A 112370-nucleotide genomic window follows, 5' to 3' on the forward strand; every position below is an offset into this window, starting at 1 on the left:
ACTCCAGCCCCAACCGAGAATCGCCACGCTGACCGCGGAAGCCGCGAGCGCCAGCACCGAACCGACCGACAGGTCGATGCCGCCGATGATCAGCACGAAGGTCATGCCGACCGCCAGCACCATCAAGTCCGGGATCTGGTTGGCCAGGGTACTGAAGGTGTCGTACGACAGGAAATGGCTGCTCAGCACCGAGAACAGCGCGACCATCGCCAGCAAGGCACCGGCCAGGCCCAGATAGGTGCCGAGGCCGTAAAAATTGCCACTACGTTTACCGGCAGACGTTGCAGTTTTCATGGAAGATCCCTAGGCGCTGCTTCGTTGAGCAACGCATCACGTTTTTGGTAGCCGGCAAAAGCGGCGGCAAGCAAATCATCCTGGGTCCAGCTGTCGCGCTCGAACGTGTCGATCAGACGCCCCGCCGACAACACGCCGATCCGGTCGCAAATCAGCATCAGTTCCCGCAGGTCACTGGACACCACCACCAGCGCTTTACCCTGGCGCGTCAATTCGCCGAGCAAGGCATAGATGTCGAACTTGGCGCCGACGTCGATGCCACGGGTCGGCTCGTCGAACAACATCACCGAACAATCGCGCTCCAGCCAACGGCCGATCACGACTTTCTGCTGGTTGCCGCCGGACAGCTCGGACACCAGTTGCGTCGGGCTGGAACTGCGGATGCGCATGGCGTTGATCTGACGCTGGGCCAGAGCCATCTCGTCACCGTTGTTGACGACGCCCGCATTGGAAATCACTGGCATGTTACCCAAGGCAATATTGGCGCTGATCGACTGGGTCAGCAGCAGGCCTTCGCCCTTGCGATCCTCGGTGATCAGGGCAATGCCATGGGCGACCGCGTCAGCCGGGGAGCGAATGTTGACGACTTGAGCCGGCGAACCCAGGGCCACGGTGCCGCTGTCGGCCGTATCCGCGCCGAAGATCAGCCGCAGAAGCTCGGTGCGCCCTGCCCCGATCAACCCGGAAATACCGTAGATCTCACCGGCGCGCACTTCGAAAGACACGTCGCGAACTTTGTCGGAACGGGTCAGCCCTTTGACCGTCAAGGCCGGCGCGCCAATGTTGCGCGGCCCCATGTCCATGTGTTCGCCCAGCTCGCGACCCACCATCAGGGTGACCAGTTGCTCGCTGTTGTAATTGGCCATCGGCTCGACGCAGACCAGGTTGCCGTCGCGCAATACCGCAATGCGCTGGGCCACCCGCGCCAGTTCTTCGAGGCGGTGGGAAATGTAGATGATCGACACGCCGCGAGCTTGCAGGCGCGTGATCTGCTCGAACAGCATCTCGACTTCCCGCGCCGTCAACATCGCGGTCGGCTCATCGAGGATCAGCACATGGCAATCGCCGATCAGGTTGCGGGCGATCTCGACCATTTGCTGATGACCGATGCCCAGTTCGCCGACCAGGGTGTCCGGGTCAATCGCATCGAGGCCGACCTGGGCCATCGCCTCGATCGCCGCCTTACGCAGTTGCTTGCGGCTGATCCAGCCACCGCTGCTCGGAAGGTTGTCGAGAAACAGGTTTTCCGCGACCGACAGGGTCGGCAACAGATTGAGTTCTTGCATGACCATGCGGATGCCCAGGTCTTCGGCCTGGGTGCGGCTGCCGGGGCGATATTCCTGACCCTGGAATTGCATCTGGCCGGTGGTCGGCGTGACCAGCCCGCCGATGATTTTCGACAGGGTGCTTTTGCCGGCGCCGTTCTCACCGGTCAGCGCCAGCACTTCACCGCGCATCAGCGTCAGGTCGATGCCGGTCAGGACTGGTTGGGCATAGGTCTTACCGATACCGCTGACCGAGAGGACAGCGTTCGGGGCGGAAACTGACATAAAAAACTCTCCATGCGCTCGCCCGGACGGGCGAGCACCGTTGTGTCGCCAGAAGGACTACTTGGTAACCAGCTCTACCGGAGTTTCGATCACGCCGTTGGGACCGCTGTCGACTTTCTCGCCCTTGATGATTTTCAGCGCAGTCTCGATACCGAACACGGCTTGCTTGGCGGCAAACTGGTCAGCGGTGGCCAGGACACGGCCATCCTTGAGCATTGGCTTGATGGCGTTGATGTTGTCGTAGCCGACCACTTGCACTTTGCCAGCCTTGCCCGCGGCGCGGACGGCGGATACAGCGCCGAGGGCCATGTTGTCGTTACCGGCCAGCAGGGCTTTGATTTCCGGATATTCGCTGAGCATTGCGGCGGCGACTTTGTTACCACCGTCCATTTCCCACTGACCGGATTGCAATGAAACAACCTTGATATTGGCCGCTTCCATCGCATCCTTGAAGCCTGCGGTGCGGGCCTGAGCGTTGGTGGTGGTGGACACACCCTCGATGATGCCGACTTCGTCACCGGCCTTCAGTTGCTTGGCCAAATACTCGCCCACCAGACGCGCGCCTTTGCGGTTGTCCGGGCCTACGAACGGTATGGTGATGTTTTTGCTTTTGACGATATCAGGGTCAAGTTGGTTATCGATGTTGATCACTGTGATTTTGGCATCGACAGCTTTCTTGAGTACCGGAACCATGGCTTTGGAGTCAGCCGGGGCAATGACCAATGCATCGACTTTTTGTACGATCATCTGTTCGACGATACGAATCTGATTAGCCGTGTCCGTTTCGTCCTTGATGCCGTTGGAGATCAGGTCGAAATCGGCGGTGTGGTCTTTCTGATAAGCCTTGGCGCCGTCTTCCATGGTCAGGAAGAATTCGTTGGCCAGGGATTTCATGACCAGGGCGACTTTAGGTTTTTCAGTGTCGGCGAAAGCCGAAGAGAGGGGCAAAGCAGCGGATGCGGCAGCCAGCATAGCGACAGCGAGAAGACGTCCAGCGAATGGCAGCTTCATGGGTTCACTCCGATCTTATGATTATTGTGAGCAACGCTTGCGCTGGCGTAGGCTACAGGGCGTCCGTCGATGGAACGAGCCTTCGAGGACGCCGCGCAAACGTTTGCGTAGACCGAACTATGCGAACCCTGCCGAGATTTGTCAACGAGCAGAATCGACCATTTTGTACACGGGCTGGCAAAAGCCTCAGGCCGTGGTATTGACTACCGAGCCGGTGCTTGCTCCCTTGGACAATTCCTTGACCAGCGCGGCGGACACTTCCAGCAAGGCGCCGTTAGTCTGGGCGATCTGTCCTTGAATCGCCATCAGCGCGGCAGCCTTGATTTCCGGTGTCGGATAAGAAGCCGCTTGAGCTGCGGCCAATTGCTGTTGTTGCTCGCGCAGTTGCTGTTGCAGCTCCTGCATACGCTTGAGCAGCGTTTTCACCGCCACGCTCTGGTTGCTGGGTGCGGCTGGCGCTTCGGTGCTTTTATCCAACCCCACCGGACCGGTCTTGACCACCTTGCCATCGTCTTCTTTAGTGCCCAGCGCCTTGTCTGCCTCGGCCTGCGCGGCATCGCTCAGCGCGCGAATCGTCGCAGCGGATTTACCGCCAATGGTGACGCCCGCCGCATTAGGAAGACCGACTGATAACGACATGTGAACTCCTGAAAAAAAGATTCCTTTGAAGAGCCATCGACCAGTGCAGGATTTTCTTTAGCACTGATTCAGATTTCGGCAAGGTCACTAATTCAACAAGGATCGTAGGTCTTTTCGGAGAACCGAACGCAAATACCCAACGTATTCGGAAACCCGGACAACAGGTTGTGTAACTTCATTGCAGCCGACATAAATACTGATATAAATCATCAGCTTAAAGTTTTCTCTCGTTCAAAGTATGGCTGGTACAGATCCTGCTCTTTCTTGTGCACCCCAGGCGTTCAGATCGGCCGGGGGCGTATCTAGATGAACCTGCATCAGCACCGTCACTACTAGAGAAAAAATAATGAAATCTGCATTCAACAACTTTATTCCGGGCGCTTTGGCCCTTCTGCTGCTCCTGCCCACCGCCCTTCAGGCGAAAGAAGTCGAAACCCAACAGAAACTGGCCAATGTGGTGATCCTGGCCACCGGCGGCACCATCGCCGGCGCTGGCGCCAGTGCGGCGAACAGCGCCACTTATCAGGCCGCCAAAGTCGGCATCGAGCAACTGATCGCCGGCGTACCGGAACTCAGCCAATTGGCTAACGTGCGTGGCGAACAAGTCATGCAGATTGCCTCCGAAAGCATCACCAACGACAACCTGTTGCAACTGGGCCGCCGTGTAGCGGAATTGGCCGACAGCAAAGACGTCGATGGCATCGTCATCACCCACGGTACCGACACCCTGGAAGAAACTGCCTACTTCCTGAACCTGGTGGAAAAAACCGACAAGCCGATCATCGTGGTCGGCTCCATGCGTCCGGGCACCGCGATGTCCGCTGACGGCATGCTGAACCTGTACAACGCCGTGGCCGTGGCCAGCAGCAAAGAAGCGCGCGGCAAAGGCGTGCTGGTGACCATGAACGATGAAATCCAGTCCGGTCGCGATGTCAGCAAAATGATCAACATCAAGACCGAGGCCTTCAAAAGTGCCTGGGGTCCGCTGGGCATGGTGGTCGAAGGCAAATCCTACTGGTTCCGCCTGCCGGCCAAGCGCCACACCATGGACTCGGAATTCGACATCAAAACCATCAAGAGCCTGCCTGACGTAGAAATCGCCTATTCCTACGGCAACGTCAGCGACACTGCCTACAAAGCCCTGGCGCAATCGGGTGCCAAAGCGATCATCCACGCCGGCACAGGCAACGGCTCGGTGTCTTCCCGTGTCGTGCCAACCCTGCAGGCTCTGCGCAAGGACGGCGTGCAAATCATCCGCTCGTCCCACGTCAACGCTGGCGGTTTCGTTCTGCGTAACGCTGAACAGCCTGATGACAAATACGATTGGGTCGTGGCGCATGATTTGAACCCACAGAAGGCGCGCATCCTGGCCATGGTCGCGCTGACCAAAACCAACGACAGCAAAGAACTGCAACGGATGTTCTGGGAATACTGATCCGCCCTCGCCCGACCGGCTCCGGTCGGGCACCGCTTGCGCCACTTGTCCGTTATGGGCGGGTGGCGTTTCCTACAAAAAGACTCCAGCCGTCTTACACCAAACGGAAAAAAGAGCTGTCAGAGGATTTTCTTGAATTTTAAGCAGTTGCGAAAATGCTTACAGTTAAATACTGTATGCCCGTACAGCTTAATAAGGATAATTCCGTGGCCACTACCGCTGCCTCTCCTGGCTCCTTTGAACGCATGGGTTTGCGCGTTCAAAAAATCATCAATTCCCCTACCGCACAAAAATCCAAAGCAGCACTGATTTTCCGCCTGCCGGACGAACCGGTGGACGAATGGGAACAGCTGCTCGAAGAAATCGACGAGAACGATAACGTCACCCTCGCCTACCGCGACGATGGCGGCGTGCAGATTTTCTGGGTTGTGCCGAAGGAAGATTGAGTCAATGAGTGTCCGTTGGTTTGCTTTACTGTTTCTCTTCATTGCCATGGGCGCCCAGGCTGGCGCCCCACGTACCTTCAACGAAGCCAAGAAAGTCGCCTGGAAGCTCTACGCCCCGCAATCCACCGAGTTTTATTGCGGCTGCAAATACACCGGCAACAAGGTCGACCTCGCTGCCTGCGGTTATGTGCCACGCAAAAGCGCCAAGCGTGCCGCCCGCATTGAGTGGGAACACATCGTCCCGGCCTGGCAGATCGGCCATCAACGGCAGTGCTGGCAAACAGGCGGACGCAAGAACTGCACGCGCTACGACCCGACTTATCAAAAAGCCGAGGCTGATCTGCACAACCTGGTGCCGAGCATTGGTGAGGTGAACGGTGATCGCAGCAACTTCAGTTTTGGCTGGCTGCCGGTGCAATCGGGTCAATACGGTTCGTGCCTGACCCAGGTCGACTTCAAGGCCAAGAAGGTCATGCCCCGCCCGTCGATTCGCGGGATGATCGCCCGGACCTATTTCTACATGAGCAAGCAGTACGGATTGAAGCTGTCCAGACAGGATCGCCAACTGTATGAAGCCTGGAACAAGACTTATCCGGTGCAAACCTGGGAGCGCCAGCGCAACCAGAGCGTGGCGTGTGTGATGGGGCGCGGCAACGAGTTTGTCGGCCCGGTGGACATGAAAGCCTGCGGCTGAACAACCGCTGAAAACACAAAGGCCTTGGGCATTAAAACCCGAGGCCTTTGTTTGTTTTTAACCGCCGACTTTGTTGTAGCGCCAGTAGCCCATCAGGTTGAGCGACTCCCGTGGAATGCCGCGCTCCTTGATCAGGTACTTGCGCAGGCTCATCACTGCGACCGTCTCACCAGCGATCCAGCCGTAGAAACCATCGCTGGCTGACTCGGAGGTTTCCCAGAGGATCTCTTCGTCGACGTTTACTTCCGCCAGTTCCACCAATTCGGATGCCTTCGAAGCGTATAACGGCAGGTTCGCCCGCTGGACCGCTTCGACCATCAGCGATCCTGCGCTGGCGTGGTCGCGAATCAGCCATTCAACTGAAAGCCCCGGCCAATCGGGTACCGGCAAGGCATCTTCCCGGCTGTCGACTTCAAAAAAAGCCTGGGTCACCGGCGGCTCATCCATGGCCGCCAGCTCATCGAGAATGCCGAGCGCTGCGGGCAACGCCGTTCCATCAGCGACCAGCAACAATTGCTTGAGCGCTTGCGGCGGCTTCCATTCAAAACCGCCTGCATCCTGCGCCGTGAAGTGCCGATCCGGCGCCCGGATCTGGATCGATTCGCCCGGCACCGCACGAATGGCCCAACGGGAGGCCGGCCCTGTTTCACCGTGCAACACAAAGTCGATGTCGACTTCGCCCTGCTCGGCGCGCAAATGGCGGATGGTGTAAGTGCGCATCGCAGGGCGCTGGACGACCGGCATTGAACGATAGCGGGCGAGCCAGTCATCCTCATGGGCAAGCCTGGCGGGTGATCCATCCTCGGCGGGAAAGAACAGTTTCACCCGTTGATCCGGCGCCCAGGTGGCCATCTCGGTGACCATCGGCCCGGCCAGGGTGACGCGCATCATATGCGGGCTCAAGGTCTGCTTGCGCCGCAACACGGCATCGAACATTTTGTAAGGATTGGCGGAGGCCATGGGGGGAACTCCTTCTGGGAATCGACAGTGACTACGTATAAATACGAGTCAGCGCAGACACCCTTTAGGATTCCCCGCTGAACGGCGCCTGAACCGTTGCGTGATTACTGAGCCGCCGGACGCTCGATGATCAGCGATTCGATGTTCATCTTTTTCGCCCGGTTCAGCGCTGCGTTCAAGTCAGCCTGCCTGGCTTCGGCCTCGGCTTTGGAAGCGAACGGCCCGAGCAGGATCCGGTCCTTGCCGTTTTCCCGGACCACGTTGGAAACGAAGCTATGCTCGATCAACCAGCCGCTCAAATCGCTGACTGCCTGGGTTGTTTCGCCGCGCACTTCGAGATCCCATTGCGGACCCGTTGCAACAGCGGGCGCTGTTGCCGGTGCGGAAACAGTCGCAGCAGGCGTCTTTTGAGCGCTCGCATCCTTCCCTTCACCACATCCTGCCAACGCCAATACTGCGATTACCAAGGCCATTTTGCGCACAACGCTTCCCTCTGAATGCTGAAAGCGCGAATTTTACCATTCATGAATACTTCCCGAGTGCCGCAAAATGGGCTTAAAACAACGAGAATGATGGATGCGGCCTCTGTATAGTTACGCCTTGGGAATTAATGCAGCATCTGCGCGTCAGAAAGAGGCACCCAAACCGTGAGACTTCGCACTAATCTATAACTACACCGACCTCTGCACTGTCTGAATCAGGTGCCCTACACGCAATCAAGGAGAAGACCATGCTGATACTCACCCGCAAAGTCGGTGAAAGCATAAACATCGGTGATGACATCACTATTACCATTCTGGGCGTTAGCGGCCAGCAAGTCAGGATCGGCATCAACGCCCCGAAGGACGTCGCCGTGCATCGCGAAGAAATCTATCAGCGCATTCAGGCTGGGCTGACCGCTCCAGACAAGCCACAACCCTGAATCCTGCTGCAGTCAGTAGCCAGCCCGTTCGCTTCAGCGCAATGGCTGGCTAAAGATTCATGCTCGGTATTTCGCTGAGCACCCGCCTTTCCCTTCCCCCGTTACATGAAGCCGATACTACCGGCTTCGGCCAAGCCCTGGCTGTCAGACCATTCGCTTTAACCCCGACGAATACATCACCGCTATCCGAAGGCCACTCCGCGCGCCATGCCCGTCGCCGCAATCACCATCAGCATCATCAACAGCGCTTCAATATGGCTGATTCGTGCAAACAACTTCGCCCGGCCCAGATCAACCGAAGCGCCGCGCCCCAAGGCAATCCGCCACTTGATCAAGGTGATCATCGGCGCCAGCTCCAGCAGCAGAATGATCACGAACAACGTCATCTTCAGATGAAACAGCGGCTGATGAAGGTAATAGTCGGTGCCTTTTTCGTACCCGCCGAAAGCGCGCATCAGACCGGTGATCAGCAAAATCCCCGCAGAAATCCCCCACACGTTATCGGCGACCAGCACGCTTCGGACCTGCGCCGTGCCTGCGGCCAAGCGGCTTAATGCTGTGCCCCGAGTCAGCACGCCCCAAAGACCCATGGCAAACGCCAAGAGATGGATCGCCGCAAGAAACCAGTGAAACAGCATAGGAACGCTCCTGACAGGGAAATGGAAAAGGGCTTGTCAGTAGTAGTCCAAAACCTGGAAATCTGCCCGCCATTAAACCTCTGCCGCACCGTAACGCATTACAGCTTTGTCATTGAGTTGTCAGCGTAGGTCGCACCCTCAATTCATACAGTGTCGTCGTCAGCCACCCAACCGGGCGGCTCGCCTTCCACTGATGAAGAAAAGGGTCGACACCATGAAACCAATGAACAAACTTTGCCTGATCGCCGCCAGCCTGTTGATGCTCGGCACCGGCTCCGCGATGGCCGCCAATATTGCGCCGGTGAAGGCCGACAACGTTGTGCTGGTGCACGGTTCCTGGGCTGATGGTTCGAGTTGGTCCGAGGTGATCACACGGTTGCAAGCCGCCGGTTTGCACGTCACCGCCGTGCAGAACCCATTGACCTCCGTGGCCAACGACGTCGCCGCCACCCAGCGAGTCCTCGATCAACAAGACGGTCCTACAGTGCTGGTCGGCCATTCCTACGCCGGCACCGTGGTCAGTGAAGCCGGGGTGGATCCGAAAGTCAGCGCCCTGGTCTACGTCGCCGCCCGCGCCCCGGATGCCGGCGAAGATTTCGTCGCCCTCTCTGGCAAATACCCGACCATGCCCGTGCGCGCCGGCACCGAGGAGCACGACGGCTACGTCAGTTTGAAACAGGACGCCTTCCTGAAGTACTTCGCCAGCGATGTTCCCCACGACAAGGCCATGGCCCTGTTCGCCGTGCAACAACCGATCGCCAAAACCCTGTTTGGCGAACGCACCACCGCCGCTGCCTGGCACACCAAACCATCCTGGTACGCAGTGTCCAGCCTTGACCAGACGATCAACCCGGACCTGGAACGCTTCCTCGCCAAGCGCATGGGCGCGACCACCATCGAGCTGCCGTCGAGCCATTTGTCGCTGGTGTCCCACTCGAAAGAAATCGCCGACCTGATCCTCGAAGCCTCCGGCCGCCAGCCGTAATCCCGGGGCGAATTGCATTACAGCTTTGTCATTCAACTGTTGGTCGGCTGTTCGGATCACCTCGTTAACCTGAGCTCACTGCCCAGTCACTTAACCGGCAGCCATCCTCCCCCAGCTATTAAAGAGAGACACATCATGAAAATGTTAATCCTCGGTTTCGCCGCCCTCCTCGCCACCGGTTCGGCCTTCGCCGACACCCCGCCACAGGCGCCGGTGATTCATGACAAGACCGGTTTCTTCGTCCATATGGATGTCGCCAAAGTGCTGTCCACTACCGACATCTCACAACAGTGCGGCATTATTCCTGCGCGCCTGGACTACCTGGACCACGCCGGTCAGGAACACGTTCTGGATTACCAGGTAGAAGGCTCCGGCTGCATCAATGACAATTGAGTGTGCGTTGCCAACGATGTGTGGCCCGCGTCATGCGCAGATGATCGGGCTACACTGGCTCACGCCCACCACGGTGCAATGACTTCTTACGGAAACCGACCATGAACATCCTTGTCGTTGAAGACGAGCCCAAGGCAGGCAATTACCTGCTCAATGGTTTGCAGGAACTCGGTTACTCGGTCAGCCTCGCGCGCAATGGCGTGGACGGCTTGCACCTGGCCCTGGAAACCTCGTTCGACGTCATCGTGCTCGATGTGATGATGCCGAAAATGGACGGCTGGGAAGTGCTGCGGCGCTTGCGCAAGGAAGCCGATACGCCGGTGCTGTTTCTCAGCGCCCGCGACGACATCGCCGACCGAATCAAAGGCCTGGAACTGGGCGCCGACGATTACCTGATCAAACCGTTCTCCTTCGCCGAACTGGTGGCGCGCCTGCGCACCTTGACCCGACGCGGCCCGTCCCGGGAAGAAGAACAACTGCAAGTCGCCGACCTGCAAATCGACGTGCTCAAGCGTCGTATCACCCGCGACGGCGTGCGGATCACCCTGACCAACAAAGAATTCGCCCTGCTGCATTTGTTCGCCACCCATCAAGGCCAAGTGTTGTCCCGCTCGCTGATTGCCTCGCGGGTGTGGGACATGAATTTCGACAGCGACACCAATGTGGTGGACGTCGCGGTTCGGCGTTTACGCCTGAAAGTCGACGACCCGTTCCAGCTCAAGTTGATCCACAGCGTACGTGGCATCGGCTACCGCTTTGATACGCAGCCATGAACGGTCGACCGCATTCCCTGACCCTGCGCCTGGCGCTGCTGTTTGCGTTGCTGGCGTTTGCCTCGGTCATCACCCTGGGCGTGTGTTTGTATCGCGAGTTGGAACGCGAGCTGATCCGCCGGGACGATGCCGCGCTGGTCACCCGCATCGATCAACTGCGCACCTTCCTGAATGACAGCAACACCCTGGACCTGATCAAGAGCAAACCGGCCTTGTTCCAGAACATGCTCGGCAACCGCGAATCGGTGCTGGTGATCGGCGCGGCCGGAAAAAAACCGTTGCTGGTGGTCAATCCCGGCAACCTTGACCTGCCGAACCTGGCGCCCGTAACAATGGACCATCCACTGGTCCTGGGCGACGTGCAGCACTTCTCCGGCGTGGATGGCGTGCCCTTCGCGGCGCTGGCGGCGACCATCGACTCCGGCGACCTGGGCAGCCTGCAAGTCGTGGCCGGACGGTTGATGACCGAACGCACCAGCGTGTTGGCCAACTACCGGTTGCGCGTTTACTTCCTGGCCAGCGTCGCGGCCCTATTGCTCGCCCTCTGCGGCTATTTGCTGCTCTATCGCGGCCTGCTGCCGTTACGGCGCCTGGCCAAACACGCCCACGGCATCGGCGTCGGCAACCTCACCGAACGCCTCGACAACCACGGCGCGCCGCTGGAAGTGCTGCCGATGATCGACGCCTTCAACGGCGTGCTCGACCGCCTCGCCAAAGGCTTCGTCCAGCTCGGCCAGGTCTCCACCGACATGGCCCACGAACTGCGCACCCCGATCAACAACCTGCTCGGCGAAACCCAAGTCGCCCTCCAGCAAAACCGCAGCGTCGAAGCCTACCAACAACTGCTCGCCTCCAACGTCGAAGAACTCGAACGCCTGGCGCGCATGCTCGACAATATGCTGTTCCTCGCCCGAACCGACCCGGCCAGCGCCTTGCGCCAACGCCAGGAACTGGATGCGGCGGACGAAATGGAGCGCATGGCGGATTACTTTGAAGGGTTGGCGGCGGACGTCGGGATCAGCATCAATGCCCACGGCAGTGGCGTGATCTGGGCCGAGCCGATGTTGTTGCGGCGGGCGCTGGCCAACCTGTGTTCGAACGCCATCAAATATGGCGCGCCGGATTCGGAATTGGTGGTGAGTGCGACACCTTCTTCTGATGGGATCAGCCTGCGGGTAAGCAACCACGGCGCGACCATTGATGCGGCGCATCTGCCGAAACTGTTTGACCGGTTTTATCGGGTGGATGAGTCGCGGGAACGGTCGGCACAATCCAATGGATTGGGGTTGTCGATTGTGGCGACGATTATGCAGCTGCACAGCGGCGGGTATGGCGTCACCAGTGAGAATGGGGTGACGTGTTTTGAGTTGTTCTTTCCGGGGCGGGTGTTGGAAGGATGATTAGGCTTATGGGTCTATTTGAGTAACAGGCCGTGACATAACTGGCGAACAGCCATCTATCTCCCTATCATGCCGCCCACTGGCCCTTGCGTAAGCGGTCAGAGGACAATCATTTAAAAGGGAATAGACGTGAAAGAGTTCGTAATTGGCGTAAACAACGTAGTTCTGTATGTCGCGCTGGCCGTCATCTGGATCGCCGCCATAGTCATGTTCTCCATTCAGGGTTTCTGGTCCGGTGTAGGCGTTTTCATCACCGGCACCCTGACCTGGTGCATCGTCTCCGGCTTCTGGTTCGTACAATCGGCGACTTATGAAGAACTGAAAAAGTTGAACGCCAAACAAGGCTGACACTCGTTGGCCGGACCTGCCACACAGGTCCGATGTTGCTTCATGCAACAAGTGTAACGAGGGGGCAATCCCCTCGTTACAGCGCCTGGCGACTACCCAGGCTTGTGGTTATCCAGTACCCGATTCACCGCCAACTCACCCAACCTGATCACCTGCTGCAGCATCAGCATCTTCCTGCGCTGCGGGCCGTCCATCGTGCTGGCGATCTCACTCGCCATTTCAGTGGCCGACGCCAACGATTCGCAAGACTGGACGAGCAACGTTTCGTCATTCACCGCTGGGTTGATGATGAAGGTGTCGCTGCTGGGGTCGCGGGGCGGTATCGGCTCTTTCAGCGCCCCGGGGTTGAGGTAGAAGTTGAGTGCGCGGTCGGATGCCTCTTTCATTTTCTTGGGGTCAAGATCAAGAGAAGCGTCGTAGGGTACTGGATCGGTGTGCGGGGGATTGGGCGTTACTTTGAACATGAATTAGGTCCTCAAATGAGGCCGCAACTCTTTAGCTACTAAACAGAAGGGTGGCGGCTGTTTGCAGGTTAGTAGACCGGGGACCTAGCAATCCGGCGCGCCCGAGAGCGCCCTGCGCACAGCCACCATCAAGTGCAGGCAAATAAACGCCTGATTGATAGGTGCGTATGCACCTGCTAGGAAACCGAGCTACTAAACCCGACCACTGATGAGCAGTGGCAGGTAAACGATAGAGCCCAGGCCCAAGGCGCACAAGCCGGCGGATTCTGGCGCACGCGTAGGCAACGGCGCAAGGATTTGTAGCCTTTAGGACGTTACACCGAGTGTCGTTAAACACACGACTCGCAACGATTAAACACATCTCTAAAAAGCAGCGAAACGACTGCTGCTTTTAAGTGGCAGCCGCCGAAAGCGCTACGCCAAGTCAATAGGTGACAGCTCAATCTAGCAATGAAAATAAATCTGTCCCGTTTTTTTCGGTTTTTTTCCAGATACATAGAGTTGTTTACTCGCCTTTAAAACCCGGTAAGCCCTGGTCAGCACGCCACGCCTTCACAATCTGCGTCACGCCCTCGGGGGAGTTATCTGCTCCGGGTTCCGGATAGTAGATCAAGTCTGACCCCGCTGGATGCTGGCTGATCTTTTTGAAATGCAGAAGAAGTAGGTCTGCACGATCATCGTTCTCGGCTTCCTCGTCTTCCTTCGCGAGTTCTTCTAGCAGCCCGATGAACTCCGCTTCGGTGTACTCAGAGAAGCTGTTTTTTAGCAATGTGTCTGTCATATGTTGGCCTATTCGTTCCGATGAAGATCAATGTGGTTTCTTGGCGTGTTAACCCGCAGGTTATCAACGTCGTAGACGCCACCACCCTCTGATACTTTTTCGAAACAAAAAGGTGACGGATCTATTTAAGAAAAAGAAAGGTGACGGATCTATTAAAGAGATTCACTTTTAAATAGATCTGTCACCTTTTCTACACTGAAAATCTCTAATCCTTGCACGGATATGCAGCCCGATAGGCTTTAAGCGCCAGCAGAGATGCGTTCTCATTAAGCGTCTCAGGGTGGTCATCAAAGTATTTCAACAGCACTCTGGCTGCCTGCCCCATTGTGAAACCTTCGCCGGGGATGCAGATTCCGATAGTTTCCGGGCTAGCCATGCGGGCTATCGACAAAGTATCCGTAACTCCGTTTACAAATCCCGCACAAATACCTGCATCAAAATACTGACTATTAGGAATCTTCTCTTTCAAGAATGCCCGGCAATTTCCAGCCATTTCGTTCCCAGTGTCAGCCCTCACCGATGATATAGCTGCAAAGCTGATCCCAACAACAGCGACTGCCTTCATGAGTTCTTTCATGGTCATCGTCCTTGCGTGATCTGCTAAGAGTATCTGGCAACATTGCAGAACGCCATCAGGCACGCCGACCGTATTCAGAATGCCCCTTCCCGAAAAGCGCCCCAAAATTTTGGGGCAAATTGCGGAGTTCACACAGAAATGGTCCCCTGCTCCCACGGCGGGAGCTTGAAAGCCACTAGACGAATAAATAGCGTAGCAAAAAGGTGACAGACCTATTTAATAGATTCTCCTTTAAATAGATCCGCCACCTTTTCTGCGGTAGATACTCATGCAGCCTCTTCTCGGGGATATTCCGATCCTACTTCGAAAGCTGTGCCCTTGTCGTCACACCTTCTCCCAAGAGCTGGAAATCAATCCTCCTTGAATCCCAACATGCCTTGAGCAGCACGCCATTCCTTCACAGTTTGGGTAATGCCTGATGCTGAATCATCGGCTCCGTCTTCCGGGTAGAAAATCAGATCAGACCCAGCAGGGTGCTCGCTCATCTCTTCAAAGTGGAACACCAGCTTGTCCACTTCCGGCTCCGTGCCATCGTGGCTAATGATGCGCTGTAGCAGGTCTACAAATTCACTTTCTGTGTAGTCGCTGATTGTGTTTTTCATAGTTTCTGCCTGTCTTCCTTGTGGATTTCAACGTGACGTTTTGGCGAGGCTACAGAGAGGTTATCGATATCGTACACAGCGCCGCCATGTTGAATGTGTTCGATGTGGTGAATCTCGTAACGACCATTTCCGCCATTGCGTTCTGCTTTTGGTGCAAATGGTGAATTGCCTTTTGCTAGCCAGCCTTGGTTGTTGGGCTTGAACTGACTGTTTAGCTCGGCATCATTGCCTACGGCGGTCCACAATGCCGCCCTGAAATCATCGAAGCTCTTAAACTTCTGACCACGTAACTGATCAGCAATTCTCGTTGGTATCGGTGAACCAAGTCCCGTGCCAGCGCCAGCAAGCCAGATGCCGGACACGTCCTGTCCTTGACCTGTGACAGTGCCCGGTGAGTGGCGAGCGCTGATAACGATGTACAGCGGCTGAATGCCAGACCCAGCCGGGAACACAAGGATGAAGTCCTTGTATTCGTCCGGGTAGATCGGGCTGACAATGATGTTATCCGCTTGTTCGGTGGGCGGATAAATCCAAATCTGTGGAGCTTGTGGCGCACCTTCTAGCGGTGGAATCCCAGACGTGCTGGATGGGTCAACGGCTGGCGTCCAAATCAATGTCACGCCATCGCCAAAGTCCGCCACTTGCTTGGCGTCCTGAACTACGAACCCCACTACGGGAATCATTTCCCATTCGCCGCGCTTCTGGGTGTTGTACCCGTATCCCTTTAGGGTGCCATCGGCCTGTTGTTCAATGTGCAGACGGACACGCGTTCGAGCTTGCTTGAGTGAGCGAAGTTGATCCTCTGTATATAAGGAGCTATCGCCCAAGCTCGATGACCACAACATCGCAACCATTCCTCCCAAGAACCCGGCAACTACGCCAGCAGTCACAATACCAGTGCCTGCCCCAGCCCCGACTCCTGTTGCAGCAGCAGTCTCCGTTGCAACACCAGCAGCGCCAGCAGTACATAAAGCGCCACAGGACGAAGTGGTCGCAACGGCTGCCCCACCTAATATAAGTGTCCCAATTGCAGTGGGTAGGGCGCTACCGCTGATTTTCTTGAGGGGAATGTTCCCGTCTGCATCCGTTTCACGACCACCGAGAATGGCAAACTCGCCGTAGTTGCCTACCTTCTCGACAGGGATAAACCCAGCTGGTTTCTTGTGGTCGATCACACCGTCAGGAAGGTCGCAGCTCTTGGCGAACACGCAACCCAGGCTATTTGGTTTGTTGTCTTCTTTCGGAGGGAGGTCATTGTATTCCGCCCAACGCTGGGCATGGATATCAACAGGTTCTACACCGCTGTTGCGGTAGCCCTTCGGCGGGTTTGGTACGTATCCGCTCACATGAGCTTCCTTGTTCGTCCTTGGGGAATTCCAGCCTGTAGCTGGGCAGCATCGACCTTCTCGGGAAGCTCAAGCGCTGGCTCTAGGACAACTCCCAAAAGCCATACTGAAAATCCACTGATCAATTTTATTTGCCGGGGTGCGGAGGATATCGGGTTAGAGCTGGGTGTTGAATGATGGCAAATGGCCGCGCACTTAATCAAAAACAATCAAAAAGGTGGCGGATCTATTTAAGAGATTCACCTTTTAAATAGATCTGTCACCTTTTCTACTGGAAACTGCGGAGTGACTGGGCGTGGGAGGTGAGTCACACGGAAAGAGCAGGAACCGGGCGCTCCTCCCATCGCAACATCTCTTCACCATCCCGCACCTCGACCCGAACATTGCTGACCAGTCGACCGAACAGAAATGGATTATCCCCGCAGGAAATGCTCCCCATCCATGGAACACCATTGATCGTAAAATATGAGGCGGGATAAGGAATCGCTTTCCTGTCTTTTGCATAGACAAGCTTTTCGGAAAAAGATGAGGTTTTTTCGATATACAGATTTTCCATCAAGTCCTTGATGTATGGACCTGAACGGCGATAGCTGACGATTGCAACCACCTCATCTTCTACAGCAGCATGATCGCCGAACCATTTCCACGTGATAAGCCATGCAGTTTTCATCCACCAACCTCTACGCTGGAAAGCACACAGCGTAGAAGCCTAGCTCCTGCTCACTCACTTCATGAAAAGATTGCTTGCATAGCTAATCATTTATCTATGTGATTTTGAGTGAGCCTGCGATAGGGACAATGACTGGTATTTCGGCCTCCACTGGAGATAGTTCGGCGAGCGATGCAGCCCAAATGCTTAATTTTTCAAGACAAGAGTTAGCATAAGTCAACGAATCTAGGGCTGAAACCGCATCGTCTTTTTCGATGATGTTATGGAAGCGTGCCAGCCGGAGTGAAGGATCGTCAAAATGCTTACCTGAATTACGGTCATCTTTTAATTTTCCCGGGTCAGACGGCAACGGCAACTTGACGAAAGGTAAAGACTCCGAGTTAGACAGTTTGACGATTCCTGTAATGGCAAAGAGCGTTGCTCCCGCCGTTGCTAATGGCGCTGCGTGAATTATCAAATTCCGGTAACTACCAAGGATATCTAGCCAGTTTCCCGGAGAGGATATCTTTTGAATTTCCACTCCGTGCGGGTCAGTCGGCGGGGACTTTCTCCAATGACTACATAGTGATCCAATGCTTGTAATGTTTGCTGAGCTTGTAGGCTTAACATGCCAGTAAAATTCGATCAGGTAATCTCGGAGAGTGCAAGCGTCAATAAGAAAGGTTTGGGCGGCCAAGTAACAGAGCTCTGTAAATCCGTCAAGGAAGCGCTGGCCATCCTTGAAGTCTCCCGATTGCAATTTGGCGTTCAACTGATCCATATAGGTTTCCGATAGCTGTCGGACTCGCCACTCACAACTCCTGAGCTGATGAGATATACGAGTGGCTATATCATAAAGTTTGCTATCGCCCTTTTTAAACGCACCATTTGCAATAAAGGACCAATCTCTACCTTGATCCCATGTGAGCCAGCCTGAGCCTGATGACGGTTTGATGCGCCATTCAGGTCGTGCTTGTGAGTGTGCTCCCGTAAAGAAATCGCATCCTACGACCTCCAATCCGAGCCTTCTAATGTCTGAGAATAGCGAGGTGTAGTTTTGTACTTCAATAGCTGTCCTCTCGCCGGTCATATCGCCCGGATAGAGAAAATTACACGACCTGTCATAACTCAGAACTCTGATGCCTCCACTGATATGAACCTCGCGTACCGATAACCATTCCATGAATCCCCTCCTTGATACTGTTGGCTTTTATCGCCACTCAGTGCAATCCGTGGAACCCCGTGGACAAATCCAGTGTTGGCTTTCGGTAACCGCTACGCCAGCACCGTGCCATCACGTCGCACGCTCACCCGGGGCTCAGGATTTCTCACTACGACTAGCCATTTACCACCCATCTCGATGATAGCAAAATGACAACAACTCAAACCACGCAGGACGCAAAGACAATGAAAGACATCGTGATCACCGTAGTGAATTTCTTCGCCTGGATAGGGATCATCGTGGCAACAGCTGTGGGATATTTTGTAATGAAGGGCAATTACGAGTACATCGGTGCCCTGATTGGCTTCGCCGTCGGGTGCCTAGGCTCTGGTGTGTGGTTTGTACTCTCGGCAATCCACCAGAATATCCAGACCATCCGGGACATCGCAGTCAGGCAGTCGCAAGGCTGATCACAACCTTCAACATCCGATTCAACCCCCACCGGCCCGAGCAGAATCCCATCCGTGAATGAACTGATATCGGCATTCACATTGCCCAGTGTGAACGAACTCGATATTTTGTAAACGTTTTGATGAAATCCAAGGCAACAAAAAAGGGCTCACCTTTCGGTGAGCCCTTCTAGACCGCCCAGCAGAGCGGATTTTGTTTGGTAGGCGCGATTGGACTCGAACCAACGACCCCCACCATGTCAAGGTGGTGCTCTAACCAACTGAGCTACGTGCCTGCTGTGAGGCGGCATTCTACGGAATTCCGGAGGGGTGTCAACACCTTTTTTCGAGCTAACCCTATGAATATGCAAAATATTTAATTTCGCTGCTGTGACGAAGATTTTCCGGTGGCTGGCGGCGGTTTTTTAACTCGGGTAGGATCGGCGGACTCGTAAAATATATTAAACAGAGGCTGCAGGATGGCGAACACCCCCTACCCAGAGTCCTATTACGCTGCATCGGCGAATGCGGTTGCGCCGCGTCCGGTTTTGCAGGGTGACGTTGAGACTGATGTCTGTGTGATCGGCGCCGGCTATACCGGGTTGTCCTCTGCCCTGTTTTTGCTGGAGAACGGTTTTAAGGTCACGGTGCTGGAGGCGGCCAAGGTGGGGTTTGGGGCGTCGGGTCGTAATGGCGGGCAGATCGTTAACAGTTATAGCCGTGACATTGATGTGATCGAGCGCAGTGTCGGGCCCAAGCAGGCGCAGTTGTTGGGGCAGATGGCGTTTGAGGGTGGGCGGATTATTCGTGAGCGGGTCGCCAAATATAATATCCAGTGCGATTTGAAGGACGGCGGTGTGTTCGCCGCTATCACGGCCAAGCAGATGGGGCATCTGGAATCGCAGAAGCGGTTGTGGGAGCGCTTTGGTCATACGCAGCTTGAGTTGCTGGATCAGAAGCGCATCCGTGATGTGGTGGCGTGCGATCAGTATGTCGGCGGCATGCTCGACATGAGTGGCGGGCATATTCATCCGTTGAACCTGGCGCTGGGTGAAGCGGCAGCCGTGGAGTCGTTGGGCGGCACTATTTATGAGCAGTCGCCGGCGGTGCGTATTGAACGCGGGGCGAATCCGGTGGTGCATACGCCGCAGGGTAAGGTTCGGGCCAAGTTCATCATCGTGGCGGGCAATGCTTATCTCGGTAATTTGGTGCCGGAGCTGGCGGCGAAGTCGATGCCGTGCGGGACTCAGGTGATTACCACTGAGCCGTTGGGTGATGCGTTGGCCAAGAGTCTGTTGCCGCAGGATTACTGTGTTGAGGACTGCAATTACTTGCTCGATTACTACCGACTGACCGGGGATAAGCGTTTGGTGTTCGGCGGTGGCGTGGTGTATGGCGCGCGGGATCCGGCGAACATTGAGGCGATTATTCGGCCGAAGATGCTCAAGGCGTTTCCGCAGTTGAAGGATGTGAAGATTGATTACGCCTGGACCGGAAATTTCCTGCTGACGTTGTCACGTCTTCCGCAGGTTGGGCGGCTGGGGGATAACATTTATTACTCCCAGGGCTGCAGCGGGCATGGTGTGACGTACACGCATTTGGCGGGCAAGGTGCTGGCCGAGGCATTGCGCGGACAGGCTGAGCGGTTTGATGCGTTTGCGGATTTGCCGCACTACCCGTTTCCGGGCGGGCAACTGTTGCGCACGCCGTTTGCGGCGTTGGGGGCTTGGTATTACGGGTTGCGGGATAAGTTTGGGTACTAAGCGATATCGCAATCCCTTGTAGGAGCGAAGCTTGCTCGCGAAGGCGGAGTGTCAGGCGACATTGATGTTGCCTGATGCGCCGCCTTCGCGAGCAAGCTTCGCTCCTACAGAGGGGAGTGTGTCAGTCGGCATCAGTTTGGCTGACACACCGCTTTCGCGAGCAAGCTTTGCTCCTACAGGGGGTTGGGTGTCAGTCGACATTTATGTTGTCTGATATGCCGTCTTCGCGAGCAGGCTCGCTCCCACAGGTAGAACACCGGTGTCAGCTCGGGAAGTCTGCGCCTTCGCTGACTTCTGCCCAGCCTTCGAAGTCTTTGCGCAGGGCTTCGATTTTGCCGCGGCCACCGGCCAGGGCGGCTTTGCCCAGCAGCAGTCGCAATGGCGGGTTCTCGGCTTCGACCGCATCGACGATGGCCACCGCCGCACGCACCGGATCACCGGGCTGCTTGCCGTTGTAGCCACGGATCATTTCCATGCGTTTGCCCGCCGTTTCGTCGTAATCGCTGATGGTCCGGCTCGCCTCGTTGGCCGAGCGCCCCGCCCAATCGGTGCGGAATCCGCTGGGTTCGACGATCAGTACTTTGATGCCCAGGGGCCCGACTTCCTGGGACAGGGATTCGGAAATACCTTCTACGGCAAACTTGGTGGCGTGGTAGAAACTCACTGCCGGGAACGCGACGATCCCGCCGACGGACGAGATGTTCACCACCGAGCCGCTACGCTGCTGGCGCATGCCTGGCAACACGGCCCGGGTCATCTGCACGAGGCCCCAGACGTTGATTTCCATCATGTTGCGCACTTGCTCCAGATCGCTTTCTTCGAACGAGCCGAAGTAGCCAATCCCCGCGTTGTTCACCAACACGTCGATACGGCCGAAGCGCGCTTGAGCGGCTTCAACGGCAGCATCGATCTGCGCCGGGTCGGTCACGTCCAGTTTCAACACCAGTGCGATGTCTTCGTGACCTTTGACGATGTCTTCGACCTGCGCCGGGTTACGCGCCGTGACCACGGTCGGGTAGCCGAGGCTGAGGGTGTGCAAGGCCAGTTGACGGCCGAAACCTGTTGAGCAGCCGGTGATGAACCAGACTGGTTTTGTAGTCGATGCAGTCATGCGGATCTTCCTCCAGTTAGCTGCCCGCCAGTGCGAGCCATGGACCTGAGTATGGACACGCTCGGCTTTGCGAAAAAGAGCCATAATCTGCAAGACCTTTTCGGAAAAACCACACAATGAAAGAGCCGGATTTTCAGCAACTGCGGCTGTTTATGCAGGTTGCCCATGCCAAGAGTTTCACCAGCGCCGCCGATGCCACGGGTTTGTCGGTGTCCACGGTCAGCCATGCCGTACGCGAGCTGGAGAAACAGTTGGGACTGAGGCTGCTGAACCGGACCACCCGCAGCGTCAACGTGACCGAAGCAGGCGAACAGTTGATCAGCAAGATCGCGCCGTTGATGGAGGATCTGGGATTGGCGTTGCGCAGTGCGTCGGCGGCCGGTGATGAGGTGGCGGGAACCCTGCGTTTGAGTGTGCCTTCCAGCGCCAGTCGGCTGATCCTGCAACCGCTGCTGCGCCGGTTTTTGTTGGCCCATCCGGGGATCAATCTCGAAGTCGCGGTGGACAACAGCCTGATTGATATCGTCACCCAAGGCTTTGACGCCGGCATCCGTTATGACGATGTGCTGGCCCAAGACATGGTGGTGGTGCCGATTCTGTTGGACATGCGCTTTGTGGTGGTGGCCTCGCCGGAGTATTTGGAATGCCGGAAGATTCCACAGCATCCGCAGGATTTGTTGCAGCATGAATGCCTGAATTATCGCAGCGCCGCGTCAGGCGCCCTGCCCCGTTGGGAGTTCGAGAAGGACGGCAAGCACACGCGGATTGCGGTCAAGGGACGCCTGGCGACCAATGACAGTGAATTGCTACTACGGGCGGCGCTGGATGGGTTTGGGTTTGCGTATTTATCCCATGCGCCGATTGCAAAACACGTGGATAGCGGGGAGTTGGTGTCAGTGCTGGAGGATTGGGTGCCGACCAGTACGCTTTATCTGTATTACTTTGAACGCAATAACACGCCGAAGAAGTTGCGGGCGTTTATTGATTTTTTGAAGGGTGAGGCTGCGAACAATTAACCACCAACAACACATCTCCCCTGTGGGAGCGGGCTTGCTCGCGAAAGCGGTGTGTCAGGCAACATTGATGTCGACTGACACGACAACAAAACCCCTGTAGGAGCGAAGCTTGCTCGCGAAAGCGGACTGTCGGCCAACATGGATGTTGGATGTGACGGCCTCTTCGCGGGCAAGCCTCGCTCCTACAAGGATCAGAGGCGATCTCGGGGGATGCCGCTACGGATTCGCAAGATGTCAGCGAGGACCGCCAAGGCGATTTCCGCCGGAGTCTTGCTGCCGAGGTTCAACCCGATCGGCGCATGAATCCTTGCGAGTTCCAGATCCCCCAACCCACCAATCCTGCGTAACCGCTCAAAGCGCTTCTGCGACGTCTGCATCGACCCCATCACACCGATATAAAACGCCTCGGTGCGCACCGCTTCCATCATCGCCAGATCATCAATCCGTGGATCGTGGGTCAACGCCACCACCGCCGTATCCCTGTGACAGCCGCCATCAGCGATAAACACCGACGGCAATTGCCGACGAATCTCGACGCCTTCCAGCACCACACCTTCCAGCACTTCGTCCCGTGGATCGCACAGAATCACCTCGAACCCCAGGCCCACCGCAAATTCCGCACAGGCCTGGGCAACGCTGGAATACCCCGCCAGCAACAGCCGCTGAGCCGCGCCGATCCGCACGCGCACCCGGTCGATTTCACGATCAATGCGCGCACCTTGCTCGCTGTCGGCGAATACACTGCGCGCGCCGCTGGCCAGATTGACCTCGCGGATCAACCGACGCTGCCCGAGCAACGCCGATTCCAGTTCCCGCAGATGCGCCTGAACCTCGCAATCCGGTTCAAGCGTCTCCACCAGCACATCGAGCACACCGCCACAGGGCAGGCTCACCCGAGAGCGCGGGTCATCGCCTTCGCCATACCGCACGACGCTGACGGCTTGATCAAACAAACCCTCGGCGACCCGCTCAAGGAAATCTTCCTCAACGCAGCCACCGGACAGCGAGCCAATCCACTGCCCTTCCGCGTTCACCGCCAGCAAAGAACCCGGCGCACGAGGCGCCGAGCCGTAGGTCGTCAACACCGTGCACAGCCAGACCCGCTGACCGGCGACAGACCACTCCAGTGCACGGCGCACAACCTGCAGATCGAGATGCTGCATGTCAGTGCGCCTTGTGCTCGGCCGGTGGTGCGTCCGCTTGCAGCTTCTGCACGTCGCTCACCGCGAGTTCACTCGACTGACCACCCCAACCCTGACGCAGGTAATTCAGCAGATCGGTCAGTTGCTCGTGATTGAGTTTGTCGGCGAAGCCCGGCATCGGTTGCATGCGTTCGAACCCGGCGAATTTCTGCTCACCGATGCCGTCCTCGATCACCCGCAGCAGGTTGCGCGGATCTTCCAGGCGCAACGTGGTGTTGCCGCGCATGGCCACGGCGATGTGCGGTTTGCCCTCGCCGTTCGGTGCGTGGCAACCGGCGCAAACGTTCAGATAATCCTGGCGACCGCGTTGAGCGCTGGGGCTCATCTTGTCCAGGGGCACTTCGGTCAGCACTTTCGCCGCTGGGGCTGGATCGCCCAGCAGATACGTCGCCATCGCCGCCAGGTCCGGGTCGTTGAGGCCTTGGGTGCTGTTGTGGAACACCGGGAACATCTCGTTGAACATCGTGCCTTGGGCGCTCATCCCGTGTTTAAGGAACGTGCTCAAGTCCTGGTGATTCCAGCCGCGAGCGGCCAGGTCAGTGGCCAGCAGACTTGGCGCCAGGTAGCCGTTGAGCAGGCCGCCAGTCAGGCGTTTGTCTTGTTGCATCGCGCCGGGTAAACCCCGTGGCGTGTGGCATTCGCCGCAGTGGCCGAGCACTTCGACCATGTACTCGCCGCGCTTGAATTCCTCGCTTTTGCCCTCGGTCGGCGCCAGTTTCACGTCCTTGCCGTAGAGCATGTTCCAGCCCATCAAACCCAGTCGTACGTTGAACGGAAAGCTCAGGCTGGTGACCGGTGCTGCACGTTCGATCGGCTCGACGGTTTTCAAGTAGGCGTGAATCGCGTCCGAGTCTTCTCGCGGCATCAAGTGATATGAGGTGTAGGGCATCGCCGGGTACAGGTTGGCGCCATCGCGACGCTTGCCTTCGGTGAGCGCCGCGAAGAATTCGTCATCGTTGTACAAACCGATGCCGTGCTCTTTGCTCGGGGTGATGTTGGTGCCGTAGATCGTGCCAAACGGCGAGATGATCGGCAGACCGCCTGCATACGGCGCGCCGCCCGGTGCGGTGTGGCACGCCATGCAATCGGCGGCGCGGGCGAGGTATTCGCCGCGCTTCACCTGGTCCTCCGCGTGAGCCAGCAACACAGGCGCAGCCAGGCCAACCGCCAATGCCAGGCGGGAAAGTAAACGGTTCATGGCTTAACCCTCCTTGACCAGGCCGAGATCGGTCAGCACGTTGCGGGTCGCGCTGTAATAGCGCACGTACCCCGTACAGCGGCAGATGTGGTGACCGAGGCTATCCTCGATGACTTTTTCCAGCTGACTTTTGACGATGGGCTGACGCTGCAGCTTCTCGACCAACACGGTCGCGGCATTCACGAAACCCGGCGCGCAATAGCTGCACTGGAAGGCGAATTCATCGACGAAGCGCTGCTGGATCGGGTTCAGTTCGGTGACCTTGCCCTGCTCGTCGCGGGTCGCGTGGCCTTCGATGGTCCGCACTTTCTTGCCTTCGAAGTAATGCGCGCCGGTGATGCAGGTGCGCACTTCTTCGCTGGTACCGTCCGGGTTGTCGACGATCACCACGCAGGCATGACAGATGCCTTGGCCGCAGCCAAGACGCGAGCCGGTGAGGTTTTTGTATTCGTGCAGGTAGTCGATCATCGGCAGGTCATCAGGGATGTCCACCGGGCCGACGGATTGACCGTTGAGGGTCAGTTGAAACGGACGGTTAGCCATTGAGGGCCTCCTTGATGCGTGCAGAAGTGATGGGCAGGTCGCGGACCCGTTTGCCGATGGCGTGGGCCACGGCGTTACCGATGGCGCCGACCACCGGGATCATCACCACTTCGGCAATGCCCTTGGAGGGATCGCTTGGCGACAGCGGCGGCAGGATCTCGGCGGTCTGATTCCACACTGCAACGTGGCGCGCCATCGGCAAGCGGTAACGGTTGAAGTTCCAGTCACCCTCCCCCGGCCCGCCTTCGTACAGCGGCATCTCTTCGAGCAGCGCATGGCCGATGCCCATGGCGATCCCGCCTTCGAGCTGGCCCCTGACCAGTTCTTCCACCAGCACCCGACCGCACTCGACCCACGAGTGATGGTTGAGCACTTGCACGTCGGCCGACCCCTTGTTCACTTTCAATTCCACCAGCGTCGCGACCGGGCTGTAGTAAGTCACCGCCGCGTTGTTCAACTGGGTATCCGGGTAGTGCACGTTCTGGCGATCCAGCAAGTGGAAACCGGCGCTGGTCATCTGCGCCAGTTTCGCCTTCGGTGCGCCGTCGCCGTACTTCACGGCCAAGCCGTCGAGAGGCAGACGCTCGCGCACGCCGTCGATGCTGAACTCGGCCTCGGCCCAGCTCCAGCGGTTGAAACCGTGCACCGTCGCGCCGGTCACCAGGCCTTTTTCGTGGGCGTGTTTCGCCAGTTGTTCAAAGCTCAGCGGCTGCATGCCGTTGGCGGTGAGTTTGCCGTCGACCCAATGCGCGTCTTCGCGGCGCACCACATACGGGTTGGCCTGGCCGCCGTAAGGGCCTTGGCCCCAGATCTGCAACGCCGCCGGCCACAAGCCGTGGTTGAACAACACCCGGGACGCTTCGCGAGTGGCGTGGCTGAAGTAGTACGCGGAGTTGGTCGCCGACGAGGCCGACGCGAGCTTGCCGACCCAGCGCGGGTTGCGCAGGAATCCGTCCTGTTCGGCCTGGCTCATGATGTACGGGTTGCCGCCAGTGATCAGCTGCAGCTCTTTCCATTCGGTTTCGCCGGTCTTCACTTCCGTGGCCGGGATGCCGATAAAATCCGCCACCACCAAGGCTTGAGAAGTGGACATGCCGGTGCCGATTTCGATGCCGATGTGGCGCAGGGTCACGTGGCCCTCGGCGGTGAATTCGATGCTGGCCATCGGCGCTTCGGAACCGGTGCCGAAGTCTTTCTGGCAAATGGCGAAACCGACGCCGTACCAGTGATCCGGGTCAGCGGCTTCACGCTGCTTTTTGATCGCGTCGCGGTTTTTCCAGACTTCGTGGACGGCGGCCTTGTCGAGAATTTCATGCAGGCGCAAGGCACCGGCCGGGACCGCGCCCTGGGTGTTTTTCATGCCCGAGAGCATGGCGTTTTTCTTGCGCAGGTCGATGGCGTCGATGCCGAGGCGACCGGCGATTTCATCGACCATCATCTCGGTGGACGCCATGCTTTGCAGGGTGCCGTAGCCGCGCATCGAGCCGGCTTCAACGGCGCGGGAATGGTAGGCCGTGACCTGCAAATCGTTCTGCGGCATGTAGTAGATCGACTGCGCCGCCGTGGCACCAACCGCCGCCACCGAAGGGCTGTAGTTGATCCGCCCGCCGCCGTCGACGCTCATCTCGGCGCGGAAAATCTGGAAGCTGTGATCGGTCTTGTCCACGGCCAACTGGTAGCGGATATCGAACGGGTGACGCTTGATCCCGCTCTGGAACTGCTCGTAGCGGTCGTTGGCCAGACGCACCGGCACACCGGCGCCGTACAACGCGGCCAGGGCTGCGTAGTAGACGAAGATGTTGTGGTCTTTGGAGCCGTAACCGACGGTGTAGCCCGGGTGCATGTTCAGGTTGGCCAGGCCGAAACGTGACGGTGCGATCATCTTCGCGGTTTCGGTGGCGGCTTCCAGTGGGCACTGGGTCGCGACCACAAAATGCAGGGTCTTGGTCGCCGGGTCGTACCAGCCGTTGCCGTTGTCCGGCTCCATCGCGGCGGGTTCGATCGACGGGGTTTTGTAGCGTTCGTCGAACACCAGCCAGTTGTCCGGCGGGCTGTCGATTTGCTGCTTCATGCGGTCGGCGTAAAACAGCCCGCGCTCGGTCAGGTTGCCGTGCAGGTCCGGCTGGGAATTCCACACCGGGCGACGGTTTTTCAGCATCGGGAACAGGATCGAATCCTTGAGGCTGGCGAATTCGTCTTCGTCCGCCGAGGTCGCGCCGCCGACCCGCACGTAGCGGAAGCTGCCGTAGGGATCGCCTTCGTAGAACGGCACTTGGGCACCGTATCGAATCGCTTTGTCATTGAATTTGAGCTTGGCTTTGGCCTGGCGGAAGCGCTCGAAGTCGTTCCAGATCAGGATCGCCACCGGGTGACCGATGAACATCGGCACCTTGCCTTCCGGCAGCAGCGGATCGGGGGCGTGCTCTTCCGGGAAGACGATGCCGTCCTTGTCCAGGTCGGCGGCGGTGACGATGCGGTCGGGCTGCAAGTCGGCACCGAGCCACGCCAGGTCGTAGCCGGCATAGATGCGGTCAGCCTTGGTGATTTTCAGCAACATGGCGTGACCCTGCTGCTGGGGCCAGCCCGGCATGTCCTTGGCGCGGATGTCGCGGGCAAAGACCTTGCTGCCGCAGACCTTGGACAAGGCGTCGTTACGTTGGCGCGCCTTGCCGTTGTTGCCGAGCCATTGCTCGGACGGCACGGTCACGCTGTTTTCCATCAAGGCCGCCAGCGCCTGGGAGCTGAGCGGTGTAAGCGTCACGCTCACACCCGCCACCAGCCCGCCCTGAAGGAACGAGCGCCGGGAAATATCACGGTTGGACATGGATCATCCTCTGGGCGGTTATGGGTCCGCCCTTCTGGTTATGTTCTGGGGATCTCGAGTCTTGCAGGAGCGCTTTTGAACGAAGCAAAAGGCTGAATAGACAGTGCAAAGCTGACCGAAAGGTTAACTTTAAAGGTTTCTGCGCTTGCGGCAAACAACCTGTTACAAAAAAACTGACCGAAGAATCAAAGTATTGCTGCGTTGCGCGGCAATAGGTCGGTGGAAAATGCTGATCTCTTCGATGACAAATGTTGCTCTCTATCGATAAAAAACGCTGTTCCCTATCGTGAAAAAACGGTGATCCCTGTAGGAGCGAGGCTTGCCCGCGAAGCTTTTAGCGTCAGAGAGGACGCCTTCGCGGGCAAGCCTTGCTCCTACAGGTTCTAGGTGAGCCTTAGGGTTGCGAGTCTCTGCAGGAATTCTGCGCGACGGCGTTGGTCGGTTTCTTCCTTGACCATCAATTCGGGCAACAGCTCGGTCGCGCGCGCCGCATCGAGGATATACACGCCGTCATCGTCACCAATGGCCAAATCCCCCGGTTGCACCCGAATCTCGCCAATCTGGACCGGCTGATTCACCTCCCCTCGGGCGCCAATGCCTCGGGTGGTGTAGGCGCTGACGTCGCGGCAAAACACCGGCAACCCATGCAGGCGCAAAGCACTGACATCGGTGACCGCGCCCGACACCACCACCCCAGCCAACCCCTTGATCAACCCGGCCAGGGTCCGCAATTCGCCCCAACAACCGCACTCTTGATCGCCCACACATTCGATCACCAGCACATCCCCCGGCTGACTCAGCAACAGGGCTTCACGCAAAACGCTGCCATCCGGCGGGAAGACTTTGACGGTAACGACGTTGCCGACCATGCGGATGTCATTGAACAGCGGCTTGATCCCGCGCAGGAAGCCTTGGTCGGAGAAGTGGCCGATGGTGGACGACGGGATCGACCGGTATTTTTCGAGCAGCTCCGGGCTGAGGTTTTGCTGGCGAGGGCTGATCAGGTAACTCATCGGCACTTTTTCCCCGGACGCAGCAATGGGCAGGTCGAGCAGTACTCAGCAGGCTCGGTGGCCAGATAGTAGAAGCAACAGGTGCGGCGAAAACGAATGCTGCGTTGCCCGTCGTCCACCAGCGTCGGCGGTCGGCGGAAATGGCTCAGCGGGTTGTAATCGAGGCCGAACAGCGCGGGTTCGGCTTGAGTCATCAGCCATTGGAAATCCGCTTCACAGCGCTCGCGCACCGACGGATCTTCGATTTTCGCCATGCGTTTTTCATACAGCGAATACACGCGCACGGCGGTGTTTTCCCAGAGGATGCGCCGGGAAACACCGGTGATCCGGTTGAAGGTTTGCCACAGCGGTTTAAGCAGATCGGCGAACAGCGCTTGAACGATCGTTTCGCGCCAGGCTTCGCGTTCGCCCGCTTCATACGTCAGCGCAACGGAATGGCTGATCGGCATCGACGACGTCCACAACCCGTCATCATGGCCGTATTCGACCACCGTGTTGTCCAGCGACATCAGCAAGCCTTTGTCATACACCGACATCGCATACAAACACGCGCCCGTGGCCAAAAACGATAAACGCTTGCCCAGCAGTGAGGCGGTGATCGCCCGGGTGGGCGAGCCGATCACCGGGCCCAGTCTGTCCAGCAATTGCTCGCACACCTCTTCCTGCAACAAGTCCCGGGCCACCAGCGAACGCAATGGGTCGCGCTCGGCGCTGTCCTTGAGCCGCAACCCGCCGGACAACACGGCCCACTCTGGCGCCGTGAAATAACCCGCCAGATTCATTGCGGCAATTCCCGGCCAAACGGAATGCACAGCGGCGTCCCGAAGAACGGATCGGGGATGATCCGGCAATTGAGGTCGAACACGGTTTTGACCAACGCCTCGGTCAACACCTCATCGGGCCGGCCCTGGGCGAACGCGGTCTGGTTGTGCACGGCCACCATGTGGTCGGCGTAACGGCAGGCCAGGTTGAGGTCGTGCAGCACCATGATGATGGTTTTGTTTTCCAGCCGATTGAGGTCGCGCAACAGGTCCAGCACTTCGATCTGGTGTGCCAGGTCAAGGAACGTGGTCGGCTCGTCGAGCAGCACGATGCCGGTGTCCTGGGCCAGGGTCATGGCGATCCACGCACGCTGGCGTTGCCCGCCGGACAACGCGTCCACCGGGCGATCCGCCAGGGCCAACAGACTGGTTTGCGCCAGGGCGCGGTTGACCATAGCTTCATCTTCCGCCGACCACTGCTGCATCCAGCTCTGATACGGATAACGCCCCAAAGCGACCAGTTGCCGAACGGTAATCCCCTCCGGCGCGCTCGGGGTCTGGGGCAGGATCGCCAGTTCACGCGCCACCGCCGCCGTAGACTTTTGCTGGATATCTACGCCGTTGAGGATCACTGAACCCTGCTGCGGTTTCAGCAATCGGGCGAAGGATTTGAGCAGCGTGCTTTTGCCGCAGCCGTTACTGCCGATCAATACCGAAATCTTGCCTTGGGGCAGTTGCATGTCCAGCGCGTCAATAATCACCTGGCGCTGATAACTCAGGGTCAGGCCGCGACTTGCAATCGACGTCATACGTTGAATTCCTTAATGACGTTGTTTAATCAACAGATAGAGAAAAAAGGGTGTGCCCAGCACGGCGACAAAAATCCCGGCGGGCAAATCCAGCGGCAAAAACAGCGTGCGCCCGGCGAGGTCGGCCAGCACCACGAGGTTGGCGCCGACCAGCGCGGCCATCACCGCTTGACCACCAAACCCCGGCGCCACCAGGCGCTTGGCAATGTGCGGTGCGATCAGCCCGACAAACGCAATCGCCCCGCCCCAGGCAATCGCCGCACCGGCCAAGGCCACGCTGACCAGCAACAAACCCGCCCGCAGCCACTGCACGCGCACGCCGATGCCCTGGGCGAGGCTGTCATCCAGTTGCTGCACCATCACCTGCCGAGCGAGGAAAACCAGCAGCGGGCAAATGCCCAACAACCATTTACCCAGCGCCAACGGTTCCGGCCAACTGGCACCGTACACGCTGCCGGTCAGCCAGACATAGGCCGACAAGGTAGTGGTCAGCGGACTGAACACTAGAATGAACGTGGTCGCAGCAGTCAACATCGCGGAGATGCCGACACCGATCAACACCAGCCGCAACGGTGAAGTCCCCTGCTTCCACGCCAGCAAATAGATCGCCAATGCCGCCAGGCCCGCGCCGAGCATCGCCGCCAGTGGCAGATATTGCTGACCCAGCGCTACGGAGAAAAACGACAGATACAACACCGCCGCCGCACTCGCACCGCTGGTGATACCCAGCAAGTCCGGCGAAGCCAATGGGTTGCGGATGATGCTTTGCAGGATCAGCCCGGACACCGACAACGCCGCCCCCACCAACGCCGCCAGCAGCAGGCGCGGAAAGCGCAGTTGCTCGACGATAAACGTCAGGCTAGCGTCTTGGTTCGACAGTAATATGCGCAGCACTTCCAGCGGCGAGAGCATGACTTTGCCCAAGGACAGCGAGCCGAGCATGATCAGCGCGGTCACCCCCACGGCGGCGAGCAAGCGCCACAATGTCGCGACATTAATCCGCCGGGAAAACCCGCTGCGACGCCAGGTCAGGACCTTATCCATAACGACCTCCACGCCGCGCCAACAGAATGAAAAACGGTGCGCCGAACAGTGCGGTCATCACGCCCACCGGCACTTCTTGCGGCAGGATCAGCACCCGCGACAACGTATCTGCCAGCAGCAAAACAATCGCGCCGAGCAGCGCACACCCCGGCAGCAACCAGCGATGGTCGATGGACAAGCCCTTGCGCACCATGTGCGGCACCAGCAAACCGATAAACCCGATACTGCCGGCCAACGCCACGGCGCTGCCCGCCAGACATACCACCAGCACGGCCATCATCAAGCGGATCAAACCCGTGCGCTGTCCCAGGCCGGTGGCAATCTCTTCACCCGCGTTCAGCACGTTGACCTGCCCCGCCAGCAACATCGCGCCGAACAACCCGAGCACGCCACACAGCAGCAACGGCGCCGCCACCGACAGGCTACGTTCGGTTAACGAACCCGCGAGCCAGAACAACACCGTGTCCAACCCGTCCTGATTCACCACCAGCAACGCCTGGCTGAACGCCGAAAACAGGGCCGCCATGGCCGCGCCCGCGAGCACGATGCGCAACGGACTGAGGCTGCCCTGCCCCATATTGCCGATCAACCACACCAGACTGCCCGCCACCGCCGCGCCGATAAACGCGCACCACAGCCACGCATCCGGGGACGCCAGGGAGAACAGCGAGGAGCCGAGGATGATAAAAAACGTCGCCCCGGCGTTGATCCCGAACAGACCGGGGGACGCCAGTGGATTGCGCGTCAGGGCCTGCATCAACGCGCCGGCCACTGCGAGGCTCGCGCCGACGGCCATCGCCATCAAAGTCCGCGACAGTCGCGTGGTGGTCACCAATACATGACTGACGCTCAACGGATCGGGATGCACAAACGCGGCGAAAATCTGCGACAACGGAATCCACGTTGCGCCGACCGCCAGGCTTAATACGCAACTCAACAGCAACATAACGCCCGCGCTCCACAGCTTCAACCCGTTGCTCATGAAGCAGTCACCAGACGCGCAACGTCATCGAGCATCAGATTCGCCCCAAGCATGCCGCCCGACAGGCTCCACGCCACACCGTCAACCCGCCACACCTGCCCTTGTTGCGGCGCGCGCATTTGCTGCCACAGCGGGTGCTGCACCAGGCTTTCATAGTTTCGCTGCACTGCCGCTTTCTCCGCGCGCAAGAAGATGAAGAAAATATCGGCATTCACCACCGCCAGGCTTTCCTTGCTGGTGAGTTTGATCGACACCCCGCTCGTCGCCCTGCTCGCTTCACTCCAGTCAAAACCCAACTCACTGATGACCGAGCCCGGAAAACTCTCCGGCAGGTAACTGCGGATATGGTCTTCACGCACATCGAGAATCGACACCGTGGGCGGCCAGCGCCCGGCGAACTTCTGCTGCAATTGCAGGCGCAGTTGCGCTACACGCTGTTGCCAGTGGCCCAGCAACTCATCGGCTTGCTGCTTGCGGTACAGGGCGATGCCCATCAGCGCCAAGGTCTTCTTGAACTCGAACACTTCCTCCAGCATCACCACCGGGGCGATCTGCTTGAGCAACGGGGCGATGCGTTCATGGCGAAAGCGCGAGGCGATGATCACGTCCGGCTTCAGCAGCGCGATGTCCTCAAGACTGGGCTGGGTTTCGAGCCCGACATGGGGCACCTGATCCAGCGCCCAACGCAAATAGTGATAGGTCGGTTTTTCGCTCCAGGAATCAACGATGCCGCACGGCGTAACGCCCAACGCCACGGCGCTGTCGGTGGCCCCTTGAAACAGGGTGATCACCCGCAGCGGCGCGGCGTCGGTTTGCGCCCACGCCGGTATCGAATACCTGAGTGCAAGCATCCCCAAAGACAGGCGCAACAGCGTGCGCCTGGAGGGGTGAGGTTGAAGATCAGTCTTCACGATGCAACCGGTGGAAAGGGTTCACCACCTGGCCTTTGCCAAACGGCATGCTGCCGGGACCGCCCGCGCGCTCGATCATGGGTGTGAGCAGCAACTTCTGCGGCCAGTGGGGTGCTTCGAACAATTGCTGTTTAATCATCGCGCGAGCTTCGGTGTCGAAGTCGATGGTGTCAATCAACTCGTTCAATACTTCGCCCATCGCCGTCCACAAACCGCGTTCCGGCAGCGCGTAAACCAGCGCCAGGGTTTCGATGATTGAGCGGAAGTTGACCTGAATCCCCAGGGTCTGCAGCCAGAACAACAGGTCTTCCGCACGCTCGTGATACAGCGTGTTGGCGTGGCCCTTCTTCAGTCGGTACGCCGGATCGGCCAAACCGTTGCGTTCCAGCCACGGCACGAAGATGCGCAGGGAATCGTGATCGCGCAGCAGCAAGCCCTCGGCATGACCAGCCTTCCACACCAGTACGGCGTTTTGCCCGTGGATCTCGCCGAGCATGCCGATGCGGAACATCCGCAGATTGATGTCGAAGAAGCTGTGAGCCAGCTCGCGGAACAGGGTCGTCACCGACACGGCGTTGGCCGGCAGTTGACGGTAGGCCATCCAGTCATCGAAGAAGTGCTGGTTGCTGCCAGGCAGCGGCGTACCGAGGGCGGCCATGGGGATCAGTCGGGTGTCTTTATCTTCCAGTAACGCAGGCGGATAACCTCGGACCATGGCCGCCAGATGACGCGGCGCTTCGTCGAACAACGTGGCGTCCGGCGGCATGAACGCCCACCACTTGGTTTCATCGCACAGGTGCAGTTTCTGTTGCAGGGTTTCGTCTTTGTCCAAGCCCTGACGCAGCAGCTTTTCACTCAAGCCGCCGTTGATCATTTTCACTGCGGGCAGGTAACGCGAAGCGCCGAGGGAATAGATCGCCATCGGCAACTTCAGGTAATCGGCGCTGTTGAAGCACGGGGTCATGGAGCGCAACGACGAGGTGGCGTAGAAATCACCGTCGGTGAAGTCCAGGCGCTGGCAATCGCCCTTGGCGAAAGCGTCGCCGAGTTGCGCTTGCAGCACGTGGTCGAACTGCCACGGGTGCACCGGCAACGCGATGTGGCTTTCGTAAATGCCCCGCTGCTGCATCTCGTGTTGCAGGCCGGCGTGCAGCGCGAATGGCAACAGGTAATCGGCGGGACGCTGCTGCGTCAGGTCGGTCACGCCGTCACCGCATTGCAGCAACGTGCGGTCGATGGCGACCCAGTTCAACGCCACAGGGCGGGCGAACTCCGCTTGATAGTGCTGATATTCCGCGTCGTTCAAACCCTGCTTGGCCTTGGCCAATGGATGGTAAGGACGATCACGCAGCGATGCCCATTGCTCCATGGTCAGGAAAAAATCGGCGTTGCTCTTTTCCAGCAAGCGCTCGCTGTTGACCCGATGGGCCAGGGACAATTCGGTCTGGCGCACGCTGGTGCGCAGCACATCGAGGAACAGCGCAAAACCCTTTTCATTGTCCTGATAGCGGTCGGTCATCCCGGCCAGCACTTGGGTCATGAAGACTTCTGGGGACAGCGCCGTCAGTTGCTGATCCTGGCGAACCAACACTGGCGTGCCCGGTACTTTCTCCCATTGCTGGGTGATGCCGGGGCGCAGGGCCACGAGGATCGAACCCTGCGGCTCGTTGTGCCATTCCCAGATGCGCTGCTCGGCACTCAACCCGGTAAACGGCTGGTCGGCGGCGGACGCCAGCAGGTTCAGCGGCTCGGTCCCGAAAAAGTGCTCGGCCAGCAAACAATCGACCAGATCCTGCATCACCCTGTCGGCGGCCATTGTGGTGAAGTTCATCGGGTTATTTTCCTTCTGCTGAAGTGGCGGCCAACTTGGCCTGGAGGGCACGAAAAGCGATGCCACGCTCGTCACCCAAAACAAAACTTTTCACGCCGCGAGCCAACCACCGTTCGTGGTCGCCCGGCTGGCGTGGAATCGCGCAGTACGGCACGCCCGCCGCGTTGGCGGCTTGCCAACTGCTGAGCAGCCCGGCTTGCACTTCGGGACGGCCGATCTGCCACGGCAAGCCCATCGATTGCGATAAATCCGCCGCGCCTTCGAGAATCATGTCGAGGCCGGGCACGGCGGCAATCTCTGCCGCGCGGCGCACGCCTTCGGCGCTTTCAATCATCGCCACGACCATGATTTGTTCGTTGGCCAGGCCGATGTATTCCGCCAGGCTGTGTTTGCCGAACGCACCAGGGCGCCCGGCATTCAGGCTGCGACCGCCCTGTGGGTGGTATTTGCAGGCGCGGATGCTCTCGGCCAAAGGCTCGGGGCCTTCGATCATCGGCAGCACAATGCCCTGGGCGCCGCCATCGAGCAGGCGCAGCATGGTTTTCGGGTTGAGGTCGGCCACCCGCACCAGAGGGGTGATGGGGTAGCTCTCGGCGGTGCGGATCATGTTCTCGACGGTTTCCGGATTGATCAGCACGTGTTCCATGTCGATGATCACGAAGTCGAATCCGGCTTCGGCAATCAGTTCGATGGACGCTGGCGACGGAATCGAACTGATCAGCCCATAGGCCGGCGCGCCCGAGGTGAGTTTCTGCTTCAGCAGATTGGTCCTCAGCATGATTGCGGCCGGAAGGCGTGCAGCGGGTTCGGCACCTTTTTGAACCGACGTTCGCCATCGCCCAGCAAACGGCGTTTGGTCAGTTCTTCGACTTCATAGAACGGCGCGAACACATCAAACGACTCATAACGCGGACGGTGTTGCGGGTGCTCGGCCTGATAACCGGTGATGACCTCGGCGGTCATCTGCCAGAACTCGCTTTCTGCCAGTTGATAGTGCTGATGCAGGAAGATCGCCATCTCGGCCAGGGCGATGAAGAAGAACGAATCACAGGAGAAGTCGCGCACTGCATCGACGTCGTCGGTGAGGATGAACGAGTTGCGGTTGAGCTTGGCGTGACTGGCGGGCAGCGGCACCAGGGTCGGGGCCAAGTCGGGGCGGCCGAGGTGTTGCGGTGAATAGCGCACACCGTCGTGGAAGTCTTTCAGGGCAATGCGTTGCGGCCAGCCCTGCTTGACGATGAGGACGATGTTCTGACCGTGGGACTCCATGCCAATGCCTTCGGCGTAGAGCATGTGAATGATCGGCGACACCGCGACCTGCAGCAGTTGACGGGTCCAGGCGTGCAGGCCGTATTGTTTGATCCAGGCGTCGATAAACGGGGTCTGCTCACCGTTGCCGTAACGATTGTCCACCGAGCTCAAACCATTGAACGGCACCGCTTGTTCATCGGCTTCCAGGTATTGGTGAATGCTTTCGCGCCACAGCGTGCCCATGGTGCCGTAGGCCTGGGACATGCGCGTGACGGGCAAATGGTCGTAGTCGAAACTGACGCCAACCACTTCGCCGAGAATCACAAAACCGAGGTCACGGGCGGTGCTGTCGCTGCGGATCAACTGGTGCAGCCAGTCGGTGATGATCGGGCCGTTCATCACCGTGTGCCGCGCCAAAATTCGCGTGCTGGAGGTGTTGGTCATGCTCAGTGCGAGCTTGACGTAAGGCCGTTGTTTGTCCGTGACGTTGGCCAGGGTGCGGATCGATTGCTGTGCTTTGTAGCGATCATCCGTGGTGCCCAAATGGATGATTTCGCCGCTGACCAGTTCTGGATAGAACACCGGAACCACGACGTTTTCCCATTGCCACGGGTGCACCGGCATCAGCCAGTAATCGCCCATCGACTTGCCTTGATCGGTAAGGCTTTCAACCAGTGCCTGCCAGCGCTGAAGACCGAATTCCTGCTGGATAAAATCGTCGTAATTCAAGTGTTGGGAGATGTTCATTGCCCCACAGGATTTGGCCACTGCGAGCCAGACGATGGCGACCGGCGTGGCGAACTCTGGCCCGTAATTGGCGTTGTCTTTCAGCGAAAATCCGATGCGCGATTTGTAGCAAGGGTGATAGCTGTGGGCATCCATGAAGTGCTGCTCCAGCGCATCGACGTCCAGTTGATGGCTTGGCATGGCCGCTTGATAACCCTGGCTGCGTGATTGCAGGTCCTTGAGCAGGGTTTGTTCCAGTTCATGGGTGAAACGTGGCAGGTGCGGGCTGTCTTGAAGATCGCTCAACAGTTCAGCCAAGGCTTGATGCAGGTGCGGTTGGCTTTTTTTGCCGTTGGCGTCCACGCGTTCAAGACTGGAGTAATCGAGGCGGATCAGTTCGAAACTGGCGCTGAGCAAACCGGTGCAGTGGTACTCCACTGGCTGTTGCTGCGCATCGAGGCCGCTGACGACAAAACGGTATTGGCTGCCACTCAGCGGTGAGTGACGGTAAGGCAGCACGTTTTCATACAGCAGGGTTTGCAGCAGTTGCCCGACCACCCGCTGTTCCACTTGTTGATAGCGTTGGGTGTCGGCGGTCGCCAGCCAGACGCCTGGAGCCTGTGGTGTTGCCTGAGATGAGGTCGCCATTGTCATACCTTGTCGATTAAAGAATTAACGATGTTCGAGGGCCGAGGGCATTGCCTCGGCCGGCTCGTCGAGTTCGTGTACGGGAAAACGCCAGGCGCAGGGCAACGCCAGCAAGACCAGAATCCCGGTGGCCATGAACACTTCGCTGATCGCTCCGGGGGTTGCGGCGGAATGAACCTCGGCCCCCAGACGAAACTCCAGCCACAGCGAAGCGATGACGATGGCCAGTGACGACACGAGGCGCCGGGAAATGTTGTTCATCGCCGCGCCTTGGGTGACCATCGGTTCGGGTAATGCATTGAGCCCGGCGGTCGTGATCGGGATGTAGGACAGGCCCAACCCGGCGCCCCGAACCATCATCAGGAAAAACACCACGGCAATAGAAGAGCCGGCCCCGAGCATGCCCAGGCCCAGCGTCGCCGCGCCGGTCATCAGCAACCCCCAGAGCACCACGCCCCGTGGACCGTGCCGATCCAGCCAGCGGCCGCCAAGGTGCCCGAACAGGCTGGCAAACGCCGCCGTGCACAACAGCGACAGACCGGTCCAGATCGCGCTGTAACCCATCACGACTTGCACCAGCAGCGGCAACAACACCAGGCACTCGAACATGCCGACCGACTGCACCACGGCGATAATCACGCTCAAGCGATAACCCCGCAGGGCAAAGATCCGCAGGTTGAGCAGCGGCGAAGTGCGGTTCAGTTCCAGCTTCACGAAAGCGACCAGACAGACGATGGCCGCCAGCAACATGCCGAGGTTGAGCGGATCCGTCAGAGCATCCGCGTGGCGCAGACGCCCCACCGCCACAATCAACAGGCCAATGCCTGCCGCGATCAGCAGGTAGCCCGCCAGGTCAAACGGTTTGCGCTCGGACGCTTCTGACGCCGGCAGCACGGCCACGCCGAGGATCAGCGCGACGATGCCGATCGGCACGTTCATCAAAAACAGCGAACGCCAGCTGAACCACTCCAGCATCAGGCTGCCGCACAACGGCCCCAACGCTGGCGCCAGCATCACCGCCGCCCCCCACATTCCCGTGACCCGACCCCGCTCGCCCTTGGCATACACCGAAAAGATGATCGCCAACGACAACGGGATCATCAGCCCACTGGCGATGCCTTGCACCACGCGAGCGGTAATCACCAGCGCAATGGAGTTGGCGAAAGCGCCCATCAGCGAACCGCAGACAAACAACGCCACGCCCCACAGGTACAGGCGCTTGCGCCCTACCCGTTGGCTGAGAAAACTGGTGAGCGGCATGGTCATGCCCATGCTCACCATGAATGCCGCGACGATCCAGGTCGCCAGCAGCGGCCCGATGTCGAAGGCACTCATGAACGCCGGCAACGCCGGGTTGAGCGAGCTGTTGTTGAGGCTGACGGTCAGCGTGCCCAACAGCACATTGACCACCACCAACCAGCGCGGAGCGGCCACCGTCAAACCCAAGATGCGCCTCCTGCAAAAAGCTGCGGCGGTCGCGGATGGCAAAGGAAATCGGCGTGGGAGATGTTGTAGCCATAGGCCCCGGCCAGCGGCAGCACCAGCATGTCGCCGACCTCGACGCCAGCCAGTGGGCAGTCGCGACTCAGCACATCCTTGGGCGTGCAGAGTTGCCCGACCACGGTCCACTTGCGCTCCACTGCGCCTGGCGTTGCAGGACCTCGGGGCAGATGAATCACCGGGTGATCGTGTCCCTGGGCCACCGGCAAACGGAAGTGGTGAGTGCCGCCACGACAGACCAGGAAGTGCTTGCCGTGACTGGTTTTGCTGTCCAGCACTTCGATGGCGTAGTAACCGCAATAAGCGCTGATGAAGCGACCGGGTTCAAAACGCACAATCGGCGCATCGGCGCACGCCGCCAGGGATTCCCCCAAATGCGCGCACAAGCGTTGCCAATCGAACTGCTCCGCGCCGAGGTAATTCACGCCGATGCCGCCGCCGACATTGAGGTGGGTGATCGTCGCCGGGTTGGCCGACAGCGCCTTCCATTGCGGCCAGCGCTCCAGGTACAGGTCGAGCAGCTGTTCGTGACGCTCCACCAGCGACTGATGGGACATCGCGTGCACGTGAAAGCCCTTGAGCCGCAGGTGGCTGGCGTTATCCACCCAACTCACCGCTTGTGCCAGTTCTGACTCGTCAATCCCGAACGGCGTGGCGGTACCGGCCATTGCCAGTTTGCTCGACAGCGGCGACGGCAGTTCCGGGTTGATGCGCAGCAGCACGTCCTGCACCCGCCCTGCTTCCAGCGCCAGCCGTTGCAGGCGAACGATTTCATTCAGGCTTTCGATGTGAATCGCTTCGACGCCGTGTTGCAGCGCCGAGCGCAGATCGGAATCCAGTTTGCCGGGGCCAGAGAAGATGAAGGGCTTGGGTGTCGGGCAGGCCTGGACGCGATCGATTTCGCCGCCGGAGGAAATCTCAAGCCCGTGCACCAACGGCGCGACGGTGGCGAGGATCTGCGGTTCGCTGTTGGCCTTGATCGCGTAGTAGAGCTCGACGCCTTTGGGCAGCGCGGCCATCACCTGAGTCACGTGTTGTTTCAACGCGTCCAGGTCATAGATGAACAGCGCCAACGGATCTTCCTGCTGCGTTCGGGCTTCGTCGATGGCGGCCAATACCGTGGCAGGCAACTTATCCATGCTGAGCCTCCTTGCCCCACGGGGACACCAATGTGACGTAGCCGGCCTGGCGATCAGCCTTGGCTGCCAGACGCACTTTGAGGTTGGTTTTGCAGGCAATCGGCTGGCCGGCGATCAGTGCATCCAGCTCCGGCGCCGCGCGGGACAGTTCGGCGCGGATGCTGATCAGTTGCTGCTCGACCCGTTGCCACATCAGCGGCGCCAGGTGCGGACGCTCCCAACTCAGGGCCAGCACGGCCTCGGACAAGTTGTTGACGAACAGGCAGTAGACGATGCGATTCCAGCCCTGCTGGCGGGTATACAGCAGCGACTCGCGAACTCGTGGATGCACGTCAGTGTCGATCTTCGACACACCCAGTTCATCGGTCAGTTTCACCCCTTCGAAATCCCGCAGCAGCAGGCGTTGCGGACGCCCGTTGTCGTGCACCAACACACTGTTTTGCAGATGCGGTTCCATGACGATGCCATGGTTGAAGAACAGCGCCAGCACCGGCCGCAGCAACAGCGCTTGATAGTCATCGAACCAGCTCAACAGTTGTTGATCGTCGATGTCGTTGCCGTTGAAACGGGTGAGGAATTCATGCACCAGCGGCCGCAGATGCAGGCCCCGGGCGAACAGCGTGCCGGCCATGATGCTGCAGTCGGTGCCGCTGTCAAGGCAGAAGTTCTCCCGCAGGATCGCTCCGGTCTGCTCGCGGAACCAGTGGCTGTCGGCTTCGCTGGAGCTTTGCGGCGCCCAGCTCAACAGGCCCGGCTCGGCCACTACCGACAACCCGCCGAGGGTCTCGGGTTGGGTCAGTTGCAGGTTGCGGAAAATGCGGTCGATCATCAGCGCGCTTTCCAATTCGTACCAGGCGTTTTTCCTGACGCAATTGGTAATGCGCACGTTCAGCGAACCCTTGATGAAGAACGCGTGGCCTTCGACATACCAGGTTCGGATCGAGGCCGTGGGATTGGCGATAAATCCCGTGGCGCCCAAGTCGACGATGTCTTTGGATTTCAGCAAACGCTGCACCCGGCCGTCCTGCATGAACAACTGCGCCTGCACCGGGTGCATGCAAATCACCGCGTGCCCTGGCCGTGCCTGGGACTGATCGGCAAACCCGGCCAGGACCTGGGCTTTGCTCAGGCCGTTGGCACCTACGTTCAACCCTTCCAACGGCACCTCGAACAAGTGCATCGCCGTACGCGCCTGGAATTCCGGGGCGTAGGTTTCCTGGGCCAGATGCGCCGGCCACAGCCGCGCCTTGGGGGCCGGGTGGTTCGGATGACCAAACCACAAGCCCTGCTCGCTGGCCAGGTAACCGCTGAGCGGGTCGGCGTCCATCGGCGTGTTGTGGCCGACGATGGCGGCGGTCAGCAACTGGCTTTGCAACACTTGATCGAGCAATTCGTCATTGCTGGCGCGGGTCATGTGTTCGCAAGAGGCGAGCAATTGCTCGACGAACTCGGCAAACCCCAGGCACGACCAGTCGCCCTCACCGCGTCGGGCATAAACGTCCGACAGGTAACGGTGACTGCCCAGACCATCGCGACGATCCACCATCACGAAGAACTGCTGCTGGTTGGGCAGCTTGATGGTCAGTGGTATGCCTTTCCATTCCAGGCCTTCGAGGTAACTGCCCGGGGCGATACCTTGCATCTGTGTCGGCCAACTGTAACTGAGGCAGTTTTCCGGCAAGGCAAACTCTTTGATCAAACAATTAAGCAACGCGCACGTCGTCGCCAACTCACTGACCATATTCGGTAAAACATTACGATTTGGATGATTCATGGGTGCTCCACCGTAGCCCGCGAGGCCACTGGACACGTTATATGGCGAAAAAATTAGTTGCTGATCGACCGTTTCAACGGACGACGAAACTCCACGTAACGACTTCACTTCACTGAACCTTTTAAACAATCAGACGTTGATCAAAGTGATTGGCGCCAGCGTCATCAAACTGCAACTTGGCGAGTTGTTAAACACTTCGATTAAACACTCAACGACGCAACTGCGATAAAGCGGCCGCCACGGCGTTATCAAAACGCTGGATCACTTGCTGGCATTGTTCTTCATCAATAATCAATGGCGGCAACAAGCGGATGACATTGCCTTTGCGTCCGCCACGTTCCAGCAACAGTCCCTGTTTAAAACACTGCTGCTGGATGGCCACGGCCAGCGCCGGGTCCATCGGAAAATGCCCGTGGCGATCCGCCGGTTGGCGTTCGTCGACGATCTCGATGCCCAGCATCAAGCCGCGACCGCGCACTTGGCCGAGGGCGGGGTAATGTGCCTGCAACTCGACCAGTCGGTCCTTGAGCCATTGGCCACGGCGTTCGGCCTGAGCGGCGAGGTGTTGTTGTTGCAGCACCTGCAACGTCGCCAGTCCGGCGGCCATCGCCATCTGGTTACCGCGGAAGGTGCCGGCGTGATTGCCGGGCTCCCAGGCGTCGAATTCTCGGCGAATGCCCAGCACCGCCATGGGCAAACCACCACCGAGCGCTTTGGACATGACGATCAGGTCCGGCTCGATTTCGGCATGCTCGAAGGCAAACATCTTGCCGGTGCGACCGAAACCGGTCTGCACTTCGTCGAGGATCAGCAGGATGCCGTGTTTGCGCGTCACTTCGCGGATCGCCCGCAGCCAGCTCGCCGGAGCGCAGTTGACACCGCCCTCGCCTTGCACCGCTTCGAGGATCACCGCCGCTGGCAGCGAAACGCCGCTTTCGACGTCTTCGATGAACTGGGTGAAATAGTGGGTCAGGGCCTCGACGCCGTCCTCACCGCCAATCCCCAGCGGACAACGGTATTCATGGGGGAGCGGCATGAACTGCACGCCCGGCATCAGGCTGGCAATGGCGTTTTTCGGCGCGGTGTTGCCGGTCAGGGCCAGGGCGCCGTGGGTCATGCCATGGTAGGCCCCGGAGAAACTGATGATGTTGTTGCGCCCGGTGTAAGTCTTGGCCAGTTTCAGCGCAGCCTCCACCGCATCCGCCCCGGACGGTCCGCAAAATTGCAGGCAGTAATCGCGGCCCTGGTCCGGCAACAGGCTGAGCAGGGTTTCGCAGAAGGCGTCCTTGACCGGTGTCGTCAGGTCCAGGGTGTGCATCGGCAGGCCTGAGGTGAGGAAGCTGTCGAGGCTGGCCATGACGGCCGGGTGATTGTGCCCCAAGGCCAATGTGCCAGCGCCAGCCAGGCAATCGAGGTACGTATTACCCTCGACGTCCGTAACCCAAACCCCGTGCGCCTTGGCAATTGCCAGTGGCAACTTGCGTGGATAACTGCGTACATTAGATTCGAACTTGCTTTGTCGAGTCAGATAGTCGGCATTGGTTTTTTGCAAAGGATTAGAGTGCAATACGCCATCATTCAACATCGGTGTACCCTCGATAAGTTTCGATATGCAAACTATTCCCATTAAGAATTGGACGCAACTACTGGCTCACACTTTTTTGGAATATTTACATAACTCGATATTCGGCTATTAAAACTGTTCGCGCACGCAACATCACAAGTTATGAAAACTTGAAATACGATCATCAGTGCCATTATCCGGCCATGTTCTTGTTATAAATCTGACAACTTTGTTATCACCTTGGAACAGGTACTAACTTATAGAAAGGTATCGCGATAGATCATCAAGTCAGGGTGGACATGGATGTTTCCTCTGCAGGAATAAACGGATTAAACAACCGACGGCGCCCTTCCCTGTGGCGCAGCGCACGGTTGCATCGATTTAGAAGTCGACAGTTGCCGACAAGAGGTAGGTTCGTGGGGTCGAGAGGGTCAAGCCAGGCTCACTGTCATCCGAAGCCCCGGCGGAACTCCAGTAGCGTTTGTTCGCCACGTTCTCGATGTTGCCACGCAGGGTGACGTTCTTTTCGTCAACCTTGAAGGCGTAGCGAGCGCCGACGTCCATGCGTGTCCAGGCGTCGATTTCCTTGACGTTGGACTGGTCCAGGTATTGCGAGCTGGAATAGATGGCGCGGCTGGTCAGGGTCAGGCCCTGTACGCTGCGCACATCATATTCGGCGCCCAGGTTGACGTTGTACTTTGGCGTGGCCGGCGCGCGGTTGCCGTCGAAGAGGCCGTCGGTGGTCTTTTTCAATTCGCTGTCGATGTACATGACGCCACCGAGCAGGCGGAAACCATCGAGCGGTTCACCGAACATGCTCACTTCCACACCGGTGTTTTCGCGCTTGCCGTTCGGGCCGAAAACTCGGGTCGTGGCGTTGGTTTCATAGGCTGGTTGCTTGATCCGGAACACCGCGGCGGTCACGGCGAACGGACCCGCATCGTACTTGGCGCCGACCTCGACCGAGCGGCTGATGAACGGCGGGAAGATTTCGTCTTCGTTGACTGAGGTCGACGGTGCGATCTTGCCCTGGCTCAAGCCTTCCATGTAGTTGGCATACAGCGACAGCTTGTCAGTGGCTTTGAACAGGATGCCACCCGACGGCGAAACCTTTTCCTCGTCGTAGGCCGTGTTGCCTTTGACGTTATCGGTCCAGTCGTCAACCTTCACCCGCTGCCAGCGGGCGCCGAGGGTCAGCAGCACGCGGTCATCGAAGAAACCCAAGGTGTCGGACAACGCCACGCCAGTGGAGCGATTCTCGGTGTAGACCTTCGAATCCTGTCGCGTGGGATTGTTGGGCGTCGGTGTTTCCACAGGGTTGTAGAGATTGCTGGGGGCGGAGGCATAACGGGCGCCGCCGTTTTCGAAGTCCATGTAGAAGTAGCTGGCCGCCAGGTTGATTTCATGGCTCACCGGACCGGTATGAAACCAGTTGCGTACGCCAAAATTGCCCGTGCGGACATTCTCGTCACGGGTGAAGTCACGGGGCTGAACGCTGAAATCGCCGGCGTCATTGGTGATGGAAACGGCGTGACGGAGAAAGTCATGATTGCTTTTGCGCGCCCCGACACCGCCGTACAGCATGACCGAATCGCTGACATCGAATTCGCCGCTCACCGTGCCGAAAGTGTCCTTGGTCCGCGCCTTGCTCCAAGGCTGCGCGTAGTTGCTGCGCACCTCGCTGGCATGGGGCACCTGCGCGTTGGCGCCGACGATCACGCGCTCCTGCGGCGCATCGGTATCACGCTCTGTGTGCCCGACATCCGTAGAGAGCCGCAGACGTTCACCGCGGAAATCCAGGCCCAGCACGGCCATGTCGCGGTCGACACTCTGGTGATCCCATTCGGTATCGCCGGATTGCTTCACGCCGTTGAAACGAATCCCGAACTTGTCGTCTTCACCAAAGCGCCGGCCGATATCCACGGCACCGCCGATCTGGTTATTGGACGCGTAGTTAGTGGTGAACGAGGTGATCGGCTTGTCGGTGGCGCGCTTGGGCACCACATTGATCCCACCACCGACGCTGCCCCGCGGCGAGATGCCGTTGATGAGCTGGCTCGGGCCTTTGATGATGTCGACGCGGTCAGCCATCTCCATGTCGATCGTATAGGTCGGCAGGACGCCGTAGAGGCCGTTGTAGGAAACATCACTGTTGAACAGGCTGAGCCCGCGAATGGTGAACTGTTCATATCGCCCACCCGCCGGGTTGGTGGCGCGAACAGAAGGATCGCTGGCGACCAGATCACCCAAGGTGCGCGCCTGCTGGTTCTTGACCGCCTCGCTGGTGTAGGTGGTCATGCTGAACGGTGTTTCCATGAAGTCCTTGGAGCCGAGCAAGCCTTGCGAGCCTTTGCGTGCGACCTGGCCACCGGCATACACCTCGCCGTCCGACCCGCCCGTGGCGCCGAGAATCGACGTCGGCGCCAGTTGCAGGCTGCCGCCTTCTGGCGCGGGGGTCAGGATGTAGGCCTGCTCGCCCACCGGTTGCAGTTGCAGACCGGAACCCTGCAACAGCCGGGCAAAGCCCTCCTCGACCGCGAAGTCACCGGAGAGCCCGGGGCTGTTACGACCACTCACCAGCGCCGGGTCCACCGACAGGTTCACCCCGGCCAGCCCGGCGAAACGGGTCAGTGCAGCGCTGAGGCTGCCGGCGGGCACTTGATAGCTGCGCTTATCTGCGTCCGCGGCCCAACCGGCAGTGATAAACAACGGACAGGCACTCAGGCTCAACAACAAACTCAAGTGCAACAACGGGCGCAGCCTGGATGGAGTCAGACGCGTACTGCAAGGCATCACTGCGGGCATTGAGAATCTCTCTGATTTCGTTTTACTTGCCTTGGAAGACAAGCGACGCGAAAAAAAGGGACACGCCTTAAACAATATTTTTGCGCGGCAGCAGCGTTACCCAATAACGCGTACGCGAATGCACCTCCAGCGGCAGGCTGGCCGCTAGCAACGCAAGGATGCGATCAGTGTCTTCCAGACGAAAACTGCCGGTGACGCGCAGGGATTCCAGTTCGGGCTCCCAGCGCAGCACGCCTGGGCGATAGGTGCTGAGTTCGCGCAGGAAATCCCCCAGGGGCTGGTTCTGCGCCATCAGCACACCGTCACGCCAGCCGGGAGCCAGCACGTCGAATGGCTCCACAGCACCGGCACCCATTGCCTGAAGGCTGACTTGCTGGCCGCCGCGCAACGAAAAGACAGGGCCGCGCAAAGGTTGCAGCTGCACCGTGCCTTTTAGCACTGACACCTTGCAACCCGTCTGCCCCTGACGAACGCAGACTTCGCTTTGACTGACGACCACTTGCCCGAAGTGCGTTTGGATCGTCAGTGGCGAAGTCCCGGGCACGTTCAACGCTATTTCGCCCTCCACGAGTTTCAGAAGACGCTTCTTCATATCGATATCGACGGCGCTCGCGGTGTTCAACTGCAGCGTGCTGCCATCGGCCAACTGGACTTTCTTGCCCTCCCCGGTCGCGGTTCGCAGGTCGGCGCGCCAGACATCCAACGGCAACTGCCGACTGATCAGCCAGGCCGTTGGCACCAGCGCCACCGCGCCGACAGCGCGTTTCAGCACCGTGCGCCGACTCGCTTGCGGCCGATCCAGGCTGGCCATCGCGAGGGCTGACGGCAGGTCGGCAAAACGCTGGCGCAACAGCTGGGCTTTCTGCCAGGCCTGCTCGTGACTGCTGTGGCTATCGCGCCAGCTCTGCAGGTTGGCGCGATCGCGCTCATTGGCGCTGCCGGATTCCATGAGCGCCAGCCACTGCGCGGCGGCCCGCACAACCTGGCGGGCTTCGGCTGACGGTGGCGAACCGATCACAGCTCCACCAGAAGGCAATGTTCGTAGGCTTGAGCCATGTAGCGCTTGATCGTGCGTTCCGAGACTTGCAGGCGCTCGGCGATCTCTTGATAGCCCAAGCCTTCCAGCTGACTCCAGAGAAACGCCCGTCGCACCGGGCTCGGCAAGCCATCGAGCAATTCGTCCAGGGCTTGCAGGGTTTCCAACAGGATCCAGCGCTGCTCGGGGGACGGCACGCAGTCCTCAGGCAGCAGCGTTAATGCAGTGAGGTAGGCTTGCTCCAGGCTGCGGCGTTTGTAGAAGTTGGTCAGCAGGCGCTTGCCCACGGTTGCCAGATAGGCCCGGGGTTCTTGCAGGTCAGCGATGCGCTGGGAGCTGGCGAGTAAACGTACGAACGTGTCCTGACTCAGGTCCGCCGCATCACTGCCATTGCTCATGCGTCGTCTCAACCAACATTCGAGCCAGCCCCGGTGGTCGCGGTACAGGTCGTGGAAGGTTTGCCCCGTCGGCATCGCTGCATCACTCATCTAATGGAACCCTGCGCGAAGAAATATTTTAAATGCGACTCATTCTAATTAGTGATGGGACTTCAAATAAAGCGCTTTGTGCGGTTTGCACCCAGTAAATACTTGAATAAATGACTGACAGAGGGGGATTTCGGCGCGTAAGCACCGGTTAATCAGGGCTGCGGGGAATTGAGGGGAATTATCACGAAACGTCAGAATTCATTGCGGATCCGCGCTGGGTCGGCGGAGGCGAATTCCTGGAGGCCAGGAAAAAGCAAAGAAAAGCCAAATCGCAGACACAAAAAACCCCGGTCTTTCGACCAGGGTCTTTGCTATCGACTCGAAGTCAGCCAGCGGCTTTCTTCGTAGCTCCAAGGCGTTCAGTGGGCCTTGAGGCAGATATGGCGCAGCGGACGGGACTCGAACCCGCGACCCCCGGCGTGACAGGCCGGTATTCTAACCGACTGAACTACCGCTGCGTATCGCTTTGAGCTTTCGCTCAAGTAACTCGTTTGACTGAAAGCTTCGAGGCTTTCAATCTCGAACCAGGTTAAAAACCTGCTTCGCAAATATGGCGCAGCGGACGGGACTCGAACCCGCGACCCCCGGCGTGACAGGCCGGTATTCTAACCGACTGAACTACCGCTGCGCGTCGGTGGAGGCTTTTAAAAGCTTCCATCTTGCTTTCGCAAGACTCTCGGAAGTGGTGGGTGATGACGGGATCGAACCGCCGACATTCTGCTTGTAAGGCAGACGCTCTCCCAGCTGAGCTAATCACCCGTTTGCATCTCCGAGGCCGCGAAATTTACGCAGGTAGCGAACCTAAGTCAATAGCAGGATTGAAGTTTTTTCAAAACAGCTTCAAGTCGCAAGCTACAAGCGGCAAGTAAAAGCAGGAATGCGAATTCAGGCCACGCACTGATTCGCTCTTACTTGCCGCTTGCAGCTTGAAACTTGCCAGCTGTCTACGCGTAGACCATCTTCTTGGTCATCCCGCCATCCACCACGAACTCCTGGCCCGTGACGAAGCCGGCGTTCCGGGAAAGCAACCACGCCACCATCGCCGCCACGTCCTCGACCGTCCCTACCCTGCCCGCCGGATGCTGGGCATGATCGGCATCGGTCAACGGTTCGGCACGCCGTGCAGCCGGGTCACGTGCATCGATCCAGCCGGGGCTGACCGCATTCACCCGGATCTCCGGCCCCAGACTGATCGCCAACGCGTGAGTCAGAGCCAACAGGCCGCCCTTGCTCGCCGCATAAGCCTCTGTGTCGGGTTCCGACTGCCCGGCGCGGGTCGAGGCCAGGTTGACGATCGCACCGTTGTGAGCGCGCAGGTACGGCGCACAGTGTTTGGCCAACAACATCGGCCCACTGAGGTTGACCGCCAGGACGCGGTTCCAGTAGGCCAGATCAAGACTTTCCAGGGTGATGTTGTGCGGATCGGCCACCGCCGCGTTGCACACCAGTGCATCCAGACGCCCGAATTGCCCAAGCACCTCGGCGACGCCCAGCGCCACCTGCCCTTCGTTGGAGACGTCCATGGCGATGAACCAGGCGTTGTCGCCCAGCACCTTCGCCACTTTCGAACCGCGCACGCGATCCAGGTCCGTCAGCACCACCTGCCAGCCTTCGCTGATCAGCCAGGCCGCAATGCCCAGACCGATGCCACGCGCGGCACCGGTGACCAGCGCCACACGGCCATGGGTGCCCGTACTCGGCGTCGACAACTCGATCACAAGGCCGCCAACCCGCGCGCCAGATCGGCTTGCAGGTCGGCCACGTCTTCCAGGCCGACCGCAATGCGGATCAGGCTGTCACGGATCCCCGCCGCTTCACGCTCTTGCGGCGCCAGACGGCCGTGAGAGGTGGTGCTCGGGTGGGTGATGGTGGTCTTGGTGTCGCCAAGGTTGGCGGTGATGGAAATCAGACGGGTCGCATCGATAAAGCGCCAGGCGCCCTCTTTGCCGCCCTTGACCTCAAAACTCACGACCGCGCCGAAGCCCTTCTGCTGACGCAAGGCCAGTTCGTGCTGCGGATGGCTCTTGAGGCCGGCGTAATGCACCTTCTCGATACCGTCCTGCTGCTCCAGCCACTCGGCCAGTTGCTGGGCGTTGGCACAGTGAGCTTTCATGCGCAGGTTCAGGGTTTCGAGGCCCTTGAGGAAAATCCAGGCGTTGAACGGACTCAGGGTCGGCCCGGCGGTGCGCAGGAAACCGACGATTTCTTTCATCTGTTCGCTGCGACCGGCTACAACGCCGCCCATGCAACGGCCCTGACCGTCGATGAACTTGGTCGCCGAGTGCACGACAATGTCCGCGCCCAGCTTCAGCGGCTGTTGCAACGCCGGGGTGCAGAAGCAGTTGTCGACCACCAGCATCGCGCCTTTGGCGTGAGCGATTTTCGACAGTTCGGCGATGTCCACCAACTCGGCCAGCGGGTTGGATGGCGATTCGACGAACAGCAATTTGGTGTTGGCCTTGATCGCCGCATCCCAGCCGGACAAGTCCGCCAGCGGAACGTAATCGACTTCGATGCCAAAGCGCTTGAAGTACTTTTCGAACAGGCTGATGGTCGAACCGAACACGCTGCGCGAGACCAGCACGTGGTCGCCAGCGCTGCACAGGCTCATCACCACCGCCATGATCGCGGCCATGCCAGTGGCGGTGGCCACCGCTTGCTCGGCGCTTTCCAGCGCGGCGATACGCTCTTCGAACGCACGCACGGTCGGGTTGGTGTAGCGCGAGTAGACGTTGCCCGGCATTTCACCGGAAAAACGCGCCGCCGCGTCGGCGGCGGTACGGAATACGTAGCTGGAAGTGAAGAACATCGGATCACCGTGTTCGCCTTCTGGCGTACGGTGCTGACCGGCGCGTACGGCCAGGGTATCGAACGCTACGCCATCGAGGTCGCTGTCCAGCCGACCGGCATCCCAATCCTGACTCATGCTGTCACTCCTTGCCTTGCTCGGTAGTAGATACAAAACCGGCCTGGAAGGGGACACCCGTTATTGTAGGAGCGAGGCTTGCCCGCAAAGGGGTCGTCACATTCAACATCACTGTTGCCTGTGACACCGCCTTCGCGGGCAAGCCTCGCTCCTACAGATGCAGGCCGGTAGTTGTTACTCAGTTGTTATACAGATCAATGATCGCGCTGACTGCCTGGGTCTTGACCTTGGAGGCATCGTTGCGGGCCTGCTCGATCTTGTTCAGGTAAGCCTCGTCGACGTCGCCGGTCACGTACTGGCCGTCGAACACCGCGCAATCGAACTTCTCGATCTTGATCTTGCCGCCGCCGACCGCTTCGATCAAGTCAGGCAAGTCCTGATAGATCAGCCAGTCAGCGCCGATCAGGTCAGCCACGTCCTGGGTCGAACGGTTGTGGGCGATCAGTTCGTGGGCGCTCGGCATGTCGATGCCGTAGACGTTCGGGTAGCGCACCGCTGGGGCTGCGGAGCAGAAGTAGACATTTTTCGCGCCGGCTTCACGGGCCATCTGGATGATCTGCTTGCACGTGGTGCCGCGAACGATCGAGTCGTCCACCAGCATCACGTTCTTGCCGCGGAATTCCAGTTCGATGGCGTTGAGCTTCTGGCGTACGGATTTTTTCCGTGCAGCCTGGCCCGGCATGATGAAGGTCCGGCCGATGTAGCGGTTCTTCACGAAGCCTTCGCGGAACTTGACGCCCAGGTGGTTCGCCAGCTCCAGGGCCGCGGTGCGGCTGGTATCCGGGATCGGGATAACCACGTCGATGTCGTGCTCTGGACGCTCGCGCAGGATCTTGTCGGCGAGCTTCTCGCCCATGCGCAGACGGGCCTTGTAGACCGACACGCCGTCGATGATCGAATCCGGACGCGCCAGGTAGACGTGTTCGAAGATGCACGGAGTCAGGGACGGGTTGGTCGCGCACTGACGGGTGTGCAGCTTGCCGTCTTCAGTGATGTAGACCGCTTCGCCCGGCGCCAGGTCGCGAATCAGGGTGAAGCCGAGCACGTCTAGGGACACGCTTTCGGAGGCGATCATGTACTCGACGCCTTCGTCGGTGTGACGCTGGCCGAAGACGATCGGGCGGATGCCGTGCGGATCGCGGAAACCGACGATGCCGTAACCGGTGACCATCGCCACGACGGCGTAACCACCGACGCAACGGTTGTGCACGTCAGTCACGGCGGCGAACACGTCTTCTTCGGTTGGTTGCAACTTGCCGCGCTGGGCGAGTTCGTGGGCGAACACGTTGAGCAGCACTTCCGAATCGGAATTGGTGTTGACGTGGCGCAGGTCAGATTCGTAAATCTCCTTGGCCAATTGTTCAACGTTGGTCAGGTTGCCGTTATGCGCCAAGGTGATGCCGTAAGGCGAGTTGACGTAAAACGGTTGGGCTTCGGCCGAAGTCGAGCTGCCCGCGGTCGGGTAACGCACATGGCCAATGCCCATGTGGCCGACCAGGCGTTGCATGTGACGCTGGTGGAACACGTCACGCACAAGACCATTGTCCTTGCGCAGGAATAACCGGCCATCATGGCTGGTAACAATACCGGCAGCGTCCTGGCCGCGGTGCTGGAGCACGGTTAGCGCGTCATACAGCGCCTGATTGACGTTCGACTTACCGACGATACCGACGATGCCACACATGCGACGCAACCCCTACTTAATGGATCTGAACTGAACACAACTCACTGAGGCGTTTTGGCCGTCGGCAAGAGGTGTTCCTTGAACGGTAACTCAGCGGGTACGCTGATACCGCTGGCAAGCCACTGACTGCTCCACCCGAGAATCAGGTTTTTGGACCAATCTGCGACCAATAAAAATTTTGGCACGAGCTGTGATTCTTTCCACCAGCTGTCCTGCTGTACCGGCCCCAGGCTCAACAGCCCGACCGCCACGACCACCAGCAACACGCCACGCGCGGCGCCGAAGGCCATGCCGAGGAATCGATCAGTCCCGGACAGCCCGGTGACGCGAACCAATTCGCCGATAAGATAATTGATCATTGCGCCGACGATTAACGTGGCGATAAACATGATGGCGCAGCCCGTGATCACACGAGCCGAAGGCGTTTCGATGTATCCGGCGAGGTACTCGGACAGTGAACCACCGAACATCCAGGCGACGACTCCTGCGATGATCCAGGTCACCAGCGATAGTGCTTCTTTGACGAAGCCGCGGCTCAGACTGATCAATGCGGAGATGGCGACGATTGCAACGATCGCCCAGTCAACCCAGGTAAATGGCACAGTGCAGCCTACAGACGGATAAGGCGGCGCATTTTAGCAGAGCCCATGCTTATCGGTAAGCTGCGATTGTCAGTGCATTTCAAATCGGGGCGATAGTTTTAGCCGCGCTCAGGCTGGAAACGTACGACAAAACCTTTCAGGTTCTGCTGGCGACCCAGCAAATCACGCAGGCGATCGGCTTCTGCACGCTCGATCAGCGGCCCGACGAACACCCGGTTCTTGCCGTCCGCAGTACGGATGTAGGCGTTATAGCCCTGGCTGCGCAGGGATTTCTGCAGGCTTTCGGCACTGGCGCGACTCGACAGACTGGCCAGTTGCACTGACCAACTGACCGACAGGCCATTGGCATCGACGCGGCTCTGGGTGGTGTCTGGCTTGGCCGGTGCAGCAGTAATCGGCTGGGCTGGTGCTGGTTTGGCGACAGGCGCAGGCGGCGGAGTCACCGGTTTAGCGGCAGGCGTCGGGGCCGGAGCCGCAGGTGCAGCCGGTGTAATCGGCGTCGTCGGTGCTTGCTGATCGGCAATCTCCTCGTCGCTTGGCACCGGTTCTTGAGGCAGGGCTTGCGGTTCAGGCACCACCACCGGCTCGACCTGCAACTGCGGTGTCGAAGGTGCTTGTGGTGCAGACGGCGCCTGCACGGTGACCTGACGTTGTTCGTCCTGACGGGAAAACAGCATCGGCAAGAAAATCACCGCCAGTGCGATCAGCACCAGGGCACCGACCATGCGCTGTTTGTACGCCTTATCCAGCAAAGCCATTTGCCGCTTCCTCCGTGGAGCGCCGGGCCAGCCATTCAAGGGCCTCGGCAACACAATAAAATGATCCGAACAACAGAATCTCGTCGTCGCTCGTCGCGAGTGCGCACTGCCCTTCCAGGGCGGCTGCCACACTGCCATAGGACGTTACCGACGCGCCAAGGTTCTGTAAGGCCGCTTGTAAATCCGCGACCGGACGCGCTCGCGGTGAATCCAGCGGCGCGACAGCCCATGACTGGACACTAGCATTCAATTCGCCAACGACACCATCCAGATCCTTGTCCGCCAGCAAACCGAACACCGCCAGGCGTTTGCCCACCGGTGGACGACTGGCCAGGCGCCGGGCCAGATACTCCGCGGCATGGGGGTTATGCCCCACATCCAGTAACAAATTCAGGCGCTTGCCCTGCCACTCGAACTGCCGGCGATCGAGACGACCAACGATGCGCGTGGCTTTCAGTGCTTCAATAATCTGCGCATCGACCCATGGCAAACCGGTCAGCAAATAAGCCTGCAACGCCAACGCCGCGTTTTCCATCGGCAGATCGAGCAACGGCAGGTCATGCAACTCGACCACACGCCCTTGAGCGTCAACACCGCGCCATTGCCAGTTGTGATCGGTCATGCCGAGGTCGAAATCGCGCCCACGCAGGAAAAACGGGCAAGCCAGCTCGCGCACCTTGTCCAGCAGAGGTTGGGGAGGATTCAGATCGCCACAGAGCGCAGGTGCGCCCTGGCGGAAGATGCCGGCCTTCTCGAAGGCCACGGATTCGCGAGTATTGCCCAAGTAATCGGCGTGATCGACGCCAATGCTGGTGACCAGCGCGATATCCGCATCGACCACGTTGACCGTGTCCAGACGCCCGCCGAGACCGACTTCCAGCACCACGGCATCGAGACTGGCCTGTTGAAACAGCCAGAATGCCGCCAGGGTGCCCATTTCGAAGTAGGTCAGGGACGTTTCGCCACGGCCGGCCTCGACCGCAGCAAAGGCTTCGCACAGCTCGGCGTCAGTGGCTTCGACGCCATTGACCTGCACCCGCTCGTTGTAGCGCAGCAGGTGCGGAGAATTGTAGACACCGACGTTCAGGCCCTGGGTCCGCAGTAACGAAGCCACGAACGCACAGGTCGAACCCTTGCCGTTGGTGCCGGTGACCGTGATCACCCGAGGCGCTGGCTTGCCCAGTCCCATGCGGGACGCTACCTGTTGCGAGCGCTCCAGGCCCATGTCGATGGCCGAAGGGTGCAACTGCTCAAGGTAGGCGAGCCACTCGCCAAGGGTACGTTGGGTCATAGGTTGGCAGGTACCGGTGGAACTACGATCGGTTCGATAGGTGCAGCGACGAATTTCGGCGTCGGCAGGCCCATCATTTGTGCCAGCAGGTTGCCCAGGCGTGGACGCAGTTCCTGACGGTGAATGATCATGTCGATCGCCCCGTGCTCCAGCAGGAACTCGCTGCGCTGGAAGCCTTCCGGCAGCTTTTCACGCACGGTTTGTTCGATGACGCGCGGACCGGCGAAGCCGATCAGGGCTTTCGGCTCGCCGACGATCACGTCGCCCAGCATCGCCAGACTGGCGGAAACGCCGCCGTAGACCGGGTCGGTCAGTACCGAGATGAACGGAATGCCTTCTTCACGCAGACGCGCCAGTACCGCGGAGGTCTTGGCCATTTGCATCAGGGAGATCAGGGCTTCCTGCATCCGCGCACCACCAGAGGCGGCGAAGCAGATCATCGGGCACTTGTTTTCCAGGGCGTAGTTGGCGGCGCGAACAAAGCGCTCACCGACGATGGCGCCCATCGAGCCGCCCATGAAGGAGAACTCAAACGCGGAAACCACCACCGGCATGCCCAGCAGGGTGCCGCTCATGGAGATCAGGGCGTCTTTTTCGCCGGTCGCTTTTTGCGCGGCGGTCAGGCGATCCTTGTACTTCTTGCCGTCGCGGAATTTCAGACGGTCAACCGGCTCCAGGTCCGCGCCCAGTTCGGCACGGCCTTCGGCGTCGAGGAAAATGTCGATACGGGCGCGGGCGCCGATACGCATGTGGTGATTGCACTTGGGGCAAACGTCCAGGGTCTTTTCCAGCTCCGGACGGTACAGCACAGCCTCGCAAGACGGGCATTTGTGCCAAAGACCTTCAGGCACCGAGCTCTTCTTGACCTCGGAACGCATGATCGAAGGGATCAGTTTGTCTACTAACCAGTTGCTCATGCTTTCTTTCTCCAGTACCGGCGGCCCGAACGCTTTGGTTCGCAGCCCCGCGTATGCCCTTGAGCTAAATTCATGTGTGTGGCGATGATCAGCGGATGGCCGGGTCAGAAAAACTGACCTGCGTACAACCCGAAAAACCCTCAGCCTCTTTTCTACAGAGCTGTGGACGGCGGCAGTTAGCCAGCCGTCACATCACGTACCGCTTTGATGAATGCCTGAATCTTTGCGTGATCCTTGATGCCCTTGCTCGCCTCTACCCCGCCACTGACGTCCACGGCATACGGCCGGGTCCGGGTAATCGCTTCGGCGACGTTGTCCGGGGTCAAACCACCGGCAAGGATGATCGGCTTGCTCAAGCCTTGCGGTATCAAAGACCAGTCGAACGCTTCGCCAGTTCCGCCCGGCACCCCTTCGACATAGGCATCAAGCAGGATACCGCTGGCACTTGGAAAGGCATTGCACGCCGCCGCAATGTCGTCCCCGGACTTGACCCGCAGGGCCTTGATGTACGGACGATTCCAGCTTTCGCATTCATCGGCGGTTTCATCACCGTGAAACTGCAGCAGGTCCAGCGGCACCGCGTCGAGGATTTCCCCCAACTCGCAGCGACTGGCGTTGACGAACAAACCCACGGTGGTCACGAACGGCGGCAAGGCCTTGATAATCGCCCTCGCCTGCGCAAACGTCACCGCCCGTGGGCTCTTGGCGTAAAACACAAACCCGATGGCGTCGGCCCCGGCCTCGACTGCCGCCAGCGCATCCTCTATGCGGGTAATCCCACAAATCTTGCTGCGAACGGCTGACATGTCGATAGAACCCCAAGGCAAATCCGAGAAAGTCCCGGATGGTAACAAATGCGTTCGAGGGCGTCAGCCGTCAAGTTCGGCGAAACCGGTCAAGAAGTGCGGCCCGATGTAACGCTCAGGCAACTGGAACTCGTCGCGGTATTCCACCTGCACCAGATACAGGCCATACGGGTGCGCCGTCACCCCGCCGGAACGGCGAATGCGGCTCTCCAGCACTTCCTTCATCCACTCCACCGGGCGCTCGCCGGCACCGATGGTCATCAGCACCCCGGCGATGTTGCGCACCATGTGGTGCAGAAAGGCGCTGGCGCGGATGTCGAGCACGATCATCTTGCCGTGGCGAGTGACCCGCAGGTGGTGCAATTCCTTGATCGGCGACTTGGCCTGGCACTGACCGGCGCGAAACGCGCTGAAATCGTGGGTACCCACCAGGTACTGCGCGGCTTCGGCCATGCGCTCGACGTCCAGCGGACGGTGGTTCCAGGTGATTTCTTCGTTCAGGTGCGCCGGGCGGATCTGGTCGTTGTAGATCACGTAGCGATAGCGCCGTGCGATGGCTTTGAACCGCGCGTGAAAATGCGCCGGCATGACCTGGGCCCAGCTGACGCTGACGTCGTGGGGCAAATTGATATTGGCGCCCATGACCCAGGCTTTCAGCGAGCGCTCGACCTGGGTATCAAAATGCACCACTTGGCCGCAGGCATGCACGCCCGCATCAGTGCGCCCGGCGCAATGCAGCGACACCGGCGAATCGGCGACTTTGGACAGCGCGTTTTCCAGGGTTTCCTGCACGGTCAGCACGCCAGAGGCCTGACGCTGCCAGCCGCGATAACGCGAGCCTTTGTATTCAACGCCCAACGCGATCCGGAAAAAGCCGTCGGCCGCCATTTCGGCGGCCGGATTATCTATATTTGCCAAGGGGTGACAGCCTGCTGATCTACGCAAAGGCGGGCATTATAAGGCCGCAGGTCCATGACGCCAGAGCCGCGTGGCATTGCATCGCTGATACAGAGTTCGCTATATAGACAACTACACAACGAAAACACAAAAACCGAGACCTGATGATGACCGCCACTTTGAACAAGGAAGCCGTCGGCCTGGCCTATAGCCTCGAAGGCATGCTCCACGCCAAACGCAAGACCTGGGAAGCCATCGACGAAATGGCCCGCCGCGTCACACCCGGCATGCTGGAATCCGAGGCTCAGGTGATGAGTCTTGAAGTGCTGAACGAACTGGGCATGGACCGTATCTGGCATCCCTCGAAGATTCGTTTCGGCGAAAACACCTTGAAAACCTTCAAGCAGCGCTCCGACGGCGATCCGGTACTGGCGCCAAACGATATTTTCTTTATCGACCTCGGCGTGGTCTGGGATCGCCATGAAGGTGATTCAGGCGCGACCTTCACCGTTGGCGACGATCCGGAGATGAAGGCCTGTGCCGTGGCGGCGAAAACCCTGTTTGATCAGGTTCATGATTACTGGCGCACGCACAAGGTTGCCGGCCCCGAGCTGTATCGTTATGCCGATGAGCAGGCGACGGCCATGGGCTGGAAGTTGAACCTGGAGATCAAGGGGCACCGGGTCAGTGATTTCCCCCATGCAATTTATCGTGCAGGGGATTTGGGGAATTTCGAGGACTGCCCGAATGTCGGGTTGTGGATTCTGGAGATCCAGATTGCCCACCCTACCCGACCGTTTGGTGCGTTTTATGAGGATTTGCTCGCCTGAACTTCAGTGGTGAAGGTCAGGCCCTCATCGCGAGCAAGCTCGCTCCCACACTGGGTCTGTGTCGCACCGAAGATCCCTGTGGGAGCGAGCTTGCTCGCGATAGCAATAGAACAGACAACACACATCTCATTGCAGAAACAAAAACGGCAGCCTCAATGGGCTGCCGTTGTTTTTACAACTGACTGAGCATCAAGCCAGGCGCGAAAGCATTTCCTTCGCTTCGCTCTTCTGCCCCGCGTCACCCTCGGTCACCACTTCGTTGAGGATGTCCCGGGCGCCGTCGTTGTCACCCATGTCGATGTAGGCCTGGGCCAGATCGAGTTTGGTGGCGACTTCGTCGGTGCCAGAGAGGAAATCGAACTCCGGCTCATCAGCCACCGAGGCCGCCGCGTCTTCGGCAGTGAACGTAGGCTCGTTGATGCTCTGGGACAGTCGATCCAGCTCGGCGTTGACGTCCTCCAGCTCTGTGGTGAAGGCATTCGGCGCTTCAGGGACGTCCATTTCGTCAGCCAGGGACAGATCAAAATCCGCTGGCAGTTCCAGGTCATCCAGTGCCGCTTCGTTCGTGGCAGGTGCATCGACCGGTGGCAGGTCCTTGACGCCCTCGTCCAGATCGAGCAGGAAATCGTCTTCGGCCAGGGTCGCAGGCGAAGCGTCGCCACCGAGGTCCAGGTCCAGATCGAAGTCCGACAGGTCGTCGAGGTTTTCCTTGATGTCGGTCTGCTGTTGCAGCACCGACTCAAAGCTCAGATCGTCGTCGAGCGGGAATTCGTCCAGCTCGGCCAAGGGTTCCGGTGCTGGTGCCGGAGCAACCACCGCCGGAGAAGCGTTTTCCAGGTCATCCAGGCTCAAGTCGAAGGCGCTGTCGAGATCATCTTCAGCGACCGGGGCCGGCGCTTCAGGTTCATCCAGCAGCAGGTCCTTGACGTACTGCGCATCCAGCTCGGCAGCAACAGCAGCGGCGGCGATGCCACCCGCTGCGGCCAAGGCCATGGCCGGGAAACGGCTTTTCAGCTGTTCGACGTGGGCGAAGTTATCGCCATTGGCCACCAGTTGACGTTCCTGGGCGACGAACGCATCACGATCGCCTTGCTGACCGTAGACTTCCATCAGCTTGAGGCGCAGGTCGCTACGTTGTGGTTCTTGCTTGATACCGTCTTCGAGCAAGGCTGCCGCCTGATTCAGGCGACCGCCGTTGATGTGCGACTGAGCCTGGCTCAGAACGTCGTCATTGCGCTCGGCAGCCGGGGAAACCAGCGGCGCGGCAATCACTGGGGCGACCACGACGGGTGCAATGACCGGAGCCGGGGCTGGCGGCGGCGTTGGAGCTGCCGCGAGTTTTACCGCTGGCGGCGGCACTTCAAGGCCTTCAAAGCTGCTTTCCGGCAGGTCCTGCTCAGGGGAAAACTCTTGTTCTTCCGCCAGGGCGCGGGCCATGCGCAGGTGCTTTTCGGCTTCTTGCTGGGCTTTGCGGCGACGGGCCAGCAGCAATAGCAACAGCAGCAGGACGATGGCGCCGCCACCCACCAGACCCAGCAGGATCGGGTTGGTCAGCAGGTCATTGAATTTCTGGTCGTCGGCAACCGCAGGCGTTGGCTCGACTGGGGTTTCTGCCGGGGCCGGAGCCGGAGTGGCCTCGGGCGCGGTCACAACAGGTGCAGGCGTGGCCGGAGCCGCTTCAGTCGGCGTTGCCGCTGGTGCAGGTGCCGGTGTCAGTTCAGCCGAAATCACTGGCGCAGCAGCAGTCGCCGCCGGAGTACCCGCGGCGCCCTCAGCCTGCAACTTGGCCAGTTGATTGTTTTTCAGTTCGATCAGGCGTTGCAGCTTGTCCAGCTGACTTTGCAGATCGGTCATGCGGCTTTTCAGTTCAGCGTTGTCACGACGGGTCGTGTCGAGGCTTTCCTGGGTCACCGCCAGTTTATTGCTCAGATTCTTCGCATCACCGGCGGCGCCCTTACGGCCCTTGCCGGATTCGGCCGACACCAGGCTCAGCTTGTCTTTCGCGGCCTGGGCCGAAGCAGGATCGGCACTGCCGCGCTTGGTGGCATCGAGTTGCTGCTGGCCGGTGCCGGGCTTGGCCACGTAGCGACGACCCTGACGCCATGCGGTGTTCTGCGCGGCGACTTCAGCGATGGCCTTGGGTTGCGCCAGGCTGGTGCTTTGCACCTGGTCCGGCATGCGCAGGACCTGGCCGGTTTTCAGCAGGTTGATGTTGCCGTTGATGAAGGCTTCCGGGTTCAGCGCCTGAATGGCCAGCATGGTTTGCTGCACCGAACCGCCATTACGTGCCTTGGCCGCGATTTCCCACAGGGTATCGCGCGGCGTAGTGGTGTAGGTCGATGGCTTGGTCGCGCCGGTGGTTGGCGCGGAAACCGCTTGAGACGGCGCAGGTTGCGCGGCGGCATCGGCAGTTTGCGGGGAGAATTTGGACGGATCGAGCAGCACGCTGTAATCGCGCAGCAAGCGACCGTTCGGCCACATCACCTGAACCAGGAATTTCACCATCGGCTCGGAGAGTGGTTTGCTGGACGTCACGCGCAGGATGCTTTTGCCGCTGGCGTTGAGCACTGGCGTGAAGGTCAGGTCGTTGAGAAACGCCTGGCGATCAACGCCTGCCTTGGCGAAATCGTCTGGCGAGGCCAGGCTCGGCACCACTTCGGCAGCGGTGAGATCCTTGACGTCGAGCAGCTCGATTTCTGCCACCAGGGGCTGGTTCAGCGTCGACTTCAGGGTCAGTTCCCCGAGCCCGAGGGCATGCGCCATACCGGAGGACAGCGCCGAGGCGGCCGCTATTGCTAACACCAGTTTGCGAACTTGAACCATAGCCTCATCCTTTGTTTGAACATTCCTCGGCCAGCGAGAAGGTGTTGAAAGTCGCTGCCGTAAGGCATTGCGCGCGGCGGCGAAGGGTCGTCGCGCGCGATCATTTCTTTGCTGCCCGGGAAGCCCCACAGGGTGACTCGCCGTCAAGCACTCCGGCCAAGCATAGCGCTCGGTTAGAATCATTCGACAAATTGTTGCCAAGTATCTTTTACAGCAGGTCTTTTATCAACAATTCAGCCACCTGCACAGCATTGAGCGCGGCGCCTTTGCGTACGTTATCTGACGTCAGCCACAAATTAAGTTCCGACAGGTCGTCGACACCGCTGCGAACCCGACCAACGTAGACCACATCTTGCCCTACCGCATCCCCTACCGGGGTCGGATAATCGCCCGCTTCCACCAGTTCGATGCCCGAAGCGTCTTCAAGGGCTGCATTGACTTTTGCCAGGTCAACCGCACTCGATGACTGCAAGGTCACGCTAAAGCTATCGCCAAAAAACACCGGGGCTTGAATGCAAGTTGCGGAAATCTTTAATAAAGGTAGCGCCATGACCTGACGCAGCTCACGCACCAGGCGTTTTTCCAGCAGCGTATGACCTTGCTCATCGGGCTTGCCGACCTGGGCCAGCAGATTGAAGGCCATCTGCCGATCAAAAAACGTCGGTTCCAGTGGACGCACGTTGAGCAGCTCGGCGGTTTGCCGGGCCAGTTCGGTCACCGCTTCGCGACCTTGGGCGGAGACAGCCAGGCTGGCGGTCACGTTGATCCATTGCAGGTCGATCACGTCGAGCAACGGCGCCAGCACCACGGCTAAGGTGGTGGCCGACGGGCTCGGGCTGCTGACCTGAAAGGGCTTTTTCAGGCCGGCCAACACGTGGGCGTTGGCTTCCGGCACGATTTGCGGCGCTTCATCCGCCGACAGTGCACCGGACAGGTCGATCAGCGAGCAACCGGCAGCACGGGCGCGGGAGGCGAAACTCAGGGTCACCGCCGGGCCGGCGGCGAAGAACACCAGTTGAACCTTGCTGAAATCGAACTCATCGACTTCCCGCACCCGCACGTTCTTGCCGCGAAACGGCACCGAATGCCCGGCGGATTCGCTGCTGGCCAGCAGGTGCAGGTTGCCGACCGGGAAATCCCGCTCTTCGAGAATCTGCACGAGCGTTTCGCCGACAGTACCGGTGGCGCCGATCACGGCAATATCGAAGGACTGGCTCATGGTTCTACCTCTGGCGAAACGGGGGGAGCGGCACTTTACCGGGTGGGTGGCTCACAGGCAATTTCTGCCACCCCGATCGTTCCCACGCTCCACGTGGGAATGCATCCCGTGACGCTCCGCGTCGCATTCAGAAGCGGAACGCGGAGCGTCCCTGGCGGCATTCCCACGCAGAGCGTGGGAACGATCGGTGGGCATAAAAAAACCCGCACCTCTTTCAAGGCACGGGCTCTTTCACTGCATCAAGCGATCAACGCTCAAGCAGAATCCGCAGCATGCGACGCAGCGGTTCGGCCGCGCCCCACAGCAGTTGGTCGCCGACGGTGAAGGCGCCGACGTACTGGGTGCCCATGTTCAGCTTGCGCAGACGGCCAACCGGTACGTTCAGGGTGCCGGTGACTTTCGTCGGGCTCAGTTCCTGAATGCTCGCGTCACGATGGTTTGGCACCAGTTTGACCCAAGGGTTGTGCTGGCTGATCAGCCCTTCGATGTCGGCGATCGGCACATCTTTGTTCAGCTTGATGGTCAGTGCCTGGCTGTGGCAGCGCATGGCGCCGATACGTACGCAGATGCCATCCACCGGGATCGGGCTCTTGAAGCGACCGAGGATTTTGTTGGTTTCGGCCTGGGCCTTCCACTCTTCGCGGCTCTGGCCGTTCGGCAGTTCTTTGTCGATCCACGGGATCAGACTGCCGGCCAGCGGTACGCCGAAGTTTTCGGTCGGGTACGCATCGCTGCGCATGGCTTCGGCCACTCGGCGGTCGATGTCGAGGATGGCGCTGGCCGGGTCGGCCAGTTGATCGGCGACAGCGGCGTGGGTCGCGCCCATTTGCTTGATCAGTTCACGCATGTTCTGCGCGCCGGCACCGGAGGCCGCCTGATACGTCATGGCGCTCATCCACTCGACCAGACCGGCTTCGAACAGACCGCCCAGGCCCATCAGCATCAGGCTGACGGTGCAGTTGCCGCCGATATAGTTCTTGGTGCCCGCGTCGAGTTGCTGGTCGATGACCTTGCGGTTCACCGGGTCCAGCACGATCACCGCGTCATCCTGCATGCGCAGGCTGGAAGCGGCGTCGATCCAGTAACCCTGCCAGCCGGCTTCGCGCAGTTTCGGGAACACTTCGCTGGTGTAGTCGCCACCCTGGCAGGTCAGAATCACGTCGAGGGTTTTCAGCTCTTCAATGCTGTAAGCGTCCTTGAGCGGAGCAATGTCCTTGCCCACGGACGGGCCTTGGCCACCGACATTGGAAGTGGTGAAAAACACCGGCTCGATAAGATCGAAATCCTGCTCTTCCAGCATCCGCTGCATGAGCACGGAGCCGACCATACCGCGCCAACCGATCAGACCTACACGTTTCATCGCAACTACACCTTCTTGAAAAAGTGGGCCGCTGCTTTCATGGGTGAAAGTGGCAGCGGGCCCGAGAGATTACAGATTCCGCAGCGCGGCGACTACTGCGTCGCCCATTTCCTGCGTACCGACTTTGGTGCAACCGTTCGACCAGATGTCGCCGGTGCGCAAGCCTTGATCCAATACCAGGCTCACGGCCTTCTCGATGGCATTGGCCGCATCCTGCTGATTGAAGCTGTAACGCAGCATCATCGACACGGACAGGATAGTCGCCAACGGGTTGGCAATGCCTTTGCCGGCGATGTCCGGTGCAGAACCGTGGCACGGCTCGTACATGCCTTTGTTGTTGGTGTCCAAAGACGCCGACGGCAGCATACCGATGGAACCGGTGAGCATCGACGCCTGGTCGGACAGAATGTCGCCGAACAGGTTGTCGGTGACGATCACGTCGAACTGCTTCGGTGCGCGCACCAGTTGCATGGCGGCGTTGTCGACGTACATGTGGCTCAGTTCGACTTCAGGGTAATCCTTGGCCACTTGCTCGACGATTTCACGCCACAGTTGGCTGGACGCCAGCACGTTGGCCTTGTCCACGGAGCAGAGTTTTTTGTTGCGAACCATGGCCATGTCAAAACCGACCCGGGCAATACGGCGGATTTCGCTTTCGCTGTACGGCAGGGTGTCGTAGGCCTGGCGCTCGCCGTTTTCCAGGGTGCGGGTGCCACGCGGCGAGCCGAAGTAGATGCCGCCGGTCAGTTCACGGACGATCAGGATGTCCAGGCCTGCGACGATTTCCGGCTTCAGGCTGGAAGCCTCGGCCAGTTGCGGGTACAGGATCGCCGGGCGCAGGTTACCGAACAGGCCCAGTTGTGCACGGATCTTCAGCAGACCGCGCTCAGGGCGGATGTCACGCTCGATGGTGTCCCATTTCGGACCGCCCACGGCGCCCAGCAGTACTGCGTCGGCCGCGCGGGCGCGATCCAGGGTTTCGTCGGCCAGGGGCACGCCGTGCTTGTCGATGGCGGCGCCGCCGATTACATCGTGGCTCAGTTCGAAGCCCAGGCTGTACTTGGTGTTGGCCAGTTCCAGCACCTTGACCGCTTCGGCCATGATTTCCGGGCCAATACCGTCACCTGGGAGAATCAGAATCTGCTTGCTCATGCTTTCCTCATGTCATCAGTCGGTGCGCCTTGGGCGCGCCCGGAAAAATTCTATCGTCTTGAGACTATCGTTCTGCAATCAGCACCAGCACATCAGTACTGAACGAACCATCGGCCTCAATCTCAAAATATTCGCGTACTTCATTGCCCATCGATTGCTGCAATTCGCGGATCGCCGCGCGCATCACCTGTGGCGTGCGCATACGCTCGACCCAGCTGTTGTACTCCAGCCGCAGCCGCTGACGGGTGGTGCTGCGAGTATGCAACCCCGCCTCGCTGACCTGGCGCAACCACTCACCGGCAGAATAATCGCGCACATGGCTGGTGTCGCGCAGCACTTCGACGCTTTGCAGGTAGGTGTCAAACAACGGACTGCCCGGCGACAGCACGTCGACAAACGCCGCTATCCCGCCCGGTTTCAGCACCCGACGCACTTCCCGCAGGGCCAAACCGAGATCGCTCCAATGGTGCGCCGAATAACGGCTGAACACGAAGTCGAACTCGCCATCGGCGAACGGCAGGCGCTCAGCGGCGCCGTTGACCGTGGTGATGTTGCTGAAACCACGATCAATCGCTGCAGCGGCCACCACGTCGAGCATTTGTTGGGACAGGTCGTAGGCCACCACTTCCTTGACCAGCGAAGCCACGTGAAAACTGACGTGACCGGCGCCGCAACCCAGGTCCAGCACGCGAGCACTGCCCTGCCCGGCCAATTCAGCCTGTAGCAGGGCGAATTCGGTGCCTTGAGCGTGAACGGCGCTGCTCAGGTAGGCCGAGGCCTGTTCACCGAATTGCTTTTGTACGACTTGGCTGTGCTGGGTCATGGGGACTTCCTTTTGGGGGTGAGTCTTTTGGTGTCTGGGCCGGCCTCTTCGCGGGCAAGCCTCGCTCCTACAAGAGCAGTGCAAATCCCTGTAGGAGCGAGGCTTGCCCGCGAAGGCGTTATCCCGCCTTACGCAAAATCAAACATCGCGAAACAACCAAGGCTGACTCGCCCGGTGTTTGCTTTCAAACGACGCAATCGCCTCGTGGTCCATCAATGTCAGGCCAATATCGTCCAGACCATTCACCAGGCAATGCTTGCGGAACTCGTCCAGTTCAAAGCTATAGGTCTTGCCATCCGGCCGGGTCACGGTCTGGGCTTGCAGGTCGACCGTCAACTGGTAACCCGGATTCGCCTCGACCTGTTGGAACAACTCATCCACTTCAGCGTCGCTCAAGATGATCGGCAGCAAGCCGTTCTTGAAGCTGTTGTTGTAGAAGATGTCCGCGTAGCTCGGCGCGATGATGCTGCGGAAACCGTACTCTTCCAGGGCCCACGGCGCGTGTTCACGGCTGGAGCCGCAACCGAAGTTTTCCCGGGCCAGCAACACGCTGGCGCCTTGGTAACGTTCGGCGTTGAGCACGAAGTCCTTGTTCAGCGGACGCTTGGAGTTGTCCTGGTAGGCGTAGCCCACGTCCAGGTAGCGCCATTCGTCAAACAGGTTCGGGCCAAAACCGGTGCGTTTGATCGACTTCAGAAACTGCTTCGGAATGATCTGGTCGGTGTCGACGTTGGCCCGGTCCAATGGCGCGACCAAACCGGTGTGTTGGGTAAAAGCTCTCATGTGCGGCTCCTCAGATCAGTTCGCGAACGTCGATGAAACGACCGTTGACGGCAGCGGCAGCGGCCATCGCCGGGCTGACCAGGTGGGTACGGCCACCGGCGCCCTGACGCCCTTCGAAGTTGCGGTTGGACGTCGAGGCGCAATGCTCGCCCGACTCCAAGCGGTCCGGGTTCATCGCCAGGCACATTGAGCAACCCGGTTCACGCCACTCGAAACCGGCTTCGAGGAAAATCTTGTCCAGGCCTTCAGCCTCGGCTTGCGCCTTCACCAGGCCCGAGCCCGGCACCACGATGGCTTGCTTGATGGTCGAAGCGACTTTGCGGCCCTTGGCGATCACCGCCGCAGCGCGCAGGTCTTCGATCCGCGAGTTGGTGCAGGAGCCAATAAATACGCGGTCCAGCTGAATATCGGTGATCGCCTGATTGGCGCTCAAACCCATGTATTTCAAGGCACGTTCGATGGAACCGCGTTTGACCAGGTCCATTTCCTTCGCCGGGTCCGGCACGTTCTGATCAACCGCCAGAACCATCTCGGGCGAGGTGCCCCAGCTGACTTGTGGCTTGATTTGGGTCGCGTCGAGCTCAACGACGGTGTCGAACACCGCATCAGCGTCGGACACCAGGTCTTTCCAGGCCTCGACGGCCATGTCCCATTCCGCGCCTTTCGGGGCGAATGGACGGCCCTTGACGTATTCCACGGTTTTTTCGTCGGCAGCGACCAGACCCACACGGGCACCGGCCTCGATGGACATGTTGCAGATGGTCATGCGGCCTTCGATGGACAGGTCGCGAATCGCGCTGCCGGCGAACTCGATGGCGTGGCCGTTACCGCCGGCGGTGCCGATCTTGCCGATCACCGCGAGCACAATGTCCTTGGCCGTCACGCCGAACGGCAACTTGCCTTCGACCTCTACCCGCATGTTTTTCATTTTCTTGGCGACCAGGCACTGGGTGGCGAACACGTGTTCGACCTCAGAAGTGCCGATGCCGTGGGCCAAGGCGCCGAAGGCACCGTGGGTCGAGGTATGCGAGTCGCCGCAGACCACGGTCATGCCCGGCAAGGTCGCGCCCTGCTCCGGGCCGATCACGTGAACGATGCCCTGGCGCACGTCGTTCATTTTGAATTCGGTGATGCCGTATTCGTCGCAATAGTCGTCGAGGGTTTGAACCTGCAACCGCGAAACCTGGTCGGTGATCGCTTCGATGCCGCCCTTGCGATCCGGGGTGGTCGGCACGTTGTGGTCCGGGGTGGCGATGATCGAGTCGACACGCCAAGGCTTGCGCCCGGCCAGGCGCACGCCTTCGAAAGCTTGGGGCGAGGTCACTTCATGGATGATGTGGCGGTCGATGTAGATCAGCGACGACCCATCGTCGCGCCGTTTCACTTCATGGGAATCCCAGAGCTTGTCGTAAAGCGTTTTGCCGGCCATCAGACGGTCCTCATCAGCTTGCTTCTATTTTCTATGCCTTGGGTTGTGCAGCGGTTCAATAACCCCTTGGCTTGTGAGGTCGATCCTAGGGGGTTACATTAAATAACTCAAATTCATATTTTTCATGCTTTGGATAACCAACTGGAATACCACCATGGATCTGGCCAACCTCAATGCTTTTATCGCGATTGCCGAGACCGGGAGTTTTTCCGGCGCGGGCGAGCGGCTGCACCTGACCCAACCGGCGATCAGCAAGCGCATTGCCGGGCTGGAACAGCAATTAAAGGTGCGATTGTTTGATCGCCTGGGCCGCGAAGTCGGCCTGACCGAGGCCGGACGCGCCCTGCTGCCCCGGGCTTATCAGATTCTCAACGTGCTGGACGACACCCGCCGCGCGCTGACCAACCTGACCGGCGAAGTGACCGGTCGTCTGACATTGGCCACCAGTCACCACATCGGCCTGCACCGTTTGCCGCCCTTATTAAGGGAATTCACCCGACGCTACCCACAAGTAGCGCTGGATATTCAGTTCCTCGATTCGGAAGTGGCCTACGAAGAAATCCTCCATGGCCGCGCCGAACTGGCGGTCATCACCCTGGCGCCGGAGCCCCACGCACTGGTCAAGGCCACGCCGGTGTGGGACGACCCGCTGGATTTCGTGGTGGCCCCGGAGCATTCGCTGATCAGCCACGGTCCGGTCACCCTCGCGGATATTGCCCTGCACCCGGCGGTGTTTCCCGGCGGCAACACCTTTACCCATCACATCGTCCAGCGCCTGTTCGAGGCTCAGGGCCTGACGCCGAACATCGCCATGAGCACGAATTATCTGGAAACGATCAAGATGATGGTCTCGATCGGCCTGGCCTGGAGCGTTTTGCCCCGCACCATGCTCGATGAACAAGTGGCGCGCATACCTTTGCCGGGCATACAACTCACTCGCCAGCTAGGCTATATCCTGCACACGGAAAGGACGCTTTCGAATGCGGCACGTGCCTTTATGGCCCTGCTGGATGCACAAATTGATCTGCCAGGGACCCACGGCTAACTTGTGCTAATCCTATAGAGCTGCAAAACCCCGTGCCTAACGCCCCACTCAGCCCAAGGCCTGCTGCCAATGCCCAAATCTGTTGACCGTATTCCGCCGATGCCGCGCATTCAGGCCATAGACCCGCAGCGGTCAGAGCAGAGCTGGGAAAGCGCGCCGCAGTTATTGGCTGCACTCAACGGCGCGCATCTGGGGGCATGGTATTGGGACATCGAACGCGGGCAGATCAGTTGGTCCCGGGGCACGCAGGCGTTGTTCGGCTTCGACCCCAAGCAACCCTTGCCGGCTGATTTGGAATACCTTGACCTGCTGCCCCCGGAGGACCGGGCGAAAACCATTCGCGCGTTCCATCAGGTGATTGCCGGCGCCCCGCTGGAACAGGCGATGCATCACCGCATCCGCTGGCCCGACGGCAGCCTGCACTGGCTGGAGATCAACGGCAGTCTGCTGCCGGACAAACACGGCCGGCCACGGATGATCGGGGTGATTCGCGAGATCACCCACCAGCGCCAACGGGAACAAGCCCTGAGCAGCTCGGAAAAGCGTTTCGCCACGCTGTTCCATTTGTGCCCGAACATGGTGCTGCTGACCCGCCAGGAAGACGGCTTGATCAGCGAGGCCAATCAATATTTCGAAAGCCTGTTCGGCTGGCCGGTGCAAAGTGTGATCGGCCGTACCACGCTGGAACTGGGCCTGTGGGTACATCCCGAGCAACGGGCGGCGCTGGTCAAGGCGACCAAGGCCAAGGGCGAACTGATCAGCATGGAAGTCCAGTTTCGCGCCAGCAATGGCCAGGTCCACGATGGCATCCTCAGTGCGCAAAAGGTCGAACTCGAAGGTCAGCCCTATCTGCTGAGCACCTTCCTCGACACCACCGAACGCAAAGCCGCCGAACATGCGCTCAAGGACAGCCAGGAACGTCTCGATTTGGCCTTGGACTCGGCGCAACTCGGCACTTGGGATTGGCACATTCCCAGCGGCATGCTCTACGGCTCAGCGCGGGCGGCGCAGTTGCACGGTATGGAACCCAAGCCGTTTCACGAAGCCTTTGATGAGTTTTTCGAAGGCGTGCCCGACGAAGAACGGGACAGCATGCGCAACGCCTACCGCAGCCTGCGCGAAGGCCCGGCGGGCAATTATCAGCTGACGTATCGCGTGCAATTGCCCGACGGCAGTTCGCGTTACCTGGAAAGCCGCGCCCGGCTCTATCGCGACGAAAACGGCATTCCGCTGCGGATGGCCGGCACCCTGCTGGACATCACCGATCAGGTCGAGCGCGAGCTGCTGCTGGTGGCCTCGGAAGAGAAATTTGCCACGCTGTTTCAAGTCAGCCCGGACCCGATCTGCGTCACCCGCCAGGAAAGTGGCCAGTTCATCGAGATCAATTCCAGCTTCACCCAGATCTTCGGCTGGACCGCCGCCGACGTGATTGGCCGCAGTGCCGATGAAATCGGCCTGTGGGACGCCTCAGCGAAAAGCCTGCAACGGATCGAACAAGTCATCCGCGAGCAAGGCCTGAGCAACGTCGCAATCGTCGTTCAGCACAAGGACGGGCAAGCCCTGACCTGCGTGATTTCCAGCCGGCAAATCAGCGTCGGCGACCAGCCGTGCATCGTCACGACCCTGCGCGACATCACCCAGCAGCAACGTTCGGAAGCGGCGCTCAAGGCCAGCGAAGAGAAATTCGCCAAGGCGTTCCACTCCAGCCCCGACGCCATCACCATCACCGAGCGTGACACCGGGCGCTATCTGGAGGTCAACGACGGTTTCTGCCGCCTGACGGGCTATCGCGCCGACGAAGTGGTGGGCAAGACCGTGTATCAGGTCGGCATCTGGGCCGAAGAAAAACAACGTTCGTCGCTTCTGGCCGAGCTACAGATCAAGGGTCGCGTGCACCATCAGGAGATGCTCGGGCGCAATAAACGCGGGGACCTGCTCACCGTCGAAGTCTCGGTAGAACCGATCACCCTTAACGAAACCGCGTGCCTGCTGCTGACCGCCCGAGACGTCAGCCTGTTGAAAAACGCCGAAGCGCAGATCCGTCACCTGGCCTATCACGACCCGTTGACCAACCTGCCCAACCGCGCGCTGCTGATGGATCGCCTGAGCCAGCAAATCGCCCTGCTCAAACGCCACAACCTGCGTGGTGCCTTGATGTTCCTCGACCTCGACCACTTCAAGCACATCAACGATTCCCTCGGTCACCCGGTCGGCGACACGGTGCTGAAGATCATCACGGCACGGCTCGAAGCCAGCGTGCGTATGGAAGACACCGTGGCGCGGCTGGGTGGTGACGAGTTCGTGGTGCTGCTCAGCGGACTTGAAGGTTCGCGCAGCGAAGTCAGCGAGCAGGTGCGGGACCTGGCCGACACCTTGCGCGAATTGCTCTCGGAGCCGATGTTCCTCGACGGCCAGCGCCTGCAAGTCACGCCGAGCATCGGTATTGCGCTGATCCCCGACCACGGCTCGACACCGACTGACCTGCTCAAACGCGCCGACATTGCCCTGTACCGGGCCAAGGATTCGGGGCGCAATACCACGCAGATGTACCACAACACCATGCAGAAGGCCGCCAGTGAGCGTTTGCGCATGGAAACCGATCTGCGCCTGGCCCTTTCCCGGGGCGAATTCACCGTCCACTACCAGCCGCAGGTCGATGCCCAGGACAATCGGATCATCGGCGCCGAAGCCCTGGTGCGCTGGAATCATCCGGAACTGGGCGCGCAATCCCCCACCGAGTTCATCAAGGTGCTGGAAGACAGCGGGCTGATTCTGGAAGTCGGGACCTGGATCGTCGACGAAGCCTGCGATGCCTTCAAACATTTGATCGCCAAGGGCCTGATCGACCCACTCAATTTCAGCCTGTGCGTGAACATCAGCCCGCGGCAATTCCGCCAGAACGACTTCGTCGAACGCATCGAACGCAGCCTGAGCAGCCACGGCCTGCCCTGCTCGTTGCTGAAACTGGAAATCACCGAGGGCATCGTCATCCAGAACCTGGAAGACACCATCAGCAAAATGCGCCGCCTGAAAAAACTCGGTGTGAGCTTTGCCATGGACGACTTCGGCACTGGCTATTCCTCGCTGACCTACCTCAAGCGCCTGCCCGTGGACACGTTGAAAATCGACCAGTCGTTTATCCGCGACGCCACCACCGACCCCAACGACGCGGAAATCATCCGCGCCATTGTTGCCATGGCCCGCAGCCTGGAACTGGAAGTGATTGCCGAAGGAGTGGAAACCCGAGAGCAGTTGGGGTTTTTACAAGGATTGGGTTGCCATTTGTATCAGGGATATCTGCACAGTCGACCGTTGCCGGTGGAGGATTTTCAAAAGTTGCTCAAATGACACGGGCACAAAAAAGGGCGCCAGATTGGCCAGATTGGCGCCCTTTTTGTTGCCCGGACTCAGTGCTGCAGAGCCGGTTTCTGCGCCCCGTTGATCGGGATGCGCTTGGCTTTCGCCTCTTCCGGAACCACCCGCAACAGGTCGATGCTCAACAAACCGTTGCTCAGGTCGGCGGCCTTGATTTCGATGTGGTCCGCCAGACGGAACGACAGTTTGAACGCGCGTTGGGCAATGCCTTGGTGCAAGTAGGTCACGCTGTCATTGGCGTCGCGTTTGCCGCCGCTGATGGTCAGCACACCCTTCTCGACTTGAAGTTCCAGGTCTTCTTCCTGGAAACCGGCGGCCGCTACGACGATGCGGTATTGGTCGTCGCCGTGTTTTTCCACGTTATAGGGTGGATAGGTGCTGCCAGGTTCGTTGCGCAGGGCAGTTTCGAACAGGTCGTTGAAACGGTCGAAACCCACCGAGGAACGGAAAAGTGGCGCGAGGGAAAATGCAGTGCTCATGATTCAAATCTCCTGAAAACAATCAGCAAGGTTTTTTGTCTCCGCGACCCGAATTCGGCATCGCGTAACCCTTAGATAGGGACCGCTGATTGCATTTCAAGAGGTTTTTTTCAGATTTTTTTAAGCCGCTTCGGCGACTTTAAGCCCCAGCAAACGGGAAACCTGATCCAGCTCGGTTTCACGCCGCAGCACGGTAAACAACTCCACCGCTTCAGGATAATTGCGGGTCAGCATCGCCAGCCACTGCTTCAAGCGACCCGGCGATTGACGCGGGGTCATCTGTGCCTTGGCTTGCAGCCAGAAATCCTGGATCAGCGGCAGCAACTCGGCCCAGGTCATCTCGACCACTTCTTCACCGGCGCGCGCGGCGGCGATTTGTCGGGCCAGGTCCGGGCGCGACACCAGGCCGCGACCGAGCATGATGTCTTCCACGCCGCTGATTTCACGGCAACGGCGCCAGTCTTCAACGCTCCAGATATCGCCATTGGCGAACACCGGCACCTTGACCACGTCTTGCACTCGCGGAATCCATTCCCAATGAGCCGGCGGTTTGTAGCCATCGGTCTTGGTTCGCGCATGCACCACGATGTGCGCCGCGCCGCCTTCGGCCAGGGCTGTGGCGCAGACCAGCGCGCCGTCCGGGCTGTCGAAGCCCAGGCGCATTTTGGCGGTGACCGGGATATGCGCAGGCACCGCGCGACGCACGGTTTCGACGATTTCGTTGAGCAGTTCAGGTTCTTTGAGCAGGACCGCGCCACCGCGAGACTTGTTGACGGTCTTGGCCGGGCAACCGAAGTTCAGGTCGATGACTTCGGAACCCAGTTCGCAGGCCAGCGCGGCGTTTTCCGCCAGGCACACCGGATCGGAACCGAGCAGTTGCACGCGCAACGGCACGCCGGACGCGGTGCGGGCGCCGTTCAGCAGTTCCGGGCCGAACTTGTGGTAATAGGCAGGCGTGAGCAGTTGATCGTTGATCCGAATGAATTCGGTCACGCACCAATCGATACCGCCGACGCGGGTCAGCACGTCCCGCAGGATGTTGTCGACCAACCCCTCCATGGGCGCCAAAGCAATTTGCATGGAAAACACACTCAACGAAAAACGTGCGGCAGTTTACTGGTTTCGGCGCGCAGAAGGTATTTCGTCAGACGGGGCGGTGGCGATTGTGATGACGCCTTCGCGGGCAAGCCTCGCTCCTACAGGTTTTGCGGCGTATGCAAATTGGGCGCACGGCACAAATATGTAGGAGCGAGGCTTGCCCGCGAAGAGGCCCTTCAAGACACCTAGACAGGCATTGGCAACGCCGGGCCGTAGCCCTCGATGAACTCCGCCGGCATGCGCTTGGGCTTGCCGGTGGACAGTTCGATGCAGACGAAAGTGGTCTGGGCCCGCAGCAGCGTGGTGTTGTCACTGGGGCGCTTGAGCTGGAAGTGTCGGGTCATTTTCAGGCGCTGGTCCCAATCGACGATCCAGGTCGCCAATTGCAGCTCATCACCTTCATAGGCAGCGGCGAGGTAATCGATCTCATGGCGAACCACGGCCATCGCCCGATCCAGCCGCCGGTACTCGACCAGGTCCAGGCCAAGTCGTTGCGAGTGGCGCCAGGCGCAGCGCTCAAGCCAGGTCACATACACCGCGTTGTTCGCGTGACCCAGCCCGTCGATGTCCTCGGCGCCGACTTCCAGATCAATGATAAATGGCGTTGCCCGATCCCAGCCCATGCCCCACTCCCGGTCAGATAAATTCGACCGGGGCAGTGTAACGGATGCTCAGGCCGATTGCCGCGCTTGAAGGCTGCGGCCGGCCAGCAGTGATAGCACCCCATCAATCACCCGAGGGTCTGCCATTACTCGGTGATGACCGCCCTCTTCCAGGCGCAGCAAGCGGCTGTCGAACCAGGCTTCGTGAATCAGTTGGGATTCCTTGGCGGATACATAGCGATCGTCTTCGGCGTGGACGATCAGCCCCGGCATATCGAGTTGATAGTGCGCGACATCCAGGGTGGCAGCGCGCATGCCGACGTCTTTCTCGACCTGACGAATGAACGCCGAGCGGGCTTTCGGTGGCAGCCGCACATAACGGGCGAAACCGCGCAGCACGCCAAGAATCCGCGCCGGAGCGCCAATCGTGACCAGGGTTTCGGTGCGCAGACCCAACTGCACCGCGAGCATTGCACTGGCGCCGCCCATGGAATGACCGATCACCGCTTGCAGGGGCGGCAATTCAGCGGCCGCTTCGAGCATGGCTCGGGCGAAGAGCACCACATTGGCCTCACGACCCGGTGAGCGACCATGGGCCGGCCCATCCAGCGCGACGACGGTGTAACCGGCGTCCACCAACGCGGTGATCAGGTTGGCGAACTGCGTCGGCCGGCCTTCCCAACCGTGCATCAGCAAGACCGTCGGGCCTTGCCCCCAACGCAACGCGGAGAGGCCGAAGCGCAACGTGATGCGCTCGGATTTAGCCAGCAGCGGCAACTCCCAGTCACTGGGTGCGAACGTGCGCGGCGTCATGAATGCCAGGCGCATTTTGCTCGCGACCATTTGTGGTGCGACCCAACCCAAGGTGCCATTAACGCCACGAACCCACTTTAACGTGCTCATCGCTCCACTCCTCAGGCCATTTTGCCTTCAGGTCATAGCACCGCTGATTTGGCGGCGCGCAGCAATCGATCGGACAATTCGCCTGGCCCCAACGCTCGTGCCAGGGCCAAACCGCCGACCATCAAGGCCATGTCGGCCAAGGCTTTATCGGTGTCTTCCGGGCTGGCCGCCAACTGCGCGACCATCAGTTCCACATGCTCATTCAACGCCACACGGAATGCGTCCGGCAGACGCCCCAGCTCACCGACCGAAGCCGGGATCGGGCACGCCGAGCCCGAGGAATCACGGTGTTTGCGCGACAGGTAAAACGCAGCCACCAACGCGCGGCGTTCTTCACCGGTCAACTCGGCATCCATGTCGGCAATCAGCTCGCGACGGTGGCCGAGCAGTTGCTTGAACGCCTCCAGCATCATCGCGTCCTTGCTTTCGAAGTGTGCATAGAAGCCACCAACCGTCAGGCCGGCCGCCCCCATCACTTCACCCACGCTCGGCTCGGCCGGGCCGCGCTGGATCAGCGCTGCGCTGGCAGCCTTGAGGATGCGTTCACGGGTTTGAGCTTTTTTATCGTTCATCGTTGCCTCCGAATATTACGACTAGAATATTATTCGCATAATAAATTTGCGCAAGTCAAGGGTGTGACCGCTGGTCTGAAGAACAGTTTTGAAGAAAAAGGAGAGTTGGCCAAACGCCAGACAAACAAAAGGGCCATTCAATAATTGAATGACCCTTATAAATCCCGCAGAGCGGGTAATCGTGGCGTCCCCTAGGGGACTCGAACCCCTGTTACCGCCGTGAAAGGGCGGTGTCCTAGGCCACTAGACGAAGGGGACACAAACCCTTCTATACAACTGATCAACGCTGAGTGTTGATCGCCTCAAGGCCGGTGTGGCCAGACCTTGAGTTGTAAAATTGGTGGAGCTAAACGGGATCGAACCGTTGACCTCTTGCATGCCATGCAAGCGCTCTCCCAGCTGAGCTATAGCCCCGATTTTTCGCCTGGCGGCGGAGCAGCATCTTGCGACACTGCTTCTGTAAAACTGGCGTCCCCTAGGGGACTCGAACCCCTGTTACCGCCGTGAAAGGGCGGTGTCCTAGGCCACTAGACGAAGGGGACGCAAACCCTTCTATACAACTGATCAACGCTGAGTGTTGATCGCTTCAAGGCCGGTGTGGCCAGACCTTGAAGTGTAAATTGGTGGAGCTAGACGGGATCGAACCGTCGACCTCTTGCATGCCATGCAAGCGCTCTCCCAGCTGAGCTATAGCCCCTCATCGCTGAGGACGGGGCGAATCTTAATGGCGCATCGGAAGGCTGTCAAACTTATTTTTAAAATATTTCAAAGTTTTTTGCCGACATAACAATCACTTACCGCCCTTCCCCCGTAAATTCGGGATATCTCCTGCTGTAGGAGCCAGGCTTGCCGGCGAATGAGACGCCGCGGTGTGTCTGTTACACCGCGTCATCGTTCTTCGCGAGCAAGCAACGCTCCTACAAAATCGTGTTGATCAGGCGATATTACCCAGCAGTTTTTCCCACTCTTTGTTTTCCTTCTTCGATACGCCACCGAGCAAGTCGATGGCCTGGCGCAGACGGAAACGCGTCAGGTCCGGGCCGAGGATTTCCATCGCATCGAGCACCGATACCGAGCTGGCCTGCCCCGTGATCGCGGCAAACATCAGCGGCATGGCGTCACGCAGCTTCAGCTCCAGGGATTCAACGACGGCCTGGATAGTCGCGGTGATGCTGTCCTTCTCCCACTGACGCAGGCTTTCCAGCTTCCAGAGGATCAACTGCATCAACTGACGAACCTGATCACCCGAGAGCTTCTTGGACTCGAACAGCTTCGCATCCGGGTTCACCCCACCGGCGAAGAAGAACCCGGCCAGCGGTGCAACCTGGCTGAAGGTTTCAACCCGGCCCTGCACGTGCGGGGCGATCTTCATCATGTATTGCGGGTTCAACGCCCAGGTCTGCAAGCGGCTGGCGAACTCTTCCACCGGCAAATCACGCAGCCACTGGCCGTTGAGCCAGGACAGTTTCTCGACGTCGAAAATCGGGCCGCCTAGAGACACACGGCTCAGGTCGAAGTTGTCGACCATTTCCTGCAACGAGAACTTCTCGCGCTCGTCCGGCATCGACCAACCCATGCGGCCCAGGTAGTTGAGCATCGCTTCCGGCATGAAGCCCATGCGCTCGTAGAACGTCACCGAGGTCGGATTCTTGCGCTTGGACAGCTTGCTCTTGTCCGGGTTACGCAGCAGCGGCATGTAGCACAACTGCGGTTGTTCCCAGCCGAAGTACTCATAAAGCAGGATCAGTTTCGGCGCCGATGGCAGCCATTCTTCGCCACGCAGAACGTGGGTGATGCCCATCAGGTGGTCATCGACCACGTTGGCCAGGAAGTACGTCGGCAGTCCGTCGGTCTTCATCAGGACTTGCATGTCCATGCGATCCCACGGGATCTCGACGTCGCCACGTAGCATGTCCGGCACCACGCACACGCCTTCGCTCGGCACTTTCATGCGGATCACGTGGGGTTCGCCAGCGGCCAGGCGACGGGCCACTTCTTCTTTCGACAGCAACAGTGCACGGCCGTCGTAGCGCGGGGTTTCGCCACGAGCCATTTGCTCGGCACGCATCTGGTCCAGTTCTTCGGCGGTGCAGAAGCACGGGAACGCGTGACCCATTTCAACCAGTTGCTGGCAGTACTTCTGGTAGATGTCGCCGCGTTCGCTCTGACGGTAAGGACCGTGCGGGCCGCCGACGTCCGGGCCTTCGCTCCAGTCGATGCCCAACCAGCGCAGGGCGTCGAAAATCTGCTGTTCGGACTCGCGGGTCGAACGCAATTGATCGGTGTCTTCGATCCGCAGGATGAACTCACCGCCATGCTGCTTGGCAAAGCAGTAGTTGAACAATGCGATGTAAGCGGTACCTACGTGGGGGTCCCCGGTAGGCGATGGCGCGATGCGCGTGCGGACGGTGGTCATGGTAAGTCTCAACAAAGAATAGAAGCGAAGATCAGACAGGGGGCGAATGGTAACAGGCGACACCCGCCCGGCTCCAGTCAGCAGGGCATTTAAGCCAAGGTTGCGTCTACAACGCCCGTATGCCGCGGTGAATGGCCGAATATCAACCGATGGCATTTACCGTTTATCGGCTGTGTGCCAGATTCGCCTGCTGATAACTTTCCTTACAATTCTCGACTACAGTCTGCCCCATGCCTGCTCAACTCAAGCGTCGCCTGTTCATTTTCCTGCTGATCGTCCTGTTGATCGCCGGGGGCTTCTTTGCCCATTGGTTTTTCAAGGGACGTTTTTATGAAAGCACCGACAACGCGTATGTCCAGGGCGAGATCACCCGCGTCTCCAGCCAATTGGGCGCGCGCATCGATGAAGTGCTGGTGCAGGACAACCAACACGTCGAAAAGGGCCAGCTCCTGGTCAAACTTGAAGGCGATGACTTCCACCTCGCCGTCGACCGCGCCAACGCTGCCCTCGCCATGCGCGAAGCCGAGCGCGTGCAAGCCCAGAGCAAATTGACCCAGCAAGCCAGCCTGATTGCCGCCAGCGATGCGCAAGTCGCCTCAAGCCAGGCCAGCCTCGGTCGCTCGCAGATTGACCTGTCCCGCGCCCAGACCCTGCGCAAGCCCGGCTATGTCTCGGAAGAACGGGTGACCACCCTCTCCGCCGACAACCACATTGCCCGCTCGCAAGTGACCAAGGCCCAAGCCGATGCGCAAAGTCAGCGCCAGCAAGTCAACGCCCTGAGCGCCGAAATCAAGCGCCTCGACGCGATGATCGCCAACGCCAAGACCGACCTGGCCCAGGCCCAACTGAACCTGACACGCAGCGAAATCCACGCGCCCATCAGCGGCCTGATCGGCCAACGCGCCGCACGCAATGGCCAATACGTGCAGGCCGGCGCTTATCTGCTGTCGATCGTCCCGGACCAGGACATCTGGATTCAGGCCAACTTCAAGGAAACCCAGATCGGCCACATGCAGCCCGGGCAGAAAGCCGAACTGACCTTCGATGCCTACGGCGATACGCCGATTGAAGCTCGGGTCAACAGCCTGTTCGCCGCTTCGGGCGCACAATTCAGCCTGTTGCCGCCGGACAATGCCACGGGCAACTTCACCAAAGTCGTACAACGGATTCCGGTAAAACTGACGTTCGCGGCGGACAATCCGCTGCACGGCAAAATCCGCCCGGGCATGTCGGTCACGGTCAAAGTGAACATCAAAGACGCCCCTGACGATGGCCGGTGATCAACTGATCCGCCCCGCCGGTGAACCGACCCGGCGGGACTGGATCGCGGTGATGAGCGTGATGCTCGGCGCTTTTATGGCAGTGCTCGACATCCAGATCACCAACTCATCGCTCAAGGACATTCAGGGCGCGTTGTCGGCGACCCTGGAGGAAGGCTCGTGGATTTCCACCTCGTACCTGGTGGCGGAAATCATCATGATCCCGCTGACGGCATGGCTGGTGCAGCTGCTGTCGGCGCGACGGCTGGCGGTGTGGGTATCGCTGGGATTTCTCGGCGCATCGCTGCTGTGCTCGATGGCCTGGAGCCTGGAAAGCATGATCGTCTTTCGCGCCTTGCAGGGCTTCACCGGCGGTGCGCTGATCCCGCTGGCGTTCACCCTCACGCTGATCAAACTCCCGGAACACCACCGCGCCAAAGGCATGGCCATGTTTGCCATGACCGCGACATTCGCCCCTTCCATCGGCCCGACCATCGGTGGCTGGCTCACGGAAAACTGGGGCTGGGAATACATTTTCTACATCAACATACCGCCCGGCCTGCTGATGATCGCCGGCCTGATGTATGGCCTGGAGAAGAAAGAAGCCCATTGGGAGTTGCTCAAAAGCACGGACTACATGGGCATTCTCACCCTTGGCGTCGGCCTCGGTTGCTTGCAGGTGTTTCTTGAAGAAGGCCATCGCAAGGACTGGCTGGAATCAAACCTGATCGTGAGCCTGGGCAGCATTGCGCTGTTCAGCCTGATCACCTTTGTGATCGTGCAGTTTTCCAAACCCAATCCGCTGATCAACCTGCGCATTCTGGGCAATCGCAACTTCGGGCTGTCGAGTATTTCCAGCCTGGGCATGGGGGTTGGGTTGTATGGCTCGATTTATCTGTTGCCGCTGTACCTGGCGCAGATCCAGAACTACAACGCCCTGCAGATCGGCGAAGTGATCATGTGGATGGGCGTACCGCAGTTGTTCCTGATTCCGCTGGTGCCGAAGTTGATGAAATTCATCCCGCCGAAATGGCTGTGCACGATTGGCTTCGGGTTGTTTGGGCTGGCGAGTTTTTCCTCGGGGGTGTTGAACCCGGACTTCGCCGGGCCGCAGTTCAATCAGATCCAGATCATCCGTGCGCTGGGCCAGCCGCTGATCATGGTGACCATCTCGCTGATCGCCACCGCCTACATCCTGCCCCAGGACGCGGGGTCGGCGTCGAGCCTGTTCAACATCCTGCGCAACCTCGGCGGCGCGATTGGCATCGCCCTGCTCGCCACGTTATTGGATGCGCGGACCAAGACGTACTTTGATTATTTGCGTGAGTCGATTGTGCCGAGCAATCCGCAGGTGGCGGAGCGCATGGCGTCGATGGCGGACCGGTTTGGCAGTGATACGGCGGCGTTGGGCAAGATGAGTGAAATCGTGCATCAGCAGGCGTCGATCATGGCCTATAACGATGCGTTTCACTTTGTCGGAATTGCGCTGGGGATCAGCATGATTGCGGTGTTGCTGACCAAGGCATTGCCGGCGGGGTTGAAGGCTGGCGAGGCGCATTAGCCGCCTCTGATCGTTCCCATGCTCCGCGTGGGAATGAATCCGGTGACGCTCCGCGTCACAAAGGACGCGGAGCGTCCGGGGCTGCATTCCCACGCAGAGCGTGGGAACGATCTTGAACTCAGACGGTGATCAACCGATCCCGCAACTTGCCAATCTCATCACGCATCTGCGCCGCCGCTTCAAACTCAAGATCCCGCGCCAACGCATACATCTTCTCTTCCAGGGCTTTGATGCGCTTGGCGATTTCCCCCGGCGAACGCAATTCCGCTTCGTACTTGGCGCTTTCCTCGGCAGCCTTGGCCATGCCCTTGCGCTTCTTGCTGCGCGAGCCCGGCACGGTGGCGCCTTCCATGATGTCGGCGACGTCCTTGAACACACCTTTGGGGGTGATGCCATTGGCCAGGTTGAAGGCGATTTGCTTGTCGCGACGGCGCTCGGTCTCGCCGATCGCCCGCTCCATGGAGCCGGTAATCCGGTCGGCATACAGAATCGCCCGACCGTTGAGGTTACGCGCCGCCCGGCCGATGGTCTGGATCAGCGAGCGTTCGGAACGCAGGAAGCCTTCCTTGTCCGCATCGAGAATCGCCACCAGCGACACTTCCGGCATGTCCAAACCTTCACGCAGCAGGTTGATCCCCACCAGCACATCGAAGGTGCCGAGGCGCAGGTCGCGGATGATTTCAACCCGCTCCACGGTGTCGATGTCCGAGTGCAGATAACGCACGCGCACGCCGTGGTCGGCCAGGTAATCGGTCAAGTCTTCGGACATGCGCTTGGTCAGCGTGGTGACCAGCACCCGCTCTTCCAACGCCACACGTTTGCCGATTTCCGAAAGCAAATCGTCGACTTGAGTCAGTGCCGGACGGATTTCGATTTGCGGATCGACCAGGCCCGTCGGGCGCACCAGTTGCTCGACCACGCGACCGGCGTGTTCCGCCTCGTAGTTACCCGGCGTGGCCGAAACAAAAATCGTCTGCGGACTGATGTTTTCGAATTCGTCGAAACGCATCGGCCGGTTATCCAGGGCGGACGGAAGACGGAAACCGTATTCCACCAGGGTCTCTTTACGCGAACGGTCGCCCTTATACATGGCGCCTACCTGCGGCACGCTGACGTGGGATTCGTCGATCACCAGCAAGGCATCGGCCGGCAGGTAGTCGAACAAGGTGGGCGGCGCCTGGCCGGATTCGCGGCCCGACAGGTAGCGCGAATAGTTTTCGATGCCGTTGCAGTAACCCAGTTCGAGAATCATCTCCAGGTCAAACCGGGTGCGCTGCTCCAGACGCTGCGCTTCCACCAGTTTGTTGTTGGTGCGCAGGTAGTCCAGGCGCTCCTGAAGCTCGACCTTGATGCCTTCGATGGCGCCGAGCAGGGTTTCCCGTGGCGTCACGTAGTGGCTTTTCGGGTAGAAGGTGAAACGCGGCAACTGCCGGGTGACTTCGCCGGTCAGCGGATCGAAGGCGGAAATTTTCTCCACTTCGTCATCGAAGAGCTCGATGCGGATCGCTTCAAAATCGGATTCCGCCGGGTGAATGTCGATCACATCGCCGCGCACGCGGAAGGTGGCCCGGGCGAAATCCATGTCATTGCGGGTGTATTGCAGGTCCGCCAGACGCCGCAGCAAAGCGCGCTGATCGAGCTTGTCGCCGCGATCCACGTGCAAGACCATTTTCAAGTAGGTTTCCGGGCTGCCCAGACCGTAGATGCAGGACACCGTGGTGACGATGATGGCGTCTTTGCGCTCCAGTAGCGCTTTGGTGGCGGACAAGCGCATCTGTTCGATGTGGTCGTTGATCGACGCATCCTTCTCGATGAAGGTGTCCGACGACGGCACATAGGCTTCGGGCTGGTAGTAGTCGTAGTAGGAAACGAAGTATTCGACGGCGTTGTTCGGGAAGAACGCCTTGAACTCGCCATACAACTGCGCGGCCAGGGTTTTGTTCGGCGCCAGCACCAGGGTCGGGCGCTGCACTTGGGCGATCACGTTGGCGATGCTGAAGGTCTTGCCCGAACCGGTCACACCGAGCAACGTCTGGTGCGCCAGCCCGGCTTCAATGCCCTCGACCATCAAGCGGATGGCTTCCGGCTGATCGCCGGCGGGCTCGAAGCGGGTGACTAGCTGGAATTCAGACATGAAATACCTCTGGTTTCTCGGAGCAGGGGTTCGCGCCATTACGGTTAAACCGCACAGCAACGAGAAAGACCGCAAACGACCGACGTCGCCCGAGGAAAAAACTGGATTGTGCTCAATGTGGAGCCGATTGCCCGCGCTTTCAAGGCAAACGTCCTACATCCCTCGAAGTCTTTGACGATACCAATCGACTAACGGTCGAAAAATAATCGGAAAAACTTACCTGAAAAGACGAATCGTCTGTCGCCATCAATCGCAGATGGCCTCTATACTAGCTCCCCGTTTGTGCACCGCTCTAGTGCATTCGGCTGGAGCGCGACACGTCCCTCCACACTCCATTCAGAGCCGCCGCAAAAATGAGCCTGTTCTCCGCTGTCGAAATGGCACCACGCGATCCAATCCTGGGCCTCAACGAAGCATTCAACGCCGATACCCGTACCGACAAGGTCAACCTGGGGGTCGGTGTTTACTGCAACGAGGAGGGGCGAATTCCACTCCTGCGCGCCGTTGTCGAAGCCGAGACGATTCGCGTCGCTCAACACGCTTCCCGTGGCTACCTGCCCATCGACGGTATTGCCGCCTACGACCAGGCCGTGCAAAAACTGCTGTTCGGCAATGACTCGCCGCTGATCGCTTCCGGCCGCGTGCTCACCACTCAAGCCGTTGGCGGTACTGGCGCACTGAAAATCGGTGCCGACTTCCTCAAGCAACTGCTGCCGAACGCCGTCGTGGCGATCAGCGACCCGAGCTGGGAAAACCACCGCGCGCTGTTCGAAACCGCTGGTTTCCCGGTGCAGAACTATCGCTACTACGACGCCGCGACCCACGACGTTAACCGCGCCGGCCTGCTGGAAGACCTGAACGCCCTGCCGAACGGCTCGATCGTTGTGCTGCACGCCTGCTGCCACAACCCGACCGGCGTGGACCTGAGCCCGGCGGACTGGAACAACGTGCTGGACGTGGTGAAAGCCAAAGGTCACGTACCGTTCCTCGACATGGCCTACCAGGGCTTTGGCGACGGCATCGACGAAGACGCCGCCGCTGTGCGTCTGTTCGCCGAATCGGGCCTGACCTTCTTCATTTCCAGCTCGTTCTCCAAATCGTTCTCGCTGTACGGCGAGCGCGTTGGCGCCCTGTCGATCGTCAGCGAATCGAAAGAAGAAAGCGCCCGCGTGCTGTCGCAAGTCAAACGCGTGATCCGCACCAACTACTCCAACCCGCCGACCCACGGCGCCAGCATCGTCGCCGCCGTGCTGAACAGCCCGGTACTGCGCGCACAGTGGGAAGAAGAACTGGCCGAAATGCGCCTGCGGATTCGCGGCATGCGCATCCAGATGGTTGAGGCGCTGGCGAAACAGGCACCGCAGCGCGACTTCAGCTTTGTCGGTCGCCAACGCGGTATGTTCTCCTACTCCGGGCTGACCGTTGAGCAAGTGACCCGCCTGCGCAGCGAGTTCGGCATCTACGCCCTGGATACTGGCCGCATCTGCGTGGCCGCGCTGAACCAGAGCAATATCGATGCAGTGACCAAGGCCATCGTTCAGGTGATCTGAGTCTCGCGCGGTACGAAAAACGGGAAGCCTTTTGGCTTCCCGTTTTTTATTTGTCGCAGAAAACTGTCAAAGCGATAGCCTCGCCCTCTAAACTCCAAACCACGATGCACCTGTAGGAGCGAGGCTTGCCCGCGAAGCTTTTAGCGTCAGTGATGACGCCTTCGCGGGCAAGCCTCGCTCCTACAGATTATGTGTACAGCCTGGAATTTCTACGAGAACCCACATGAAAAACGATGACCTACGCGCTGACCGGGACGAACTGGACCATTTCGCGCCCCGCACCACCCCGACCAAGCGCGGCAACAACCTGGTGCTGCAAGTGGCTGCCGGGGTGTTTCTTGGTGGCCTGGCGTTGTGGCTGGTGCAACTGGCCGCCACATCGCTGTATGCCAAGCTGATGCTCGGCACCTTCACCTTCGGCGGTTAAGCCAGTTCGGTTGCGCGCTGGCTGGCGGCGTCGTCAAAAGCCACGTAAAGCGATTCGGCCACCTGGCTTTTGATCGCCTTGGCGCTTTCCAGGCCAAGAACGAAACCTTCAGCCTTGCCACCGGCGCGGTTCAAATCGTCGGCGGTATTGGCCTGAGTGATGGCATCGAACAATTTCTCGGCGTGAGGACCGACACCCTTGGGCAGGCTGATCTGGGCGATGCTCATGCGAACACCCCGTTGTTGTGCGATGTGAGTGCTGGATGATTCATGGCGCTTACCTTTTCGGCGAATGGCCGGTAGCGCGTGTCACCACTTCCGGGCAGCTATGGTAGACCTCTGCTACGGTTCTGGTAACCGCCAATGAGCGCTAAAACACCATTCGTGCCATTGAATCGGTCGAGTCAGCAATGGATGCTTGACTTCTCTTTTTGAATCAGTAACATACACGCCATTCCGCGATAGCTCAGTTGGTAGAGCAAGTGACTGTTAATCACTGGGTCCCTGGTTCGAGTCCAGGTCGTGGAGCCAGACAGAAGTAACGAAAAGCCCCTGAATCGAAAGGTTCAGGGGCTTTTTTGTGGGCGTTTTAAAGTCAAAAGATCGCAGCCTTCGGCAGCTCCTACGCGCCTGTGGGCGCCGCCGAAGGCTGCGATCTTTTGATCTACAGCCCTTTTAACGGGTACCTAGCGTCAAACATGCTCCCCACTTTTCGCATGCGCCACCCGCGGCTCTGCATGCCCATGCTCCGCCTCAACCACCGGGATCTCCTTCCCGTCGCAGTCATGCAATTTCCCTTCACTGAAGTAATCGCCTTCGCGCAACGCCGCCAGGTCCTGGTAGCGCAAGACGCGTTCGGTGCCGGCCGCAAACACCGACTGCTGATCCGAGTTGCCGGTGGTGAAGTGGTTGAAGGTCAGGTTCAGCACGATGGCCATGATCGCCGACGAACTGATGCCCGAATGGAAGATCGTCGCGAACCAGCTCGGGAAGTGGTCGTAGAAGTTCGGCGCGGCGATGGGGATCATGCCGAAACCGATGGAGGTGGCGACAATGATCAGGTTGACGTTGTTGCGGTAATCGACCTTCGACAGCGTACGAATGCCGCTGGCGGCCACGGTGCCGAACAGCACAATGCCGGCGCCGCCGAGTACAGAGGTCGGCACGGCGGCGATGACCCGGCCCATGAATGGCAGCAGGCCGAGGATCACCAGGAACACACCGCCGGTGGCGACCACGAAGCGGCTCTTGATGCCGGTCACCGCCACCAGCCCGACGTTCTGGGCGAACGCACTCTGGGTAAAGGAACCGAAGATCGGCGCGATCATGCTCGACAGCATGTCAGCGCGCAGGCCATTGCCAAGGCGCTTGGAATCGACTTTGGTACCGATGATCTCGCCCACCGCCAGGATGTCGGCCGAGGTTTCCACCAGGGTCACCATGATCACGATGCACATCGACAGGATCGCCGCAAAGTGAAAGGTCGGCATGCCGAAGTGGAACGGCGTCGGGAAGCCGAACATCGGGCCTTGGGTAACGGACGAGAAGTCCGCCATGCCGAGGAACACCGCAATCACCGTACCAATGACCATGGCCAGCAGGATCGACAAACGGGAGATGGTGGCGCTGCCGATCTTGCTTAATAGCAGCACCAACACCAGGGTCACGGCCGCCAGGCCGATGTTCGCCATGCTGCCGAAGTCCGGGGCATGGCTGTTGCCGCCCATGGCCCAGCGTGCGGCCACCGGCATTAGCGTAAGGCCGATGGTGGTGATGACGATGCCCGTGACCAGCGGCGGGAAGAACTTGGTAATTCGCGAAAACACCGGGGTGATCAGTAAGCCGATCAGCGAGGCGGCAATGACCGCTCCGAGGATCGACTGAAAGCCACCCTCCCCGCCGCTGCTGACAATCGCCACCATGGTCGCGACGCCAGAGAACGACACGCCCTGCACCAGCGGCAACTGACAGCCGAAAAACGGTAGGCCGAGGGTCTGCAGTAGCGTCGCCAAGCCCCCCGCAAACAATGAAGCAGCAATCAACAAACCGATGTCCGCCGGTGAGAGCCCGGCCGCTTGGCCGATGATCAAGGGTACCGCGACGATGCCGCCGTACATGGTCAGAACGTGTTGCAGGCCGTAAGCCATATTCGCGCCGATCCCAAGGTTTTCATCCTCGGGCCGTTGGTGTGAAACATGGGGCGTTTTCATGGTTGGGGGGTTCCCTGGTTTTTGTTATGCGCACACTGTATGCAAGACTCAGGACAAATGTCTATAGAGTTGTATACAACTGACCGGTCAAATTATGGACATCTGTTCATCCTGACCGACGCGCTACGCATCCAAGCGCTCTAAAACCTTGCAATACATCCATACCTGTCCTCCTCCCTTCTCCCGCTAATCTTTTTCGTTCATGGCGACCGCCGGCACGGATGCCCTCTTTTTTATACATATAAAGTATGCATAATGAAGCCATTCGAAATTCAGTACGACAAAGCAAAAAATGCGGCCAACAAACTCAAGCATCGAGGCGTCAGCCTTGCAGAAACCGAGCCAGTGTTTGAAGACGAGCGAGCCCTGACATTGCAAGACCTCGATCACGATGAACAGCGCTGGCTCACCATGGGGCAAGACGCTAAAGGAAGAGTGCTGGTGGTGGCCTACACCTGGCGCGACCCGAATTACGTTCGAATTATTTCCGCGCGCATCGCCAGCAAAAACGAGCGCCGCCAATACAGGGAGGCATGACCATGAAAGACGAGTACGACTTCAGTAACGCCAAGCGCGGGGCGGTCGCCTCCAGTAAAGGCAAGACCCGCATCACCATCATGCTGGATGACACCGTTATCGAGGCGGCTCGCACGCTGGCGGAGAACGAGGGGTTTGGTTATCAGACGGTGATCAACAATACGTTGCGCCAGGCATTGCTCAGCGATAAGGGACAAGCCGCGAAGGCCGATCCACACAGTGGGGTCAGTAGAGGCCATCTCAAAAAAGGCGTAACGGCGACCGATCTGAAATGCCTCGAGAAAAAACTCGCAGAGGCCCTCAGCGAAATCCATCGGGTGATGGAGCCGGATGTCCGGCCCTGACTAACAGGCTCATCGCACCGCCCGGCATAGACGCCTGGGCGGTGACCAAGGGAAAGATTGTGGTGATCGGCTGACGGAGAAAGACTTGAAACACCCATCGCTGTTCAAGCTTTTAGCCGTTGCGTTGTATATGGGAATCGTCGGCGCATTTCTATCGGGATGGGCTCAGAAGAGACGCTGGTCCATGATCGGAAATCCTGGCCAGCTATCAGCTACTTTTACATCAGCGTCGATGCGTATGCAGAGGATCCCTGAAAGCCGCCTGATCACGACCGCCATAAAAGAACGGCCTTTCGCCGACCCAGTCAAACCTGGTCTTTGGGCTCAATCAAACCTTGGAGCACCTGCCGCAGGCGAGCATTCACCGGCACCCGGATGTCGAATTCACTTTTTAGCAATCCGATCAATTCATCCACGTCATCGACCTGGCGGCGCTCGCGCTCGCTCTCGCTGCCGATCCGGTGGATTGTAAAGCTGCCGTTGTTCAATGTGCGCCGCCACCCATCCCCGGTACGCGCCACCATCAATTGTTTGACGAAAGACGATTCAGGATGGGTCGAGACGAACCAGTTGCCGACGCTGTAATCGATGTCTTCCTGGCGTTGCAGGTCGAAGATGTACATCGGCCGCCACTCATCAGCGACTTTCGCGCGAAGGGTGTAGCCGTCGACATGTTGTTCGATGCGATAGGGTTCGTGGGGAGTGAACTGCTCGTCGGTGGTATCCAGCATCAGCGGCGCAGTGGGCACCATGCCGCCGAAGCCAACGTCGGTGATGTAGCGCACGCCGTCCAGGATCACCAGACTCAAGCGATGGGTGCGCGCAGTCCACGTACCCTCGGCCTGGCCCATGACCACGCGGCCGCTGATACCCCGTGCGTCAAAGCCCAGCTCCTGAAGCAAGGCGAGGAACAGGTTGTTCAGTTCATAGCAGTAACCACCGCGCCCCTGATGCAGGACTTTGTGCTCCACGGAAGGCAAGTCGATGAGCACCGGCTCGCCCGACAACGTCGTGAGATTCTCGAACGGGAAAGCACCGGTATGGTGCAGTTGAAGTTGACGCAGGGTTTCCAGCGTGGGCGCCGGGGGAGCGCTGAAACCCAAGCGCTGCAAATACAGATTCAGATTCTTCAGGCGTGGCTCGCTCATTGCTCAGTCCTTATGCACGGGGCCGCGGATCACTCCGCCGATGGGCGCCATATATAAGGGATAAAGCACTTTGACCGACAATTGATTTAGCCAATCGTGAGCCACGCAGATATCAACGGCGCTTACGCGTGCCCAGCCGGATCCAGGTCGGCGCATGGTCACTGGCATGGGGCTCGTTGCGCACCCAGGCATCGACGCCAGCCTCTTGCAGATACGGACTCAGCGCCGGGTTCAGCAGCAAATGATCGATACGCAGCCCGGAGTTTTTCTGCCAGTGCTGTCGGAAATAATCCCAGAACGTGTACAGACGATCTTGCGGATAAAGATGACGCAGGGAATCGGTCCAGCCCTGGCCCAGCAAACGCTGATAACACTCGCGACTCTCGGGTTGCAGCAATGCGTCCTTGAGCCAGGAACGCGGGTTGTAGATGTCCAGGTCGGTGGGCACTACGTTGTAGTCGCCGGCCAGCACCACCGGATGCTCGCTGACTTGAAGGGCCTGCGCATAGCTGATCAATCGTTCGAACCACGCCAGTTTGTAATCGAACTTCGGCCCCGGCTGGGGATTGCCGTTGGGCAAATACAGACACCCCACCAGCACCCCGTGGACCGCGGCTTCCAGGTAACGGCTCTGGGTGTCGCTGTCGTCACCGGGCAGACCGCGACGACTCTCCAGCGGTTGCGCATCCCGGGCCAGAATCGCGACCCCGTTCCACGAAGACTGGCCCTGCCAGATGGCGCCATAGCCGGCCGCTTCCAGTTCGGCGGCAGGGAACGCGCTGTCGAGGGACTTGAGTTCTTGCAGGCAAACAATGTCCGGCTGCTCTCGCGCCAGCCACGCCAACAGGTTCGGTAGTCGGGCCCGCAGGCCGTTGACGTTGAACGTCGCGATTCGCAAATTCTTCATCGGCCAAGACTCCTGGCGGCGAGGTGTCCAGGTTGTGACACCAACCCGTTCTGGTGGTTGCGCCGACAAAGCAAACTGCGGCGTAATACGCGTCCGATGCCCTGCCTGATTTGCCGAGAATAGCGCCCCATGGAAACCAGCCTCGAAGGCAACAGAATCATCTTGCGCCCCCTTCAATACACCGATGCCGACGCTCTGGTCCAGGCTGCCGAAGACGGTGAACTGTGGAACCTGACCGTCACCGTCGTGCCCTCCTCGTCCACCGTCGACAGCTACCTGAAAAGAGCCCTCGACGGCCGCGACGCCGGTACGGTCCTGCCATTCGTCATCGTGCTCAAGGACACGGGCAAGGTCATTGGCTCGACACGGTTCTGGAAAGTCGACCGACTCAACCGCAAGCTCGAAATCGGCAGTAGCTGGATCAGCGCCAGTTGGCAGAAAACCTTCGTCAACACCGAAGCCAAATACCTGATGTTGCGTCATGCCTTTGAAACGCTCGATTGCGTGCGGGTGCAGTTCACCACCGACGAAAACAACCAGAAGTCACGCAACGCCATCCTCAGGCTCGGCGCGCAACAGGAAGGTATCGTGCGCCACGAACGGATCATGCCGGACGGACGCAAGCGCAACTCGGTGCGATTCAGCATCATTGATGATGAGTGGCCGCAGGTTCGGCAAAACCTGGAAAAGAAACTGGCCGAATACAACCCTCACTGACACCACGACTTAGTGTGGGAGCGAGCTTGCTCGCGATGGCGGCGGTACATCCAGCATTGATGTGACTGATACACCGCTATCGCGAGCAAGCTCGCTCCCACAGTTGAAATGCGCCATAGCTAGATAACCCTGAACGAAAAGGACGTCGTACCCATGCCCCTCCACTACCGCCTCGGCCAACCTGTAGATGCCCTGTGCATCAGCGGCCTCGCCACTCAGGTGTTCCTCGACACTTACGCCACCGATGGCATGCGTGCCGACCTCGCACTAGAAGCCCTCACCGTTTATGCGCCCGCCCGGTTTGAATCGCGCTTGAGCAACCCGGCCACCCTATTCGTGCTGGCCGAACGCGATGGCCATCTACAGGGTTTCGCCGAGATCGTCGCCAACGCCGAGGGGCCGATGCCCTCGTTATCCCCCGGAACGGAACTGGTTCGCCTGTACGTGCAGCGCCACGCTCACCGGCAAGGCATCGGGCAAGCGTTGCTCCAGCAAGCCGAAGCGCTGACGCGGGAGAGCGGGAAACCTTTCCTATGGTTGTCAGCCTGGGTCGAAAACCATCGCGCCCGGGCGTTTTACCAGGCGCAGGGCTATGAAGAAGTGGGCATCACTCATTACGAGTTCGGCGGTAACGCGTATGAGAACCGGTTGTTCCAGAAGTTACTCGGCTGAAACAACCATTCGTCATCTCACCGGCACCCACCATGCCATTTTCCAGACCAATATCAGGTAACGACTCAATTCTGGAGACGTACCATGATCACGAAAAAAATCACCTCATTGTTGCTGGCAGGTTTGCTGTGCTCCGCGTCCTTGGCCAGCTATGCCGCCAACGACGGCCCTGACTCCACCGGCACCAAATCGGGCGGGGTCAGCGGCTCGACACTGCCACCCAATAGCACGCCCGGTGCGCCGTCTGGCGGTAAAGAAACCAATAACGGCACTAACTCATCGGGCACCGGCTCGGGCGTCAATGGCAGCAATGGCGGCACCAGCGGTTCTGGCGCGGGCGGCGGTACCGGAGCGGCTGGCGGCGGGACGGGCGGAGCCGGCGGTGGGACGGGCAGCTGAACGCGCAAAGGCAGCTTCTGATTTCGAGTCCCGGAATCAGGGCCTACCTGTCCAACTCATCAACGATCCGAACGCAGCAAGGCTTCCACGCCACCGTCCATGGACAGCACCGCCGAACGGTTTCGTCCAGAGTGCTTGGCTTGATACAACGCCGCGTCCGCGCGCTGGATAAAGACTTCGATGCTGTCCCGTCCGGTGGGCACAAACGAATAGCAACCCAGGCTGACGGTCACGTAACCAGTGGGCGAGCCGCTGTGGGTGATGTTTTTGTCCATGACGCTGCGGCGGATCTGCTCGGCAATCACCAACGCACCGTGGATATCGGTGTCCGGCAACAACACCGCGAACTCTTCCCCGCCGTAGCGCACCGCCAGATCGGCCTTGCGATGGCAGCAACTCTTGAGCGCTCGGGCGACTTCGGCCAGGCAATGATCCCCCGCCACATGACCGTAAGTGTCGTTGTAGCGCTTGAAGAAATCGATATCGAGCATCACCAGACTCAGCGAACTCGCCTGCCGGGCGCCGCGGCCGAACTCGATGTCCAGCGCTCGCTCGAACAGGCGCCGGTTGGCCAGGCCGGTCAGGCTGTCATGGGTCGCGATCAGCTCCAGCGCTTCCTGGGCCGTGCGCAGGTCGGCTTCGATCCGCCCGCCGTCGCGCACCTGATGAATGAACACCCAGCCAAACAGCCCCACGCCCATCACGACCAGGGCGACAATGACGCTGGATTGAAACGCCGTGGCGTACCAGTCCTTGAGAATCGCGTCCTTTGAGGAGGCCGCCGACACCACCAGCGGATACGCTTCCAACTGACGGTAGCCATACAAGCGCACCGTGCCATCAACCACCGAGCCGATCATCGCGTTGCCGGAATTGGCACTGGGCAAGTGCTTCTGGAAAATCGACCCTTGGGCCAGTGACGTGCCGATCTGCGATTCCACAAACGGCCGGCGCGCCAGCAACGTGCCGTCCGTGAGCGCCAAAAACATCGACCCCTGCTCATCGATGTTGAAGCTTTTGAAGAACTGATCGAAGTACGCCATCTTGATGCCGGCCAGCAATACGCCCTGGAAGTTGCCGTCCTTGTCGTTGACGCGCTTGGTCACCGGAATGATCCACTCGCCGTTCTCGCGACTGCGGATGGCCGGGCCGATGTGCGCCAGGGACGAGACGTTTTGCTGGTGGAATTTGAAGTACTCGCGATCCGACACGCCCGAGCCACGGGGCAAGTCCTGAAATGAGGTCACGACCCACTGGCCCTGCTTGTCGAACAGGAAAATCCCGTGCAACTGATGCAGAGTCTGCACCCGCCGGGCAAAGGTTTTCTGCAACCGCGGCAACTGGATCGAGTCGTAACCATCGGCCTGAATCCAGTCGGCCAGGCTGGTCAGCACCAGATCAGCCTTCATGAAGGTATCTTCGGCCTGCTGCGCCATGGCTCGGGTGAGGTTCGACGACGCGACTTCTGCCAACGCCAGGTCATGGCGCCGCGATTGCTCCAGTTGCAAATACAGCAAACCACACAAACACAAACACACCGCCGCGATAAAAAACGCCGAAGCCTTGAGCAGAGGCAAGCGTTTCAGTGCGCCGGGGGCGTGGTGCGAGTCGTGAATGGGGATAGGCAAAGGTGTTTCCTGGAGGGCACGGCATGGGCAAAGGCCCAAAGCCCTTATTTTTTATGAGCTTAGTCTACGGGGTCATCCGGGGCCAATGGGAAAACCTTCTCTGCTAGGATCAAAGGCCTCAGGACCTGTCCCGCAGGTTTGCCCATGGAGGAAAACATGAGTACTCAGTCTCGCCCGGTCGCCATCAATACCGCCGTTTTCGATCTCGGCAATGTACTTATCCGCTGGAACCCCAGAAACCTTTACAAAAAATTGTTCGGTGACGACGTCGAGGCGATGGAAACCTTCCTGACGGAGGTCTGCCACACCGCCTGGAACGAACAACAGGATCGGGGCCGGACCTGGCAGGAAGCAATCGAGGAAGCCATCGCCCGGCATCCGGATCAGGAAGCGATGATTCGCGCCTACCGCGAGCGCTGGGAAGAAACGCTCGACGGCGCCATCGAAGACACGGTGGCCATCCTCGATGAACTGCACGCCAATGGCATCCGGCTACTGGCGCTGACCAACTGGTCCGCCGAAACCTTCCCGATAGCCCTTGAGCGTTTTGAGTTCTTGCAGCGTTTCGAAGGGATTCTGGTGTCGGGCGCCGAGGGTGTGATCAAGCCTTCGCCGGAGATTTTCCAGCTGCTGGCGTCGCGTTATGACGTTGATATGCGTCGGGCGGTGTTCATTGATGATCACCGGCCGAATATTGAAGGGGCGCAGCGCGAAGGGTTTCACGCGGTTCAGTTCTTCGATGCGGCGCAATTGCGCAGGGATTTGGTGGCGCTGGGGTTGCCGGTTCAAGCAGGCTGAAATCGGGGATACCGCATTCGCGAGCAGGCTCGCTCCCACAGAGGATCTTTGGCGTTCACAAATCCCTGTGGGAGCGGGCTTGCTCGCGAAGAGGCCCTCCCAGTCGCTGAAAATCTAAAGCGCCAACCGCCGCATCGCACTGCGCAAATGCGCCCGCGCACTCTCGGCATCCCCCAGGCGCATCTGCTCATAAGCCCGTTGGGCAATCTCATGGGGCACAGGCTTGAGCTCGCGCTGGGTCGCCATCGCGAGCAACTGCACTTGGGCGGCACGCTCCAGGTAATACAGATCATCCCAAGCCTCGGCGATGGTGGGCCCGGCAACGATCACGCCGTGATTTTTCAGAAACAAGACATCAGCATCGCCCATCACGTTGGCAATCCGGTCGCCTTCGGACTCATCGAGGGCCAGGCCGTTGTAGTCCTCGTCCACTGCCGTGCGCCCATAAAACTTCAATGCCGTTTGCCCCAACCACAGCAGCGGCGGACCTTGCAGCATGCACAACGCCGTGGCATTCGGCATATGGGTGTGAAACGCCACCCTGACCCTTGGCAGTTGTTTATGCAGCCGGGCATGGATGTAGAACGCAGTCGCCTCTGGCTGCCCTTCACCGGCCACAACATTGCCGTGGAAGTCACAGACCAGCAGATTCGAGGCGCGGACCTCCGCAAATGCATAGCCGTAAGGGTTCACAAAAAACAGGTCATCGCGCCCCGGCACCATGGCCGAAAAGTGGTTGCAGATGCCCTCCTCCAAACCGTGCAACGCCGCCAATTGAAAGCACGCCGCCAGTTCCGTGCGGGCGGTGATAGCTGCTTCTGAATCCAGATTCAGATCGGCATAACGCGCCGGACGGGAACTGCCTGCAAGGGTGTGGGCCATAGCGACGACTCCGTGAATTACCAGGCAAGGGAGGTGAACAAGGGCACGACCTGATCCAGCGTGCTCAGGATGGCATCGGGTCGATAATCCGGCAGCAATTGCCGACCGGTGCCTCGATCAATCCAGACGCAACGGAACTGCATGTCCCGGGCGGCGGCGTGGTCCAGCGTCGGGCTGGCGCAGATATGCACCACCTGATCACGCCGCACGCCCAGTTGTTCATGAGCGTAGTCAAACAGCCGTGGATTCGGCTTGTAAGCACCGGCCTGTTGCGCGGTGATGACCCGATCAATATGCCCGCCGAGTTGCGCGACGTTGCCGGCAATGATGTCGTCATCGGTGTTGGACACGATGCACAGTTTGAAGCCCATGGCCTTGAGTCGCGCCAGCGCGTCGATCACCTCGGGAAACGGCGGCATCCGCGGAATCGCCCCGGCCAGCCGCTGACTGTCTTCGGGAAGATTCGCCAGCCCCAGTTCTTCCAGGGCGAGTTGCAACCCCAGGGTGCTCAACTGGCGAAACGAACGGTGCGGCGGCATCTGCTCCAGCCGATGTTCATGACGGTCGTACACCGCGATCAGGCGGTCGACATCGACCGAGTGATCGCCCTTGTCACGCAAAATCTCGGCGGCCACGGCTTTCAGGCCTTCGTCCCATTGAATCAACGTGCCGTAACAATCGAAGGTCAACCATTCGGGGCGCGGGGTGTGCTGGAGCGTCATGGGAAGATCCTCTGAGGTGAGGGCTTCAGCTTATGAGCGCTTGGTGATAGTGTGAAATTAAATCTATGCCGACAAGTCAGTTGAAAATCGAATATCAGGAGATCCGCCATGCTCGATCTTGAATTGCTCAAGAGCTTCGTCTGCGTGGTCGACGAAGGCAGCTTCACCCGCGCCGCCGAGCGCGTACACCGGACCCAGTCCACCGTCAGCCAGCAGTTGCGCAAACTGGAAGAGCTGATCGGGCACCCGTTGCTGATTCGTGATCGCACCGGGCAAAACGTCAGCGTCACCGAACATGGCGAACGGCTGATCGGTTATGCCCGACGCTTACTGGCACTGTCCTCGGAAGCGGTGCAGGCCCTGGCCAGCGACGTCGATCTGGAGATCCTGCGCCTCGGCGTACCGGAAGACTTCGACGCCCGACGCATGGCCGGGCTTCTCGCCGGATTCAACCAAGCCCGACCGCACGCACGACTGGAAACCATCAGCGGCATGAGCATCGACCTCAAGCAGAAACTCGCCGCCGGCGACATCGACATCGCGCTGATCAAACGCGAACCGGACAGTGGACCGTGCTGGGCGTCCTGGCCGGAGGTGTTGGTGTGGGTAAAAGGCGCGGGGGTGGACTCAGCCAACGGGGTGTTGCCGTTGGCGCTGTTTCCCCAAGGGTGTGTTTACCGGCAGCGCGCGATTCGCTTGCTGGACAAGGCTCAACGACCGTGGCGCGTGGCGTTTGGCAGCCACAGCCTGACCGGGATTCAAGCGGCGGTGGCTTCGGGGTTGGGGATTTCAGTGCTGCCGGAGTCGGCAGTGTTGCCAGAGCACACGGTGTGTACAGATTTGCCTGAACTGCCGGCATCGGAATTGGCGCTGGTGAGTCGTGAGGGCACGTTGACCGGGATGCAGCGGGGGCTGGTAGAGTTTTTGAAGGAGGCATTGAGTCAGTCAGGGGCTTCTGCCGGCCAACCCAGGATTTGAATAAGCGCAATCTGTGGGAGCCAGCTCGCTCCCACAGGTTTGGCGTTTTAACTGATCAAATCAACGCGACGGTGGAACCCGGATATCCCCGGCTCGACACTGGGTTTTCACGCCCTTCCCGCATGCGCCAAACGCCAGGTCCTTGCCCATGCACACCCGCACTTCGGACAACTCAGGACCACTGCAAAGCACAGCAATGCCATCCGCCGGGATCCCGGGGTTGCTCTCGCGGAACAGGTCGCTGATTTTCTGGGCGGTGAAGTAATGCGTGCCGCTGAAAGGCTGCAGTTGCTCGGGGACTTTCACGGCCCCCACGGCCTTGTCCGCCGCGTCCAGATAACCCGTCGCACCAAGACCGCTGCAGGTGCCGTGTTTGGACCATTCGTGCTCAAGCAACTTCGGCGTCGGGAACAGCGTCAGCCCTTGCGTCCGTTCGGCAGGTGACAACGCCACCATCGGCGGGCACGACTCTGGCCAGCCGCCCTTGGCGTATTGCGGCCAGAGGCCGTGGAGCACAAAGCCGTAGCCTTTGCCGGAGCATTGCACGTCGTCTTTGTGGGTCAGGCAAAACGTCGGCGACCAGGACAGCGTCAGCAGGTAGTAATCGAATACTCCCGCCACCGACTCGACGGGAGCCTTGCCTTGCTGGGATTGCCGAGCGGTGCTCAGCCCGATGTTGCCGAACGTGATCGCGAGGATCGCGATGACTGCGTAAAACTTTTTCATATACCCACTCCTTGGGAATGATGACTGGTTGAGTCCTTGGCCGACGATCGGCCAGGGGTTGTTTTGTCATGCGGGTGTTTCAATCGCATGACGCAAGGCAAAACGTGCATTACCTTGGTCACGCTATGATCACTCTTACATCACGACAGGGAATCGACATGAGTAAGGCAGACGAGCTCGCCGCAAAACTGAGAGAAACCCGGCAAACCGGCATCGACGCGACCCTCGGCACCGATCAGGCGATCGATAGCTGGCCGGGCGAAGTGTACGTAATGTATCACCAGATCGAAGCATGGCTGAAACCGCTGCTTGAAGCGGGCCTGAGCATCCGGCGCAACCCCACCCATGTTTTCGAGCGCCATCCCGAAGGCGCGACCTACGCCTACTCCATTGATCAACTGGTGATTGAAGGCAACCACCACAGCATCACTTTCGTGCCGATCGTGCGTTTCACTGCCGACGGCGAAGGCCGCGTCGAAATTCACCTCAAAGGCAAAGAGATTCCGTTGCTGCGCACCGTCAGCGAACACGGTGAAACCCAGTGGTGGTTGCAGTCGATCGAGCAATCCGGGCAACAGCCGGATGCGGTGGCGCTGACCGAGGTGAATCTGCTGTCGGTGATCCAGGAAGGACTGGATCTCTAGGCTTTAACACCCCCCCCTGTGGGAGCGAGCCTGCTCGCGAAAGCGGTGTGCCAGTCACCATCGATGTTGGACGTGACGACCTCTTCGCGAGCAGGCTCGCTCCCACAGGGAATCAGTGGTCAATTCACTGGCTAACCACAATCTTCCCAATCATCTGCGGGTGCAGCGCACAGAAATACTCGAACTCCCCCGGCGTGTTGAACACGTAGGAAAAAGTGTCATTGGTGTCCAGCGCCCCCGAGCGAAACACCTTGTGGGTTTCCGCCACGGTGTGCGGGATCTGGTCATCGTTCACCCACGTCACTTTGGTGCCCACGGGCACTGTCATATCCTTGGGGCCGAACATGAATTCCTTGATATCGATTTTCACGTCCTGAGCCCACACCGGCATCGACAGCATCAGACAAACCACCGTCAGTAATAGCTTTTTCATCCCCGCGCCCTCCCCTTAAACCAATGTCGAATCAATCAGCGCCAGCGGATGCTCGCCCTGGGTCGCGCGCACATCGGTGACTCCCAGGTAATTGCGCAGTTGATCCGCCGCCACCGTCATCGGCCCCGGTGATGGCGCCGCGCCGGGTGCCGGTTGTGGATAAGCCGTGCCGCGAGCGGTGTGGAAGGTAATGTTGCCTTCGACCTTCTGGATGACTTGGTGGATATGCCCGTTCAACACCGTCACCGAACCGTACTTGCGCAACATCGCAATCGCCTGATCGCCATCCTCGGTGCCCCAGCCCCACGGCTGATAAATCGTCCACAACGGAATATGGGTGAACAGCACAATCGGTGTACTGGTGCTCACGGCGCGCAAGTCATCGGCCAGCCAGGCCAATTGATCGGCGCCCAGGTTCGCTTCCCGGCCGGCCTGGAAGTTGAAGACATTCACCAGCGCAATGAAATGCACGCCGTGATCATCGAAGCTGTACCAGCCATTGCCTTTGGTGCCCTTGCCGTAACGCTCCAGGTAGAGCTTGCCACCGCCCTCGTCGAGGGTGTCGTGCTCGCCCGGCACGTAGTGCACCGTGGACGGCAGGCCCTTGAGCAGTTGCGCGGCAGTGTCGAATTCCTCGGCTTTGGACAGGTGGGTGATGTCGCCGGTATGCAGGATCAGCGAAGGCCGTTTTGGCAGGGCGATGACCTTGTCGATGGCCAACTGTAAGGTCTTCACCGGCTCCGGGTTGGCTTCCTTGTTGAAGCCGATGTGCGAGTCGCTGATCTGCACGAAATGGAAGGTGCTGGCCAGCGCCTTGGGATCGGTAACGTTGCCGGAACTGTCCAGCGCAAAGGCCCGCGGAATGCCGCCGCTCAAGGCCCAAAGCACGCCGGCCCCGGCCCACGCCGAACACTTGAGCAGCGTTCGGCGGTCGACACTCAGCGGACCGTCGGTGCGTCGTTGATGTTTTGATTGAATGTCCATCGGTATGCCCTCGTTGGCGGACTACAGTGATGTAGCTGACATGAGGTACAACCGAGTAGGACGGGTCTTTATTCCGCGTCGAAAAATAAGTTTTTTCCCGGGAATAAAACACAGCGCATCACAGTTATAGGGGGGTGAAGGTACGGAAAACACTATGAAGCGATTTGAGGAGCTGTTTGCGCCGCACATGGACGCGGCCTATAACCTCGCGCGCTGGCTCACCGGTAACGACAGCGCTGCGCGCGATGTTGTGCAGGAAGCCGCCCTGCGCGCGTTTCGGTTCCTGCACCGCTTCGCCGACGGCAATCCGAAAGCCTGGTTCCTGACCATCGTGCGTAACGAAAGCTACACCTGGCTGAAGGCGTCGGCCGGCCATCGTTGGGTCGCCATCGGCGATGAACTCCCCGACGACGACCCGGCGCTGAGCCACAGCCAAACCCCGGAACTGCTGGCCATTCACACGGAAAACGGGGTGCTGATCCAGCAAGCCCTGAGTGCCCTGCCGCCAGCGTTTCGCGAGGTAATAATTCTGAAGGAGCTCGAAGACATGCCTTACAAGGACATCGCCCTGGTGGTCGACATCCCCATCGGCACCGTCATGTCGAGACTCGCCCGGGCCCGCGCCATGCTCAAACTCGAACTGCTGAAGATGCACGATCATGAATGAACTCGACTGCACGGCTTGCCAGACGCTGATCCATGGCTACCTGGACAAGGAACTTGATCCGGCAATGATGGCGGATGTGGCTGGGCATCTGACCAAGTGTGCCGAGTGCGCGCGGTTGCTGGATGAGGCGCGGTTGCTGACGGTCAGCGTGAAGCGGCATGCGCCGTATTACGCGGCGCCTGCCTCGTTGACCGCCAACGTTTTTGCCCCTGTTACGCCCAGGACCAGCACGGTCGAACGCTGGCGAAAATGGTTCGCACCGGCCTTTTCAGCGGCAGCATTGGCCTTGGCGATGGTGCTTTTTGTGGCGACGCCAGGCAGTGAACAACCGCTGATGGATGAGGCCGTGTCGAGCCATGTTCGTTCGTTGATGGGCGAGCATTTGAACGATGTGGTGTCGTCTGACCGCCACACGGTGAAGCCCTGGTTCACCGGCAAACTCGATTTCTCACCACCGGTGTTCGATTACGCGGCGCAAGGCTTTCCGTTGCTGGGCGGGCGGTTGGATTATCTGCAACATCAGACCACGGCGGCGCTGACTTATGGGCGGGCGAAGCACATCATCAACGTGTTTATCCTGCCGACGACTGAAGCGGACAAACCGCCGCAGACGCGGGCGATTCGGGGTTTTAACGTGGTGTCGTGGGAGGAGAATCACATGCGGTTTGTGATGGTTTCGGATGTGGAGAAAGGTGAGTTGGAGGCGCTTGGGCAGTTACTCAGGAATGGCGCCTGAAGCAATCAAACATGCCCCTGTAGGAGCTGCCGAAGGCTGCGATCTTTTGATCTTGCTTTTAATCTTCATGGGTATTGAAAAGATCAAGATCAAAAGATCGCAGCCTTCGGCAGCTCCTACAAGGGAGTCAGAGCCTGCCCTGCCCCGCCGCCGCCTGCAAATCCAGCGCTGGCAGCTTCGCCGGCAGATTCAACGCTTTCAACACCGGATCATCGTAGCCATACACGTCCGGTTTAAACGCCACCCGTCCATTATTGCCCATGTCCACCGTCCAGTACGCCAACAACACCGGCACTTTCACCGGCAGACGAATGTTCTCGGTCTTGCCATTGGCCAGTTGCTTTTGAATCCCGGCGCTGTTCCAGCGCACCGGATCGTTAAACAGCAACTCCACCAACTGCAATGGATTCTCCACCCGGATACAACCCGAACTGGTGGCGCGGACATTCTTCGCGAACAGGTCACGGTGCGGCGTGTCGTGCAGATAAATCGCGTAGTCATTGGGGAAGCGGATAACCACCTGGCCCAAGGAGTTTTCCGGCCCGGCGTCCTGACGCAAGGTGATGCCCCGCGGGTTGCTCCAGTCGATGGTCGACGGATCAAGCACGTTCCCTTCCCGATCCAGCGGACGGATGCGGTTGGCGCTGAGGTAATTCGGGTTGCTCAGGATCTTCGGTAATACATCTTCTTTCAAAATCGTCGGCGGCACGGTCCAGGTCGGATTGAACGTGACGTAAGTAATCTCGGCCTGAAAGATCGGCGTACTGCGAAACGGCTTACCGACCTGCACCCGCGAGCGCCAGACCGGCAGGCCATCGCGATACAGCGCCACTTTGTAACCGGCGATATCAACAATGACGAACGTGCCCTGCAGCTTATAAAGCAGCCAACGCGCCCGTTCCATGTTGACCCGCACCTGATCGATGCGCGCCTGTACCGGTACGTTCAACGCCGCAAGCGTCGTCGCCCCGGCCACACCGTCTGCGCCCAGGTATTGCTCGGTTTGATACTTCTTCACAGCAGCAATCACGGCATCGTCGTAATCATTGTTCTTGCTGTGCTTCGAATCCAGATAACCACCCGCCGCCAAGCGAGCGCGCAACTGCGCCACCGCAGGGCCGTCCATCCCCGGCTTGAGCGACTCCCCGGCAGCAACCTTCGGCCAACCGCCCCGGTCGCGTATCGCGCGCAACTGCGCCAAGGCTTGACGCAAACCGACATACACCGCCTCTTGCGGCGGCGCCTGAGCAAAGGCGCGGGCAACGTCATGGGTGTCCAGCGCGGTGAAGAAATTCTCCACATCGTCCCGGGGATCGGCGCCGGTAATGTCGAAATTCCAATGCATGTCCAAACGCGCCGGATCGACCTTGCCCCGACGCAACTGCAGCAATGCCGTCAGGTAAGTGCGGGTGGCCGCGAGATCGAAGGCGGCTTGCTGGGCCGGGGTCGGCGAGGTGTTTTGCATCGACGCCTGGGCCATGGCCAGATCATCGCCACGAAAATCCGTCGGCTCCAGGCCATCGACTTGCGTGTCGTTGAGGCTTTTCAGCAACTGGGTGACATCGTCCGGATTGGTCCAGGCCGCTCGGAACTGGCGATGGGTATAAAAATCCAGGACCACGCGATTAACGTCGATACGCTGATGACGCGGCCGGGTTTGCAGCGGCGGAAACGCCGAGATCATCGGCTCCAGCACCGAATGAATCTCCTGGGCGACGTTATCGTCGGGTATTGCTTCAATCATGCTGATCGACGGAGTTTCCTCCGCAATCGGCGAAGTTTCAGCGAAGGCTGCACCGCTGATCAGAAAGCCCATAAAAAAGACATGGCTTATGACGAATAACCTTGATAGTTGCCTCATGGATAATCCTTAATCTCGTGCGTTCAGCACTTGTCGTTTGCCCTGCTAAACTCGAAATAACTTAATGAGACATCTCTATGGCGCTAAACCGCTTTGGCTTTCTATGCTCGGCCCTGCTGCTGACGGTAACGTCATTACCCGTAGCCTACGCCGATTCGCTCGCCGCCGCCCTCGCCAAAGCGGCCCCCGGTGCTAACGCCAAAGTCATTGGCCTGGCCGTGCGCGCCACGCAATGCAGCATCGCCCAAGGCACGGCCCCTGTGCAAAGGCTCGCCGTCATCGATTACTCCCTGCCTTCGACCGAACAACGCCTGTGGGTGTTCGATTTAAAGAAACGCAAACTGCTGTTTCATGAACTCGTCGCCCACGGCCGCAACAGCGGCGAAAACATGGCCGTCAACTTCTCCAACCAAAACGAAAGCTTCGCCACCAGCCTTGGCTTATACCGCACCCAGTCCAGTTATGTGGGGCAAAACGGATATTCGTTGCGCATGGAGGGGCTGGAGCCTGGGTTTAATGACAATGCGTTTGACCGGGCGATCGTGATTCATGGCGCGCCGTATGTCAGTCCCAAATTGGCGAAGATTAATGGGCGGATTGGGCGCAGCCTGGGATGCCCGGCGGTGAGGCCGGCGATTGCGCATCGGTTGATTGATTCGATGAAGGATGGGCAGTTGTTGTTTTCTTATTACCCGGATCAGCGGTGGTTGAAGACTTCTTCGTATGTTAATTGTGGGAGTGGGACGATGGCGGGGGTTTCTGGGGTGAAGACAACGCAGTGAGTGGAATGACCATGCGGTTATAGCCTCTGAAAACAGCCTCCGCATGGCACTAACTGAGCGTTTACAGATAACTTGCTGTCAGGCATGCGCCTCGCGATCAAGAACATCAGCAACCCACTGATTAATACTCTTGTGGGCCAACTGCGCTTTCACGGCGACGACAGCGTGAAGAGCCGGTGCCAAACGCAAACTGAGCTTGCCCGAGTAGGGTTTCTGCGGTTCGCGTCCGAGCTTGGCGCATGTCTCAAGATAATCAGTAACGGCCTCTTCAAATGCTTCTCGAAGCTCGCGCACTGATTCGCCATGAAATCCGACGACATCTTTGATGCCCGCGATATGCCCAATAAACAGGCCATCCTCGTCGCTGTATTCAATTCGGGCGGCATAGCCTTGGTAATTCATAACGTTCACGGTGTGACTCCAGCTTGTTCAAGGAAAACCCGGGCATCACGAACCTGATAAGGCTTCGCGTCCTTGTCTGGGTGGGGTCGGTGAAATGTGGCGACCACACCATTCAGTTCAAAGCGTACCCGCGACCCGTTGCCTTCAATGGTCTTGGCCCCGGCGGCACCGAACAATGATTCTATGCGGACCCACTCCAGCGTGGCTGGGGTTGGCCTTGCAAATACCGCTTTAAGGGTGCTGATCTGTTTGTTATTCATGGTATTGAATCATGATACCGAGCAAAGGGTAAACAACCGCGGATCGCACCGCCGATGCATGAGGAAAAACATCCAATACGTACCTAGGAAAAAACGCTGCTTACCTGAAAAATCGAGAGGCCGGATTTTTTGGACTAGCCGAAAAAAAACCGAAAATAAAAAGCTTCCGACAGGCACCTCCGACCTGGCAGCTGAACAGTCTTTGCATGCCTAGCATTCAGATGTTGTGCTGCACGGCGATCAGAATATCTGGGTGACTCTGGATGAAGTTGTAGGCAAAATCCGAGAGTTGCGTAAGAGGGTACGTTGCTGTGCTTTTGGCCTGGCGACCTCCTTGTTGGCCATATCTCCGACGGGATAATTTCCTGACGTCGCTCCACATTCAGCGACCGGGCTTGGAAACCTGACGAGTCAGGCAACAGAAAAATCGGGACAGATTTATATCTGCCATTCACGCCATGCGCATCAACGCCCAAGACCCGCCCGCCCCCCTCCACCCAATCCTGATAAACTCCCCACCTCCCAGCCCTACCCAGTCCAAAACCGCCAATGCCCCCAATCACCGCCACACCCGCCCTTCTCTCCCGCCGCTTCTCCGTCGCCCCGATGATGGATTGGACTGATAGGCACTGCCGCTTTTTCCTACGCCTCCTATCCAAAAACGCCCTCCTCTATACCGAGATGGTCACCACCGGCGCGCTCCTCAACGGCGATCACGACCGTTTCCTGCGCCACAACGAAGCCGAACACCCGCTCGCCCTGCAACTCGGTGGCAGCGTCCCTCTGGACCTGGCCGCCTGCGCCCGCATGGCCCAGGACCACGGCTACGATGAGGTCAATTTGAACGTCGGCTGTCCAAGCGATCGTGTTCAGAACAACATGATCGGCGCAGTGCTGATGGGTCATCCGCAGTTGGTGGCGGATTGTGTGAAGGCGATGCGTGATGCGGTTTCGATTCCGGTGACGGTGAAGCATCGGATCGGGATTAATGGGCGGGACAGTTACGCGCAGTTGTGTGATTTCGTCGGTACGGTTCGGGATGCGGGGTGTACGAGTTTTACGGTGCATGCGCGGATTGCGATTCTGGAGGGGTTGTCGCCGAAGGAGAATCGGGACATTCCGCCGTTGCGGTATGACGTGGCGGCGCAGTTGAAGAAAGATTTTCCGGAATTGGAGATTGTTCTCAACGGCGGGATCAAGACGCTGGAGGCGTGTCACGAGCATTTGCAGACGTTTGACGGCGTGATGCTGGGTCGTGAGGCGTATCACAATCCTTATGTGATGGCGGAGGTGGATCAGCAACTGTTCGGCAGTACGGCGCCGGTGATCACTCGGGCCGAGGCGTTGGCGCAGTTGCGGCCTTATATAGCGGCGCATATTGAGGCGGGTGGTTCGATGCACCATATCACCCGGCATGTGTTGGGGCTGGGCACCGGGTTCCCGGGGGCGCGCAAGTTTCGGCAGTTGTTGTCGGTGGATATTCACAAGGCGAAAGAGCCTTTGGTGTTGCTGGATCAGGCGGCGCAGTTGCTGGAGGGGCGCTAACCCCCTCCTTTCAGCTGTGTAGGGTCAGGCCGCTGTGGCCGCCGTCCAATTCACCCAGCCGAACACCCACGTCGCCAAAATCAGTAAGCCGAAGACAATCCGATACCAGGCGAAGGCCGCGTAGCTGTGGCTGGCGATGAACTTGAGCAAACCGCGCACGGCGATCATCGCGAAAATGAACGCGGTGACGAAACCCAGTGCAAATACCGGCAAGTCGTTGGCCTGGAACAGATCGCGGTATTTGTAGCCGGAATATACGGCGGCGCCGACCATGGTTGGCATCGCCAGGAAAAACGAGTACTCGGTCGCGGCCTTGCGCGACAGTCCAAACAGCAAACCGCCGATGATGGTCGATCCTGAGCGGGACGTGCCCGGGATCATCGCCAGGCACTGCGCGAAACCTACCTTCAACGCATCCGGCCAGCGCATGTCATCGACATGTTCGACGTGTACCACATGCTCCCGCTGCTCGGCCCACAACATGATGATCCCGCCGATAACCAGAGCGACCGCGACGGTTATCGGATTAAACAAATACTCATGAATCTTATCGGCGAATAACACACCCAAGACAACGGCTGGAAGAAAGCCAATCAGCAAGTTCAATGTAAAACGCTGCGCATTACGTTGAGTTGGCAGGCCTTTGACGATCTCGAATATTTTAGGACGAAACTCCCAGACCACGGCCAGTATGGCGCCCAGTTGAATAATGATATTAAACGCCATGGCGCGTTCGCCACCAAAGCCCAACAAGTCCGCAACAATAACCTGGTGACCGGTACTGGAGATGGGCAAGAACTCTGTCAACCCTTCTACTGCGCCTAAAACCAATACCTGTACAAGGGTCAAAAACTCCATCAATCCTCCGTCGGGCCGTTCTTATTGAACGTCCAATGATCTTATTAAACATTTAAACAACAAACAGACACTCAACGCCTTCTTAAACACTGGTCATTCATGGTCATTTGGCGGAGGGCACCGGTGGATAATAGGACTTATGAAACCACACACTCAATACTTGTTAATAATCGTCCGGCTGACGAATGATCAGAAAACACCGGTGCAGCCAGTACAGATGGCGCATCAGCAAAACGTGACGCGGCGCACATACTAAGGATCAATACCCCGGAATCGCCACTCAAGACAGTGATGGCCTTTTGAGTGCAAAAACGAATCGCCATCGACTAAAAATAGTGGCACCATTGCACATAGCCATCATCCAAGAAGGCCATTTCGTTAGTTCAGATGGCTGCGAGAAGCAACTAAAGGCTCAAAAACCTTTGTTTATGTTAGAAAACTCCGATTGTCGGGTCTGAAATGCGTTTTGAATGTTACCAATTGTCAGTCACAGATGAGAACCGGTGCTTTAACATCCTGATGTCAGCACCCATTCGAGTCAAAAAGCATGATGCTTACAGGGACATTAGCGACTAGAAGCCAGCGCGCGACAAATGAGGAACCCGGTGTTCTCACCTTGGGCCGTACCCGCAGCGTGGCCGAAAACTTTAGAGCATTAGTCGCAAGGCATGTGCACTCCGATATAGCGCTTGATGCTAGCGCTTACACTAATTTACATAAGAAGAATGAACACGCGGATTTGTATCGTGCCATCTTCATCATTATCGACAGCCCTCACGCATTTGATGAGAGCCTGGCGCTGGTGGAAAAACTTCGCTCCACCAACTTAAATCCAATCATATGTGCGGTTATCACGGGCCGCGGCGCGTACAACAAGATGAAATATTATCTTGCCGGCGCCGACTGCTGCATCAAGATCAATACATTGTCCGACGATAGCACTGAGTTTCTGTCCGAGTTTTTCAGCAGCGAAGAGTGGCAACGGGAAGTCAACCTGGTGTTGGACCCCACGCGTATTTGCCTGATGGGCACTCGCAAGAAGCTGGAGATCTCGTTTGCAGAAATGAAAATCCTCGAGGCATTTGCGCAAACCAGCAACCACATCTTGAGTCACGATGAAATCGCCAGAATCATGGGGCTGAACACCAATTTCTATGACCCCAGGGCGTTGGAGAAATCGATCAGTCGACTTCGCGGAAAGATCAAAGGCATGTATGGCACTAATGCCATTCAAAGCATTCGTGGGTATGGATACCGTCTGATGAGGGGTCTGATCTCGACCGCCTGATTCACCTATGGAAAGGAGTTGTTGCATGAATGCGACTGGAGGCACCTCACCCGTAAAGGCCCCGCATCGCTCTCTCACCCGGCAACTGATCCTGTCACGTGATGCTCGTCCGTTCGCCAGTGAGATAAAGACCCGTCCCCTTCCCGCTCCGTCGTCGTGGACGACGCAGGCGGGTCAATTGTGTGAGCACAGTGGCGCTCCATTGGTGCCCGTGCACCGGGAACCATCCCCCCAGAAGGACCACCGCTTACACAACCCGGGAAAATATCTGAACCGAACGTTCCTGTGCCTGTCTGAACCGAGCCTTGCCAGCTTCGCGCTGGCCGACGAGCTGATCCGGTCTGGCAACAACCTGCGCGATCTCGGCCACACATTGGTCGTGTCACTCAAGGGGCAACCATTCTGGGAAGTAGATTCCAAATATAAAAAAAACATTATTTATCATATGTATCACTTGAAAGATCATGGTATAGAAATCGCACTGGATGACTACAACCTCCAGCGGGAAGCACTAACACGCTTCAGTACCCTGAATCTGTTTAACTACATCAAGGTATCCATTGAATCCCTGGACCAGTGTTTGAAACTCAATAGTAACCCTGAGTTTTTCAATCGACTCCATGACCGCATGGTGACACTGACCCATAACAACAAGATTTCTTTTATTGCCGATCGAGTAGAGCATATCGAAGGCCATTCATTGGCCCGGGCGCTGCCCTTTGATTACTTTCAAGGGAGTTATTACTCCCCTGCCGATCATCTTTAACCGACTTTGGTGACTACTTTAGGAGAGAGACGTGGAAATCAGTACAACCCTCCCCAGAAAATATTTTGTTGTCGTGACTCACAGCACAACTTGCCAGCGTGAGCTCGAGACCATACTGTCCAGCGAGCGCTTCAACTCGTTTGGTACTTCCCAGGCACAAATGTTTATCGAAGGTGTTGCCCCGCCCTCTTGCGCCCCCGTGCTGATGGAATTCACCTACCCCAGTGGGACAAGGAAAAATGTCGCCCACACAATCGAACATGAAACACAAAATATTTTGGCCACCCTGGAAGCGGAATGGTTGGCGGCGCAATCCGGGGCGCGACCCGTCGCGTTGTCCAGTCAAACCGAACTCAGTGAAATACCCCGGGAAGACGGGGACAACGAGCCTTACAGCGAAGCGTGGCAACTCGATAATAATCAAAGCGTGTTGATCAAGGAAAACGTCGAGATCAACCTCACCGGACTGGAAGCCGCCCTCGTCAAGAAGATGCTCCACCATGAAGATCGTGTTGTCAGTCGAGATGATCTGATTCTAAGCATCGGTCGAGAGCCGGAACAGTATCGCGGCCTTGAAATGTGCTTGAGTCGTTTGCAAGACAAGTTCAAAAGTGCCAGCAAAGGTGAACGACTGTTCCGCGCGGTGAGAAATCGCGGCTATTGCCTTATCCAGGAAGTTGTATCAGAGCCTCATCACGCCTGACCTCCTCAGAACAAACACATGACAGTGCTATTACAACAATAAAAAGTGCACTTTGTTTGTTATTCCCGCCCCACCCCCTGCTATAACCAAGACATCGACCTTTTCTAACATCCAGCACTTCCTCACGAGAAACTTGGCACTTGGCCATCTTGTTAGAACTCGTCAGACAGCCCTCCCCACCAATAACTTAATCTATTGACTGACGACAGTTCGATCACTCGACGTTGTTAGTCCCAGGGCATTAGTTAAAACAATAACAATCCTGCTTAAACAACTCGCGGATCGACTGTCGATACCTGAATGGACGTCTTTTGGGGATATCGCATGGATCTTACTCTTCGTATCAATCGAAATACCGGCCTCAAGGGACTGACCTTTTGGGGTCAATGGGCGCTGGCACAGGGCTTTGCCGTTTCATTGCTGTTCATACTCGCTGAGCAGCATACCGGAGCGGTCGAGTTCTATTACCGAGTGTGCGCGGCATTAGCCGTACTGGCCTCGGTGCCGGCCTACACGTTCAGCGGCGTATATCGAAAAAGAGACAACTATCTGACGGGATTGGGACGCCTGTTCATGGGTTGGTCCATGACCATGGCTGCGCTGGCCTGCATGGCCTTTGTCTGCAAGGCCGACGAACTGTTTTCGCGGCAGGTGATTCTCAGTTGGGCGGTGTACGGATTCCTTGGGCAGGCGCTGCTCTACGCGCCCTTGCACGGGTTCTCCAAGTACTATCAGCGGTCACGAAAGAGCGAGCATCGAACCCTGATCGTCGGGACGGGCGAGTTGGCGCTTGGCCTGGCCAAGAAGTTGAGCAGTGTCGAAAACCTGCCGTTGGTGGGCCTGGTCAGCACGGGCGCCGTTGCCCCGCTGGAGCCGGGCGCCCCTCACATCGTTGGGGTGCAGGAAGATCTTTTGGAGCTGATCAGTTTCCATGACATTCGACGCTTGTACATCACCCTGCCGCTGAGCGAAGCGGCAAAAATCGAAGCCATGTACGTCGATTTGCTGGGTGCCAATGTGGACGTGGTCTGGGTCCCGGACTTGAACTGTCTGACGCTGCTCAATCACTCGGTGCGGGTCGTGGACGGTCTGCCGGCGATCTATCTGAATGAAAGTCCGCTGACCAGCCAGCCCACCGCGGCCCTGAGCAAGAGCTTGGTGGAAAAAAGCGTGGCACTGTTGGCAATCATCCTGTTGAGCCCGGTGCTGGCGGTGATTGCCCTGGCCGTGAAGCTCAGCTCACCCGGCCCGGTGTTCTTCAAACAGGACCGCCATGGCTGGAATGGCAAGGTGATCCAGGTCTGGAAGTTTCGCTCGATGCGGGTCCACGACGATCACGAAGTTAAACAGGCCAGCCGCAACGATTCGCGCATCACCGCCGTCGGCCGCTTTATCCGCCGCACTTCGCTGGACGAACTGCCGCAACTGTTCAATGTGCTGCAAGGGCATATGGCGCTGGTCGGGCCCCGTCCTCATGCTGTCGCCCACAACCACTACTATTCGGGGAAGATTCTGGCCTACATGGCTCGCCACCGAATCAAGCCGGGGATTACCGGGCTGGCGCAAATCAATGGTTGCCGCGGCGAGACTGACACC

107 protein-coding genes, 9 tRNA genes and 1 pseudogene (2 of these 117 only partly in view) are annotated in these 112370 nt (G+C 59.0%); 36 read left to right on the top strand and 81 right to left on the bottom strand.

The genetic code is table 11. The features are described from left to right. The 4 genes from BK667_RS25465 to BK667_RS25480 all read right to left on the bottom strand — a co-directional run. On the bottom strand, positions 1-294 hold the beginning of the coding sequence (locus BK667_RS25465) for an ABC transporter permease (protein WP_123599265.1). The gene continues 684 nt to the left of window position 1, outside the view; the window shows 294 of its 978 coding nt (coding positions 1-294); its start codon is at positions 292-294; its stop codon lies beyond the left edge, outside the window. Next, complete coding sequence (locus BK667_RS25470) at positions 291-1844, bottom strand: sugar ABC transporter ATP-binding protein (protein WP_123512608.1); 1554 nt, start codon at positions 1842-1844, stop codon at positions 291-293. Before BK667_RS25470 ends, BK667_RS25465 begins: the two co-directional genes overlap by 4 nt. Before the next feature lie 57 nt (positions 1845-1901). Beyond that, positions 1902-2855: a sugar ABC transporter substrate-binding protein gene (locus BK667_RS25475; protein WP_123512606.1), complete on the bottom strand. Its 954-nt coding sequence runs from the start codon at positions 2853-2855 to the stop codon at positions 1902-1904. A gap of 186 nt (positions 2856-3041) precedes the next feature. After that, positions 3042-3494, bottom strand: coding sequence for a hypothetical protein (locus BK667_RS25480; protein ID WP_123599266.1), 453 nt, complete (start codon positions 3492-3494; stop codon positions 3042-3044). Positions 3495-3840: 346 nt separating this feature from the next. On the opposite strand from BK667_RS25480, the gene BK667_RS25485 reads away from it, so the two are divergent. From BK667_RS25485 to BK667_RS25495, 3 genes are all read left to right on the top strand, one after another. Beyond that, positions 3841-4929: an asparaginase gene (locus BK667_RS25485; protein ID WP_123599267.1), complete on the top strand. Its 1089-nt coding sequence runs from the start codon at positions 3841-3843 to the stop codon at positions 4927-4929. A 155-nt stretch (positions 4930-5084) separates the two neighbouring features. Further along, positions 5085-5375 (top strand): DUF1654 domain-containing protein, encoded by a 291-nt coding sequence (locus BK667_RS25490; RefSeq protein ID WP_054615469.1) that lies wholly within the window; start codon positions 5085-5087, stop codon positions 5373-5375. A 4-nt stretch (positions 5376-5379) separates the two neighbouring features. Further along, positions 5380-6069: an endonuclease gene (locus BK667_RS25495; protein WP_123599268.1), complete on the top strand. Its 690-nt coding sequence runs from the start codon at positions 5380-5382 to the stop codon at positions 6067-6069. A gap of 57 nt (positions 6070-6126) precedes the next feature. Here BK667_RS25495 and BK667_RS25500 read toward each other — a convergent pair whose 3' ends face one another. Both BK667_RS25500 and BK667_RS25505 read right to left on the bottom strand, forming a co-directional pair. Then, the gene (locus BK667_RS25500) at positions 6127-7029 is read right to left on the bottom strand and encodes a siderophore-interacting protein (protein ID WP_123599269.1); all 903 of its coding nucleotides are present in this window, start codon (positions 7027-7029) and stop codon (positions 6127-6129) included. Positions 7030-7133: 104 nt separating this feature from the next. Then, positions 7134-7511, bottom strand: coding sequence for an SPOR domain-containing protein (locus BK667_RS25505; RefSeq protein ID WP_123599270.1), 378 nt, complete (start codon positions 7509-7511; stop codon positions 7134-7136). 248 nt (positions 7512-7759) lie between these two features. Between BK667_RS25505 and csrA the strand changes: the two genes are divergently transcribed. After that, positions 7760-7951 carry a carbon storage regulator CsrA gene (csrA, locus tag BK667_RS25510; RefSeq protein WP_017337657.1) on the top strand — a complete coding sequence of 64 codons (192 nt, stop codon included), beginning with the start codon at positions 7760-7762 and terminating at the stop codon, positions 7949-7951. 182 nt (positions 7952-8133) lie between these two features. Here the strand turns inward: csrA and BK667_RS25515 are convergent, their stop codons facing one another. Continuing rightward, positions 8134-8589 (bottom strand): DUF2214 family protein, encoded by a 456-nt coding sequence (locus tag BK667_RS25515; protein WP_123512596.1) that lies wholly within the window; start codon positions 8587-8589, stop codon positions 8134-8136. 214 nt (positions 8590-8803) lie between these two features. Between BK667_RS25515 and BK667_RS25520 the strand changes: the two genes are divergently transcribed. The 5 genes from BK667_RS25520 (at position 8804) to BK667_RS25540 (ending at position 12488) form a co-directional block, all read left to right on the top strand. Beyond that, on the top strand, positions 8804-9574 hold the full coding sequence (locus BK667_RS25520; RefSeq protein ID WP_123599271.1) for an alpha/beta hydrolase: 771 nt from the start codon (positions 8804-8806) through the stop codon (positions 9572-9574). 135 nt (positions 9575-9709) lie between these two features. After that, positions 9710-9967, top strand: a complete 258-nt coding sequence (locus tag BK667_RS25525; protein ID WP_123599272.1) for a DUF2790 domain-containing protein — start codon at positions 9710-9712, stop codon at positions 9965-9967. Positions 9968-10068: 101 nt separating this feature from the next. Next, positions 10069-10740, top strand: coding sequence for a heavy metal response regulator transcription factor (locus BK667_RS25530; RefSeq protein ID WP_054053013.1), 672 nt, complete (start codon positions 10069-10071; stop codon positions 10738-10740). Next, positions 10737-12140: a heavy metal sensor histidine kinase gene (locus tag BK667_RS25535; RefSeq protein ID WP_123599273.1), complete on the top strand. Its 1404-nt coding sequence runs from the start codon at positions 10737-10739 to the stop codon at positions 12138-12140. Before BK667_RS25530 ends, BK667_RS25535 begins: the two co-directional genes overlap by 4 nt. Positions 12141-12269: 129 nt before the next feature. After that, a complete protein-coding gene (locus tag BK667_RS25540) occupies positions 12270-12488 on the top strand; it encodes a hypothetical protein (RefSeq protein ID WP_123403657.1) in 219 nt (72 codons plus the stop codon). Positions 12489-12580: 92 nt separating this feature from the next. Here the strand turns inward: BK667_RS25540 and BK667_RS25545 are convergent, their stop codons facing one another. The 8 genes and pseudogenes from BK667_RS25545 to BK667_RS33140 all read right to left on the bottom strand — a co-directional run bounded on the left by BK667_RS25545 (position 12581) and on the right by BK667_RS33140 (position 18090). Beyond that, on the bottom strand, positions 12581-12952 hold the full coding sequence (locus BK667_RS25545; RefSeq protein WP_123599274.1) for a DUF6124 family protein: 372 nt from the start codon (positions 12950-12952) through the stop codon (positions 12581-12583). A 505-nt stretch (positions 12953-13457) separates the two neighbouring features. Then, positions 13458-13733, bottom strand: coding sequence for a bacteriocin immunity protein (locus tag BK667_RS25550; RefSeq protein ID WP_054048624.1), 276 nt, complete (start codon positions 13731-13733; stop codon positions 13458-13460). Between the two features lie 8 nt (positions 13734-13741). Then, positions 13742-13834 (bottom strand): annotated as a pseudogene (locus tag BK667_RS34090) (pyocin-S2/colicin E7-DNase domain-containing protein); the annotation flags it as partial. A gap of 104 nt (positions 13835-13938) precedes the next feature. After that, positions 13939-14310, bottom strand: a complete 372-nt coding sequence (locus BK667_RS25560) for a Rap1a/Tai family immunity protein (RefSeq protein ID WP_123599275.1) — start codon at positions 14308-14310, stop codon at positions 13939-13941. Between the two features lie 350 nt (positions 14311-14660). Continuing rightward, on the bottom strand, positions 14661-14912 hold the full coding sequence (locus tag BK667_RS25565; protein WP_123599276.1) for a bacteriocin immunity protein: 252 nt from the start codon (positions 14910-14912) through the stop codon (positions 14661-14663). Beyond that, a complete protein-coding gene (locus tag BK667_RS25570; protein WP_123599277.1) occupies positions 14909-16258 on the bottom strand; it encodes a pyocin-S2/colicin E7-DNase domain-containing protein in 1350 nt (449 codons plus the stop codon). Before BK667_RS25570 ends, BK667_RS25565 begins: the two co-directional genes overlap by 4 nt. Positions 16259-16565: 307 nt before the next feature. Continuing rightward, positions 16566-16928 carry a hypothetical protein gene (locus tag BK667_RS25575; protein ID WP_123599278.1) on the bottom strand — a complete coding sequence of 121 codons (363 nt, stop codon included), beginning with the start codon at positions 16926-16928 and terminating at the stop codon, positions 16566-16568. 94 nt (positions 16929-17022) lie between these two features. Next, positions 17023-18090: a hypothetical protein gene (locus tag BK667_RS33140; RefSeq protein WP_148060164.1), complete on the bottom strand. Its 1068-nt coding sequence runs from the start codon at positions 18088-18090 to the stop codon at positions 17023-17025. Positions 18091-18314: 224 nt separating this feature from the next. Here BK667_RS33140 and BK667_RS25580 point away from each other — a divergent pair, with 224 nt between their 5' ends. Further along, positions 18315-18539 (top strand): hypothetical protein, encoded by a 225-nt coding sequence (locus BK667_RS25580; protein WP_148060165.1) that lies wholly within the window; start codon positions 18315-18317, stop codon positions 18537-18539. A gap of 198 nt (positions 18540-18737) precedes the next feature. On the opposite strand, the gene BK667_RS25585 is transcribed toward BK667_RS25580, so the two are convergent. Beyond that, positions 18738-18814 (bottom strand) — tRNA-Val (locus BK667_RS25585). Positions 18815-18997: 183 nt separating this feature from the next. Between BK667_RS25585 and BK667_RS25590 the strand changes: the two genes are divergently transcribed. Beyond that, positions 18998-20281: an NAD(P)/FAD-dependent oxidoreductase gene (locus tag BK667_RS25590; protein WP_123512578.1), complete on the top strand. Its 1284-nt coding sequence runs from the start codon at positions 18998-19000 to the stop codon at positions 20279-20281. 262 nt (positions 20282-20543) lie between these two features. Here the strand turns inward: BK667_RS25590 and BK667_RS25595 are convergent, their stop codons facing one another. Beyond that, positions 20544-21392 carry an oxidoreductase gene (locus BK667_RS25595; protein ID WP_123599280.1) on the bottom strand — a complete coding sequence of 283 codons (849 nt, stop codon included), beginning with the start codon at positions 21390-21392 and terminating at the stop codon, positions 20544-20546. Between the two features lie 116 nt (positions 21393-21508). Between BK667_RS25595 and BK667_RS25600 the strand changes: the two genes are divergently transcribed. Beyond that, entirely contained in the window at positions 21509-22408 is a 900-nt protein-coding gene (locus BK667_RS25600) for a LysR family transcriptional regulator (RefSeq protein ID WP_123512574.1), read from the top strand. Positions 22409-22599: 191 nt separating this feature from the next. Here BK667_RS25600 and BK667_RS25605 read toward each other — a convergent pair whose 3' ends face one another. From BK667_RS25605 to truA, 32 genes are all read right to left on the bottom strand, one after another. Next, positions 22600-23571, bottom strand: a complete 972-nt coding sequence (locus BK667_RS25605) for an XdhC family protein (RefSeq protein WP_123599281.1) — start codon at positions 23569-23571, stop codon at positions 22600-22602. Position 23572: 1 nt separating this feature from the next. Then, positions 23573-24808, bottom strand: coding sequence for a c-type cytochrome (locus BK667_RS25610; protein WP_123599282.1), 1236 nt, complete (start codon positions 24806-24808; stop codon positions 23573-23575). 3 nt (positions 24809-24811) lie between these two features. Next, entirely contained in the window at positions 24812-25351 is a 540-nt protein-coding gene (locus tag BK667_RS25615) for a (2Fe-2S)-binding protein (RefSeq protein WP_123403637.1), read from the bottom strand. Then, complete coding sequence (locus BK667_RS25620) at positions 25344-28175, bottom strand: xanthine dehydrogenase family protein molybdopterin-binding subunit (RefSeq protein ID WP_123599283.1); 2832 nt, start codon at positions 28173-28175, stop codon at positions 25344-25346. The genes BK667_RS25615 and BK667_RS25620 overlap by 8 nt, the downstream gene beginning before the upstream one ends. Before the next feature lie 383 nt (positions 28176-28558). After that, positions 28559-29188: an RraA family protein gene (locus BK667_RS25625; protein WP_123599284.1), complete on the bottom strand. Its 630-nt coding sequence runs from the start codon at positions 29186-29188 to the stop codon at positions 28559-28561. Beyond that, positions 29185-29970: an IucA/IucC family C-terminal-domain containing protein gene (locus BK667_RS25630; RefSeq protein ID WP_123599285.1), complete on the bottom strand. Its 786-nt coding sequence runs from the start codon at positions 29968-29970 to the stop codon at positions 29185-29187. Before BK667_RS25630 ends, BK667_RS25625 begins: the two co-directional genes overlap by 4 nt. Continuing rightward, on the bottom strand, positions 29967-30758 hold the full coding sequence (locus BK667_RS25635) for an ABC transporter ATP-binding protein (protein WP_054615494.1): 792 nt from the start codon (positions 30756-30758) through the stop codon (positions 29967-29969). Before BK667_RS25635 ends, BK667_RS25630 begins: the two co-directional genes overlap by 4 nt. A 12-nt stretch (positions 30759-30770) precedes the next feature. Continuing rightward, positions 30771-31802, bottom strand: coding sequence for a FecCD family ABC transporter permease (locus tag BK667_RS25640; RefSeq protein ID WP_123512562.1), 1032 nt, complete (start codon positions 31800-31802; stop codon positions 30771-30773). Next, entirely contained in the window at positions 31795-32784 is a 990-nt protein-coding gene (locus BK667_RS25645; RefSeq protein WP_123599286.1) for a FecCD family ABC transporter permease, read from the bottom strand. Before BK667_RS25645 ends, BK667_RS25640 begins: the two co-directional genes overlap by 8 nt. Continuing rightward, positions 32781-33635: an ABC transporter substrate-binding protein gene (locus BK667_RS25650; protein WP_123599287.1), complete on the bottom strand. Its 855-nt coding sequence runs from the start codon at positions 33633-33635 to the stop codon at positions 32781-32783. Before BK667_RS25650 ends, BK667_RS25645 begins: the two co-directional genes overlap by 4 nt. 49 nt (positions 33636-33684) lie before the next feature. Continuing rightward, complete coding sequence (locus BK667_RS25655) at positions 33685-35526, bottom strand: IucA/IucC family protein (protein ID WP_123599288.1); 1842 nt, start codon at positions 35524-35526, stop codon at positions 33685-33687. Positions 35527-35530: 4 nt separating this feature from the next. Beyond that, entirely contained in the window at positions 35531-36304 is a 774-nt protein-coding gene (locus tag BK667_RS25660) for an HpcH/HpaI aldolase family protein (RefSeq protein WP_185058278.1), read from the bottom strand. After that, positions 36298-38157, bottom strand: a complete 1860-nt coding sequence (locus BK667_RS25665) for an IucA/IucC family protein (RefSeq protein WP_375539187.1) — start codon at positions 38155-38157, stop codon at positions 36298-36300. Before BK667_RS25665 ends, BK667_RS25660 begins: the two co-directional genes overlap by 7 nt. A gap of 18 nt (positions 38158-38175) precedes the next feature. Further along, positions 38176-39591 carry a DHA2 family efflux MFS transporter permease subunit gene (locus BK667_RS25670; RefSeq protein WP_123599479.1) on the bottom strand — a complete coding sequence of 472 codons (1416 nt, stop codon included), beginning with the start codon at positions 39589-39591 and terminating at the stop codon, positions 38176-38178. Beyond that, positions 39588-40790, bottom strand: coding sequence for a type III PLP-dependent enzyme (locus BK667_RS25675; RefSeq protein WP_123599291.1), 1203 nt, complete (start codon positions 40788-40790; stop codon positions 39588-39590). The genes BK667_RS25670 and BK667_RS25675 overlap by 4 nt, the downstream gene beginning before the upstream one ends. After that, positions 40783-42564 (bottom strand): IucA/IucC family protein, encoded by a 1782-nt coding sequence (locus BK667_RS25680; RefSeq protein WP_123599292.1) that lies wholly within the window; start codon positions 42562-42564, stop codon positions 40783-40785. Before BK667_RS25680 ends, BK667_RS25675 begins: the two co-directional genes overlap by 8 nt. Positions 42565-42772: 208 nt before the next feature. Beyond that, a complete protein-coding gene (locus tag BK667_RS25685; RefSeq protein WP_123599293.1) occupies positions 42773-44149 on the bottom strand; it encodes a diaminobutyrate--2-oxoglutarate transaminase in 1377 nt (458 codons plus the stop codon). Between the two features lie 360 nt (positions 44150-44509). After that, entirely contained in the window at positions 44510-46933 is a 2424-nt protein-coding gene (locus BK667_RS25690; protein ID WP_123599294.1) for a TonB-dependent receptor, read from the bottom strand. A 67-nt stretch (positions 46934-47000) separates the two neighbouring features. Continuing rightward, positions 47001-47951, bottom strand: a complete 951-nt coding sequence (locus BK667_RS25695; RefSeq protein ID WP_123599295.1) for a FecR domain-containing protein — start codon at positions 47949-47951, stop codon at positions 47001-47003. After that, on the bottom strand, positions 47948-48457 hold the full coding sequence (locus BK667_RS25700; protein ID WP_123512541.1) for a sigma-70 family RNA polymerase sigma factor: 510 nt from the start codon (positions 48455-48457) through the stop codon (positions 47948-47950). Before BK667_RS25700 ends, BK667_RS25695 begins: the two co-directional genes overlap by 4 nt. Positions 48458-48838: 381 nt before the next feature. Then, positions 48839-48915, bottom strand: a tRNA-Asp gene (locus tag BK667_RS25705). Between the two features lie 93 nt (positions 48916-49008). Further along, positions 49009-49085: transfer RNA gene (locus tag BK667_RS25710), tRNA-Asp, on the bottom strand. A gap of 55 nt (positions 49086-49140) precedes the next feature. Further along, positions 49141-49216 (bottom strand) — tRNA-Val (locus tag BK667_RS25715). A gap of 185 nt (positions 49217-49401) precedes the next feature. After that, positions 49402-50175: an SDR family oxidoreductase gene (locus BK667_RS25720; RefSeq protein WP_123512539.1), complete on the bottom strand. Its 774-nt coding sequence runs from the start codon at positions 50173-50175 to the stop codon at positions 49402-49404. Continuing rightward, positions 50172-51383 carry an O-succinylhomoserine sulfhydrylase gene (locus BK667_RS25725; protein ID WP_123599296.1) on the bottom strand — a complete coding sequence of 404 codons (1212 nt, stop codon included), beginning with the start codon at positions 51381-51383 and terminating at the stop codon, positions 50172-50174. The genes BK667_RS25720 and BK667_RS25725 overlap by 4 nt, the downstream gene beginning before the upstream one ends. A gap of 178 nt (positions 51384-51561) precedes the next feature. Continuing rightward, positions 51562-53067, bottom strand: coding sequence for an amidophosphoribosyltransferase (purF, locus tag BK667_RS25730; RefSeq protein WP_123512535.1), 1506 nt, complete (start codon positions 53065-53067; stop codon positions 51562-51564). A gap of 41 nt (positions 53068-53108) precedes the next feature. Beyond that, a complete protein-coding gene (locus BK667_RS25735; RefSeq protein ID WP_123599297.1) occupies positions 53109-53669 on the bottom strand; it encodes a CvpA family protein in 561 nt (186 codons plus the stop codon). Between the two features lie 98 nt (positions 53670-53767). Then, the gene (locus tag BK667_RS25740; RefSeq protein ID WP_123512531.1) at positions 53768-54427 is read right to left on the bottom strand and encodes an SPOR domain-containing protein; all 660 of its coding nucleotides are present in this window, start codon (positions 54425-54427) and stop codon (positions 53768-53770) included. Next, complete coding sequence (gene folC, locus BK667_RS25745; RefSeq protein WP_123599298.1) at positions 54411-55718, bottom strand: bifunctional tetrahydrofolate synthase/dihydrofolate synthase; 1308 nt, start codon at positions 55716-55718, stop codon at positions 54411-54413. Before folC ends, BK667_RS25740 begins: the two co-directional genes overlap by 17 nt. Next, positions 55715-56635, bottom strand: a complete 921-nt coding sequence (gene accD, locus BK667_RS25750; RefSeq protein WP_123512527.1) for an acetyl-CoA carboxylase, carboxyltransferase subunit beta — start codon at positions 56633-56635, stop codon at positions 55715-55717. Before accD ends, folC begins: the two co-directional genes overlap by 4 nt. Before the next feature lie 176 nt (positions 56636-56811). Then, complete coding sequence (locus BK667_RS25755) at positions 56812-57441, bottom strand: phosphoribosylanthranilate isomerase (protein WP_123599299.1); 630 nt, start codon at positions 57439-57441, stop codon at positions 56812-56814. Between the two features lie 63 nt (positions 57442-57504). Further along, positions 57505-58329 (bottom strand): tRNA pseudouridine(38-40) synthase TruA, encoded by an 825-nt coding sequence (gene truA / locus BK667_RS25760; protein ID WP_123512523.1) that lies wholly within the window; start codon positions 58327-58329, stop codon positions 57505-57507. 176 nt (positions 58330-58505) lie between these two features. Here truA and BK667_RS25765 point away from each other — a divergent pair, with 176 nt between their 5' ends. Continuing rightward, positions 58506-59168 carry a M24 family metallopeptidase gene (locus tag BK667_RS25765; RefSeq protein ID WP_123599480.1) on the top strand — a complete coding sequence of 221 codons (663 nt, stop codon included), beginning with the start codon at positions 58506-58508 and terminating at the stop codon, positions 59166-59168. A gap of 189 nt (positions 59169-59357) precedes the next feature. On the opposite strand, the gene BK667_RS25770 is transcribed toward BK667_RS25765, so the two are convergent. The 7 genes from BK667_RS25770 to leuC form a co-directional block, all read right to left on the bottom strand. Continuing rightward, complete coding sequence (locus BK667_RS25770) at positions 59358-61991, bottom strand: FimV/HubP family polar landmark protein (RefSeq protein WP_123599300.1); 2634 nt, start codon at positions 61989-61991, stop codon at positions 59358-59360. A 208-nt stretch (positions 61992-62199) separates the two neighbouring features. After that, positions 62200-63210, bottom strand: coding sequence for an aspartate-semialdehyde dehydrogenase (locus tag BK667_RS25775; RefSeq protein WP_123512519.1), 1011 nt, complete (start codon positions 63208-63210; stop codon positions 62200-62202). Between the two features lie 247 nt (positions 63211-63457). Beyond that, a complete protein-coding gene (asd, locus tag BK667_RS25780; RefSeq protein ID WP_092270573.1) occupies positions 63458-64570 on the bottom strand; it encodes an aspartate-semialdehyde dehydrogenase in 1113 nt (370 codons plus the stop codon). Positions 64571-64639: 69 nt separating this feature from the next. Next, entirely contained in the window at positions 64640-65722 is a 1083-nt protein-coding gene (gene leuB / locus BK667_RS25785) for a 3-isopropylmalate dehydrogenase (RefSeq protein WP_123599301.1), read from the bottom strand. A gap of 64 nt (positions 65723-65786) precedes the next feature. Next, complete coding sequence (locus BK667_RS25790; protein ID WP_123599302.1) at positions 65787-66545, bottom strand: class I SAM-dependent methyltransferase; 759 nt, start codon at positions 66543-66545, stop codon at positions 65787-65789. Between the two features lie 138 nt (positions 66546-66683). Further along, positions 66684-67328, bottom strand: a complete 645-nt coding sequence (gene leuD / locus BK667_RS25795; RefSeq protein ID WP_123403578.1) for a 3-isopropylmalate dehydratase small subunit — start codon at positions 67326-67328, stop codon at positions 66684-66686. 10 nt (positions 67329-67338) lie between these two features. Continuing rightward, the gene (leuC, locus tag BK667_RS25800) at positions 67339-68757 is read right to left on the bottom strand and encodes a 3-isopropylmalate dehydratase large subunit (protein WP_123599303.1); all 1419 of its coding nucleotides are present in this window, start codon (positions 68755-68757) and stop codon (positions 67339-67341) included. 154 nt (positions 68758-68911) lie between these two features. On the opposite strand from leuC, the gene BK667_RS25805 reads away from it, so the two are divergent. After that, on the top strand, positions 68912-69802 hold the full coding sequence (locus BK667_RS25805) for a LysR family transcriptional regulator (RefSeq protein WP_123599304.1): 891 nt from the start codon (positions 68912-68914) through the stop codon (positions 69800-69802). A 69-nt stretch (positions 69803-69871) separates the two neighbouring features. Further along, positions 69872-73150, top strand: a complete 3279-nt coding sequence (locus BK667_RS25810) for a sensor domain-containing protein (protein WP_123512507.1) — start codon at positions 69872-69874, stop codon at positions 73148-73150. A gap of 59 nt (positions 73151-73209) precedes the next feature. On the opposite strand, the gene BK667_RS25815 is transcribed toward BK667_RS25810, so the two are convergent. The 10 genes from BK667_RS25815 to gltX form a co-directional block, all read right to left on the bottom strand. Continuing rightward, positions 73210-73656, bottom strand: coding sequence for an Hsp20 family protein (locus BK667_RS25815; RefSeq protein WP_123599305.1), 447 nt, complete (start codon positions 73654-73656; stop codon positions 73210-73212). Positions 73657-73776: 120 nt separating this feature from the next. After that, positions 73777-74736: a tRNA dihydrouridine synthase gene (locus tag BK667_RS25820; protein ID WP_123599306.1), complete on the bottom strand. Its 960-nt coding sequence runs from the start codon at positions 74734-74736 to the stop codon at positions 73777-73779. A gap of 203 nt (positions 74737-74939) precedes the next feature. Next, on the bottom strand, positions 74940-75377 hold the full coding sequence (locus BK667_RS25825; protein ID WP_123599307.1) for an acyl-CoA thioesterase: 438 nt from the start codon (positions 75375-75377) through the stop codon (positions 74940-74942). Positions 75378-75425: 48 nt separating this feature from the next. Then, positions 75426-76259, bottom strand: a complete 834-nt coding sequence (locus BK667_RS25830) for an alpha/beta fold hydrolase (protein WP_123512501.1) — start codon at positions 76257-76259, stop codon at positions 75426-75428. A gap of 32 nt (positions 76260-76291) precedes the next feature. Then, a complete protein-coding gene (locus BK667_RS25835) occupies positions 76292-76831 on the bottom strand; it encodes a TetR/AcrR family transcriptional regulator (RefSeq protein WP_123512499.1) in 540 nt (179 codons plus the stop codon). Between the two features lie 182 nt (positions 76832-77013). Further along, a tRNA-Glu gene (locus tag BK667_RS25840) sits at positions 77014-77089 on the bottom strand. Positions 77090-77169: 80 nt separating this feature from the next. Further along, positions 77170-77245, bottom strand: a tRNA-Ala gene (locus tag BK667_RS25845). Between the two features lie 52 nt (positions 77246-77297). Next, positions 77298-77373, bottom strand: a tRNA-Glu gene (locus tag BK667_RS25850). 79 nt (positions 77374-77452) lie between these two features. Beyond that, a tRNA-Ala gene (locus BK667_RS25855) sits at positions 77453-77528 on the bottom strand. A 237-nt stretch (positions 77529-77765) separates the two neighbouring features. Then, a complete protein-coding gene (gene gltX, locus BK667_RS25860) occupies positions 77766-79247 on the bottom strand; it encodes a glutamate--tRNA ligase (protein ID WP_123512497.1) in 1482 nt (493 codons plus the stop codon). Between the two features lie 230 nt (positions 79248-79477). Here gltX and BK667_RS25865 point away from each other — a divergent pair, with 230 nt between their 5' ends. Together BK667_RS25865 and BK667_RS25870 are read left to right on the top strand one after the other, a co-directional pair. Further along, positions 79478-80527, top strand: coding sequence for an HlyD family secretion protein (locus BK667_RS25865; RefSeq protein ID WP_123512495.1), 1050 nt, complete (start codon positions 79478-79480; stop codon positions 80525-80527). Then, positions 80517-82067: an MDR family MFS transporter gene (locus BK667_RS25870; protein WP_123599308.1), complete on the top strand. Its 1551-nt coding sequence runs from the start codon at positions 80517-80519 to the stop codon at positions 82065-82067. The genes BK667_RS25865 and BK667_RS25870 overlap by 11 nt, the downstream gene beginning before the upstream one ends. A 118-nt stretch (positions 82068-82185) precedes the next feature. Here BK667_RS25870 and uvrB read toward each other — a convergent pair whose 3' ends face one another. After that, positions 82186-84201 (bottom strand): excinuclease ABC subunit UvrB, encoded by a 2016-nt coding sequence (gene uvrB / locus BK667_RS25875; protein ID WP_123403549.1) that lies wholly within the window; start codon positions 84199-84201, stop codon positions 82186-82188. Positions 84202-84554: 353 nt separating this feature from the next. Here uvrB and BK667_RS25880 point away from each other — a divergent pair, with 353 nt between their 5' ends. Then, positions 84555-85751: an amino acid aminotransferase gene (locus BK667_RS25880; protein WP_123599309.1), complete on the top strand. Its 1197-nt coding sequence runs from the start codon at positions 84555-84557 to the stop codon at positions 85749-85751. Between the two features lie 223 nt (positions 85752-85974). Next, entirely contained in the window at positions 85975-86178 is a 204-nt protein-coding gene (locus tag BK667_RS25885; protein WP_123599310.1) for a hypothetical protein, read from the top strand. Here BK667_RS25885 and BK667_RS25890 read toward each other — a convergent pair. Continuing rightward, on the bottom strand, positions 86175-86405 hold the full coding sequence (locus BK667_RS25890; protein WP_123599311.1) for a hypothetical protein: 231 nt from the start codon (positions 86403-86405) through the stop codon (positions 86175-86177). The two genes, BK667_RS25885 and BK667_RS25890, sit on opposite strands and share 4 nt — an antisense overlap. A gap of 227 nt (positions 86406-86632) precedes the next feature. On the opposite strand from BK667_RS25890, the gene BK667_RS25895 reads away from it, so the two are divergent. After that, a tRNA-Asn gene (locus BK667_RS25895) sits at positions 86633-86708 on the top strand. A 161-nt stretch (positions 86709-86869) separates the two neighbouring features. Here the strand turns inward: BK667_RS25895 and BK667_RS25900 are convergent. Beyond that, positions 86870-88387, bottom strand: a complete 1518-nt coding sequence (locus BK667_RS25900; RefSeq protein ID WP_123599312.1) for a nucleobase:cation symporter-2 family protein — start codon at positions 88385-88387, stop codon at positions 86870-86872. Between the two features lie 255 nt (positions 88388-88642). Between BK667_RS25900 and BK667_RS25905 the strand changes: the two genes are divergently transcribed. Together BK667_RS25905 and BK667_RS25910 are read left to right on the top strand one after the other, a co-directional pair. Further along, positions 88643-88924 carry a BrnT family toxin gene (locus tag BK667_RS25905; RefSeq protein ID WP_123512483.1) on the top strand — a complete coding sequence of 94 codons (282 nt, stop codon included), beginning with the start codon at positions 88643-88645 and terminating at the stop codon, positions 88922-88924. A 2-nt stretch (positions 88925-88926) separates the two neighbouring features. Continuing rightward, on the top strand, positions 88927-89268 hold the full coding sequence (locus BK667_RS25910; protein WP_221178483.1) for a BrnA antitoxin family protein: 342 nt from the start codon (positions 88927-88929) through the stop codon (positions 89266-89268). A 305-nt stretch (positions 89269-89573) separates the two neighbouring features. Here BK667_RS25910 and BK667_RS25915 read toward each other — a convergent pair whose 3' ends face one another. Beyond that, the gene (locus tag BK667_RS25915) at positions 89574-90416 is read right to left on the bottom strand and encodes an arylamine N-acetyltransferase family protein (RefSeq protein WP_123512479.1); all 843 of its coding nucleotides are present in this window, start codon (positions 90414-90416) and stop codon (positions 89574-89576) included. Between the two features lie 112 nt (positions 90417-90528). After that, positions 90529-91323: an exodeoxyribonuclease III gene (locus BK667_RS25920; RefSeq protein ID WP_123512477.1), complete on the bottom strand. Its 795-nt coding sequence runs from the start codon at positions 91321-91323 to the stop codon at positions 90529-90531. Between the two features lie 129 nt (positions 91324-91452). Between BK667_RS25920 and BK667_RS25925 the strand changes: the two genes are divergently transcribed. From BK667_RS25925 to BK667_RS25935, 3 genes are all read left to right on the top strand, one after another. Next, on the top strand, positions 91453-92040 hold the full coding sequence (locus tag BK667_RS25925) for a GNAT family N-acetyltransferase (RefSeq protein WP_123599313.1): 588 nt from the start codon (positions 91453-91455) through the stop codon (positions 92038-92040). A gap of 153 nt (positions 92041-92193) precedes the next feature. Continuing rightward, positions 92194-92712: a GNAT family N-acetyltransferase gene (locus BK667_RS25930; RefSeq protein ID WP_123599314.1), complete on the top strand. Its 519-nt coding sequence runs from the start codon at positions 92194-92196 to the stop codon at positions 92710-92712. Positions 92713-92796: 84 nt separating this feature from the next. Then, positions 92797-93111 carry a hypothetical protein gene (locus tag BK667_RS25935; protein WP_123512471.1) on the top strand — a complete coding sequence of 105 codons (315 nt, stop codon included), beginning with the start codon at positions 92797-92799 and terminating at the stop codon, positions 93109-93111. A 59-nt stretch (positions 93112-93170) separates the two neighbouring features. Here the strand turns inward: BK667_RS25935 and BK667_RS25940 are convergent, their stop codons facing one another. Next, positions 93171-94739 (bottom strand): sensor domain-containing diguanylate cyclase, encoded by a 1569-nt coding sequence (locus BK667_RS25940; RefSeq protein ID WP_123599315.1) that lies wholly within the window; start codon positions 94737-94739, stop codon positions 93171-93173. Between the two features lie 156 nt (positions 94740-94895). On the opposite strand from BK667_RS25940, the gene BK667_RS25945 reads away from it, so the two are divergent. After that, complete coding sequence (locus BK667_RS25945; RefSeq protein ID WP_123599316.1) at positions 94896-95537, top strand: HAD family hydrolase; 642 nt, start codon at positions 94896-94898, stop codon at positions 95535-95537. Between the two features lie 114 nt (positions 95538-95651). Here the strand turns inward: BK667_RS25945 and BK667_RS25950 are convergent, their stop codons facing one another. Together BK667_RS25950 and BK667_RS25955 are read right to left on the bottom strand one after the other, a co-directional pair. After that, positions 95652-96419: an aldolase gene (locus tag BK667_RS25950; protein WP_123599317.1), complete on the bottom strand. Its 768-nt coding sequence runs from the start codon at positions 96417-96419 to the stop codon at positions 95652-95654. A gap of 17 nt (positions 96420-96436) precedes the next feature. Continuing rightward, positions 96437-97141 carry a haloacid dehalogenase type II gene (locus BK667_RS25955; protein ID WP_123599318.1) on the bottom strand — a complete coding sequence of 235 codons (705 nt, stop codon included), beginning with the start codon at positions 97139-97141 and terminating at the stop codon, positions 96437-96439. Between the two features lie 108 nt (positions 97142-97249). Between BK667_RS25955 and BK667_RS25960 the strand changes: the two genes are divergently transcribed. Further along, positions 97250-98119: a LysR family transcriptional regulator gene (locus BK667_RS25960; protein ID WP_123599319.1), complete on the top strand. Its 870-nt coding sequence runs from the start codon at positions 97250-97252 to the stop codon at positions 98117-98119. 60 nt (positions 98120-98179) lie between these two features. On the opposite strand, the gene BK667_RS25965 is transcribed toward BK667_RS25960, so the two are convergent. Continuing rightward, the gene (locus BK667_RS25965) at positions 98180-98845 is read right to left on the bottom strand and encodes a ribonuclease T2 (protein ID WP_123599320.1); all 666 of its coding nucleotides are present in this window, start codon (positions 98843-98845) and stop codon (positions 98180-98182) included. 158 nt (positions 98846-99003) lie between these two features. Here BK667_RS25965 and BK667_RS25970 point away from each other — a divergent pair, with 158 nt between their 5' ends. Beyond that, positions 99004-99489: a hypothetical protein gene (locus BK667_RS25970; RefSeq protein ID WP_123599321.1), complete on the top strand. Its 486-nt coding sequence runs from the start codon at positions 99004-99006 to the stop codon at positions 99487-99489. Positions 99490-99613: 124 nt separating this feature from the next. Here the strand turns inward: BK667_RS25970 and BK667_RS25980 are convergent, their stop codons facing one another. Together BK667_RS25980 and BK667_RS25985 are read right to left on the bottom strand one after the other, a co-directional pair. Then, positions 99614-99922 (bottom strand): cupredoxin domain-containing protein, encoded by a 309-nt coding sequence (locus tag BK667_RS25980; protein WP_123512455.1) that lies wholly within the window; start codon positions 99920-99922, stop codon positions 99614-99616. A 15-nt stretch (positions 99923-99937) separates the two neighbouring features. Continuing rightward, positions 99938-100906 carry a metallophosphoesterase family protein gene (locus BK667_RS25985; protein ID WP_123512453.1) on the bottom strand — a complete coding sequence of 323 codons (969 nt, stop codon included), beginning with the start codon at positions 100904-100906 and terminating at the stop codon, positions 99938-99940. Positions 100907-101060: 154 nt separating this feature from the next. Between BK667_RS25985 and BK667_RS25990 the strand changes: the two genes are divergently transcribed. Then, positions 101061-101573 (top strand): sigma-70 family RNA polymerase sigma factor, encoded by a 513-nt coding sequence (locus BK667_RS25990; protein ID WP_123512452.1) that lies wholly within the window; start codon positions 101061-101063, stop codon positions 101571-101573. Then, positions 101566-102309 carry an anti-sigma factor family protein gene (locus BK667_RS25995; RefSeq protein WP_123599322.1) on the top strand — a complete coding sequence of 248 codons (744 nt, stop codon included), beginning with the start codon at positions 101566-101568 and terminating at the stop codon, positions 102307-102309. Before BK667_RS25990 ends, BK667_RS25995 begins: the two co-directional genes overlap by 8 nt. A gap of 127 nt (positions 102310-102436) precedes the next feature. Here BK667_RS25995 and BK667_RS26000 read toward each other — a convergent pair whose 3' ends face one another. Beyond that, positions 102437-104170 carry a L,D-transpeptidase family protein gene (locus tag BK667_RS26000; protein ID WP_123599323.1) on the bottom strand — a complete coding sequence of 578 codons (1734 nt, stop codon included), beginning with the start codon at positions 104168-104170 and terminating at the stop codon, positions 102437-102439. A gap of 77 nt (positions 104171-104247) precedes the next feature. Between BK667_RS26000 and BK667_RS26005 the strand changes: the two genes are divergently transcribed. Then, positions 104248-104952, top strand: a complete 705-nt coding sequence (locus tag BK667_RS26005) for a murein L,D-transpeptidase catalytic domain family protein (RefSeq protein WP_123512442.1) — start codon at positions 104248-104250, stop codon at positions 104950-104952. Positions 104953-105030: 78 nt separating this feature from the next. On the opposite strand, the gene BK667_RS26010 is transcribed toward BK667_RS26005, so the two are convergent. Continuing rightward, positions 105031-105363 (bottom strand): type II toxin-antitoxin system HicB family antitoxin, encoded by a 333-nt coding sequence (locus BK667_RS26010; RefSeq protein ID WP_123512440.1) that lies wholly within the window; start codon positions 105361-105363, stop codon positions 105031-105033. Beyond that, a complete protein-coding gene (locus BK667_RS26015; RefSeq protein ID WP_123599324.1) occupies positions 105360-105614 on the bottom strand; it encodes a type II toxin-antitoxin system HicA family toxin in 255 nt (84 codons plus the stop codon). The genes BK667_RS26010 and BK667_RS26015 overlap by 4 nt, the downstream gene beginning before the upstream one ends. Positions 105615-106163: 549 nt before the next feature. On the opposite strand from BK667_RS26015, the gene dusA reads away from it, so the two are divergent. After that, positions 106164-107159, top strand: a complete 996-nt coding sequence (dusA, locus tag BK667_RS26020; protein WP_123599325.1) for a tRNA dihydrouridine(20/20a) synthase DusA — start codon at positions 106164-106166, stop codon at positions 107157-107159. Between the two features lie 24 nt (positions 107160-107183). Here the strand turns inward: dusA and BK667_RS26025 are convergent, their stop codons facing one another. Continuing rightward, entirely contained in the window at positions 107184-108017 is an 834-nt protein-coding gene (locus BK667_RS26025) for an undecaprenyl-diphosphate phosphatase (protein WP_123599326.1), read from the bottom strand. 547 nt (positions 108018-108564) lie between these two features. Between BK667_RS26025 and BK667_RS26030 the strand changes: the two genes are divergently transcribed. The 4 genes from BK667_RS26030 to BK667_RS26045 all read left to right on the top strand — a co-directional run. Continuing rightward, positions 108565-109305, top strand: a complete 741-nt coding sequence (locus BK667_RS26030; protein WP_123512335.1) for a winged helix-turn-helix domain-containing protein — start codon at positions 108565-108567, stop codon at positions 109303-109305. 25 nt (positions 109306-109330) lie between these two features. Further along, the gene (locus BK667_RS26035) at positions 109331-110071 is read left to right on the top strand and encodes an EAL domain-containing protein (protein ID WP_123599327.1); all 741 of its coding nucleotides are present in this window, start codon (positions 109331-109333) and stop codon (positions 110069-110071) included. 31 nt (positions 110072-110102) lie between these two features. After that, the gene (locus tag BK667_RS26040) at positions 110103-110774 is read left to right on the top strand and encodes a winged helix-turn-helix domain-containing protein (RefSeq protein WP_123512331.1); all 672 of its coding nucleotides are present in this window, start codon (positions 110103-110105) and stop codon (positions 110772-110774) included. Between the two features lie 324 nt (positions 110775-111098). Beyond that, positions 111099-112370, top strand: the 5' portion of a protein-coding gene (locus BK667_RS26045) for an undecaprenyl-phosphate glucose phosphotransferase (protein WP_123512329.1). It continues 123 nt past the right edge of the window; 1272 of the gene's 1395 nt are visible here — the first part of the coding sequence; its start codon is at positions 111099-111101; its stop codon lies off the right edge, out of view.

Source organism: Pseudomonas frederiksbergensis, from assembly GCF_003732705.1.
Classification (GTDB): domain Bacteria; phylum Pseudomonadota; class Gammaproteobacteria; order Pseudomonadales; family Pseudomonadaceae; genus Aquipseudomonas; species Aquipseudomonas frederiksbergensis_F.

What these genes read in the sequence shown, in the direction of transcription:
- BK667_RS25830 (WP_123512501.1), bottom strand. Translation starts at nt 76,259, where the DNA reads ATGAGCACGTTAAAGTGGGTTCGTGGCGTTAATGGCACCTTGGGTTGG.
- BK667_RS25755 (WP_123599299.1), bottom strand. Translation starts at nt 57,441, where the DNA reads ATGTCAGCCGTTCGCAGCAAGATTTGTGGGATTACCCGCATAGAGGAT.
- BK667_RS25675 (WP_123599291.1), bottom strand. Translation starts at nt 40,790, where the DNA reads ATGGATAAGTTGCCTGCCACGGTATTGGCCGCCATCGACGAAGCCCGA.
- BK667_RS25965 (WP_123599320.1), bottom strand. Translation starts at nt 98,845, where the DNA reads ATGAAAAAGTTTTACGCAGTCATCGCGATCCTCGCGATCACGTTCGGC.
- BK667_RS26030 (WP_123512335.1), top strand. Translation starts at nt 108,565, where the DNA reads ATGATGCTTACAGGGACATTAGCGACTAGAAGCCAGCGCGCGACAAAT.
- BK667_RS25500 (WP_123599269.1), bottom strand. Translation starts at nt 7,029, where the DNA reads ATGGCCTCCGCCAATCCTTACAAAATGTTCGATGCCGTGTTGCGGCGC.
- BK667_RS25630 (WP_123599285.1), bottom strand. Translation starts at nt 29,970, where the DNA reads ATGAATCTGGCGGGTTATTTCACGGCGCCAGAGTGGGCCGTGTTGTCC.
- BK667_RS25825 (WP_123599307.1), bottom strand. Translation starts at nt 75,377, where the DNA reads ATGGGCTGGGATCGGGCAACGCCATTTATCATTGATCTGGAAGTCGGC.
- BK667_RS25890 (WP_123599311.1), bottom strand. Translation starts at nt 86,405, where the DNA reads ATGAGCATCGCCCAGATCAGCCTGCCCAAGGGTGTCGGTCCTCACGCC.
- BK667_RS25650 (WP_123599287.1), bottom strand. Translation starts at nt 33,635, where the DNA reads ATGCTTGCACTCAGGTATTCGATACCGGCGTGGGCGCAAACCGACGCC.
- BK667_RS25960 (WP_123599319.1), top strand. Translation starts at nt 97,250, where the DNA reads ATGCTCGATCTTGAATTGCTCAAGAGCTTCGTCTGCGTGGTCGACGAA.
- BK667_RS25905 (WP_123512483.1), top strand. Translation starts at nt 88,643, where the DNA reads ATGAAGCCATTCGAAATTCAGTACGACAAAGCAAAAAATGCGGCCAAC.
- BK667_RS25980 (WP_123512455.1), bottom strand. Translation starts at nt 99,922, where the DNA reads ATGAAAAAGCTATTACTGACGGTGGTTTGTCTGATGCTGTCGATGCCG.
- BK667_RS25590 (WP_123512578.1), top strand. Translation starts at nt 18,998, where the DNA reads ATGGCGAACACCCCCTACCCAGAGTCCTATTACGCTGCATCGGCGAAT.
- BK667_RS25520 (WP_123599271.1), top strand. Translation starts at nt 8,804, where the DNA reads ATGAAACCAATGAACAAACTTTGCCTGATCGCCGCCAGCCTGTTGATG.
- BK667_RS33140 (WP_148060164.1), bottom strand. Translation starts at nt 18,090, where the DNA reads ATGGAATGGTTATCGGTACGCGAGGTTCATATCAGTGGAGGCATCAGA.
- BK667_RS25920 (WP_123512477.1), bottom strand. Translation starts at nt 91,323, where the DNA reads ATGAAGAATTTGCGAATCGCGACGTTCAACGTCAACGGCCTGCGGGCC.
- accD (WP_123512527.1), bottom strand. Translation starts at nt 56,635, where the DNA reads ATGAGCAACTGGTTAGTAGACAAACTGATCCCTTCGATCATGCGTTCC.
- truA (WP_123512523.1), bottom strand. Translation starts at nt 58,329, where the DNA reads ATGGCGGCCGACGGCTTTTTCCGGATCGCGTTGGGCGTTGAATACAAA.
- BK667_RS25475 (WP_123512606.1), bottom strand. Translation starts at nt 2,855, where the DNA reads ATGAAGCTGCCATTCGCTGGACGTCTTCTCGCTGTCGCTATGCTGGCT.
- BK667_RS25625 (WP_123599284.1), bottom strand. Translation starts at nt 29,188, where the DNA reads ATGAGTTACCTGATCAGCCCTCGCCAGCAAAACCTCAGCCCGGAGCTG.
- BK667_RS25770 (WP_123599300.1), bottom strand. Translation starts at nt 61,991, where the DNA reads ATGGTTCAAGTTCGCAAACTGGTGTTAGCAATAGCGGCCGCCTCGGCG.
- BK667_RS25645 (WP_123599286.1), bottom strand. Translation starts at nt 32,784, where the DNA reads ATGAGCAACGGGTTGAAGCTGTGGAGCGCGGGCGTTATGTTGCTGTTG.
- BK667_RS25835 (WP_123512499.1), bottom strand. Translation starts at nt 76,831, where the DNA reads ATGAACGATAAAAAAGCTCAAACCCGTGAACGCATCCTCAAGGCTGCC.
- BK667_RS25545 (WP_123599274.1), bottom strand. Translation starts at nt 12,952, where the DNA reads ATGTTCAAAGTAACGCCCAATCCCCCGCACACCGATCCAGTACCCTAC.
- BK667_RS25820 (WP_123599306.1), bottom strand. Translation starts at nt 74,736, where the DNA reads ATGCAAATTGCTTTGGCGCCCATGGAGGGGTTGGTCGACAACATCCTG.
- BK667_RS25495 (WP_123599268.1), top strand. Translation starts at nt 5,380, where the DNA reads ATGAGTGTCCGTTGGTTTGCTTTACTGTTTCTCTTCATTGCCATGGGC.
- BK667_RS25810 (WP_123512507.1), top strand. Translation starts at nt 69,872, where the DNA reads ATGCCCAAATCTGTTGACCGTATTCCGCCGATGCCGCGCATTCAGGCC.
- BK667_RS25480 (WP_123599266.1), bottom strand. Translation starts at nt 3,494, where the DNA reads ATGTCGTTATCAGTCGGTCTTCCTAATGCGGCGGGCGTCACCATTGGC.
- BK667_RS25775 (WP_123512519.1), bottom strand. Translation starts at nt 63,210, where the DNA reads ATGAGCCAGTCCTTCGATATTGCCGTGATCGGCGCCACCGGTACTGTC.
- BK667_RS25805 (WP_123599304.1), top strand. Translation starts at nt 68,912, where the DNA reads ATGGATCTGGCCAACCTCAATGCTTTTATCGCGATTGCCGAGACCGGG.
- BK667_RS25530 (WP_054053013.1), top strand. Translation starts at nt 10,069, where the DNA reads ATGAACATCCTTGTCGTTGAAGACGAGCCCAAGGCAGGCAATTACCTG.
- BK667_RS25815 (WP_123599305.1), bottom strand. Translation starts at nt 73,656, where the DNA reads ATGAGCACTGCATTTTCCCTCGCGCCACTTTTCCGTTCCTCGGTGGGT.
- BK667_RS25600 (WP_123512574.1), top strand. Translation starts at nt 21,509, where the DNA reads ATGAAAGAGCCGGATTTTCAGCAACTGCGGCTGTTTATGCAGGTTGCC.
- BK667_RS25790 (WP_123599302.1), bottom strand. Translation starts at nt 66,545, where the DNA reads ATGACCCAGCACAGCCAAGTCGTACAAAAGCAATTCGGTGAACAGGCC.
- csrA (WP_017337657.1), top strand. Translation starts at nt 7,760, where the DNA reads ATGCTGATACTCACCCGCAAAGTCGGTGAAAGCATAAACATCGGTGAT.
- BK667_RS25930 (WP_123599314.1), top strand. Translation starts at nt 92,194, where the DNA reads ATGCCCCTCCACTACCGCCTCGGCCAACCTGTAGATGCCCTGTGCATC.
- BK667_RS25660 (WP_185058278.1), bottom strand. Translation starts at nt 36,304, where the DNA reads ATGCTGAGGACCAATCTGCTGAAGCAGAAACTCACCTCGGGCGCGCCG.
- BK667_RS25765 (WP_123599480.1), top strand. Translation starts at nt 58,506, where the DNA reads ATGACCGCCACTTTGAACAAGGAAGCCGTCGGCCTGGCCTATAGCCTC.
- uvrB (WP_123403549.1), bottom strand. Translation starts at nt 84,201, where the DNA reads ATGTCTGAATTCCAGCTAGTCACCCGCTTCGAGCCCGCCGGCGATCAG.
- BK667_RS26015 (WP_123599324.1), bottom strand. Translation starts at nt 105,614, where the DNA reads ATGAATAACAAACAGATCAGCACCCTTAAAGCGGTATTTGCAAGGCCA.
- BK667_RS25640 (WP_123512562.1), bottom strand. Translation starts at nt 31,802, where the DNA reads ATGGATAAGGTCCTGACCTGGCGTCGCAGCGGGTTTTCCCGGCGGATT.
- BK667_RS25485 (WP_123599267.1), top strand. Translation starts at nt 3,841, where the DNA reads ATGAAATCTGCATTCAACAACTTTATTCCGGGCGCTTTGGCCCTTCTG.
- BK667_RS25725 (WP_123599296.1), bottom strand. Translation starts at nt 51,383, where the DNA reads ATGAGTCAGGATTGGGATGCCGGTCGGCTGGACAGCGACCTCGATGGC.
- BK667_RS26035 (WP_123599327.1), top strand. Translation starts at nt 109,331, where the DNA reads ATGAATGCGACTGGAGGCACCTCACCCGTAAAGGCCCCGCATCGCTCT.
- BK667_RS25910 (WP_221178483.1), top strand. Translation starts at nt 88,927, where the DNA reads ATGAAAGACGAGTACGACTTCAGTAACGCCAAGCGCGGGGCGGTCGCC.
- BK667_RS25950 (WP_123599317.1), bottom strand. Translation starts at nt 96,419, where the DNA reads ATGGCCCACACCCTTGCAGGCAGTTCCCGTCCGGCGCGTTATGCCGAT.
- BK667_RS25635 (WP_054615494.1), bottom strand. Translation starts at nt 30,758, where the DNA reads ATGACGTCGATTGCAAGTCGCGGCCTGACCCTGAGTTATCAGCGCCAG.
- BK667_RS25925 (WP_123599313.1), top strand. Translation starts at nt 91,453, where the DNA reads ATGGAAACCAGCCTCGAAGGCAACAGAATCATCTTGCGCCCCCTTCAA.
- leuB (WP_123599301.1), bottom strand. Translation starts at nt 65,722, where the DNA reads ATGAGCAAGCAGATTCTGATTCTCCCAGGTGACGGTATTGGCCCGGAA.
- BK667_RS25575 (WP_123599278.1), bottom strand. Translation starts at nt 16,928, where the DNA reads ATGAAAACTGCATGGCTTATCACGTGGAAATGGTTCGGCGATCATGCT.
- BK667_RS25900 (WP_123599312.1), bottom strand. Translation starts at nt 88,387, where the DNA reads ATGAAAACGCCCCATGTTTCACACCAACGGCCCGAGGATGAAAACCTT.
- BK667_RS25685 (WP_123599293.1), bottom strand. Translation starts at nt 44,149, where the DNA reads ATGTTGAATGATGGCGTATTGCACTCTAATCCTTTGCAAAAAACCAAT.
- BK667_RS25990 (WP_123512452.1), top strand. Translation starts at nt 101,061, where the DNA reads ATGAAGCGATTTGAGGAGCTGTTTGCGCCGCACATGGACGCGGCCTAT.
- BK667_RS25945 (WP_123599316.1), top strand. Translation starts at nt 94,896, where the DNA reads ATGAGTACTCAGTCTCGCCCGGTCGCCATCAATACCGCCGTTTTCGAT.
- BK667_RS25915 (WP_123512479.1), bottom strand. Translation starts at nt 90,416, where the DNA reads ATGAGCGAGCCACGCCTGAAGAATCTGAATCTGTATTTGCAGCGCTTG.
- BK667_RS25870 (WP_123599308.1), top strand. Translation starts at nt 80,517, where the DNA reads ATGGCCGGTGATCAACTGATCCGCCCCGCCGGTGAACCGACCCGGCGG.
- BK667_RS26005 (WP_123512442.1), top strand. Translation starts at nt 104,248, where the DNA reads ATGGCGCTAAACCGCTTTGGCTTTCTATGCTCGGCCCTGCTGCTGACG.
- BK667_RS25535 (WP_123599273.1), top strand. Translation starts at nt 10,737, where the DNA reads ATGAACGGTCGACCGCATTCCCTGACCCTGCGCCTGGCGCTGCTGTTT.
- BK667_RS25690 (WP_123599294.1), bottom strand. Translation starts at nt 46,933, where the DNA reads ATGCCCGCAGTGATGCCTTGCAGTACGCGTCTGACTCCATCCAGGCTG.
- gltX (WP_123512497.1), bottom strand. Translation starts at nt 79,247, where the DNA reads ATGACCACCGTCCGCACGCGCATCGCGCCATCGCCTACCGGGGACCCC.
- BK667_RS25880 (WP_123599309.1), top strand. Translation starts at nt 84,555, where the DNA reads ATGAGCCTGTTCTCCGCTGTCGAAATGGCACCACGCGATCCAATCCTG.
- BK667_RS25740 (WP_123512531.1), bottom strand. Translation starts at nt 54,427, where the DNA reads ATGGCTTTGCTGGATAAGGCGTACAAACAGCGCATGGTCGGTGCCCTG.
- BK667_RS25955 (WP_123599318.1), bottom strand. Translation starts at nt 97,141, where the DNA reads ATGACGCTCCAGCACACCCCGCGCCCCGAATGGTTGACCTTCGATTGT.
- leuD (WP_123403578.1), bottom strand. Translation starts at nt 67,328, where the DNA reads ATGAGAGCTTTTACCCAACACACCGGTTTGGTCGCGCCATTGGACCGG.
- BK667_RS25565 (WP_123599276.1), bottom strand. Translation starts at nt 14,912, where the DNA reads ATGAAAAACACAATCAGCGACTACACAGAAAGTGAATTTGTAGACCTG.
- asd (WP_092270573.1), bottom strand. Translation starts at nt 64,570, where the DNA reads ATGAAACGTGTAGGTCTGATCGGTTGGCGCGGTATGGTCGGCTCCGTG.
- BK667_RS25515 (WP_123512596.1), bottom strand. Translation starts at nt 8,589, where the DNA reads ATGCTGTTTCACTGGTTTCTTGCGGCGATCCATCTCTTGGCGTTTGCC.
- BK667_RS25700 (WP_123512541.1), bottom strand. Translation starts at nt 48,457, where the DNA reads ATGAGTGATGCAGCGATGCCGACGGGGCAAACCTTCCACGACCTGTAC.
- BK667_RS25885 (WP_123599310.1), top strand. Translation starts at nt 85,975, where the DNA reads ATGAAAAACGATGACCTACGCGCTGACCGGGACGAACTGGACCATTTC.
- BK667_RS25970 (WP_123599321.1), top strand. Translation starts at nt 99,004, where the DNA reads ATGAGTAAGGCAGACGAGCTCGCCGCAAAACTGAGAGAAACCCGGCAA.
- BK667_RS25525 (WP_123599272.1), top strand. Translation starts at nt 9,710, where the DNA reads ATGAAAATGTTAATCCTCGGTTTCGCCGCCCTCCTCGCCACCGGTTCG.
- BK667_RS25665 (WP_375539187.1), bottom strand. Translation starts at nt 38,157, where the DNA reads ATGACAATGGCGACCTCATCTCAGGCAACACCACAGGCTCCAGGCGTC.
- folC (WP_123599298.1), bottom strand. Translation starts at nt 55,718, where the DNA reads ATGACCCAACGTACCCTTGGCGAGTGGCTCGCCTACCTTGAGCAGTTG.
- BK667_RS25995 (WP_123599322.1), top strand. Translation starts at nt 101,566, where the DNA reads ATGAATGAACTCGACTGCACGGCTTGCCAGACGCTGATCCATGGCTAC.
- BK667_RS25470 (WP_123512608.1), bottom strand. Translation starts at nt 1,844, where the DNA reads ATGTCAGTTTCCGCCCCGAACGCTGTCCTCTCGGTCAGCGGTATCGGT.
- BK667_RS25620 (WP_123599283.1), bottom strand. Translation starts at nt 28,175, where the DNA reads ATGTCCAACCGTGATATTTCCCGGCGCTCGTTCCTTCAGGGCGGGCTG.
- purF (WP_123512535.1), bottom strand. Translation starts at nt 53,067, where the DNA reads ATGTGTGGCATCGTCGGTATCGTCGGTAAGTCGAACGTCAATCAGGCG.
- dusA (WP_123599325.1), top strand. Translation starts at nt 106,164, where the DNA reads ATGCCCCCAATCACCGCCACACCCGCCCTTCTCTCCCGCCGCTTCTCC.
- BK667_RS25610 (WP_123599282.1), bottom strand. Translation starts at nt 24,808, where the DNA reads ATGAACCGTTTACTTTCCCGCCTGGCATTGGCGGTTGGCCTGGCTGCG.
- BK667_RS25580 (WP_148060165.1), top strand. Translation starts at nt 18,315, where the DNA reads ATGAAAGACATCGTGATCACCGTAGTGAATTTCTTCGCCTGGATAGGG.
- BK667_RS26000 (WP_123599323.1), bottom strand. Translation starts at nt 104,170, where the DNA reads ATGAGGCAACTATCAAGGTTATTCGTCATAAGCCATGTCTTTTTTATG.
- BK667_RS25680 (WP_123599292.1), bottom strand. Translation starts at nt 42,564, where the DNA reads ATGAATCATCCAAATCGTAATGTTTTACCGAATATGGTCAGTGAGTTG.
- leuC (WP_123599303.1), bottom strand. Translation starts at nt 68,757, where the DNA reads ATGGCCGGCAAAACGCTTTACGACAAGCTCTGGGATTCCCATGAAGTG.
- BK667_RS26025 (WP_123599326.1), bottom strand. Translation starts at nt 108,017, where the DNA reads ATGGAGTTTTTGACCCTTGTACAGGTATTGGTTTTAGGCGCAGTAGAA.
- BK667_RS25985 (WP_123512453.1), bottom strand. Translation starts at nt 100,906, where the DNA reads ATGGACATTCAATCAAAACATCAACGACGCACCGACGGTCCGCTGAGT.
- BK667_RS25605 (WP_123599281.1), bottom strand. Translation starts at nt 23,571, where the DNA reads ATGCAGCATCTCGATCTGCAGGTTGTGCGCCGTGCACTGGAGTGGTCT.
- BK667_RS25935 (WP_123512471.1), top strand. Translation starts at nt 92,797, where the DNA reads ATGATCACGAAAAAAATCACCTCATTGTTGCTGGCAGGTTTGCTGTGC.
- BK667_RS25655 (WP_123599288.1), bottom strand. Translation starts at nt 35,526, where the DNA reads ATGAACTTCACCACAATGGCCGCCGACAGGGTGATGCAGGATCTGGTC.
- BK667_RS25615 (WP_123403637.1), bottom strand. Translation starts at nt 25,351, where the DNA reads ATGGCTAACCGTCCGTTTCAACTGACCCTCAACGGTCAATCCGTCGGC.
- BK667_RS25560 (WP_123599275.1), bottom strand. Translation starts at nt 14,310, where the DNA reads ATGAAAGAACTCATGAAGGCAGTCGCTGTTGTTGGGATCAGCTTTGCA.
- BK667_RS25595 (WP_123599280.1), bottom strand. Translation starts at nt 21,392, where the DNA reads ATGACTGCATCGACTACAAAACCAGTCTGGTTCATCACCGGCTGCTCA.
- BK667_RS25490 (WP_054615469.1), top strand. Translation starts at nt 5,085, where the DNA reads ATGCTTACAGTTAAATACTGTATGCCCGTACAGCTTAATAAGGATAAT.
- BK667_RS25550 (WP_054048624.1), bottom strand. Translation starts at nt 13,733, where the DNA reads ATGACAGACACATTGCTAAAAAACAGCTTCTCTGAGTACACCGAAGCG.
- BK667_RS25865 (WP_123512495.1), top strand. Translation starts at nt 79,478, where the DNA reads ATGCCTGCTCAACTCAAGCGTCGCCTGTTCATTTTCCTGCTGATCGTC.